The sequence below is a fragment of the Nonomuraea ferruginea genome, assembly GCF_039540635.1.
Classification (GTDB): Bacteria; Actinomycetota; Actinomycetes; order Streptosporangiales; family Streptosporangiaceae; genus Nonomuraea; species Nonomuraea ferruginea.
Map to the genome: position 1 here is coordinate 225,460 of NZ_BAABFD010000007.1, position 114,703 is coordinate 340,162.

Consider the following 114,703-nt stretch of genomic DNA (forward strand, 5'->3'; position numbering starts at 1 on the left):
GGTGAGGTCGATGGCCGGTCCGACACCCGTCTCGACGGCGTCGAGTGTGCCGAGCGCCTGCTGCATCGCCTTGCCGTCGATCGGGCCCTGGATGGACTCGGCGGCCGCCTTCACCACGGCCAGGGCAGACCACACGACCACGCCCGCCGACGTCGGCTTCGCGTCCGGCTGGTACTTCTTCATGGCGTCGCGGAAGGCGACCATGCCAGCCTCGTCACTGTTCACCGGCAGGAACGAGTCGGACAGCAGCACGCCCTCGGCGGGCTTGCCCACCTGGTCGATGAGCGCCTGGGTGAGCGACGCGGCGGCGAGCCCGGCCTTCACGCCCGGCGCGCCGGCGCCCAGGGCCGTGATCGCCTTGCCGGCCTCGCCCGGCGGGAGCGCGATCACCACGCAGTCCGCGCCGTTCGACACGACCTGGGCGACCGGGGCTCCGTAGTCGGCGTTGGTGGTCGGCACCGCGATCTTCGCGTTCAGCTTCATGCCGAGCGACTTCAGCCCGGCGTCGGCGAAGTCGGCGGAGGCGATCGAGGACGGCAGCGACTGTGTGATCGCGTCCACCTTCTTGCAGCCGTAGGTCTTGACCAGCCCGATCGCGGCCCCGCTGAACGACACCGGCGTGCCGCCGGGGATCGGCCAGGAAGCCGGGCTGGTGAACTCGAGCGGGTTGATCGGGTGGCTGAGCAGCGGGATACCGGCCTGTTCGAGCACCGGCACCATGCCGCTGCCGCCGACCGACAGGCCGCCGATCACGGCGATGGCGCCCTGGGCGACCGCGTCCTGGGCGCACTTCGCGCTCACGTTGGGGTCGGCCTGGTCGTTGCAGACCGTCAGCTCGACCTTGCGGCCGGCGATGCCGCCGCTGTCGTTCACCGCGGACACGGCGGCCTCGATCGCCGCCGCCTGGTCCGGGAACCCGACAGACGGCGCGGACACGGTCAGGATGCCGACGAGCTTGAGCGGGGCCGCCCCGGAGGAAGCGGCAGCGGCGGGCGCCGCGTCGGGGGCGACGTCGTCCGAGGACGAGCACGCCGTGGTCAATGTCAGTAAAGCCGCCGCGGCGACGGCTGCGAGCCGCCGACGACGGCCGGCGAGGGAAGTTCTGTTGGTCATTACGGCGATCCCATCAGCTGGTCATGAACTCGTCCCCCGACGCGATAGGGGGCAGCGTGATCGCACTCTGTTACTGCTGGCATTACCGACCGCGGCAGCGGGATCGGTAACAGAACCCCGTGCCGGGCACCGCGTCACCAACCGTCTCGGGAACACCGGATGGCATGCTTCCCTGATGAACACACCGAAGGCTTCTTGGCGTAACACAACTCACGACTGGAGGACAGGCGTCGACGCCGAGCATCTCGCGCACATCCGGCAGACGCCGGCCACGTTCGCGCCCGGTGGCGCTCTGCATCTGATCCTCGAAGTCGTCGCCTACGTCGCCGACGAGGCCGAGTGCGGCAACGGTGGGCATTGCGCCATCACGCTTCACGCCGACGGCTCAGTGTCAGTGGCAGACGACGGGCGAGGCACGGACACCCGCCTCGACACTGACGATCGGATGGTGAAGAAGCCGATCATGGCGTCGAAGGACCTCCGGTTCTTCGATCACCCTGAGGCGCAGACGCTGCCCGACGGCCACCCGCGCCGCGGCATGTCCGTCGTCGCGGCGCTCAGCGAGTGGCTCGTCCACACCAACCGCCGCCAGAACGGGGCGTGGAACCAGCGCTACGAACATGGCGTTCCCGTGACGGATCTGGAACCGATCGCCTGCGACGGCACCACGGGAACGGTCGTCCGCTTCCGGCCGGATCGGTCCCTCCCCACGGCCGGGCTGACGGCCGACGAACTGGTACGGCTCACCCTGTCCTGGCCGGCCCTGTCCGTCGAGATCGACGATGACCGTGCCGGTTGGCAGTAGGCTCCCTTGTCACCTTCGCGACCTGCGTTCCCGACGCCTGGCGTCGGTGGTTGACCATCACATTGCGGTGCTGCCGAGTCTGCGGTATCGATCTTCACGTCAGCTACCGGCAGGCCTACCTCATCGACTACGGCACGCTGGCCCAGATGTTTTCCCCGATGACCACCCAGAGCACCCCGTGGGGATCCTCCGGGGCCTGTCGGTCAGGAGGAGTGACAGCGATCATCCAGATTGGAGTGGTTGCGGGACGGGGTGTCGGGCGAGGTAGTCCTGCAGTTCGCGGTGCCGGAACTGGTAGGCGATCCCGGCCGTGCGGATGAGCCCGGCGTGATAGCACCACTGCAAGAAACTTCCCAGCCTGAGTGGGAGCCGCCCCCGCGTGCACAGCAGCAGCGCGAGGTATCTCGTCCCCGCGACCCCGGCCGCGAGTCCGAACGTGACGCTGCCGCCCACGAGTCCCGCCGCGAGCCCGAAGGTGACTCCGGCCGTGAGGTTGATCGCGAGGCCTACCGCCATCCCGTAGGCGATGGCCACGAGCGCGGCCCCGCCTTGGAGTGAGGACCACAACCCGACGGCTGCCGCCGCCATGGACCCGTACATGAGTCCGGCCGCGAGTCCGACCTCGATGTCGGATCTCACGACGTCGCGGGGGTTCGTGGCGCCCTCGGCCGCCGGCGCCGTGAGCCCGACGGTGAGCCCGACGGTGAGCGCGGTGATGACTCCCGCCGCGACTCCCAACCAGTGCCCGAGGGTGAGCTCGATGGTGAGCCAGGCCAGGAACCCGGTCGCGAGCCCGCCCCGGAGCCCGGCCCCGAGCCTCTTCCGACCCTTGCCGGTGGGCCGTCGTAAGGTGCCCAGACGGGAGGGTTGAGGCCAGGTCGGTCCCCAAGCCGAGAAGCACATGTACACCCCGACGGCGATGAAGATCGCCACCAGGTACGGGTTGGACGAGTTGACCATTCCCCCGGGCAGCAGCGCTCCGCCGAAGGCGAGCCAGACAATGGTGAGCCAGACGATGGCGGTGAGCGCGATGGCGAGAAATCGGGGGCGGTTGCCGGCCAAGGGCCAGAGCTCGTGAAGAACGATGTCGGTGCTCGACAGCGGACGTCCGCCGACGGTACGGCCGGTGCCGGCGTTGGTGTCCAGGTAGGAGGCCAGCACCGCCAGCCAGGCGTGCGCCTTCTCGGGACGGTAGGGTCCGGCAGAGTGCCCGCGGGGTGCCGTGACAGCGGGGATGTAGAGCGCGAGGAGATGGTCGCGGATCTTGTCGGGATGGTCCAAGGCCGGGCCGGCCAGCTCGGCAGGATCACGGAGGTAGCGGCCGGTGGCGGGGTCGCGTTGCTCATAAACGGTGATGGCCATGGTGAGCCGCCAGGGACTGTCCAGAGCGCGGGAGAGCGGCGCCTCGGGGCGGAAGTCGATGGCGTCCAGGACGTCCCGCCAGCGGTCCATGTTCTGGTTGCTGCCGACCCGAGATTCTGTGAAAGTCAGCGCCTTGCTCGCGCTGAGCGGGGTGATCTCGACGCGGGCGGCGTTCTCGGCCCACACCTCAGTGCGAGTGAGCGCGTCGTACTGGCCGGTGCGGCAGGTGAGTACGAGCTCGGCCTTCTCCTGGCCGCGCTGATAGTCGTTCAGCGCCCGCAGCGCCTGCGCGGCACGGGAGGCGTAGCCGGGTTCCGGGTCGGTGTCCATCTCGTCGAGGCCGTCGACGACCGGCAGCACCCGCCCGGCAGCGACGAGGGCGGCGGCCGTACGCGGCGCCATCCGATAGGCACGGGCCAGGTGCCTGGTCAACCAGTCCCGCACCCGAGTGCCTGGATCCCAGGACGCCGCGGACAGGCGAACGGGGATCGGGTCATCAGGTTGACGTCCGGTGAGCAGCCCCAGCATCAGCTCGACCGCCAAGACCGTCTTGCCCGCTCCGGGCGCTCCGGTGATGACCAGCCGCCGGGGCCGCAACTCGCGATAGTAGGCCGCCACCTCTTGCAGGCTTCCCGCCGCAGGGGCGCCGGCGGCGTTGTGCGCGGGTGCGGGCCTGAACACGAAGTCGACGTCGATGGTTTTGTCAGCACGGCCCAGCATCTGGTGCCGCGCTTGAGTCTCGGCCTCCAGGACCGCGTCGGCCAGCCACCTGGACCAGGCGTTCACATCGATGTCGGTGTATCGCTGCGCGAGCACGGCCTGCCGACCGGCCCACACCGCCACGGCCAAGGCCGCCAGTGCGATGATCGCACTCGCCGGATCGACATCTCCCCACGTCGCGCCGGGCAGGCCGAGTAACCCCACCGCAGCCGCCACCACGACCAGGGTCACGCATACGACCGCCCACGCCCAGCGCGCCCCCCGAGCCTCACCCATAACCACCCAGCATGCCACCCCCTCACTGCCACGCACCCGAATCCGAACCACTGATCAACGGCCAGGCCTATTCGTCGGGCGTATGCGGCTGGAAGTGACGGACTCCGCCGGGTACAGCCACCCGTAGCTGTCCAGCAAAGTGATCGTCACCTGCGTGACGGAGGCGGGCATGGTGAGCGCAGCGTAGCGGGGCCCGTCCGGGTTCCGCGCGGACCCGAAACCGCTGGTGGGATTCAGCGACATCACCTACCTGCACCTGACCATCTGGCGTCAGTGCCGGGTCCCCGGCATCCACGGCTGCCTCGCCGGCCCCCACGCCACCGCGACCGTCCGCCATCTGCTGACCAGCACCGAATCCGTGACGCACCATCGCCATCCTCGGCTGCTCTCCGTCGCCGCCGAGGTGCCAGGCCACGCCCGCGGCCACCTGCTGGGCGGATGGCTGAGCGCGCTGGCCGGCCTGGCCGGCGCCGGACTGCCCGACCTGACGGGGGCGATCCTGCTGATCGAAGCCGAACGGACGATCGGGCTCGGACAGGTCGACCGGCAACTCACCCAGCTGATCCGCTCGGGCGCCCTGGACGGCTTGTGGGGAATCGTCCTGGGACGGTTCCCCGGTTTCGAGGACTACACCGACCGCGGCTGGAACCTCGTCGACGTTCTCCGCGACCGGCTCACCCCGCTCGGCGTCCCCGTGCTCGGTGGGCTCGAATTCGGGCACGGCCCGGATCCGCACGCCGTCGCCCTCGGCACCATGGCCGAACTCGACACCGCCAGCGGCACCCTCACGCTCCGCCCGCCGGCCCACGACCGGTACGGCTGACCCCCATCAACCGATCGGTGGATGTCGGCGGCGGCGCCCGGCGGCGAGGCTCGAAGCATGACAGCGATCATCGAGATCAACGAGCTGAGCAAGAGCTACAAGGCGGGCAAGGCGGTCGACGGCGTCACCTTGACCGTGCGGCGCGGCGAGATCTTCGGCATCGCCGGCCCCAACGGCGCGGGCAAGACCACGCTCGTGGAGTGCGCCTCCGGGCTGCGCCGGCCGGACGGCGGCACCCTGCGCGTGCTCGGCCTGGACCCGTACGACGACCGCCGCGCGCTCCTCCAGCGCATCGGCGCCCAGCTGCAGGAGGCGGCCCTCCCCGACGCCATCAAGGTAGGCGAGGCGTTGAGGATGTACGCCTCCTTCTACGACAAGCCGGCCGACTGGCGGGCGGTCATGGACGAATGGGGGCTCGCGGACCGGAGGCGGGCCCGCTTCGGGAACCTGTCCGGCGGCTGGAAGCAGCGCCTGTTCATCGCGCTGGCCCTGGTCGGCAACCCCGAGGTCGTCTTCCTCGACGAGCTCACCACCGGCCTGGACCCCGCCGCCCGCCGCACCACGTGGGGCCTCATCCGCGAGATGCGCGGGCGCGGCGTCACCGTCGTGCTGGTCACCCACTTCATGGACGAGGCCGAGGCGCTGTGCGACCGCCTCGCCATCGTCGACCGCGGCCGCGTCGTCGCCGAGGGCAGCCCGCGTGAGCTGATCGCCGAGGCGGGAGCCGACTCCCTGGAGAACGCGTACTTCGCCCTGACCGAAAGGGAAATGGCATGAAAGGCCTCGCGAACGTCGTCGCCGTCGAGCTCAAGCTGATCGTCCGTGACCCGATGTCGGCCTTCTTCGCGCTCGTCTTCCCAGCGATCATGCTCTGGGTCAAGCTGCGCGGCGGCAACAAGCCCTTGCGGGGCGGGACGCCGCTGATCGACGCCACCGTGCCGATGCTGACCGTGTTCGTCATCGGCCTGGCCGCGCTGGTCGTGCTCCCCGCCACGCTGGCCCACTACCGGGAGCGCCGGGTCCTGAAGCGGCTGCGCGCGACCCCCGCCTCCCGCGCCATGCTGTTCGGGGCACAGTGGGCGGCGCACATGCTGCTGGCGGTGCTCGGCTCGGCGCTGCTGATCGTCATCGGCCTGGTCGCGTTCGGGCTGACCGCGCCGGCGAACGTCGTGGGCGTCCTGGTGGCGTGGCTGCTGGGCGCGCTCAGCCTGGGCTCCATCGGGCTCCTCCTCGGCGCGCTCGTCCCCACCGGCCGCGCCGCGACCGTGATCGGGCTGGCCGTGTTCTTCCCGATGGTGTTCCTGTCCGGCGCCATGATCCCCCGGGAGACCATGTCCGGCTCGATGCGCGCGATCGGCGATCTCCTCCCCATGGCTCCGGCGGTCCAGGCGGTCCGCGACGGCTGGGCGGGCGGCGCCACCTCACCGCTTACGCTGGGCGTCATGGTCGCGATCTCGATCGTCGCGGGCGGCCTCGCCCTCAGGACGTTCCGATGGTGACGACCGACCCGGGCCTGACGCGCTGGGACCGGGTCCAGGCCGCGCTGCCGTACCTGCTGGTCCTGCTTCCCGCGCTCTTCGCCCTGCTGCGGGAGTGGCGGCTGGAGGTGCTGGTCCTGGCGCTGTTCGCGGTGGCCTGGCACTGGCTGATGGTGACCTCCCACCCTGGCTGGATCGCCCGCCCGGTGGTGCTGATCGCCTACTTCGCCGTCCTGCTCGCCGTCATCGGGGTCCTGGTCAGGATCGACAACGTGTTCACGGTGACGGGACTGGGAGCGTTCGTCCAGTGTTTCGCCCTGCTGCCGGGGTTGTGGGCGTACGGCGGGGTGGCCGTGACGGTCGGCGTGCTGATCGCCGCCCGCCCGCAGCTCGGGCGCACCCCGGTCGAGCTGCTCGGCTCCTTCGTCGTCGGGGTGCTGGCCGCCTCCACCGTCGGCCTGGTCATCAAGGCCATCTCCGACCAGAACGACCAGCGCAAGATGATGATCGCGGAGTTACGGGAGACGAGCGCCAAGCTGGTCGCGCTCGCCGACGACAACGCGAACCTCCAGGCCCAGCTGCTGACCCGGGCCCGCGAGGCCGGCGTGCTGGAGGAGCGGCAGCGGATGGCCAGGGAGATCCACGACACCGTCGCGCAGGGCCTGACCGCCATCCTCACCCAGCTGGAGGCCGTCGGCGACGTGCCGCCTCCGGCCCGTGCCCGCCTGGACACGGTTCAGGCCATGGCCAGGGAGAGCCTGACCGAGGCCCGCCGCTCGGTGCAGGCGCTGCGCCCGGCGTCGCTCCAGCACGAGGGCGCGCTGGCGACCGTTCTGGAGAAACTCGCGGCGACCTGGTCGCGGAACACCGGCGTGCCCGCCGCCGTGTCGATCACCGGCGACCCCCGGCCGCTGCACGCGGAGGTGGAGACGGCCCTGCTGCGGGTGGCGCAGGAGGCACTGGCCAACGTTTCCAAGCACGCCTCGGCCGGGCGGGTCGGCCTCACGCTCTCGTACATGGACGACGTGGTGGCGCTGGACGTCCGCGACGACGGCGCCGGCTTCGCCCCGGCGGCCGCGTCCCACGGCGAGGGCTTCGGCCTCGTCGCGATGCGCCAGCGCGTCACCCGCCTGGCCGGGAGCTTCGCGATCGAGTCCGCCCCAGGCCAGGGCACCGGCGTCTCCGCCACCGTCCCGGCCATCCCCGCCGACCCCGACCCGGGACCGTGAGGCCATGCCGCCGATCCGTTTGATCATCGTGGACGACCATCCGATCGTCCGCGACGGCCTGCGCGGCATCTTCGCCGCCGACGCCGGCTTCGAGGTCGTCGGCGAGGCGGCCGACGGTCCCGAGGCCCTCGCGGTGGCCCTGCGTACGGATCCCGACGTCGTGCTCCTGGACCTGCGCATGCCGAGGATGAGCGGCGTGGAGGTCATCCGCCGGCTCCGCGAGCAGACGCCCGGCATCCACGTGCTGGTCCTGACCACGTTCGACGATGACGCCGACGTCCTGCCGGCGATCGAGCAGGGCGCCACCGGCTATCTCCTCAAGGACACGCCCCGGGCCGACCTGCGCCGTGCCGTGCTGGCGGCCTCCCGCGGCGAAACCGTGCTGTCTCCGACGGTGGCCGGTGTGCTGACGGCGAAGGACCGCGCGCCGGAGGCGCCGCGCACGCTGAGCCGCCGCGAACTCGAGGTGCTCAAGCTGATCGCCCGGGGCGCGACCAATCGTGACATCGCCGGGAAGCTCTTCATCACCGAGGCGACGGTCAAGACGCATCTGCTCCACGTCTTCGCCAAGCTCCAGGTGAAGGACCGGGCGGCGGCGGTGGCGGCGGCGTACGAGATCGGCCTGCTCAGACCGGCCGCCGACGGCTGAGGGTAAGTACTTCGCCAAAGGCGGGCGCCCGTCCGGGGGCGGGCGTGAGCATGGGTGACCGTGCGTCATGTCCTCGCCGTCCTGGTCCTGCTCACCGCCGGCTGCGCCGCCACCACGCCGGTCGCCCCCGGGCCCGCCCCGGTGTCCGCCGGAGCCTCCGAACGCGCCGCGCCCGCGCAGGCGCCGCCCGCGCCGTGGCGCATCACCGAACGTGGCGGCGAGCACGAGATCGAGGGCTACGCCGACCGGGTCAGCGTGCTGCCGGGGGAGCGGTTCCGGCTGCTCGTCTCCACGACCGCGCCGCGCTTCACCGCGTCGGCGTTCCGGATGGGCGCCCGGCCGGTGAGGGCCTGGCGTTCCACGCCGGTCGCCGGGACCCGGCAGCCGCCGCCGCGGACCGTCGAGGGCATGGTGACCGCCGCTCACTGGAAGCCCTCGCTCACCGTCGACACCACCGGCTGGGCCGAGGGCGCCTATCTGGTGCGGCTGGACGCCTCGACGGGCGGCCAGCGCTACGTGCCGATCACCGTGCGGTCGGCCTCGGCCGAGGGCCGGGTGGTGATCGTCAACGCCGTGACCACCTGGCAGGCGTACAACCTGTGGGGAGGACGCAGCCTCTACAGCGGCCCCGGCGGATTCGACGACCGGTCACGCAAGGTCACCTTCGATCGTCCGTACGACGGCTCGGGTGCCCGGCTCTTCCTGGACTTCGAGTGGAACGCCATCCGGCTGGCCGAGCAGAGCGGAGTGCCGCTGGCCTATCTGACCAGCCTCGACCTGCGGCCCGGCGCGTTGGGCGGCGCGCGGGCCGTGGTGTCGCTGGGGCACGACGAGTACTGGTCGCCGACGATGCGGAAGGTCGTCACGCAGGCCCGTGACGCGGGCGCGAACCTGGCCTTCCTCGGGGCCAACGCCGTCTACTGGCGGATCGGGCTGCACGGCAGGACGGTCATGTGCGACAAGGAGACCCGGTGCCCGCTCTGGCGGCGGTCGGAGCCTGAGAGCGGGCTGGTCGGGCAGATGTACGACTGCTTCCCGGCCGAGGCGACCTACCGGGTGAGCAAGCCGGGCCACTGGATCTTCGAGGGGACCCGGGGCAGGAGCTTCCCCGGGCTGGCCGGCGTGGAGACCGACAAGGTGTCGCCAGGCTCACCGGACGACATCGAGGTGCTGGCCGAGTCGCCCGTCGACTGCGGCGGCCGGGCCACGGTGAGCCACACCACCTACTACGTCGCCCCCAGCGGCGCCGGGGTGTTCGCCTCCGGCACGATGCGCTGGGTGTGCGGCATGAAGGGCGCGGCCTGCGGCCACGGCGTGACCCGGGCGGCCTCCGCCTTCACCCGCCGCGCCACGCTCAACCTGCTGACCAGGTTCGCCAAGGGGCCGGCAGGGGACTGCTCGAACCCGTCGTCCGGGTGCTCCGGCCGGGCCTGAGACGCCGGCGCGTCACGCCGCGTTCCCCACCACCCGCTCCGGCGTGATGAGGATCGTCACGCGCACCTTGTCCGGGGGCAGCCGGAGGTACTCCTCGCCGGCTCCCTCGCCCTCGTACTCCTCCGCCAGCCGCACCGCCAGCCGCCTTCCCTCGTCCTCGGTGACCGTCGCGACCCCTCGGACCTCGACGTACCTGTCGGGGTCCGCAAGGTCGAACACGCTGAGGCTGACCCGTGGGTCCCGCTCCAGGTTCACCACCTTGCGCCTGCCGGCCTGGGAGGAGATGACCACGTCGTCGCCGTCGGTGCCGACCCAGACGACCGAGGTCTGCGGACTGCCATCGGGGTTGAGGGTGGCGAGAACGCCGAGGTTGGGGGCCTTGAGGATGCTCCGGGCAGTGTCGCTTAGAGAGATGCTCATGATCGGCAGCATAGAGGGCCATATCGGTGAGATCGCGGGACAATGGCCGCCATGCCCGACGAACTGACGCTCTGGTACGAGGAGCCCGCCGTCGACTGGGAGACCCAGGCGCTGCCCATCGGCAACGGGCCGCTGGGCGCCATGGTCTTCGGTGGCGTGGTCACCGAGCGGATCCAGTTCAACGAGAAGACGCTGTGGACCGGCGGTCCCGGCCACGACGGCTACGACTTCGGCGACTGGAGGACACCGCGTCCGGACGCCGTGGCGGAGGTCCGGCGGCGGATCGACCGGGAGGGCAGGGTGCCGGCCGAGGACGTGGCGGCCGTGCTGGGGCAGCCCAAGACCGGGTTCGGGGCGTACCAGACCTTCGGCGACCTCCACCTGGACTTCGGCGCGCCCGGCGGCGCCGGAGGTTACCGCCGTGAGCTCAGCCTGAGTGAGGCCGTGGCGCGGGTGCGCTACACCGCCGGGGGCGTCACGCACACCCGCGAGTACTTCGCCGCCAACCCCGGCAACGTGATCGCCGGGCGCATCTCCGCCGACCGGCGTGGCTCGGTCTCGTTCACGCTGCGCCACACCTCGCCCCGGGACGACAAGACCGTCACCGCCGAGGGCGGCCGGCTCACCGTCCGGGGACGGCTCGCGGACAACGGGCTGGTCTTCGAGGCCCAGGTCCAGGTCATCGTCGCGGGCGGCACCCGTACGGACACGGGGGAGACGATCATGGTCACCGGGGCCGACAGCGCGGTCTTCGTCCTGTCGGCGGGGACCGACTACGCCGACACCTACCCGCGCTACCGGGGCGAGGACCCGCACGCCCGGGTCACCGCCGCCGTGGACGCGGCCGCCGCGCTGGGCTACGACGCGCTCAGGGCCGCCCACGTGGCCGACCACCGCGCGCTGTTCGACCGGGTGCGGCTCGACCTCGGGCAGTCCGCGCCGGAGAGCGGTTCCGGAAAGGGTGAGACCGGCGGATCCGCTGGTCTGGAACGGGGTGGTCCCGGAAGGGGGCCCGCTGGTCCGGTGCCCACTGACCGGTTGTTGCGGGGTTACACGGGCGGCGACGGTCCGGACGATCGCGCGGTGGAGGCGCTGATGTTCGCCTACGGCCGCTATCTGCTGATCGCGTGCTCGCGGGAGAACGACATCCTCCCCGCGAACCTGCAGGGCGTGTGGAACGCGTCGACCAGCCCGCCCTGGTCGGGCGACTACCACGTCAACATCAACCTGCAGATGAACTACTGGCCCGCGGAACCGGCCAACCTACACGAGACGGCCGTCCCGTACGACAGGTTCGTCCGGGCCCTGGTGGAGCCGGGGCGCAGGACGGCGAGGGATATGTACGGCGCCCGCGGCTGGGTGGTGGGCAACGAGACGAACCCGTTCGGCTTCACCGGCGTGCACGACTGGCCGACCGCCTTCTGGTTCCCCGAGGCGGCGGCGTGGACGGCGCGGCACCTCTACGACGGCTACCGGTTCACCGGGGACCTGGAGTATCTGCGGGAGACCGCCTATCCGGTGATCAAGGGGGCGGCCGAGTTCTGGCTGGACTTCCTGCACACCGACCCGCACGACGGCCTGCTCGTCGTCTCGCCCAGCTACTCACCCGAGCACGGCGACTTCTCCGCCGGGGCCGCGATGTCGCAGCAGATCGTACGGGAGGTGCTCGAAAGCGCGCTGGCCGCGGCGGCGGCGCTCGGCGTGGACGAGGAGTTCCGGGCGGCGGCGGAGGCGGCGCTCGGCAGGCTCGACCCGGGGATCCGGATCGGGTCCTGGGGGCAGTTGCAGGAGTGGAAGGAGGACCTGGACTCCAGGACCGACACCCACCGGCACGTCTCCCACCTGTACGCGCTGCACCCCGGCGACCGGATCGCGGCCGGCACGCCGGAGGCGGAGGCGGCGGCAGTGTCGCTGGAGGCGCGCGGCGACGGCGGCACCGGCTGGAGCAAGGCCTGGAAGATCAGCTTCTGGGCGCGGCTGCTGGACGGCGACCGTGCCCACCGGATGCTCGCCGAGCAGCTGAGGACCTCGACGCTGGACAACCTGTGGGACACCCATCCGCCGTTCCAGATCGACGGCAACTTCGGCGCGACCGCCGGCATCGCCGAGATGCTGGTGCAGAGCCACCGCGGCGAGGTGCACGTGCTGCCCGCGCTGCCCGCCGTGTGGAAGGACGGCTCGGTGTCGGGGCTGCGCGCCCGGGGCGACGTGACCGTGGACGTCTCGTGGCGTGACGGCGTCGCCGAGACCATCACCGTACGCCCGGGCCGCACCGGCCCCCTCACGGTCAGGACATCCATCGCGAACCACTGCCACGTCCACGAAGGTGAGGCCGCGCATCGGCTCCGCGACGACGGAGACCGGGAGACCGCGTCGCATCGGCTCCGCGACGATCGGGGCGGAGGGATCGCGCCGCGCCGCGCCGGAGACACCCTGACCTGGGAGGCTGTCGGGGGCCGGAGCTACGTGATCAGCCGGTGGTGACGGTGAGGCCGCGGATCTCGTAGCCGCCGATCTCGTCCTTGAAGCCGACCCTGGGCGCCGTCGCCATCCGGATGCCCGGCAGCGCGAAGAGCCGGGTGAGGAACATGTCGGTCTCCAGGATGGCGATGCCCGCGCCGGGACACCGGTGCGGGCCGTCGCCGAAGGAGAGCACCGCCGGCCCGGCGCCCGCGTCGAGGGCCCGGCCTGGGCACGCGGACAGAGGCTGGGAGCCCACCGCCCGGGGGTCCGCGTTCACCTCGTCGACGAGCAGCTCGACCACCTCGCCCGCGGGAACGGTGACCTGCCCGGGGAGTTCGAGGTCCGCCGTGGTGCGCCGCCGCAGCCGCGCCACCGCGGGGTCGAGCCGCAGCAGCTCGTGCAGCACGGCCAGCCGCTCCGGCTCCTCGGCCTTGAGGTACCGGTCGAGCAGCGCCTCGTCGGTGAACAACTGCCACGCGGCGACGCAGATGAACTCCCGCGTCGTCACCATCCCCGCCGCGGCGAACGTCAGGCACTCGCCGAGGATCTCGGCGTCGGTGCACCCTTCGGCGATCAGGTGGGAGATGAGGTCGTCGCGCGGCTCCCGGCGGCGCGGCCGGACCGCGGGGCGGACGTCGGCCAGGTAGATGCTGCCCCAGCTGTAGATCTGCCGTCCCATCCAGTAGATCCCGCTCAGGCTGGTGAAGCCGGGCCTGCCGAACTTCTCCGGGAAGAAGCGCTCCAGCCTGCGGCGGATGCCCGGCCTGCTCTCGGTGAGGCCGATGACCGCGCTGGCCACGCCGATCGCCATGCCGAAGCTCAGGTCGGACAACTGCGCCGAGCCGTCCGTACGCAACCGGGCGAGCGCGCGGTCGGCCATGTCCGCGATCAGCTCGCGGTAGTGCTCGTCCACGCGACGCGGCGTGAAGTAGCGCGCGGTCTGCCGCCGGTGCTCGCGGTGTTCGGGGCCGTCGCGGTAGAGGACGGGCCGGCGGATCCCGGCCGGGGCCTTGTCCACCGTCTCGACGCCCAGCCCGGCCTGCACGGTGGCGTCGGCGCGCAGCACGGCCCGCGCCTCGGCGTATCCGCGCACCTGCCAGGTGCCGTCGGCGGCCCGGGTGACCGGGCAGGTCCCGGAGGCGTCGGTGCGCCTGATCTTGCGGGCGTCGTCCATCACCTGACTCGGCTCCTGTCTCGGCGTCTGAGCACACGGATATCACCGCACCGGGATCGTGAGCAAGGGTCATCTCACCCACGGCGGCGGCCGGCCGTGACGCTCAGGCGGGGGTGATGACGGCGCGGCCGGAGATCTCGCCGTTCTCCAGCCGGTGATACGCCTCCACGGCCCGCTCCAGCGGGAACGTGGTCACCTCCGCGGTGATCAGCCCGCGGGCCGCGAGGTCCAGCACCTCGATCAGCTCCGGCCTGGTGCCCCAGTACGTCGACTGCACCGACACCTCGTACGGCGGCGAGCCGAACGTCACCGGCAGCGCGCCCCCGGCGATGCCGACGATGGTCACATCACCGAGCATCCGCGCGACCGTGCCCGCCAGGGCCAGCGTCTCCTGCGCGCCCACGCAGTCGACGACCACGTCCGCGCCCCGGCCGCCGGTGGCCTCGCGGATCTCCGCCGCCGCCCGCTCGCCCGGCGCGACCGCCTGGTCGGCGCCGTGCCGCAGCGCGCTGGCGCGGGCCTGCTCGCGGGTGTCGACGGCGATCACCCGGGCGGCCGTCGTCGCCTTGAGTATCTGCACCGCCAGGTGGCCGAGGCCGCCGACCCCGATCACCACGGCCGTGCTGCCCGGCGGCAGCTTCGCCCACGACCGGCGCACCGCGTGGTACGGCGTCAGCGCGGCGTCGGTCAGCGGGGCCGCCGCCACCGGGTCGAGCCCGTCGGGCAGTGGCACCAGGAGCCGGGCGTCGGGCACGAGCAACAGGTCGGCCATGCCGCCGTCGAGCCCGAGCCCGCCGCCGCCCCCGGGCACCGGCGCGCCCGCCGGGTTCTCGCAGTAGTTCTCGACGCCGAGCCGGCAGCGGTCGCAGACCCCGCAGCCCCACGGCCCGTAGACGGCCACCGGCAGTCCCGGCTCCACGCCGGTGACGCCCGCGCCGACCGCGTGCACCCAGCCCGCGTTCTCGTGGCCGAGAGTGAAGGGCGGCTCCCAGGGCAGGCCGCCCGTGAAGTCGCGCATCAGGTGCAGGTCGGAGTGGCAGGCGCCGGCTCCGCCCACCTTGACCACCACCTGCCCCGGCCCCGGCACGGGATCGGGCACCTCCACCAGTTCGGGCTCGGACTTCCAGGCCGGCAACCGCAACGCACGCATCCACGCCACCTCCCGGCCCTGTCGTACCCATGACAGAGCCGGGCATCTCACCCGTATTCCATCGAAAGCGTCAGCGGCGTTCGCTGTACGGAGCGATGGTGATCTTGTCGATGATCGAGGCGTGGCGGGAGCGCAGCAGGACCCCGGGGAAGGTGTCCGACGCGTACGTCTCGCCGTCGAAGTTCAGCAGCTCCTGCGCCGCGAACCGCACCGTGTTCGTCCCCTTCCTCAGCTCCACCGGCACCGTCAGCTCCCAGAAGTTGTTCGCGTGGAAGCTCCGGGAGTAACCCGGCCCTCATGAGGGTCGGCACAGGGGTCCTTATTTGTGTGAGCGCTGACATCTCAAGTCGGTAATCGTTAGCCGGGCGACGGAAGTTTCGCGTAGATTACGTAGCCGCGCGCTGCGCGTCAATGGGTCGGCAGAGAATCGAACCGGTTCGATTATGGAGACGAGAATGGCGACGATCGGTGACGTGGCGGCCGCGGCCGGAGTCAGCCGCAGCACGGCCTCCTACGCCCTGTCCGGCAAGCGGTCCATCTCCGAAGGGGCGCGCAGGCGGGTGCTGGAGGCCGCCGAGGCGCTCGGCTACACGCCCAACGCCGGCGCCCGTGCGCTGGCCACCTCCCAGACGATGGTGCTCGGCCTGCTCGCCCGGTTCCACGCCGACGAGTTCGCGCCCGCGATGACGCAGTACATCCTCGGCGTCACCGACACCGCCCGCGACCTCGGCTACGACACCCTGCTGGTCACCGAGCCCGACGGGGCCGGGGCGCTGCGGCGGATCACCGACTCGCGGATGGTCGACGGCGTGGTGCTGCTGAACGTCGCGCACGACGACCCCCGGCTCCCGGTCCTGCGGGCCGCGCCGCAGCCCGGCGCGCTGGTCGGGCTGCCCGGCGACTGTTCCGGCGTGGACGTGTTCGACCTGGACTTCGAGCAGGCCGGGCGGGTCATGGTCGACCGTCTGCACGGCCTCGGGCACCGCGAGCTGATCCTGGTCTCGCAGCCGGAGCACGTGGTCGAGCGCGGCGGCGCCTACGTGTGGCGGCTGCGCGACGCCGCGCTGGAGCGGGCACGCCGGCTCGGCGTCCGGCTGCACGCGGTGTACGGGGAGTCGCGCAGGCCCGCCGCGGAGCGGATGCTCGGCGCCCTGCTCGACGCCCGTCCCGGGGCGACCGGGCTGCTGCTCGACAACGAGGCGGCCGCCGCCGCGCTGCCCTCCGTCACGCGGGCGCGCGGGCTGGAGGGCCTGTCGGTCGTCGGGCGCTACTCCGCGGAGTTCGCCGAGACCTTCGCGCTGCCGTACGCATACGTCGAGCTCGCGCCGGACCGGCTCGGCGAGATGGCGGTCCGGCAGCTGGTGCGCCGGATCGAATCCGCGCAGGCCCGGGCGGAGCCGTTCGTGGTGCGGCTCGTCCCCGCCGAGCTGACGTCCCCGCCGAGCTGACGTCCCCGCCGAGCTGACGTCGCCGGGCGCCTGATCAGCCGGCGGACCAGCCGCCGTCCACCGGCACGATCGCGCCGTTGACGAACGAGGCCGCGTCCGAGGCGAGGAAGAGCGCGGCGTCGGCCATCTGCTCCGGCCGGGCGAGCTGGTCGCCGAGCGCGAGCACGGGGCTCAGGCGGGCGGCGCCGGTCGGGTCGAAGGTGGCGCCGTCGGCGATGCCGGTCAGGGTGGCGCCGGGCAGGATGGCGTTGCAGCGGATGCCGTCCTTGGCGTACGCCCAGGCCACGCTGCGGGTCATGCCGACGACGCCGTGCTTGGACGCGGTGTAGGCGGCACCCGCCGCGCCGCCGCGCACGCCGGCCTCCGACGCGGTGTTGACGATCGCGCCGCGGCCCGCGCGCAGCATGTGCGGCAGCACCGCGCGGGTCACCAGGAAAGTGCCGGTCAGGTTGACCCGCAGCACCCGGTCCCACAGCTCCGGTGAGATGTCGGCGGGCAGCGCCATGTCGTCGATGATCCCGGCATTGTTGAAGAGCGCGTCGATCCGCCCGTACGCGCTGATCGCGCTCTCCACGAGCGCGGCGACCGCCCTCTCGTCACCAACATCGGCCGCCACCGCCACCGCGACCCCACCGCCGCCCCCGCCGTTCGCCCCGCCGACCGCTCCACCGTCCGGCCCGCCGACCGGCCCGCCGACCGCTCCACCGTCCGGCCCGCCGACCGCTCCACCGTTCGGCCCGCCGACCGCTCCACCGTTCGGCCCGCCGACCGGCCCACTGACCGCCCCGCCGTTCGGCTCGCCGACCCCGCCGTTCGGCCCGGCGACCGCCCCACCGACCGCCTCGCCGTTCGCCCCGTTGTCGGGTGTCGCGTCCGGTGCGCCGGTCTTTCCGGATGTGCGGTCGCCGGTTTTCGAGGAGGCGCCGCTCGCGGCGTGGATCTCCGCGGCCGTCCGGGCGGCGCGGTCCTCGTCGATGTCGCAGACGACGACGCGGCCTCCGGCGGCGGCGAAGGCCAGGGCCATCGCCCTGCCGATTCCTGAGCCCGCGCCGGTGACGAGGGCGACGCGGTCGTCGAAGGTGGTCACAGAGGTCGTCCTCTCGCCGGGCGGGCCAAACCGGACAATGTTGTCCGGTTGCTACGATAGCCGCCATGCCTGCCGAGCGTCGACCGAATCGTGGACCGAGCGCCGCGGCGGAGAACCGCGCGGCGCTCATCGCGGCGGCCCGCGAGGTCTTCGCCGGGGCCGGCTACGACGCGCCGCTGAGCATGGTCGCCCGCGCGGCCGGTGTCGGGCAGGGCAGCCTCTACCGCCACTTCCCCGACCGGGTCAGCCTCGCTCTGGCCGTGTTCGAAGACAGCGTGGCCGAGCTCGAAGCGCTCGCCGCCCGCCCCGGCGCCACGCTCGACGACCTGCTCGCCCTGATCACCGAGCAGGCCATCGCCTCCACCGCGTTCGTCGCCATGGTGACCGTGCCGCCGCAGCCCGACGAGCGCATCCTGGAGCTGCGCGAGCGCGTCGCCGAGTTGCTGGCGGCCCGGCTCCCGGCGGCGCGGGATGCCGGCCGGGTCCGCGACGGCGTGACGGCCGGCGACCTGATCCTGGCCGTCGGCATGCTCGCCCTGCTGCTCTCCAAGGTCCCGGCGCCGGAGCGGCCCGCGACGGCCGAGCGGATGTGGGCCCTGCTGCGCCGGGGCGTCGAGCCCTGAGCGTCACCGCGTGGCGGCGTGCCGCGACGCGAGATAGCCGAAGACGACGGCCGGTCCGATGGTCGAGCCGGGCCCCGGATACGTGCGCCCCATGACCGACGCCGTCGTGTTGCCCGCCGCGTACAGGCCCGTGACGACCGAGCCGTCCTCGCGCAGCACGCGCGCGTGCTCGTCGGTGAGAAGCCCGCCCTTGGTGCCCAGGTCGCCGGGATGCACCCGGACGGCCCGGAACGGCCCCTTCTCCAGCGGCCCCAGGTTCGGGTTCGGCTTGACCCGGGGGTCGCCGTAGTAGTTGTCGTAGACGGTCCGGCCGCGCCCGAAGTCCTCGTCCACGCCGGTGCGGGCGAAGCCGTTGAACCGCTCGACGGTCGCGAGCAGCCGCTCCGGCGCCACGTCGATCTTCCTGGCCAGCGTCTCCAGCGACGCGGCTTCGAAGAGGATGCCGGCCCGCGTCCACTCCTTCTTGTGGCCGAGCAGGGAGGTGTTCAGGTAGCGCCGCGCGTGGCGGGCCTCGGTGATCAGCCACATCGGTCCCGGCACGTCGTGCCGGAGCATGTGGTGCCCGAGGTCGACGTACGACTCGGACTCGTTGGCGAAGCGGTCACCGCGCGCGTCCACCATGAGCCCGAAGGGCATGGACCGCTCGGCGACCATGAAGTGGGCGTCGCCCCCGGTGCCGAGCACGCTCGCGCCCCACCAGGCGTCGTCCATGAGCGCCAGCGCGCCGCCCGCCCGCGCGCCCGCGTCGATGGCGGTGCCCAGGTCGCCCTCCGGCGCCGAGGAGTAGCCGGGCAGGCCGTGGTGCTTCTCCCGCCACTCCCGGTTGCGCGCGAAGCCGCCGCCGCCCAGCACCACGCCGCGCCGGGCGCGCACCCTGCGCCGCCGGCCGTCCTTCTCGACGACGGCGCCGGTCACCTCGCCGTCCTCCACGACCAGCTCGACGACCGGGGCCGAGAGCCAGACCGGGGTCTGCTGCGTACGGACGATGTGCATGAGCGAGCACACCAGCGCGCCGCCGAGGCCGACCGGCCGCTTACCGCTCGCGTACGCGCCGAGCGACCGGAACACGAACCGCGCGCCGCGCACGAACCCGCTGACGGTGGACCAGGCGCGCGTCAGCAGCCACACGTCGTCCGTCATGAGGGGGAGCGGGACGCCGTCCCTGGCGCGTGAGGAGGCGTACCAGTCGCCGAGCAGCCTGGTGTCGAAGGCGGCGACCTCCAGCGAGCGGCCCACCTTGCCGCCCGGCCGGTCCGGGTAGTAGTCGGGGTAGTCGGGCGACCTGCGCCAGCGGACCCCCTTGCGGCCGAGGAACCGCACGACCTCGGGGCCGGTGCGGAGGAACGCCATCCTGCGCTCCGGCGACGAGGCCGGTCCCGCGTCGCCGATGACGTCGTCCATGTACTCCAGGGCCTCCTTGGTGGAGTCCCGGACGCCGTCCCGGATCATCAGCGGGTTCGCCGGCATCCACAGCCCGCCCCCGGAAATGGACGTGGTGCCGCCCCACTTCGCGGTGCTCTCCACCATCAGCACGTCCAGGCCCTGGTCGGCGGCGGTGACGGCGGCGGTCAGCCCGGCCGCGCCCGTGCCCGCGACGAGGACGTCCACGAGGTAGTCCCACTGGTCGCTCATCCAGCTCTCCTCCGGATCCGCAGTACCGGACAATGCTGTCCGGTACGGGCCAGTCTGCGTGATCGCCGAGCGTGGAGTCAAACGCCTGCCGTAGGCTGAAAAATCATCATTCGGCGGGCGAAACTTTCGGGGGAGCGCGTGGGGCGCTGGGTGCACACGTGGACGTCGGCGCCGCAGCTCACCGAACCGGAGAACCTCCCGCCCGCCCCGTACGCCGGGCGCGGGCCGGTCATGGCCCGCAGCACCCTGCGGCAGACCGTGCGGGTGTCGATCGGCGGCGAGCGGCTGCGGCTGCGGTTCTCCAACGCGTTCGGCGGGGCGCCGCTGCCCCTCACCCGGGTCACGGTCGCGCTGCCCGCGGGCGGGCGGGCAGGGGAGAGCGCGGTCGTGCCGGAGACGATCCGGGCGGTGACATTCCACGGCCGGCCCTCGGCGGTGGTGCCCGCCGGCGCGCAGATGGTGTCCGACCCGGTGGACCTCCCCCTGGCCCCGGGCGCGGTGCTGACGGTGAGCCTCCACCTCGCCGACGGGCGGGCGCCGGAGGACGTCACCTCGCATCCCGGCTCCCGTACCACCTCCCACCTGGCCGGAGGCGACCAGACCGGGAGCGCGGACCTGGCCGGCGCGACGCCGGTGGAGCACTGGTACTTCCTGAGCGGCGTCGAGGCGGAGGCGCCGGCGCCGCTGCTCGCCCTCCTCGGCGACTCGCTCACCGACGGCAGAGGATCGACGACCGACCACAACGACCGGTGGCCCGACCAGCTCTTCGACCGGCTGGGCGGCTTCGCGATCGCCAACCAGGCGGCCGGGGGCAACCGGGTGCTCAACGACGGCCTCGGCCCGAGCGCGCTGGCCCGGCTGGACCGCGACGTGCTCGCGCTGGGCGGGGTCAGGTGGCTGATCGTGTTCGAAGGGATCAACGACCTCGGGACCGCCGACGTCGACGCCCAGGAGAGCGTCGCCGCCGACCTGGTCGCCGCCTACGAGCAGATCGCCGTGCGCGCGCACGCGCACGACATCCTCGTGTACGGCGCCACGCTCACGCCTCTGGGCGGCCATCCCTACGACGATTCGCGGGGCCGCCGCGAGGCCGCCAGGCAGGCGGTCAACGCGTGGATCCGCACCGGTGACGTGTTCGACGCGGTGATCGACTTCGACCGGGCGGTGCGCGACCCGGCCCACCCGCGCAGGCTGCTCCGGGCCTGCGACGCCGGCGACCACCTGCACCTCTCCCCGGCGGGCTACCGGACCCTGGCCCACGCCGTGCCCGCGAGCCTGCTGGCCTGAGACCCGGATCCGCGCGCGCTTTTCCCGCCACAGTCGTGACTGTTGAGATCATTGTTAGGCGTGGTTCCGATTTCCGGCGGCCGCCTCATGAATGGCGCTCTTTCCCATGGCATAGTTGTCCACGGACAGTTTCCGGGGCGATCCTTTTTCCACGCGCACGATCGAACGGGGCAGATATTCGTGAATCGTCTCGTGATTCCGCACCACATGTTCGAGTCCCTCGCCGCCGGTCACGGGGGTGCCGCGGCCGGCCGGTTTCTGGCCGACGCGGCCCGCGACCGCAATCTCGTGCTCGTCAAGGCAGCGGCCGGCGCCGAGGCGATCGGCGACGCTTTCGAATCGCTGGCCCGCATGCACGAGACGGCTCCCCGGCAGGTCGATCGCCTTCTGCGTTACCCCGCCGTCGGCGCGTGGGCGCTGGCCGCATCACGCGCTTTACGCGACGGCGACCACATTCCGCAGCCCAGCCGGCCGGCCGTTCTGGCGGCCGTCGCGGCGCTCCGGGCGCGAGTGCTCTTCGAGACCCGTGTGACCGCGCGTCCGGGGGAGCTCATGTTCCCCTCGCTGGGCCGCGCGTCGATCGGCGGCGCGGAGTGCTCGATCGAGATCACCCCTGAGGGCGGCGTGATCACCTCCTCCCGGTCCCGGGTCGAGATCCCCGCCGACCCCGCCCGCGACGGCGGAGGATGGCTCGGGCTGCGACGCCTCACCGCGCGCCACCCGCTGGGCGACCTCCATCTCGTGCTGGACGACCTCGACCCCTACCGGTTTCCGCGGGAGGGCCGGCTGGCCGGACGGCTCACCGCGGCCGAGGTCGCCGCCTGGCGCGAGGTGCTCCAGGAGGCGTGGGAGATCCTGCGGGCGGGCCACGCGCGATCCGCCGACGAGATCGGCACGATGATCTCGGTCATGGCGCCGATCGCGGGAGGGGGATGGCCCGCCAGCGGCACGTCGCGCACGACCTTCGGCTGCGTCGCGCTGGCCCGTCCGTCGAGCGCGCCCAACCTGGCCGCGACACTGGTGCACGAGGTGCAGCACGCCAAGCTCACCATGCTTCTCCATCTGGTCGACCTGATCGCGGTGGATCCCGGCGCGCGCTACTACGCGCCGTGGCGTCACGATCCGCGGCCGATCAGCGGTCTGCTGCACGGCACGTACGCCCATCTCGGCGTCGCGGGCTTCTGGCGGCGGCAGCGGCAGGTGGACGACAGCCTCACCGCGCACGCCGAGTTCGCCCGCTGGCGCGCGGCCGCCGCCTCGACCGCGCGGGTGATCTACGACAGCTCGGCGCTGACCCCGGTCGGGCGCCGGTTCATGGAAGGCATGATGGCGACCCTCCGCGCCTTCGACGACGAGGAGGTGCCCGCCCGCGCCGCCGAGCTCGCGCGCCAGGCCGCCGACCGGCATCGGCGGGACTTCGGCCGGGCCGGCGGCGAGGCGCGGGTCTGACCCCATCCGCTAGATCGGCGGCGGGTCGAAGTCGAAGTCGAGCCGTCCGCCGTTCACGACCGCCTGGTGCGCGGGGTGCCCGTCGCCCAGCCGTCGCCGGATCCCCTCCAGCGCTTCGGCGCGCATGGCTCGCGCGTCGTCGGCCCTGCCGAGGTCCGACAGGTCGAGCGCGAGGTTGGCCATGCAGCCCAGCGTCATCGGGTGGTCCGGGCCGAGCAACCGCCGCAGTTCGTCGAGCGCCCGCTCTCCGGTGTCCACGGCCCGGTCCAGCTTGCCCAGCGCCGCGCGGTCGCCGGCCAGGCCGAGCACGGCGGTCAGCGTGTAGTGGTGGGTGGGGCCGAGCAGCTCGCTCAGCCGGGTGACGATGAACTCGTGCAGGTCGTGGGCCTTGGCATGCTCGCCCGCCAGCCGCATCAGCAGCGCCAGGTTGCCCCGGCAGCCGTGGGCGTAGGGATGGTCGGTGCCGTAGACGTGCGCGTAGGCCAGCGTGGTCAGCTCGGCGATCGGCATGGCCTCGTCGATCCGCCTGGCCTCACGGTAGGCGTTGACGAGGGCCATCTCGGCGGCGAGCTTGTCGGGATGGCGGTCGCCCATGAGACGCCGGTAGCGATGGACCAGGTCCTCGGCGTAGTGCAGGACCTCGGGGCTGCCCGACTCCGCCTTGCGCATGGCCACGGCGAGGTCGCTGGCGGCCCGCAGCGTCGTCGGGTGGTCGGCGCCCAGGGTGCTCACGCCCACCGCGTAGACGTCCTCGCCGAGCTCGCGCGCCTCGGCGTAGTCGCCGCGGAGCCTGATGACGCGTACGAGGTTGTTCATGACGATCTGGGCGGTCGGGTGGTTGGGCGTGCCGTAGAGGTCGCGCAGCGCGCCGTAGACATGCTTGAGCAGGCGCTCGGCCTCTTCGTATTGGCTGGTGAGCGTCAGGTCGAGGGCCAGGCTGGTGTGCATCCTGAGGGTGCGTTCGTTGTCGTCGCCGAACACGTCGCGGTGGCGCTGCGCGGCGGAGGTGGCGAGCGCGAACGACTCCGAGAAGCGCCCCATGGCGCGCAGGTCCGTGCAGTGGTTGTTGGTCAGCCGCAGCGTCTCCTCGTCGTCGGCGCCGAGGGCGGTCTCGGCGTCCTGGAGCGCCTGCGAGCCCACCCTGAAGGCCTCTTCGTACTCGCCCACGAAGCGGAGCGAGACACTCAGGTGCCGCTTCATCGTGCACAGGTCGCGCGCGTCGGACGAGGGGTCGGCCTCCCACGCCTCCAGGCACGCCTTGGCCAGGGAGAGCGCTCCGGGGGCGTTTCCCGATTGGTAGAGGTAGCGGACCATGTCGTGCATCGGCCGCCGGACGGCCGGATCGGCGGACCCGGCGATCTCCGACGGCTCCAGGTGGGGCATCAGCCGCGCGAAGGTCGGCCAGGTGGCGGTGTCGTCAGGCGGGCCGGGCACCGCCGCCGCCAGGAGCCGCTGGACGTTCAGCCGGAACCGGTCGCGCTCGCTCTCGCTGACGTCCTCCCTGAGCAGCGCCTGCACCAGGCGGTGCACCAGCAGGGTCTGGTTCTCCCTGTCGATCTGCACGAGCGCGTAGCGGCCCAGCGCTCCCACGCCCCTGCTGAACCTGAGCGGGTCGTCGAGAATGCCGGACAGCGGGGGCTCGACGGTGCCGCGGCTGGTGCTGAAGACGTCTCGCGGGATCGGGTCGGAGCCGAAGAAGGCCAGCAGGTGGAGCAGCTCCACCGCGTCCGGCTGCTCCTCGCGCAGGGTGGTCACCGACAGGGCCCACGTCGCCGTCAGCGGGACGTCGTACTCCATCGGCCTGCCCTCGGCGAGCAGCTTGCCGGTCTGGTCGCGCAGCAGCGTCAGGTATTCGCGCACCGGCATGCCCGTCTCGGACTGCATGGCGCCCGCCTGGTCGAGCGCGAGCGGCAGGTCGCCGAGCGCCTCGGCCAGCGCGTCCGCCTCGGTGCCGCCGATGCCGGGCACGCGCCGGTCGAGGAACCGCCGGCTCTCCTCGCGGGAGAACACGTCGACGGTGAGGGTGCTGACGACGCCGTCCCAGGCGAAGTTGCGCGAGGTGATCAGGATGCCCCCGGGCCCGTCGGGGACGTACTGCATGATCGACTCCGGCGCGTGGGCGTTGTCGAAGATGAGCAGCCACCGGTCGTAGGGCTCGCCCCTGCGCAGCGCCTCGACGACCGCCTCGGCCGACTCGGCGACGCCGATCTCGTTGGCCTTGGGCAGGTCGAGGTGGGGCGCGAGCCGGGCGATCGAGGAGGCGATCAGCATCGGCTGGTCGGACGGCACCCACCAGACGAGGTCATAGTCCGATTTATACCTATGCGCATACTCTGCGGCGATTTGCGTCTTTCCTACCCCACCGAGCCCGTGGAGCGCGGTCGGCAGCACCGCCGTGACGCTGCCGCTGACGCCCTGGCGTAGCCGCTCAAGAAGATCCTCGCGGCCGGTGAAGTCCTTGTTGCGGGGAGGAATCCGGCCCCACACCTGAGGTCTGCGCCGCATCTCGGTCATGACCGCTCCATAAAACTCAGCACACGGCCATCGTAGACATGAAAGCCAAGGTTTTTGAGCAGGGAAGAGAGTAGCCACGGCTGCGGTCGTCGGTGATGATGTTCGACGGGTCGAACGGAAGGGGAAAGGGCCGCGATGGCGCAATTTTCGCGCGACGTCGAGACCGAAATCATCGATCTGACCGATGCCAGTTTGTCCAATACCGATGCACTTGACCCTTCTTGTCTCAATCAGATGGTGGCGCGCATCCTCGCGGCGGACGCCGATCCCGCGGAGCCCCTCTTCGGAGGCGACCCTCCCCGGCCTGGGGATGAGTCACCGTGAGACGCGGAAGACGGCGGGCGCGCCTCGCGGGCGAGGCGATCACCTGGATGTGCGCGCCATGCCGATGGGGTCCTCTATCGTTGCTGCAGTGTCCCTCCTCGCAAGGCGCTGACCATGGCCGCGAATAGCGTCACGGCATTTAGCGAACTATGTCCGTTTCCTGGCATGCGTCCTTACCGGCCGGCCGAAGAGTTGCTGTTCACGGGGCGCGACCAGGAGTCGGCGCGCGTCTCCGAACTGTGGCGCAGCAGAAACTTGACAATTCTGTACGGACCAGCAGGTATAGGAAAAACTTCACTTCTCCATGGTGGAGTTATGCCCTATTTGTGGAGACTCGGGGTGAATGTCCTGCCGGTGGGTCGAGTTTCGGGTGGGCCGATTTTCCCGGAGGCCGCGGTCCCGTCGCCCAACTCGCTGGTGCGCACCCTGCTTCGCACCTGGGTGCCCGAAACCTCCCTGCCGCCGACCGGAATCCGGCGCATCCTGCGCCTCGCCGAACGCGGCCCGAAGCCCCTGCTCGTCGCCGTCGACCAGATCGAGGACATGTACCTCGGCGACCACGACGACGAGCGGCGCGAGCTCCTCGCCGCGCTGGCCGCCGCCCGCAACGTCCACCTGCTGCTGTGCGTCCGCGACGACCGGCTCGACGCGCTGCTCGACGAGGCCGGCGACGGCTTCCCCGACGTCGCCCTGTTCGGGCTCGGCGGGCTGACGCCCCGGGCGGCGGCCGAGGCGATCGGGCAGCCCGTGCGGGAGGCCACCGGCCGCGCCGTGCCCCCCGCCGTGGCCGAGGCTCTGGTGGAAGAGCTTCTCACCGTACGGATCGTCGACGACTCCGGGACCCAGCGCGCACGGGAGCGCGCCCCGGCCGTCAATCCGCTGCATCTGCAGGCCGTGTGCCGGTGGATGTGGCGGACCTGGCCGGAAGGTGAGAGTTCGCTGTCCGGCGACTGGCCGGTCAGCGTGGACGAGGCACTCCGGGACGCGCTGTGGACGGCCATCGGCGAGGTGGCGGCGGCCTTCGAGCGCGACCCGGTCCGCCTGTGCTCCTGGGCCGCCACGCGGTTCGTGGCGCCCAACGGCGAGGCGCAGGTCCAGCCGCAGGGCCCGGCCGAGACGGCCGGGCTGCCGAACGCGGTGCTCAGGGCGCTGAGCGGCCGCGGCGTCCTGCGGGTGCTGCGGGCCGGCGACGGGCCGGCCTACCAGGTGGCCGACCGGCGCCTGCTCGAACCCCTCGGGCAACTGGCCCATCGGGCCGGCTCGCTCGCCCCTCCGGTCACCCGGCCCGCCGACCGGCTGCGGGCCGCCGCCGACGCCCTGGCGGACGGCGACCCGGCCAGGGCCGAGCGGCAGGCACGCCTGGCCGCCTCCGCGGCGGCCCATGACATCCGCGTGCAGATCGACGCGCACACCGTCCTGGGCAACATCGCCTTCGCCCGCCGCGACCTGGAGCAGGCCCAGGAGGCCTACCGGCGGGTGCTCGTCCTGCTGGAGACCCAGCAGGACGAGGCGGCCGTGGGGGTGATGCTCGCGGCCATCGGCCGGCTCTCGCTCGCGCGCGGCGACGTCGCGGCGGCTCAGGGGCTGCTGCGCGCCGCCGCCGGGCGGCTGCCGGCGGACCCGTTCATCAGGATCGAGCTGGCGCGGGCGCTGGCGGAGGCCGGCCAGCGGGCCGCGGCCGTCGCCATCCTGCGCTCGGTGATGACCGCGGCCGAGGACGACGAGGCGCGCATCCTGCACGGCCGCCTCATGGCCGAGATGAGCGGCCGCCCGGCCTGAAGCGGCGTCAGGCGAGGCGGCGTCAGGCGACGCGGGGTCAGGAGAGGCGACGGTCAGGAGAGGCGGCGTCAGGCGAGGCGGCGGATCAGTCTGCCGTCCGCCTCGCGCCGCCAGCCGGACGGCAGCCGTGCTCCGTCGGCCGCCAGGGCGCCGGTGAGGTCCAGCCCGACGAGCTTCACCACGGTCAGGTCCACCCCGTCCAGCCGGGCGCCGGCGAGCCGGGCTCCCGAGAGGTTGGCGTCGGTGAGCCGGCACCCGGTCAGGTCCGCCCGGCACAGGGAGGCGTCGCTGGCGACGGCGTCACTGAGCACGGCCCTCGACATGACGGCCCCGTCGGCGCGGGCCCCGGGCAGCGCCGCCCGCGCCAGCACGGCGCCCGTCAGATCGGCGTCCTCCATGACCGCGCCGCTGAGGTCGGCCCCAGAGAGATCTGCGCCGGTCAGGTCGGCTCCCGACAGATCCGCGGCCGCCAGGCACGCCCCGCGGGCGACGGCCTGCGCGCAGCGGGCCCGGCGCAGGCGAGCGCCGCCCAGGTCGGCGTCCACGAGCTCGGCGTGCGGCAGCCCGGCATCGGTGAGGTCGGCCGTACGCAGCGACGCGCGCGCCAGCTTCGCCCCGTCGAGGCGCGCTCCGCCGAGCCGGGCCCCGCCCAGGTCGGCTCCGGCCAGGTCCGCGCCCGCCAGGTCGGCTCGCCGGAGGTCGGCTCCGGTGAGGGTGACGCCGGTAAGATCGGCCCCCGCCAGGTTCGCGTCCGCGAGGTCCAGACGGTCGAGCCGCGCGCCGGACAGCTTCACAGGCCCCCTGTCGGCGTCGGCCTTCCTGCGCACCAGGACCGTCACCGCCGCCTGCAGGTCCTGGGGCGGCTCGCCGGAACACGCCTGTGAGGCGCGCCGGACGAAGGCCGCCAGCGCCTCCATGACGGCCGGGTGGTCACGGGCGGAGTCCTGGGCGATGCGCTCCAGTGAGTGGATGCCACCGAGGCGGATGTCGACGGCGTCGCTGCCGAGCTGGTCGATCGCGCGCATGAACCGATCGGTCATCTGCGCGCTCTCGCTCTGTTCGAGCGTCCGCCTGGTGGTCTCCGTCTGCTCCCGGGCCTGCAGGGTGGCCAGTTCCAGGGTGCGCCGGTTGAGCTCGCTCTGCTGCCGGGCCAGGGTGAAGTTGCGCGCGGTGTAGACGAAGCCGCCGACGGCCAGGAGGCCGAGCACGACCTGGATGATCCGGCCCCTGGCCGCGTCTCTGGCCAGGCGTAACTCCTTGGCCCGGTCCGCCTCCGCGACGCCCTGCACGTCATGCTCGGCGATCATGTCGGTGAGCGGCCAGAACAGGAACACCGACACGGCGATGACGGCCGAGCACCCGAGCACGATCGCGATGCCACCCCATACGGCGCGCTTGCGATTGTCCACGATCTGTACGGTAGATGCTCGCCCCCGCGCATCGCGGGAACCGGCCGCCGCGGGTTCAGCCGAGGCGGGCGAGTTCCTCCTCGGTGAGCTCCAGCGTCGCGGCGGCGGCGGAGTCGCGGATGGACTCCGGACGGCTCGCGCCGGGGATCGGGATGACGACCGGGCTGCGGGCCAGCTCCCAGGCGAGGCAGACCCGCTGCGGGGAGACGCCGCGTGCCTCTCCGATCTCCGCGAAGGCGTCGCGCAGCTCGCCGGTGCGGCCGATGCCGCCGAGCGGCGACCAGGGCAGGAAGGCGAGGCCGAGCTCGGCGCACACGTCGATCTCCGGCTCGCTGGAGCGGAAGCGCGGCGAGTACTGGTTCTGCACGCTCGCCAGGCGGTCGCCCAGGATGGCGCGGGCGAGCCTGATCTGCTCCGGGTTCGCGTTCGAGATCCCGGCCAGCTCGATCTTGCCGGCGTCGTGCAGGTCCTTCAGCGCGCCGATCGTGTCCTCGTACGGGACCTTCGGGTCGGGCCGGTGGTGCTGGTAGAGCCCGATGCTCTCCACGCCCAGGGCCTTGAGCGACCGGTCGCAGGCCCGCTTGAGGTACTCGGGGCGGCCGTCGACGTCCCAGCCGCCGCCGGGCGTGCGCACGTGGCCGCCCTTGGTCGCCACCAGCACGTCGCCGGCGTCGCCGGACCACAGCGACAGGGCGCGGGCGACCAGCCGCTCGTTGTGGCCGGGATCGTCGTGCGAGGGCGTGTAGGCGTCGGCCGTGTCGATCAGCGTCAGCCCGGCGTCCAGCGCGGCGAGCAGCGTGCGGACCGACTGGTCCTCGTCGGGCATGTGCCCGGCCACCGACATGGGCATCGCGCCGAGCCCGATGGCGCTCACCCGGCGGTTTCCGATGGTACGTGTCTGCATGAGACCAGCTTGTCGCCTGGAGCGCGCTCCAGGTCAACCGGGGGGTGGCCCCGGGTGGTGGCCTTCCGTGCGCGGGTGCGTACGGTACAGACATGTGCAAGCCGAGCCAGGGCGTGACAGACCGGTCATGACCTTTCCCTCCTTCACCTCCACCGAGACCGAGCCGCGCGCCCGTGGCGCGGAGCTCGGCGCCCGCCTGCGCGGCGCCGTCGCCGCCAACCTCGCCGGCTACAACGCCCTGTTCGCCGCCGCCGGGGCCACCGATGGCCAGGTGCGCGCCTGGGGCGAGCGGGCGCTGGAGCGCGCCGCCGGCTGGGCGCCCCACCTGGCTGACGAGATCGGCGGCATCGCGGCCGGCGCGGGGCTGGAGCCGTGGCAGGTCGCCGTGGTCAACGCCCGCACCGAGATCCTGGCCGCGCTCGACGTGGCCGGCCGGGGGGAGTGCTCGACCTCGGTCGTGCTGCCCGGCGACGGCCTGCCCCCGCGCACGGTGCAGACCTGGGACTGGCTCGGCCACCTGCGCGACGCGCCCGTGCTGTGGGCGTACGAGGCCCGCCCCGGGCACGGCGTGCGCACGTTCACCGAGGCGGGGGCGCTGGCCAAGATCGGGGTGAACACGGCGGGCCTGGGCGTCCACTTCAACATCCTGCGCCACGGCGCCGACGGGGCCGATCCCGGCGTGCCCGTCCACCTGATCGCCCGCCGCATCCTGGACGAGGCCGCCACCGTCGAGGAGGCCGCCGACCTCGCCCGCTCCGCCACGGTCTCGGCCTCGACCGTCATCACGGCCGTGACCGCCGGCGGGGCCGGGGCGATCGAGATCTCCCCGGCGGGCGTGGCCGTGGTGCCGCCCGGCCCCGGCGGGGTGCTGCTGCACTGCAACCACTTCCTCGATCCCGCGCTGGCGGAGGGGGAACGGCTCGGCGCCGAGGAGCCCGGCACGTACGCCCGTCTGCGTCATCTGCGCGACCACGCCGCGGAGCTGGGCGGTGAGGACGTCACCGGGCGGGCGCTGGCCATGCTGAGCCACGCGCCCGGCGGGGCGCCCGTGTGCGCCCACCCGGACCCGGCGCTGCCGCTCGGCGAGCGGTGGGAGACGCTCGCGACCATCGGGCTGGACGTGACCGCCGGGCGGCTGCTGGTGCACCAGGGCGGGCCCTGCCAGGTCACCGGGACGACCTGGCAGGTCTTCTGACGGTTGTCAGGCGAACGCGGCGATCCCGGTGAGCGCCTTGCCCAGCACCAGCGTGTGGATCTCCGAGGTGCCCTCGTAGGTCAGCACCGACTCCAGGTTCACCGAGTGCCTGATCACCGGGTACTCCAGGGTGACGCCGCTCGCGCCGAGCAGCGTGCGGCACTTCCTGGCGATGTCGATGGCCTCGCGGACGTTGTTCAGCTTGCCGGCGCTCACCTGCTCGGGGGTGAGCGTGCCGGCCTCCTTCAGCCGCCCGAGATGCACCGCGAGGAGCAGGCCCTTGCCCAGCTCCAGCGCCATGTCGGCGAGCTTCTCCTGGGTGAGCTGGAACGACGAGAGCGGCCTGGCGAACACCTCGCGTTCGGCCGCGTACGCGATCGCCGTCTCCAGGCAGTCGAGCGCCGCGCCCATCGAGCCGAAGATGATCCCGAAGCGCGCCTCGTTCAGGCAGCCGAGCGGCCCGCGCAGCCCTCTGGCCTCGGGGAGCATCGCGTCGGCGGGCAGCCGGACGCCGTCGAGCACCAGCTCGCTGGTCACGCTGGCGCGCAGCGAGATCTTGTGCTTGACGTCGTTGACCGTGAAGCCGGGCGTGCCCGCCGGGACCAGGAAGCCGCGGATGCCGTCGTCCGTCTGGGCCCAGACGACCGCCACGTCGGCGACCGAGCCGTTGGTGATCCACAGCTTGGTGCCGTTCAGCACCCAGTCGCCGCCGTCGCGCTTGGCGTTGGTGCGCATCCGCGCCGGGTCGGAGCCGAAGTCCGGCTCGGTGAGGCCGAAGCAGCCGATGAGCTCGCCGGCCGCCATGCCGGGCAGCCACCGCTGCTTCTGCTCCTCGCTGCCGTACTTCCAGATCGCGTACATGGCCAGCGAGCCCTGCACCGACACCAGGCTGCGCAGCCCGGAGTCGGCGCCCTCCAGCTCCAGACAGGCCAGCCCGTACGAGACCGCGCCCATGCCCGCGCAGCCGTAGCCGTCGAGGTGCATGCCGAGGAGGCCGGTCCCGCCGAGCGTGCGGGCCAGCTCCCTGACGGGCAGCTCCCCGGCCTCGAACCAGTCCGCGACGTGCGGCCGGATCTCCCGGTCGCACACGCGCCTGACCGTGTTCCTGATCTCGCGCTCCTCCTCGGTCAGCAGCGTGTCGAGGGCGAACAGGGCGGTGGGGGAGATCATCCTCCGAGCCTCCGTATTTTGGATCCAATATTGAAAATCCAATATGCCACAGTTAGGGTGCTTTGCCTATGGACGTTCTGAATCTCATCGGCGGCCGCTGGGTCGAGGGGGACGGCGCGGAGTTCGCCTCCGCCAACCCCGCCAGGCCCGCCGAAGTGGTGGCGCGCGGGCGGTTCGCCTCGCCCGCCGAGGTGGAGCGGGCGGTGGCCGCCGCCCGCGAGGCCGCGCCCGGCTGGGCCGCCACCCCGCACCACGCCCGCGCCGCCGTGCTCACCGCCGCCGCCGGCCTCATCGACGACAGCGCCGACGCGTGGGGCGCCGAGCTGGCCCGCGAGGAGGGCAAGACGCTGCCCGAGGCCGTCGCCGAGGTACGGGGCGCGGCCCGCATCCTGCGCTACTACGCGGGCGAGGCCGACCGGGAGAGCGGCGAGGTCTACGCCTCCCCACGGCCGGGCGAGAACGTGCTCGTCGTCCGCAAGCCGATCGGCGTCGCCGGGATGATCACCCCGTTCAACTTCCCGATCGCCATCCCGGCCTGGAAGATCGCCCCCGCGCTCAGCTACGGCAACACCGTCGTGTGGAAGCCGTCCTCGCTGGTGCCGCTGCTGGCCTACCGGCTGGCGCGGGCGCTGACCGAGGCCGGGCTGCCCGGCGGCGTGCTCAACCTCGTCCACGGCGAGGGCGACGCCGGCTCGGCCATCGTGGACCACCCCGGCGTGGACGCGGTGTCGTTCACCGGCTCCACCGCGGTCGGCCGCGCCGTCATCGCCCGCTGCGGCGAGCTGGGCAAGCCCGTGCAGACCGAGATGGGCGGCAAGAACGCCTCGATCGTGCTCGCGGACGCCGACCTCGACCACGCCGCCGAGCAGGTGTGCCTGGGCGCGTTCCGGTCCACCGGCCAGAAGTGCACGGCCACCTCGCGGCTCATCGTGGCCGACCAGGTCGCCGACGAGCTGCTCGAACGGGTCGCCGACCGCGCCGGGCGCCTCGTCGTCGGCGACCCGCTCGAACCGGGCGTCGAGATGGGCCCCCTGGTCAGCTCGGCCGCCCGCGACCGGGTGACGGCCGGCGTGGCGCGCGCCGTGGCCGAGGGCGCCGAGCCGCTGGCCGGCGGCGAGCCGCTGGACCGTGACGGCTGGTTCACGCCGCCGACCGTGCTCGGCCTGCCGGGCACCGGGGTCGACTTCTGGCGCACCGAGCTGTTCGGGCCGGTCGTCGGCGCGGTGCGGGCGTCCGGCGCCGAGGAGGCGCTCGCGCTGGCGAACCTCAGCGACCACGGCCTGTCCGCCGCCGTCTTCACCAGGGACCTCGGCGTCGCGCTGTCGGCCGTCGACCGGCTGGAGGTCGGCGTCCTGCACGTCAACTCCGAGTCGGCGGGCACCTTCCCGCACGTGCCGTTCGGCGGGGCCAAGCAGAGCGGCTTCGGGCCCAAGGAACAGGGCCGGGCGGCCAGGGAGTTCTACACCCGGACGGTGACGGTCTACCTGGGAGCGCCGGCGTGACCGCGCTGGACGGGCTGCTCGTCGCCGACTTCAGCCGGGTCCTGGCCGGGCCGTACGCCACCATGCTGCTCGCCGACCTCGGGGCCGAGGTGGTCAAGGTGGAACGGCCCGGCGCGGGCGACGACACCCGCCACTGGGGCCCGCCCTACGCCCCCGGCGGCGAGGCCACGTACTATCTCGCGGTCAACCGCAACAAGCGGTCGATCGCGCTCGACCTGCGCGACGAGGCGGACCTGGAGGTCGCGCGGGCGCTGGCGGCCCGCGCCGACGTGGTCGTGGACAACTTCAAGCCGGGCACCATGGAGCGGCTCGGCCTCGGCCACGAGACGCTGCGGGCGCTCAACCCCGGGCTGGTCTCCTGCTCGGTCACCGGGTTCGGGTCGGGCGAAGGGGCCGCGCTGCCCGGCTACGACCTGATCGCGCAGGCCGTCGGCGGGCTGATGAGCGTCACCGGCGAGCCCGGCGGCGAGGGCACGAAGGCGGGCGTGGCCGTGGTCGACGTGATCACCGGCCTGCACGCCGCGCTCGGCATCCTCGCGGCCCTGCGCCACCGCGACCGTACCGGCGAGGGCCAGCACGTCGAGGTCTCGCTGCTGTCCTCCGTGCTGTCGGCACTGGCCAACCACTCCTCCGCGTACGCCGCCGCCGGGGTCGTGCCGCGGGCCATGGGCAACCGGCATCCGAGCGTCGTCCCGTACGAGGTGTTCCAGGCCGCCGACCGGCCGATCGTCATCGCGGCCGGGAACGACCGGCAGTTCGTGGCGCTCTGCGAGGTGCTGGAGCGGCCCGACCTCGCCGGGGACGCCGGATACGCCACCAACGCCGGCCGGGTCGCCGCCCGCGACCGGCTCGTGGACGAGCTGAACAAGGCGCTCGCGGCGCGCACCGCCGACGAGTGGTTCGAGCTGCTGACCGCCGCCGGGGTGCCGTGCGGGCCGATCAACGACCTGGCCGCCGCGTTCGCCCTCGCCGGCGAACTCGGCCTGGAGCCCAAGGTGGAGATCGACGGCGTGGGACAGGTCGCCAACCCCATCCGCCTCGGCGTCACCCCGCCCGCCTACCGCCTGCCGCCCCCGGCGCTCGGACAGGACGGGGATTGGGTTCGTGGGATATTGGGGGGATGAGTGCGGATGAGGCGCGGCGCAGGCCGCCGACGGCCCAGCAGTTCGTGCTGGGCGAGCTGCGCCGTGCCATCACCACCGGCCGCCTGCGCCCCGGCGCGCCGATCAGGCAGGACGCGCTGGCCGAGGAGCTCCAGGTCAGCCGCGTCCCGCTGCGCGAGGCGCTGAAGACGCTCCAGGGCGAGGGCCTGGTCCGCTACGAGGCCCACCGGGGCTATTCGGTCGAGACGCTCTCGCTCGACGACCTGCGCGAGGTCTACCGCATCCGCGAGCTGCTGGAGGAGGAGGCCGTGCGCCGCGCGGTGGCCCGGCTCGCCGACGCCGACCTCGACCGGCTGCGGGCCGCGCAGGACGACGTCGAGCGGGCCGCCGACGCGGGCGACGTGCTCGCCATGGCCACCGCCAACCGGCTCTTCCACATGACGCTGTTCGACTGCGCGGGCATGCCCCGGCTGTCCCGCCTGATCAGGACGTTGTGGGACACCACCGACGCCTACCGGTCGATGTACTACGGCGGCCCGGCCAACCGCGAGCGGGTCGTCAAGGAGCACCGCGCCACCCTCGACGCGCTCCGCCGGCGCGACGCCGACGAGGCCGTGGCCACCCTGACGGTCCACCGCGCGCACGCGGTCGCCGAGCTGGAGTCCCTGCTGTCCTGACCTGCGAAGGGACGCGCGCGCACCGTTCTTCGCTTACTGTGCATCTCGGACAGCTCGACACGGAGGATGACGTCGGTCAATGAGCACGCAGGCGCAGGAGCAACTCGGCCCGTACCGGGTGATCGAGAAGATCGGCGAGGGCGGCATGGGCGTCGTGCACCTCGGCCTCGACGGGGCGGGCCACAAGGTCGCGATCAAGGTGCTGCACCCGCACGTGGCCGCCGATCTCAAGGCCCGCGACCGGCTCTTCCGCGAGGTCGACGCGATGCGGCGGGTGCGCAGCCGGTACGTCGCCGAGGTGGTCGGCGCGGAGCTCACGAGCGGGCAGCCGTTCGTGGTGACCCGGTTCGTCCCCGGCCGCACGCTGGAGGAGACCGTGCTGACCCAGGGGCCGCTGGAGGCCCGCGAGGTCATCAGGCTCGCCCTCGGGCTGTGCCGAGCGCTGGTCGACATCCACGCGGCCGGCGTGATCCACCGCGACCTCAAGCCTTCCAACGTCATGCTGTCCGGCGGCGAGCCGCTGGTCATCGACTTCGGCATCGCGCACCTGGTGGACGCGGTCCGGCTGACGCGGACGGGCATGTTCGTCGGCACGCCCGGCTATCTGGCCCCGGAGATCATCCGCGGCATGCAGATCACCCAGGCGGCCGACGTGCACGCGCTGGCCTCGACGGTGTTCTTCGCCGCCACGGGGCTGCCGCCGTTCGGGACGGGGACGTTCGAGGCGGTCTGCTACAACACGATGGAAGGGCGGGCGCAGCTCGACCGGGCCCCGGCCTGGCTGCGCGGCTGGCTGAGCCGGGCGCTGGAGATCGACCCGGTGGCCCGGCCCCGCGCGGGGGAGCTGCTGCGGATGGCCGAGGCGCTCGATCCGGCGGGCGGCGCGGACCGCACCCGAGTCATGGACCCCGCCTCCGCGTCGGGTCACTCCTCCTCTGCGGCTTCCGCGGCCCCCGCCTCCACTGCCAGGCTCGCCTCTTCGTCGGGCTCCGTCTCCTCGTCCGGTCCTGCCTCCTCGTCTGGGCCCCTCTCCTCGTCTGGGCCCCTCTCCTCGGCTGGACCCCTCTCCTCGTCCGGCCCCGTCTCCTCGTCCGGCCCCGTCGCCCGGGCGGGCATCGGTCCGTACGGGAAGACCGTGTCCGATCTGCTGCCGCCTGTCGAGTACGCGGCGAGCGCGCCGGAGGAGGGCGGCCCGCGGAAATGGCCGCGTCTCCGGTCTGCGGAGCGCCGCCCGTCCCCGCCGCCGTCCCCGTCTCAGCCTTTCGAGCTCCGGAGGTTCCTGGCCGGCAGCGACTTCGTCGGCGTGCTCATCCTCGTGACGCTGGTGTCGATGACCGTCATCATGCCGGTCGCCGTGGGCCTGGCGATGGCGGCGCTCGCGCTGGCGCTGCGCGCCGGCGACCACTTCCTCGACGAGCACCGGCAGCCGCTGGTCAGGGCCGCGCTCGTGGCGCTCGGCCACACGCTCCTGGCGCTGGCGTTCGGCATGGCCGCCGCGGTGTTCCTGCACTGGGCCGGCCCGCTGAGCGCCGGCCACGTGGACTCCCTGGCCGCGGGCGCGTTCACACTGGGCCTGTTCGTGCTGCCGGGCGCGGGCGCGGTGCGGCGGGCCGCCTCGCGGATCCTCGCCCGACTGCTGCCAGGTCACCGCGCGACCGTGATGTCGGCGGCCGTGATGGGACCGATCGCGCTGATCTCGTTGATCGCCCTCGTGATCCCGGGGTAGCGACTGCTGACCGGCCAGGTCAATGTGAGTCAAGCGCACATTTCTGTACACCCTCCGCTTTCCATATGCGTCTATATCCCGTTCAGTCCTGCTGTTCACGGGAGACGCATCGATGCACATCCGTTCCCTGGCCGGGGCCGTCACCGCCGTGGCCGCGATCCTGTCCGTGGGCGTCGCCGCACCGGCGACCGCCGCCGACCGGCCGTCAGGCCTGCCCAAGGGCGCCATCGCCACGAAGGTGGTGAAGATCGTCGACGGGGACACGATCGACGTCATGCGCAAGGGGAAGAAGATCCGGGTCCGGCTCCTGGAGGTCGACACCCCCGAACGGGGCCAGTGCTGGTTCCAGACGGCGACCGACCGGACCGCCGCGCTGCTGCCGCTCGGCAAGACCGCCTACCTCGTACGGGACAAGGACCCGAAGGACCGGTACGGCCGCTGGCTCTACTACGTGTGGAACGCCAAGGGCGTGCACGTCAACCGCAACCTGGTCCGCTACGGCTACGGCAAGGCGGTGCTGTACAAGCCGAACGACCGCTACATCAAAATCATGCGCGCCGAGCAGCGCAAGGCCCAGAAGCAGCGGCTGCGCATCTGGTCGGGCAAGTGCGACAAGGGCGCCGCGCCCACGTCCACGCCGGCCCCCAAGGCCACCAAGACCCCGAAGCCGACGAAGACCCCGAAGCCCGGCACCGACCCGCGCTTCCGCACCTGCGGCGACGCGAACGCCGCCGGCTACGGCCCGTACCAGCGTGGCCGCGACCCCGAGTACGCCTGGTACCAGGACCGCGACGGCGACGGCCTCGTCTGCGAGCGCTGACCCCGCGGGCGAGCCGACCCGGGGCCACCGGGTTCTGTCGGAGACGATCTCTACGGTGTGCGGCATGACGACACACCTCCCCGGCGACGGGGCGTGGCCCCGCGTGCGCAGGGCCATCACCACCGGCGACCCCGCCCTGGTCGCGGACGCCGTGCTGTCCCTCGACGAGGCCGGGCGCCGCGAGGTGGCCGACGGGCTGCCCGGCCACATCGGCGTCGCCAGGAAGGCGGTGACCGAACGCGACCGGCGCCGGGGCGTGTGGACCGACGGCGAGGAATGGATCGAGCCCATGCGGGTCGCCGGCGCGGGCGTGCTCGGCGGTGCGGCGGCCGTCGCGACCTGGCTCTACCGCCGCGACTTCACCCGCTGGCGGCGCCCGCTCGACTCCGGGCCGCTGCTGCGGGTGATCGCCGCACGGCCGCCGCGCTGGCAGGCCGATCTCGCCGCGCGGCTGGCTCTGCGGCTGCGCGGCAGCCGCGCCCAGGCTCGCGACGACAGCGTGCCGCTGGCCCTGGAGCTGCTGCGCCGCTCCGGCGCCGTGCCGCCCGACCACGACCCCCTCACGGTCGCCTGGGTGTCCCAGCCCCCGGACCTGGAGCACGACCCGCTGGCCGGCCACCTCGTGCCCCGGTTGTTCGAGGCCGAGGGCGTGGGCCGGGCGCTGCGCGAGGACAACGTCGACCCGCCCTCCTGGGATGCCAGCCGCCGCACCTGGCTCGGCGCGCTGCGCGACGCGGTCGCGGCCGGCCGGCTCGACCCGGAGCCGCTGGTCGACGGCTGCTTGAGCCGGTTCCTGCGCGGCGGTGACGCCACCGACCTGCGGTTCTTCGCCCGTCTGCACGAGATGTTGGCCCCTGAGCCGAGCGAGCGGCGCGTCCCCGACTACCTGCGGCTGCTGCCCGCCTCGCCGGGCGCGGTGGCGGAGCTGGCGCTGCGGCAGCTCCGCGGCGCCGGCGGGCTGAGCGGCGCGGATCTCGGCGAGGCGGTGGCGGCGCTAATGTTCCGCCCCGAGGGCAAGTTCGTGCGCGCCGGCCTGACCCTGCTCGACCGGGCCGCCCGAGACGCGGCCGGCGACCTCGACGACCTCGCCCCCGCGCTCGCCTCGGCGTTCCTGTGCGAGTCGTACGAGGTACGCGAGCGGGCGGTGCGCCTGGCCGTCAAGCACGCGGCGCGGTTCACGCCCGCCGGGGCCGAGGCCGTGCGCGAGGCCGCGGGCGTGCTGCCCGCGGAGCTGGCGGCGCGGCTGCCGGAGGCGTACGGCGCGGTGGCGGCCGAGCCGGAGCCGGCCGACGACTTCGAGCTCGTGCCGCTGCCGCCGTTCGAGCCGGCGGCCCGTGAGCCGTTCCCGCCGCCGCTCGGCGACCTGACCGCCGCCTACGACAAGGTCGGCGACGGCATCGTCTTCGAACGGTGGCTCGACGGCTTCGTCCGCGACCCGTCCAAGCGGCCCCGCCCCGGCCAGGGCCGGATCTACGAGCGGCCCCACTGGTGCCACTTGGCCGAGTGGACCGAGGCGCTGCTGCGCGAGGCCGCCGACCCCGGGGCGGAACCCCCGGTGCGCCCTCGTGCCGGCCACGCCGCCGAGTGCGACACGGACACCGGCTTCGACCGGCTGCCGGCCCCCGGTCACGTCTCGGCACCCCACTACGCCATGCTGCTGCGCTGCGCCGAGATCCACGCGGCGCTGAAGGCCGGCACGCTGCCGCCGTACCTGCTGGCCACCCCCACCCTGACCTCCGGCCACCTCGACCCCGCCGAGCTGGTGGCGCGTGTCGAGGGGTACGAACGGGCCGGTGCCGAGGCCCTTCCCGCCGACCTGGGGCAGGCGCTCCTGCGGCTGCCGCGCGAGGTGGACCCGGAGGTGATCGACCGCGCCGGGAAGCTCACCTCGGAAGCGGGCGCGACGCTGGCGCGCCGGCTGGCCGCCCGCCCGGAGCCGGAGCTGCGCGTGGACTGGTCCCACGCCAACGGTGACTACACGCACGACCGGCAGCGGGGTGAGCACAGCCCGCGGCTGCGCCCGCGCATCCGGGTCGAGCCGACCGGGCTGGCGCTGGTCGACACGCTGCTGTCCGATCCGCGCCCCTGGACGTTCGAGGACCACGGCCGCTACATGGAGTCCTGGCGGCTGACGCTGCCCTCGGACCGGGAGGCGGTGGCCATGCACCTTCTGCCGCACCTGCTCAACATCTGGGAGCGGCCCGGCTACTTCCACCGCTACGTGGCCGCGCTGTTCTCCCAGGACGGGCCGGTGGGCGAGGCGACCGCGCTGCTGATCGCCGCCCAGGTGGCCGAGCGCGGCCGGGACCTGCTGCTGAGCGCCGCCGCCGCCGGGCTCCTGCCCGCCGTGGAGTGCGGCCGGCAGCTCGGGCTGTGCCTGCGCAGGGACGTGGCCAGAATGAGCGACGTGCGCGCGATCCTGGAGGAGTGCGCCGAACGGGGCGCCCACCGGGAGGTGTGGCAGATCATGACCGGACTGCTGGCGGTCTATCTGCCGGGGCCGGACGAGCGGCCGCACGCCTCACACACCCAGGCGCTCTCGTTCGCGATCGACGCCGCCCGCCGGGCGGGGGCGCGCGGCCCGCTCCCCGCCGCCGAGGAGGCGGCGGCGCGCAAGGGGGCGAGCCGCTTCGTACGGACCGCCCGCGCCCTGCACGCCCAACTCGGCGGATGATCGGCTCAGCCCCGGGCCTGTGCCAGCGGGAGGCGAGGTGACCTGATCGGCTCACTCCTGGGTCTAGGCCAGGAGGAGGTTGAGCACCAGGGCAGTGATCTGATCGGCTCAGCCCCGGGCCTGGGCCGGGGGGAGGCGAGGTGATCTGATCGGCTCAGCTCTGGGCTTGGGCCAGGGGGAGGCGTAGCACCAGGCGGGCGCCGCCGGGGTGGTCGGCGACGTAGAGGTCGCCGCCGTAGGCCTGGGCGATCTCGCGGCCGATCGCCAGGCCGAAGCCGGACCCGCGCGGGTCCTTCGCGCGCGCGTCGGCGCGGCGGTACATGCGGTGGAACACCTTCTCGCGATCCGCCGGCGGGATGCCGGGACCGTCGTCGATGACCTCCAGGAAGGCGGACGGCGGGTCGGCGGTCACGACGATCTCGATCTTGCTCGTGGTGTGCCGCTCGGCATTGGCGACCAGGTTGGACAGGACCCTGGCCAGCCGGACCCGCGAGGCCCGGACCACCACGCCCGGGTCGAGCCGGGTGATCACCTCGCCGCTCGGCGGGTGCTCCTCCAGCTCCTGCACGACCAGCCGGCCCAGGTCGACGCGGTCGGTCGCGGGCGGCGTCGCCGTGTAGAGGCGGGCCAGGGCCAGCAGGTCGCCGACGATGGCGTCGAGCCGCTCGACGTCCCGGTGCAGTTTGCGCAGGGTCGGGTGCATGCCGGCGTCCGACTCGGTGAGCGCGACCTCCAGCTCGGTCATCAGCCCGGTGATCGGGTTGCGCAGGTCGTGGGTGGCGTCGAACAGGAACCGCTGCTGGTGCTCGATGGCCTCGTGCAGCGCCGACACGGTCTGCTGCTCCTGCCGGTACGCCTGTTTCAGCCGGGAGCTGAGCTCCACCAGGTCGCGGGCGCGGCGGTGGATGTGCGGCTCCAGCTCGTCGCCGTCGTCGCGGGCGTCCGGCGCGGCCCCCAGCAGGGGCGTGATGTCCTCGGCCCAGCACATGATCCAGCTCAGCCGCCTGTCCCGGTCGAAGACCGGCACGTGCACCAGGTTCCAGTGGTGCTCCTCCAGCTCGCCCCGCCGCTCGGCCTCGACGTCGTGCCGGACCAGGGGGATGACGTCCACTTCTCCCGTGCTCGTCACCTGCTCCAGCGAGGTGCGCAGGGCTTCCACGAACCCCGGAGGGCTGGCGAACGCGGTCAGGATGGACCGCCCGACGACCTCCTCCCGGGTGCGGCGGGTCGCCCTCAGGCAGGCGTCGTTGACGGCCACGATGACCAGATCCGGCGTCACCACCGTGCACGGCGTCGGAATCGCGTCGAACACCGCCGCGTAGTCGAGCTTGGCCCCCATCGCACATCCCCCTCGACCCCTCCTACCCCGAAAAGGCCGTTGAGGTGCGAAAACAGGGCAACCATCACCAGCGGACCGGCACCCGCTCCAGCCCGCCGACGATCAGGCCCTCGCGGCGCTCCAGCTCTCCGTGCGGCACGGCCAGCGCCAGCGACGGCAGCCGCTCCAGCAGCACCTTGAGCACGGTCTGCAGCTCGACGCGGGCCAGCGCCTGGCCCAGGCAGGAGTGCGGGCCGACGCCGAAGGTGACGTGCGCGTTCGGCGCGCGGTCCAGCCGCAGCTCGCCGGCCTGTTCGAAGCGCCGCTCGTCGCGGTTGGCCGCGGCCAGGCTGCACACCACGGTGGTGCCCTTCGGCAGGGTCTCGCCCGCGACCTCGACCTCCTCGCTGAGGTAGCGCGGCATCCCGAAGCCCGGGTTGGCGTCGAAGCGCAGGACCTCCTCCACGGCCGGCGGGATCAGCGACGGGTCGGCCAGCAGCGCCTCCCAGCGGGAGCGGTCGGCCAGCAGCATCGACGCCATCTTGCCGATCATGTTGGCGGTGGTCTCGTGCCCGGCGACCAGCAGGCCCTTGGCCGTGCTCAGCATGAGCCGCTCGGTCAGGCGGCCGTCCAGCCCTTCGACCATCGCGAGCAGCTCGCTGATCAGGTCGTCGCCCGGCCCCGCCCGCTTGGCCTCGACGAGCGCGACGAGATAGGCGTCGAACTCGGCCTGGGCGGCGTCGATCTCGGCGGCGCCGTACCGGGTCATGCTGAGCAAGGTGTCGGACCAGTACGAGAACCGGTCGCGGTCGGTGTCGGGCACGCCGAGCAGGTCGCAGATCGCCCAGACCGGCAGCGGGAACCCGACGCCCGAGACGAGGTCGGCCGGCTGCCCCCGCGCGGCCATCTCCTCGACCAGGTGCCCGGCCATGGCCTCGATCCTGGGCCGCATCGCGGTCACCCGCCTGGCGGTGAACGCCCGGCCGACGAGCTGCCGCCAGGCCCGGTGCTCGTCACCGGTCATGGAGCGGCCGAGCGAGCCGAACACGCCGCCGGACTCCTGGGCGGTGGCCCGGGCGGCGTCGGGGGCGTCGAGCTGCCGGGTGAAGCGCGGGTCGGACAGGACCTGCCTGACGTCGTCGTACCGGGTCAGCAGCAGCGCCCGGTCACCGCTCGCCAGCCTGATGGGCGCCACCGGGCAGCTCCGCCGCAGCTCGGCCCACTCCGGCGGCGGCTCCAGCGCGCTGGGATTGCGGAACGGGTAGGCGGGTGGCTCATTCACGTCGATCTCCCTCGGACGACGACTCACCACCCAGGGTTTACCCCGAACACGGGTCAGCCGACGCCCAGCAGGGCGTGGTGCGGCCGTCCGAGTCGGTGGGGGGAGCCGTGCCGGTGACCGCACTCTACAGATCACTGTGCCAACGTCAATAGTTTGTAGTCCTTCCTAGCCCTCCTCGACCTCGATCGCGGCCCCCGGGCACACGGCCGCGGCCTCGCGCACCGCGGCGTGCCGCTCCTCGCCCGGCTCGGCGTCCAGCAGGACGACGATGCCGTCCTCGTCACGCTGGTCGAACACCTCCGGCGCGAGCAGCACGCACTGACCGGCGCCGCAGCAGCTGTCCTCGTCGACGACGACCTTCATGGGATTCCCCTCTCGATTCTCGGATCACCAGCGGACCGGGACCGTGCGCAGGCCCCCGACGGCCAGCCCTTCCACCCGCTCCAGCTCCGCCGCGGGCACGGCCAGCTCCAGCGACGGCAGCTTGCGCAGCAGCACCTCCAGCACGACCTGCAGCTCGGTGCGGGCCAGCGCCTGGCCCAGGCAGGAGTGCGCGCCGGCGCCGAACGCCAGGTGCGGGTTGGGCGTGCGGCCCAGGTCCATCTCACCGGCGGCGTCGAAGGCGCTCTCGTCGCGGTTGGCCGCCGCCATGCTGCACACCACGGTGGTGCCCTTGGGCAGGTGGACGCCGCTGACCTCGGTCTCGTCGCGCAGGTAGCGCGGCAGGCCGAAGCCGGAGTTGGCGTCCATCCGCAGCGTCTCCTCCACCGCGGTACGGATCAGCGACGGGTCGGCCAGCAGCCGCTCCCACCGCGTCCGGTCGTCCAGCAGCATGGCGACCATCTTGCCGATCATGTTGGCGGTGGTCTCGTGCCCGGCGACCAGCAGCCCCATCCCGGTGACCAGCACCTGGAGATCGGTCAGCCCGCCCTCCTCAGGGCCGCCCGCCGCGAGCAGCTCGCTCAGCACGTCGTCGCCCGGCTCGGCCCGCTTCGCCGCGAGATGGTCGGACATGTACTGGAAGAACTCGCCCTGGGCGGCGTCGATCTCGGCCTTGTCGTAACGGGTCAGGTTGAGCAGCGTGTCGGACCAGTACGCGAACCGCTCCCGGTCCTCCGCTGGCACGCCCAGGATGTCGCAGATCACGTACACCGGCAGCGGGAACCCCAGCGCGGCCCGCAGGTCGCCGGGCGCGCCGCGCTTCACCATGTCGTCGATGAGCTCCTCGGCCATCGCCGCCATCGACGGCCGCAGGGCGGCCATCCGCTTGGCGGTGAACCACCGGCCGACCAGGCGCCGCCAGTGCAGGTGCTCCTCGCCGCCGTCGGGGATGATCTGCGCCATCTCGCTGTTGAACAGCCCGCCGTCGTCGGTGGCCGACAGCCGGGCCGCGTCGGGCGCGGTGAGCAGGCGGGTGAAACGCGGGTCGGCGAGCACCTGCTTGACGTCCGCGTACCTGGTCAGCAACGTCGCCTGGTCGCCGCTGGGCAGCTTCACGTGGGCCACCGGGCACTCACCGCGCAGCTCGGCCCACTCCGTGGGCGGCTCCAGCGCCGCCTCGCTGGGGATCGGGTAGCTCAGGTCCTGCTTCATTCGTCATCTCCTCCGTACGGATGATTCATCAGGACGAGCCGGTCGTCAGGCGAGCGCGCGCTGCCTCAGCAGACGCGCCTGCTTGGCCATGTTCCAGCCGAGCACCCCCGTGACCCGCCCGCCCTCGCGGTAGAGGGCGGCGAAGCGGCGCTCCGACGGGTCGCCTTCGGCGACGCTCAGCTCGGCCTCCGGCGACGGCAGCCCGTGCGTCTGGATCTTGACGTCGTACTGGTCGGTCCAGAAGTACGGGATCGGCACGTACGGGCGATCGGCGCCGAGCAGGTTGGCCGCGACGACCTGGGCCTGCTCGGTGGCGTTCGTCCGGTTCTCCAGCCGCAGCCTCCTGTGGAGCCCTTCGTGCCAGAAGGAGGCCACGTCGCCCACGGCGTAGACCCCGTCGGCGGCGCGGCAGCGCGCGTCGCACGCCACCCCGTCACCCAGCACCAGCCCACTGCCCTCCAGCCAGCCGGTGGCGGGCCGGCACCCGACGGCCACCACGACCGCCTCTGCGGGCAGCAACTCCCCGGTCATCAGCCGCACCCCGCTGACCCGCCCGCCGTCCACCGGCCCGCCGGTCGTCGGCCCGCCGTCCATCGGCCCGCTGGTTGTCGGCCCGCCGTCCGCCGGCCTGCCACGTACCGGCCCGCCAGTCGCCGGCTTGTCGTTCACCGGCCCGCTGGTCGCTGGTTTGTCGCTCACGAAGCCGGAGACCTCGGCGCCGAGTCGCAGGCGGACGCCGCGTTCGGCGTGCAGCCGGGTGAGCATGCCGCCGACCTCGGCGCCGACCTGCTCGCCCAGCAGGGTGTGCCCCATCCCGGCGAGGGTGACGTCCAGGCCCAGGCCGCGGGCGGTGGCGGCGACCTCGGCCCCCAGCACCCCTTCGCCCACGACGACCAGCCGAGGGCCTTCCGCCAGGTGCGCGCGCAGGGCGACGGCGTCGTCCATGCCGCGTAGCACGTGCACGCCCGCGAGCCCGTCCTGGCCGGGCAGCCGGGCGGGGGCCAGGCCGGTGGCGATCACCACGGCGTCCGCGCGATGCACGCGCCCGGACCCGTCGGTGACGGCCCGCGCCTCCGCGTCGAACGCGGCGGCGGGCTCGCCCAGGATCAGCTCGGCGTCCAGCGCCTCCAGCTTGGCCACGTCACGCAGCTGGGCCCGGGACGGCTCCCACTCGCCGGCCAGGACCTGCTTCGACAGCGGCGGCCGGTCGTAGGGGAGCCGGGCCTCGGCGTCCAGCAGCGTCAGCCGCCCCCCGTAGCCGAGCCGCCGCAGCGCCTCCGCCGTGCTCAGCCCGGCGGCCGACGCGCCGACGATCAGGATGCTCCGGGGGGTGGTCAAGGGACACACGTCCGCATATGGCGATCCTTCCGCTCGTCCTGCCTCGACGTTACCCTACACGTGTAGGAAATCGTGCACCTTGTAAAGTGATGGGCGTGGCAATACCCCTGAGCAGCGCCTCCGGCGACCGGCGCGTGCGCCGGACCCAGGCCGCCCTCGCCCGTGCGCTGATCCAGCTCGTCGCGGAGCGCGACCTGCCCCGCGTCACCGTCGCCGACGTGGCCGTGCGCGCCGGAGTGAGCCGCTCGACCTTCTACGACCATTACCGGGATGTGCACGAGCTGGCCGAGGCCGCCTGCACCGCGATGATCGACACCCTGATCGAGTCCCTGCCCAGCCCGCACCCCGGCACGGCCGACCCCGGGCCGGAGGCGATCCGGTCACTGGAGGAGTTCTTCACCAGCCTCGCCGAGCACGCCGGCCTCTACCGCGCCCTGCTCGGCCCACAGGGCAGCGCCCGCGTCTGCGACCACATCCGCCGCCGCATCATCACGGCCATCCAGAAGCACCTCCACCCGGGAGAAGACCGCGCCGAGTCGCGCGCCGACGGCTGGGCCGACGACCGTGTCGACGTCGCCGCGGCCTTCACCGCCGGGGCGCTCATCGGCGTGGCCACCGACTGGCTCCAGCGCGGCTGCCACCGCACCCCCGCCGACATGGCCGCCCTGACCTGGCCGCTGGTCGGCGCCCTCCAGCCGCTCTACGTCCCGGAGCGCGCCGGTCAGGTGGAGTCGGGCCGGGCCCGCCACAGCAGGTAGACGAAGTACGGCGTGCCGATCAACGCCGTCACCAGTCCGGCCGGCACCTGCGCCGGCGCGATCACCGTACGGCCGAGCGTGTCGGCCAGGCTGACCAGCAGCGCGCCGAGCAGCGCCGCGACCGGCAGCACCCGGTTGTGGTGCGCCCCGACCAGGGCGCGCGCCGCGTGCGGGGCGACCAGCCCGACGAAGCCGACGACCCCCACCGCCGACACGGCCGTGGACGTGAGCAGCACCGCGCAGGCGAGCGCGGTCAGCCGCACCGGCTCCAGCGGCACGCCCAGGACCCGCGGCGTGTCCTCGTCCAGCGACAGCAGGTCGAGGTCCCGGCGCAGCCAGGCCAGCAGCGGCACCGTGACCACGAGGGCCAGCGCCACCGGGATGAGCTGCGCCGGTACGCGCCCGTACGTGGAGCCGGAAAGCCAGGTCAGCGCCTTGGCCGTGTTCCACGGGTCGGACAGCACGATGATCAGGACGATGATCGACGTGCACGCGTACTGCACGCCCACCCCGATCAGCACCAGCCGGTCCGAGCTCAGCCCGCCACGCCACGACAGCCCGTAGACCACGGTGAAGGCGATCAGCGCGCCCGCGCCCGCCGCCGCCGACATCGTCCAGATCCCGGCCATCGGCACCACGGTGAGCAGCGTGATCGCGCCGACCCCCGCCCCGGCCGTCACGCCCAGCACCCCGGGCTCGGCCAGCGGGTTGCGGCACACAGCCTGCACCGCGGCCCCCGCCACGGCCAGCGCGACCCCGGCCAGCGCGGCGGCCGCGACCCGGGGCCACCGCTGGTCGAGCACGAACGTCAGCGCCCGCCCGCTGCGCCCCTGCAGCCAGTTGACCACGTCGCCGGTCAGCAGCCACCGGTCACCACCGAGCAGCCCCAGCACCAGCGCCCCCACCAGGAGCACCACACCGGTCGCGACCACGGCCAGGAAGGCCCCCCGCGACCGCGACGCGCCCGTGCGCGCCTCCGGCGGCCGCCGGGTCGGCCCCGCGTCACGGTAGCGACGCGCCAGCCAGATCATCACCGCCGCGCCGAACACGGTGGTCACCACGCCAGGCGGCACCTCCACCCCCGCCTGCGCGCCCAGCACGGCCCGCAGCGCGATGTCCGACCCCAGCACGACCAGCACGCCGACCAGCCCGGCCAGCGGCAGCATCGTCCGGCTCCTGTGCAGGCCGGGGATCGACCGGGGGAGCAGGCGCACGATCACCGGCGCGCACAGCCCGACGAACCCGATCGGCCCCGCGATCGTCACCGCCGCCGCCGCCAGCAGCACCGCCAGCATGGTCAGCCACAGGCGCAGCCGCGGCACGTTCACCCCGAGCACGGTGGCGGTGTCGTCGCCCAGGCCGAGGATGTCCAGCCGCGGCCCGGCCAGCACCGCCGCGACCAGCGCCACCGCGATCACCGGCCCGAGCTGCGTGACCGCGACCAGGTCGGTCTGGACGAGCGAGCCGCTGCCCCACGCGAACAGCCCGGTCGTCTCCTGCTCGAACAGGATCATGAGCAGGTTCGTCAGCGAGCTGAGCGCCAGCGCGGTGGCCGACCCGGCCAGGATCAGCCGCGTCGTCCCCGTACGCCCGCCCGACGACAGCGCCAGCACCAGCGCGGCGGCGGCCAGACCGCCGATCAGCGCCAGCACGCCGGAGACCGGCACCGGCAGCGCCAGCCCGGCCACGCTCCCCGCGACGACCGCCAGATAGGCGCCCGCGCTGACGGCCAGCGTGTCCGGCGAGGCCATCGCGTTGCGCGCGATCGCCTGCAGCAGCGCGCCCGCCACGCCCAGCGCGACGCCCACGCAGACCCCGGCCAGCAGCCGCGGCAGCCGCGAGGCCAGCAGCACCCGGGCCGCCTCGTCGCTGCCGCCGAACGGCAGCGCCAGCAGGTCGAGCGCGCCGACCGCGGAGGTGCCCTGCGTCACGTGCACGGCGGCCACCAGGACGACGGCCGCCAAGGTCAGGAGAAAGACCCCGGCGGTGCCCAGCCGCCGCAGCGGCGTGTCGGGCACCGACGGGGTCAGGACTTCGGTGCTCAACCGGTGAACGCCTTGACCAGCGCGTCGGCGTACTGCTGGGCGGAGAGCGGCCCGCCGAACGTCCAGATGCCGTCGGGCATCCGGGTGACCTGCTGCTTCTCCACGAACGGCAGCGACTTCCAGATGGCGTTCTTGGCCAGGCCGTCGGCGAAGACGTCCTCGCCGTCGGAGGCGTTGTAGAAGAAGCGGGTCTCGGGGTCCTTGAGCACGGTCAGGCCCTCGACGTCGGTGGTGCCCAGGCCCCACTGCTTGTCGGCCTCGCCCTTCCAGGCGTTCTCCAGCCCGAGCTGACCACCGATCTCGGACACCAGCGAGCCCTTGCCGAACAGGCGGATCGAGATCGAGCTGCCCTGCTTCCACCCGTCGGCCATCACGAACGGCTTGCCGGCGCCGCCCGCGGCCTCGATCTTCGCCTTGCCGCCGGCCAGCGCCGCGTCGAAGTCGCTCAGCAGCTTGGCGCCCTCGTCGGTCTTGCCGACCGCCGTCGCGATCATGGTGACGTCCTCGCGCATCCGCGCCAGGTTGCGCGTGGCGTCGCTGCCCTTGGCCACCAGCACCGGCACGAACTTCTCCAGCTGCGCGGCCAGCTCCACGTCGTCGGACTCCATGACGACCAGGTCGGGGTCGAGCGCGCTGATCGAGTCGACGCTGGGCTCCTGCCGCATGCCGACGTCCTGCACCGAGGGGTCGAGCTTGACGGCGGTGTCCCAGACGGCGAACCCCTTCACGTCGGCCGCGCCCACCGGCATGACGCCCAGACTGGCCAGGATCTCGGTCTCGGCCCACTCCAGGCTCACGACCCGGGTCGCCGGCTGGTCGAGCTTGACCTCCTTGCCCCGGCTGTCGGTCACGGTCACGGGGGCCGCCGACGGCTCCGCGCTCGCCGACGCCGCCTGCTCGGGTACGGGTGCTTCGGTCGTGCCGCAGGCGGCGAGAAGGGCGATGGCCGCGATGGCCGTCAGGGCACTGCGCATGGTGGTTCCTGTCATATCGTTGCGATGACGCTCTTGCTGTGCCGGCCGATCGGCCGGGTGGTCACGGTCCCGCTCACCGGGTCGTGGCTGACCTCGATGCGGATCCCGTACGTGTCACTGAGCAGGTCCTCGGTGAGGACCTGCGCGGGCGGCCCGTCGGCGCGGACCCGCCCCTGGTGGAGCAGGACGACGTGGTCGGCGATCTCGGCGGCCTGGTTGAGGTCGTGCAGCACGACCCCGATCGCCACGCCGTGCTCGTCGGCCAGGTCGCGCATCAGCTCCAGCAGCTCCACCTGATAGCGGAGGTCGAGGAACGTGGTGGGCTCGTCCAGCAGCAGGACGCCGGTGTCCTGCGCCAGGCAGGTGGCGAGCCAGACGCGCTGCAGCTCGCCGCCGGACAGCTCGTCGACCGGCCGCTCGGCCATCGCCGTCACGCCGGTCAGCTCCATCGCCCGCGCCACAGCGGCGGCCCCGTCAGGATCCGCCGCCTTCCAGCGCTTCCGGTACGGGTGCCGCCCGTACCCGACGACGTCCGACACCCGCACCCCGCCGGGCGTGGGCCGGCTCTGCGCCAGCAGCGTCACCCGGCAGGCGAAGTCGCGCGCCGACAGCCCCAGCGCGTCGGCGCCGTCGCCGAGCGTCACCGCGCCGCTGTCGGGCCGGTGCAGCCGGGCGAGCGCGCGCAGCAGCGTGGACTTGCCACTGCCGTTGGGGCCCACCAGCGCGGTCACCAGGCCCGGCCGCAGGGCGATCCGGCCGTCGTGCACCACGGTGGCGCCGTGATAGCTGAGGCACAGCTCCGCCCCGCGGAGAGAGATCTCCTCGGTCATGGGAATAAGGTTAGGCTAACCTTGCTGATCGCGCTACGGCGGGATGCTCTTTGCGGAGTGTGAAGTGGCCCGCATTGACCAGACCCGCTCGGCATACCGGCCCCATGACGACCTCCGCGGGATGAACCTGGGCACTCATCGAACCCGTACTCCTCGCTGACCGATCGCGGCGGCGAGGACGGTACGAGGAGGTTCTCCCATGCCACGACCCACCATGGCGTTACGCGTCACCATCGCGCTGGCCATCACGGCCTGCGGTGGAGGGCCGGACGAGATCACGCTTGTCGGCCGCGATCCACAGGTCATCGTCGACACGCCGAGGGACATCAGCCTTGAGATGAGCATCCCCGGAATCCTCGGCTACGACGCCAGGAGCAAGTGCCTCACCATGACCTTGGAGAGCGGCTATGAAGGGGAAGTCGCGGCCCCGGTGTGGCCCGCCGGCAGCAAGCCGGTGATGCGGCAGGGGAAGCGTGGCGTCGAGGTGCCCCACGCCGGCACAATCCTGGAAGGCGAGCGTCTGTACGGGGACTCGTACGCTCCCCACACCACCGACGGCTTCGACCACCTCAACCTGCCCGATGAATGCGTTCCGCCGAACCGCGGCTACGTCTTCATCACCCCGGACCAGCGGCCCCTGGAAGACCCCTAGGTCGCCACGCCAAGACTCCGCTCCCTCTGAATCCGCTGCTCCCGTGGGATCGTCAGGCGCAGTATGTTCACCCGTACGTGTCCGCACTTGGGGGAGCGTCATGAAGAAGGCTCCGTTGATGGTCGCGCTCCTCGCCGTGTCGGCCTGCGGTGCGCAAGGTGTGCTCAGCCAGGCCGCCATCGACCAGGCCCTCGGCCAGGGCACCGATCCGGAGCTGATCTACGTCGTGGATCTGCCTGGGTACGAGCTGCAGGAGCAGTCCGTCGGCGCGGTTGGTGAGGAAGGGTTCGGGGCCTTCTACGTCTCACCGGACGGCAAGCAGGTGCAACTGCGCGTCGACCGTGGCGCCTTCGACGACGCGGTCTGCCGCGAGCGGCCCGTCACCGACGCCGAGCCGGTCGATGCTCCTGTGCGGTGCACGCCTGATGATGGCGGCTGGTATCGGGAGGCGGCCGGGCGTCATGAGTACGTCGCGGTCAGAGGTGACGCCTTTCTCCTCCTGGCTGGGAAGGTCACCGACGTGAACCGGGAGACGCTGAAGACGGCGGTAGCCGGTGCCCGTCAGGCGGCCGTGACCGCATCGCCGTCATCATGGCGTAGTCCGGTCGAGCGCGGCGACCTGCCGACCACCGGGGACGGGGCTCCGAACAACGAGGTTGGGCCGGGCGGGTGACCGGGTGGGCACGCGAGAGGGCCGCTCCTCCTGAAAAATGGAGGCCATGGCGAGGACAGATCTGTCGATCAGGGTGGAGCTGGTGAGCGGCGCGCACGCGCTGGGACTCTGGCCGCAGCCCGGCCGGATCTTTGCGGCGGCACGCGCGATAAACTTTCCCGCCCTGCATCTATTAGTAGGGGTGTACAGCTGATAGCACCCGTCACTCACCCGCTTCGCAGCTCCATCTCTCGGTCGCCGATCTCGCCGGTTGCTGGAGCACAACCCCCTGTAACGTTTCCCGTACGCAGCGCTCAGATCCCAGTATAGGACCGCTTCACCTACCATGGATATCCGAGGCTTCTGCTCACCGATCTCAGAGGTGAAGTAGCAATGAAACCAAGAGCATTACCTGAACCTGGTTCCCCTGAGCTCAAGGTGTTGCCTACCCGGGCACATCAAATCCTGTACGCCTACTTATTCCACCGTCGTGACGACCCTCCAACGATGCGGGAGATCCGTGCGCACCTCCAGGAGGTCCTAGGCGAAGCTCCCTCTCAGACCGACCGACGCGTACGCGATCTTCGGGATCACTTCAGAGCTCCGGCCAAAAAAATCAATGGTGAGTACCGTTACGTATTGGAGGGTTGGGCAGAGAATCGCACCAACGGTTCCAGGAAGGCCATCAGCGATGCTATCCGGGCGCAAGTCCTCTCACCACAGCGCTGCGCCATGTGCGGCCGCACACCTCTGGATCACCAGGTCGTAATGGTCGTCGGCCACAAGGTTCCACGGCATTGGGGCGGCAGTGACGAAATCAGCAATCTGCAACCGCTCTGCGAAGAATGCAATGCCGGAAAGAAGGCATACTTCGCCAATTACGATCAATACGCCGATGCAATTCGTCAATCAGCCGAGCATCCTGAACCGCACGGGCGCATTGGGGAGTTGATTAAGGCATTTCGAGGCGACTGGGTGCCCGCTGAATTGATCGAACTTGTCGCATCGATGAAGCAATATCAAGAGGACTGGCGGAAGCGGACACGAGAGCTACGCCTCCTTGGCTGGACCTATGAGACGAAGAAAAGGAAAGATCCTAAAACAAGCCGGATCCGCGTCTGGTATCGCGTAACAGGCTGGAAACCTTGGCCGGAGGGTTCCATCGCAGCAGAGGTCCGTCGACGAGATCCATCGAACAAACGAGCATCCCAATCGGATCGGTGACTTCTGTACGCCCTCAGGTCGGCGACTTTTCATGTTGGACTGCGACGTACTACTTCTATGGACTGGTGCTGATCACGACATATGTGCCTTGCGCCAGCGATCTTCTAAAATCGTAGTCTTCCTGGAAATGTCGTGGCAGAACTTCTCAAACTCCCGCATGAGTCCCGGTGAGGATGTCAATCAAGATATCATGTGGCCGAAGTGTATGGCTTAGAGCTTGATGGACATGAGCGACGAGACCATATTTCTGCTGAGCGCTATCCCGATGCCGACCGGCCGACATCGAATGGCCAAATTGCCATGCTGGTTGTGGCACCGCGTTCCGCGTAATTCGGGGTTCCTAGAGGCCGACACAGCCTGAACGTGCTGGTCAACGACTGGGAACGAGGCCGACAAGCGAAAATCGCCTAGAGACGCGATTTTGACAGTTCAGCTGCACTGACCTGGAACATACGTCTACGGTCTAGAGCTGTGTACGTGAAGACGACGAAGCGGGAGAACAAGTCCGGCACCGTCCGGTACCTGCACCTGGCCCATAACGAGTGGGATCCGATCAAGGGCCGGGCAGTGCCGAAGGTCTTGTTCACCTTCGGCCGCGAGGACGAACTGGATCGCGAGGCGGTCCGGCGGCTGGTCGCGTCTCTATCACGGCTGCTCGAACCGGGCGAGACCTTGGCCGCGACGACAGCTGCCGACCTGGAGTTCACCTCCTCGGTGCCGTTCGGCGGCACCTACGTCCTCGATCATCTGTGGCAGCGGCTGAAGATCGACCAGATCGTCGGCCGGGTCGGCCAGCCCAAGCGGGGCCGCCGCCGGAACATGACCACCACCGAGCGGGTGCTGTTCGGCCTGGTCGCCAACCGGGCGCTGGCACCGTCCTCAAAGCTGGCCGCCGCGGACTGGATCACCCACGACGTCCACATCGACGGCTTGCCCGGCACCGATGACGACACCTGCTACCGGGCGATGGACTGGCTGCACGAGGTCAAAGACGACCTGGAAAAGCAGGTGTTCGACGAGGTCGCCAACCTTCTCAATCTTGAGGTTGACCTGCTGTTCTTCGACACCACCAGCACCTACTTCGAACTCGGGCACGCCGACGAGCCCGTCGCCCGCGACGATCACGGCGAGCCGATGCCCGAGCACGAGGCCGGCGACGGGCCTGACCGCCAAGCGGCGGGGTTTCGGACCTACGGCAACTCCAAGGACTCCCGTGACGATCTGCCGCAGATCGTCATCGGCATGGCCGTCACCAGGGACGGGATCCCGGTGCGCTGCTGGTGCTGGCCCGGCAACGCCTCCGACCAGAAACTGATCCGCCAGGTCAAGGACGACATGCGGGACTGGACCCTATCCAAGATCGTGTGGGTGACCGACCGCGGCTTCTCATCTGCGCAGAACCGCCGCTACCTGCGGCAAGGCGACCACTCCTACATCATCGGCGAGAAACTTCGCTCCGGCTCGGACGAGGTGAAGGCCGCCTTGTCACGGCAGGGCCGCTACACCGAGATCTCCGGCAACATGCGGATCAAGGAAGTACGGATCAGCGACAGCGAACGGTTCGTCATCTGCCACAACCCTGAGGCGGCCCAGCGTGACGCGCACCTGCGTGAACAGATGGTCACCCAGCTCACCGACCTGATCGACGGATCCGATGCGCTGAGTGAGTTCAAGCGCGGCGAACTGCGCGGGAAGATCGCCGCCAAGCCCGGCCTGAACCGCTACCTGCGCACCACCCCGGCCGGCAAGCTCCGAGTCGATACCGCGAAGATCAAGACCGAGGAGAACCTGGACGGCAAGTATCTGCTGCGCTGCAGCGACCCCCATCTGAGCGCTGAGGAGATCGCCTTGGGCTACAAGCAGCTGCTGGAGGTCGAGCGCGGCTGGCGGGACATGAAGCAGATCATCGACCTGCGGCCGGTCTATCACCGGCTCGAAGAACGCATCCGCGCCCATGTCATCCTCTGCTGGCTGGCGCTCCTGCTGATGCGGATCATCGAGACCACTACCGGCGGCACCTGGCCTGCCTGCCGCCGCGAGCTGGAGCGGCTCCACCTGGGCACCTTCACCGGCCCCGCCGGATTGTTCCGGCAGGTCACCGCCTTGACCAAGCCCCAGCAGGACCTGCTGGCCAAGCTCGCCGTCCCCGCCCCCAAGCAGGTCATCGACCTGCAACCAGCAACACGCTGACCAGCATGAACACCATCGCCTAGAGAAACGCTCTCCAGGCGGCCACACCCATGTCAGCCCAGCTCAGGCCCATATCCGGACCTCCATGCCACTGAATTACGCGGAACGCGGGTGTGGCGAGCGACTGGCATTGCTTGGGATAGCGCACTTGGCCTCGATCTCTTGGAAAGCGGGCACAGAGATGCTCAAGCGCTACGGATCCGACTTGCTCAAATCATCATAATTTGCCTAGCGCCAACTAGCTGATTCGGGATCGGTTCTGGTCGAACCGGTCGTGCCGAATGTGGTCCTCTTGACCAAGGAACGCCTTGAACGCGCCAAGCTTGTAGGCGGGCGGCTGTTTCCCGTTGCGGATTTCGATGTGGAAGTCCCGCCCAAGCAGGGCGATCCTGCGCTCCAGTTCGTGAGGCTCCAAGGTGAGGTCGGTTGCGCGGCAGATCTGGGCCGCCGTCATGAAGTCGTCCTTGTCGCGCAGTGCTCGGTAGATGAGGTCGTGCTCGATGTCCAGATCGCGCTCACGGCGCTCCGCAGTGTGGTTGAGAGCTGCTGCGATTGCTTCACCAAGGACCTTGGCAACAGGCGGCGGGAAGGCATTACCGATCTGGCGGTAGTTTGAGGTCTTCCTGCCGGTGAAGTGCCACTTGAACTCTTGGCCGTCCCAGCCTTGGATCCTGGCAACCATCTCGCAGGTCAGCTTCGGCCCAACAGCGAATGTGTCGTCTGGTCCTGGGGCTGCGTTAGCGATGCCCATAGCGTCGACACCCAACTCTGCCCATGCGCGCTTCGCCCGCGTTGGGCCTAGATCCGCGCCACCATGCTTCTTGGAGCCGCCCACGATCGTCGGCGCAATGTCGCTCGCCCGGTGGGCCCAATCCTCTGCGCCCTTCCAGCCGTTCGCTGACATCAGCGGAAGCAGCGTCTCGCCTACAGTGGGCGGGTCTCCGATGGGCTCGGGCCAGTGGAAGTAGGCAAAATCTTCTGGGGCCATGGCAATGAGTACGAACCGTGGCCGCAGCTGAGGCACGCCGTAGTCGGCTGCATGGAGCAGCCGCCACTCAGCGGCATAGCCGAACTCCTGCAACCGATCGAGCACGTGCTGACGGTATCCAGTGAAGCGGGGCATGCTCAGGCCGCGGACGTTCTCCAGCATGAGAGCGCGGGGCCTGATGATGTTGACTTGCTCGACCGCCCAGGCGAAGAGGTCGCGCTCGTCTGTCGCTCCGAGTTGTTTGCCAGCGATGGTGAACGGAGGGCACGGGACTCCGCCTGCCAGCAGGTCGATGGCGGGGGTGCCGGGCTGAGGAGCGTAGTCAGTGGGATCCCATACGTTGAGATCAGCGACATCGCCCTGGGCCACCTTCCACTCTGGACGGTTGTGGCGCAGCGTGTTTACCGCGTTCTCGTCCAGCTCGACCGAGAGCTCGTGCTTGAAGCCCGCTCGCTCCAAGCCGAGGGCCTGGCCGCCGGCCCCGGCGCAGATCTCAATGACGCGAAGTTCGGTCACGGGGACCCCTTTCGTTGCCTGGGCGCAGCGCAGCCAGACGGCCAGCTGTATCTTTGCTGCAAAGACAGCGATGCGTGCGCTTACCGGTGTGGATGTGTCTGACCGTAAAAAACTTCAAGCCCGCGAGCAGGCCCATGAGCGGGGGATCTACCCTGCCCCGTTGAACGAGGGCCGATCGAGGAACATGCAAGCGAACCGGCGATCTAACACCAAGCCGGAGGTGGTGCTCCGTAGCGCCCTGCATCGGCTTGGCTATCGGTACCGTAAGGATCTTCGCCTTGATCTCGGCGACGTGAAAGTCCGGCCTGACATCGTCTTCACGGCCCGGAAGGTCGCTGTGTTCGTGGACGGTTGCTTCTGGCATGTCTGTCCCGTCCACGGTCGCCATCCCACGACGAACGAGTGGTACTGGACGCCGAAGCTTCGCCGGAACATGGAGCGCGATCGGATCGTCAATGCGGCCCTGGAAGCCGCCGGCTGGCGAGTTGTCCGCCTGTGGGAACACGAAGACCTCACCTCTGCCGTAGAGACAGTGGTCGCTGCGGTAGATCCCGGTCCCGAACACGTGAGCGATAATAGCGGGAGTCGCTGACAAATTCCTGAGGATCGCGCATGCGTCCTGGCCTCGGGTTATGGCGAAGCATCCGGCAGTCCAGTATGCGCACCATTCGGATCATTTGGGCCCGGAAACCGGTGATCGAGCCAAGCCTGTACGGCCTGCACATCGCCGTACCCGTGACTGCGCAGAGTGTCGATGATGTCGCGAGCGCAGACCAGGATGATCGGATGCGCGTCATCACGAACCTCCCTGTACACCTGAGGGTTGAAGTACGAGGTGGTCACGAAGACGCCGAACTGGCGATGCCGGATCCGTGAGATCAGCCGTGCGACCTCCTTAACGCCCACCGAGTGGGTCATTGTGTAGCACTTGGCCTCCAGTGCGAACTGCACAGCGACACGATCACTAGCGGGGCCGAGCAGGTACTCGCCAACGGCATCACGGCCACCGTCCCTGCTGCGGGGGGTGAGTTCGCAGATGCCTGTGGAGGGAGCCATCATTCGCCAGATCTCGACGCCGCAAGCCTCGAAGTCATGAGGGCGGCTGGCGAAGTGTTGGTGGATCGTGGCGACTATCTGCTTGCCAGCAGCATCGGGCTGTTGCTCCGCTGTACTCCGAACGATGGTGGTGGAGGGCGCCAGCAGAGGCTGGTAGGTGTTCGCTTCCACCCATGCGCGCCAAGGCCCTGGACAGTTGACACTTAGCGGGATCCCATTGGCGAGATCAGCGATCCACTCGCGTGTGACCCTTGGCACATCCAGGATCGTGAAGCGAGCCCGGTAGTTCTGAAACCGCAAGCCGCGAGTGGAGCGCCAGATGGCCTGCAGTTCGTCGTCCGAGGTCAGCGTAGCTCCGCCGGGTGCGAGCAAGCCGCGAAAACGGACGTTGCGTCCCGCAGGTGAGGCCTTCTCGAACAAGAAAAATGGTGGCACCTTCGCACGACTGGCGCTTCGGTTCCAGCCGAAGGCATCGCGGAGGAGGAGGTTGCCGCGGCGCGGGGTGTCGTGAAGATCTGTGCCCGGATGCCGGTTGTCGCCGTAGTAGGTGAAGATGCCCGTACGCGGGTCGAGTTCGTCCGGCCAGTCGGGCTGGTTGCCGGTAGTGAAGAGGACCGCGAAGCGCACGTTCTGTCGCGTCGGCGAACCACTGAACCGGAAGCCGCCTTGGTTGCCGACCCCCGGCAGGAGGTGTGCCAGGGGATCATCTCGCACGTTGCCAGAGCTGCCGCCTGCATAGACAGCGTCCAGCACGAGGTCGGCCGTTGCCAGTCCGGCAAAGGGCACTACGTGATCTACAACCCCCACAGAGGGAGGTTATCCAATGTGTCCAAGATTGCGGCATTGGCACTCTTGGTGGGGATCTACTGGCCCAGGGCTCCAATGTTGGGGAGTAAGGGGCCCTGGACTGCTGGATCCACGTCTAGAGCGATCACCCACTGTTCGCCATCCAGCTCGATGTAGCGGGTATCCCCATGATGGGGCCGGCGCTTCGCCAGGCGCACGCTCATCGACTCTCCCGGACCGGGAGGCTGAAGCCCGAGTGCAGTCGCCGTCTGTACATGGTTCTTGTACTGGCCAAATATGACGATCCCCTCGGGACGAAGGGCGCTCCGAGCGCCACCATTGCCCCTGACGCGCTTCATGTAGTCCTCTTGCATGGCCACAGTAGCCACGACGTTCCTGCTGATGGGACGGCGCTGGGCACGGCGGAACAGCTCGTTGACGCGCTGTTGCCCGCTCCCGGCACCGAAGATCGCATCGATGTCCTTGGAGGGGAGCCGCAGGAGAGCATTCTCTGGAAGAGGGGCGTCCTTGAACAGCCAGCGGATCGATGCTCTTCCTCGCCGGTTGAGGGTGCGCTTGGCGTCCCGGTTTCCTCCAGGATTTAGGTGCTCTTCGCTAGCGCGGACAAGACCAGCGCTCCACTTGCCCTCTTGGTCGCTAGCCCAGAGCCCGAGGAGCAGCCGACCGGCGGCCTCCGGCGGAATCATCCAGTCGGCGAGCCCCTGCGAGTACTTGCAGTCAACCTCGACGCCTTCGATGGCGTAGTCCAGGACTTCCCCGCCTTCGAACCCGAACTCACGCTGCAGATTGATCTCAACCAAAGTGCCGCAGTGAGTCTTCTCGGTCTTGTGGAGCTCCTCCCAACGGAACCGGCCGGTGTGCTGGCCGTCGAGAAGCATGTCGAAGCTTCGCCGGATAGCCCGGCTGATCCTGCTGCCGTCTGGATCAGCGGTCATCAGGTGGTCGAGTACAGCTTCCATCGGCGAGTCTGGGGCGCTGAGATCGAAGAGCACGAGACGAATCTAGCCGGATGTTCCGGGCCCGAACGGCTGGCGCAGGGCTCTGCCGGTGGGAGGTCGCAGGTGGCGGCTATGAGTGCCTCGTTGCTATTGGCCTGACCTCGGTAAACTCGCGTCCCCAGTCAGGACCGAGTTCCACATTTTTTCCGCGACACGTCGCGACCACGGCCCGGCGTACGCGACTCGTGGGGGAGTGGTCTGGTACGTACGGCGGATCACGTACATGCCACCGGACGCGAGCAGTTCGTACACGATCGTGCGGCAGGAGCAGGTGTAGCCCAGCACCCGCGACCGATACGGCCGCTCAGCCGTCCAGTCGAGCGGCGTAGTCGGCACGCCGATGCGTCCCGGCGGATGCGGGGCCAACTGCGGGCAGTCCCAGTCGTCCGGGTCGATCACGACGACTCACCCAGCAGAACCCAGACGACCTTCCCGCCCGTCCTCGGCCACCGGTACCCCCAACTAGAGGCCACGGCGTCAACCACGTACAGGCCCCGACCACCGAGCGCCTCCGCCTCAGGGCAGCGCAGTTTCGGGGGACGGCGGCTGCAGTCCCACACCTCCAGAACGACGCCGGCGTCCGCCTGATGAAGTCCGACCCGCACGCGCCGGTATGACCCGGCAAGTGTCCCGTATATTGCGACCTCGTCCTCGCTGGGATCAGATGCCTTGATGCCGTTCGTCACCAACTCGCTGATCGCGAGCTGAGCGTCGTCGATGAGGGTCTCGCGCCCCCAATCCGTCAGCACGCGCGCCACGTGCTTCCGCGCGAGGGACACCGAGAGCGGGTGGACCGGCAGTTCGGTGTAATTGCGCCAGGTCGCCGGTGAAGCGACGCTCATGCCAACCTCCCGTGACAGACAGTGCGTCTTGTAAGCCTGCGTGGAGTCCAAGCATGCGGATTCGTCAGAGCCTATAGGGGCTTTACCTCGTGAAATATGAGCGACAAAAAAAGACACGAGAAAGATATTGCGGGTCGTTAGAGTGTAGTTGTACCGTCACGGTCGGTGATATTCGCTGGCGGGAGGGAACAGAGTGGACATCGATACCAGTGGCCCTATGTCTCCTCGGGCTCGCTTTGCCCAGGAACTTGAACGGCATCGCAAGGAAGCCGGTCTGTCGCAGATCGCGCTGAGTGCCCGAATGTGCTGTCACACGTCCCTTATCAGTCACATCGAAAGAGGGCGGCGGGCACCCACACGTGACTTCGCGGAAGGGCTCGATCGGGCCTTCCAGGTGGACGGGCATTTCGTGGGTCTATTCAAGCAGATATCCCATTCGCCGAACCTCGGCTGGTTCGCCCGCTGGGTGGAGGAGATCGAGCCCGAAGCTGTCATCCTTCAATCCTGGGATCCGCTGCTGATCCCGGGGTGCCTGCAGACTCCCGAATACGCGCGAGCTCTCCTCTCCTCCACCTCTCCCCCCGAACAATTGGAGGAGCGAGTGCTGGCTCGTACGCAACGAGTCCAGTTGTTCGACGCTCCCGGCGGTCCGATCTACCTGGCCCTGATCGACGAGAACGTGCTTCACCGGCCGATCGGCGGCGCGGCGATCCTGGCGGCCCAGCTTCGTTATCTCCTGGAGCTCTCCCATCACCCGCGCATCACCATCCAGATCGTGCCGGTGGACGCCGGTTGCATAGTCGGCATGGTGACCGCGTTCGTGCTGGCCCGCCTGCGCGATGGTGCGGAGATCGCTTCCACGGACTCTTTGCTGTCCGGGCATGTCACTGGCGACTATGGTGTGGTCGCGCAGCTCAAGGTGCGATATGAAACAATCAGAGCGGACGCACACTCCCAATCCGTGTCACAAAGGGCGATTGAAGAGGCGGCGGCTAAATGGGCAAGCTGAATCTAGAAGCGGCTGAATGGCGCAAGGCCACGGCCAGCGGCGACGTAGGACAGTGCGTGGAGGTGGCGACCAACCTTCCTGGTGTCGTCGCCGTACGCGACAGCAAGAACCCCCAGGGTCCGGCGCTGATCTTCACGCCCGGTGAGTGGAAGGCATTCGTTGGCGGCGTCCGGGACGGCGAGTTCGACCTGGCCTGACCTTCGTCGGCTTCCTGACGCTCGACTGGGACCAATCCAGCAGGGTACGCCTGGCAGCCTGCTACCGGAGTGTCCGGTCGGGCTGCCCACGGCGCACTCAGCAGATGTGTCGTGCGCCGCTGCGAACTCCCTGAACTGTGGCCCTCGTACACCGGCTACACGGGTGGGCCACTCTATGACGGGATGATCGGGGGCTGCGCCGATGCCGCGTTCGTCAACGCCTGGGCGGTGGCGTGGACGGCCCTGAACTGAGAGGCGTCCCAGATCATGTGCAGTCCGTGATGGTTATAGAGGGTAAGGCGCCCGTATCTCATCACGGGAAGCTGCCGGTTGTCCTTGAAGCGACGGTCGGGCCCTCCCTTGACGTTCACGTACTGCCAGGTCCGGTCCACGATCTCACCGTCGCGGGGGAGAGCGCCCTCCTCGATGACCCGCACCTCCTCGGCCGAGAGCTCCAACTGCTGGTAGGGGATGTCGGCGAAGTGCTTCCCCTCCCTGAGAAGCACCCGGTCGGGGAGGAAGTGGACGGATCTTTCGCCCGAGGTCAGCGTCGGAATGGCGACGTTGGTGACCAGGATTCTTGGTCCGTTCATGCTGGCCGCAGCCGCCCGGCGGCGGTGAAGGGTCGACGCGCCGGCATTCACCTTGTACTGGTACGGCGTCTGGACGGCACCGGATGCGGTGATCAGCCAGAAGCCTCCGACCTGTCGCAGGGCTCCGACGGCCTGTACGAGGTCTTCGAATCGTCGCGCCATGTCGTCGTTGACGTCGTACATGACGACGACCGACCGTCTGGCCTGGTCGCGCATCGCCAGCCAGACGATCGCCGGGACGCCGACAAGGATCAGGAGCAGGCCCCAACGTCCGAGGATGAGGCCGAGAACAAGGAGGGCGCCGAGGGCGAATGGCCAGAGCGGTCGTCGGCGGGCTGCGACCTGGATTTGGTTGACCAGATCGCTGCGGTTGCCGGCCACTAGCTCTTGGACTGATGCTCCGGTTACGTCCTCCATCACCACGGAACTGGACGGGGGGATGTAGGGCCGTGGGCGCGGCGACGAATGAGGCGCGGGCTTGTCGATCGTGCTCTGGTAGTAGATTCCACCGCGGCCCATGTGCACGTAGTTGCCTCGCGGGCCGGTCCCCACTCTGAAACCGGGAACGCCTACCGAGACACCCATGCCTGACGGGGACATGGTGAATCGGAACGGTCCAGCGCGCAGGCTCGTACGAGTGTAGAAGCCCATGGGCTGTCCTTATCGCTCGGGGGTGCTTGGACTTATGCTGATTTATGCGGCTCAGCGTGTCACATTGCCGAACGCAGAATAGCCCAGTTCAAGGTGTCTATGTCTGGCTAGGTAAGGGAAATGGATCCCATGAATCTTGAGAAGGCGGAATGGCGCAAAGCGACTGCCAGCGGCGACAACGGCCAGTGCGTTGAAGTGGCGACCAACCTTCCCGGCATCGTCGCCGTACGCGACAGCAAGAACCCTCAGGGCCCGGCGCTGATCTTCACGCCCGGTGAGTGGAAAGCGTTCGTAGGCGGCGTCAGGGACGGTGAGTTCGACCTGGCCTGACCGCCGCCGACTCCCGGCAGTACGCAGGCAGCCCACGGCCAGACGCCCGGCCGGGGTTGCCCCCGCACCGAGTCACAGCCCGATGTTGGCCTTGTCGCCCATGTACGAGCCCGCCCCTGGCCATCCGGCCTGGGCCAGTTCGACGAACCGGGAGCCGAACCCGAGCCCCGGCAGCTCGGCCAGCGGCACGAAATGCACGCCCCGGATCCGGTTGGTGTCGACGCCCTCGGTGACGACCCCCAGGGTGCCGCCCACGCGGGTGACCTCGAACGTCATGTGGATGACGTGGAGGCCACCGCCCGGAAAGTTGTCGCACACGTACAGCAGCCGGCCGGCCTCCACGTCGAGCCCGGTCTCCTCGCGCATCTCCCGTACCAGCGCGTCGGCGAGCGGTTCGCCCGCCTCGACCCGCCCGCCGGGCAGTGTCCAGGAGCGGGTGTCGGTGTCCTGATCCAGCAGGAGGATCCGGTCGTCCTCGATGAGGATGCCGGTGACGCGCACGATGATCATCTCGATGCCCGCCTGCCGACCAGCAGCAGCAATCCGACGGCGGCCAGGATGCCGACGGCGATGGCCGGGACGAGCGCCCCGAAGCCCAGCCCGGCCGCCACCAGGCCGAACAGCGGCGGGCCGAGCAGTGATCCGAGGCTGCCCGCCTGGGCGACCACGCCGTTGCCGACGTCCGCGTGGTCGAGGCGCTCCAGCACCAGCGGCAGAGCGGCGAAGCCGAGGGCGCCCAGGAACCCGTTCTCGATGGAGACGATCGCCGCGCCCGCCAGCGCGGCTGACGCCGAGCCGTGGTCGCCGAACAGGAGCCAGGCGGCCGGGAGGGTGAGCAACCCGGTCAGCGCCAGGGTGCCGACCGGGATGCCCCGGCGGAGCAGCACTCCCACGGCCAGCCCGCCGATCGCGCTGAGCACGGAGATCACCGAGGTCAGGGCGCCCGCGGCGGCGGCCGAGTAGCCCTGCTGCTCGATGAGGAGCGTGGGCAGCAGGACGATCACCGGGAGGGTCACCAGGATGGCCAGGCAGAAGGCCGCGGCGAGCACCAGCGGCCACCACAGCGCCCCGGCCCGGGGGCGCGGGCCGGCCGCCTGCCGTCCGGGCCCCCGCGGCAGGCGCGCCCAGAGGACCAGCGCCATCGCCAGCGTCAGACCGGCGACCAGCGCGATCCAGCCGCGCCAGCCCAGAGCGGAAGCCAGCGCGCCACCCGCGAGCGTGCTCGCCCCGAGTCCCATCGGGACGAACGTGGCCCAGATCGACAGGGCGGTGCCCCGGTCGCGTCCGGTGGCCAGGCGGACGACCAGGGCAGGGCAGGTGATGATGATCAGGAGATATCCGATGCCCTCGGCGACCCGGGCGATCAGCAACCAGCCGAAATCGGGCGCGGCCACGCTCGCCGCGCTCGCCGCCGCGGTCAGGGCAAGGCCCGCGACCAGCGACCGCTCCGCGCCGATGCGGCGTACGAGGTAGCCGGCGGGCAGACCGGCGGCGGCGCCGACGCCGACGACGGCCGAGATCACCCAGCCCAGCTGCGACAGCGACAGCCCGAGCTCGGCCGCCACCTCCGGCCCGACCGGGGAGAACTTGCCGAAGCTCATCGCCGCGACGACCCCGCCGAGGTAGATGACGGCGATCGTCAGCCACGGGGTGCGTCGTGCGGACTCCCCGGCCGGCTCGGACGTGTCCGGCATCGAGGGAGAGTCCATCGGGCTCCTTGTGTCGTCGCGGGCACGTCTCCAGGCTCGATCATGGCTCTGTCGGTTGCCCGGTTCAACCCTTTTGTCGCCACCCGGATCTTCACCGCGCGGACGGCTGAGCACCGCCGGTGGTGCCTTCCAGGAGCGCCGTGCCCAGGGGAGTGAGCGTGTGCAGGACCGCGGTGCCGTCGCGGCGGGTGTCGATCAGTCCCGCCTCTCGCAGCACCGTCGCGTGCCGGCTGGCCGCCGTGGGTGAGATCCGCAGCATGCGGGCGAGCTGCGTGGTCGTGGCGCTGTGGTCGAGCGCGTGCAGCACGGCCGAGCGGTTCGCGCCCATCAGCGCGTCGAGGTCGGCGCGGCGCTCGGCCGCCGGACGCCACCGGTGCCGTTGCTCGATCGGGTAGACCAGCACGGGCGGCAGCTCGGGGTCGGCCAGCGTCATGGGCGTCCGCTGGCAGAAGTACGACGGCACCAGCCGAAGGCCGCGCCCGCCGAGCACCAGGTCCCGGTCGACGACGTACTCGGTCTCCAAAACGGGCGGCGTCCAGCTCATGAGCGGCGCGAACCCGGCGAACAGCCCCTCGACCCCTCCCCGGAGCAGGCCGCGGGCCCGGCAGGCGCGGTCGGCGGCGATGGCGGAGCCGGCGAGTTCCCTGAACGGGGCGACGGCCGCCTCGTAGTAGTCGCGCAGCGCGGCTCCCATCTCCTGGAGCGTCGGCCCGTTGCCCTGGGCGATGGGGCGCACCCACCCGGGCAGGGGCCGGTGGCGGGCGAGCAGGCGCAGCTCGGCGGCCAGTCGCCGGGTGGGGGTGCGGAGCAGCGCGGCCAGGCCGCTGTCCAGTCCGAGAAGTCCTTCGTACGGGGTGAGGAAGTCGGGGAAGTAGGGCCCGGCCGGAACCAGCACGTCGAGCAGGCGGGCTCCGCGCCGCATCCGGGAGGATCTGGCCGGGTCGGCGTGCAGCTCCTCGAACCAGGGCCGGAAGGCCGGCGATCGCACCCGGTCACGGAAGCGGAACCGCGTGAGGATCATTTCCCACAGGGGGTCGGGTTCGTCGGCGAGAGTGACGCGCGTCAGGTCTTCAGCAGTGAAATGGATCCGCAGAGTCCCCATTCCGTCCCCGTTGTTTGACAGCGCCTGTCATCCGGCACGACACCACGGTGAGAATCTCCAGTCAAGCAGGTTTGAGGCTTTTGTCGTTTTTGCGGTAGAGCGCAAAGGCTCTTTCGACCCTCATCCTCCGGGGTCACGATGGAGGGCGTCCTGATCCGTTGATCATCGATGGAGGAAGCGCCTGTGAAGATCGCCCGTCGTCTGTTAACGGCAGTGTCCGCGCTCGCCCTCGTCATGACCTCGCCCGGCTTCGCCGGCCCCGCTCACGCCGAGCCCGTCCAGGTCAAGCCCCTGTCCGTACGGAGCGTCGCGCCGATGGGCGCCGAGGCCGCGGCGCTGACGGCGAAGGCCCGCGGGGGCCAGGCCAGGTCGGCGCTCGCGGCCCGCCCGGACCGGCCCGCCAGGACGCAGGCCGCGCGGTCGTTCTACGAGCTCCAGCTCAACCTGTGCAACAGCGGCAAGGCCGGATGCTACGCCGGCGGCCAGTCGATCTACGAAGGCGGCGACCTGATCTACTACCTCGCCCCCGACCTGGTGACGCTGAACGAGATCTGCTCCGTCGACCTGCCCAACTACCTCCAGCCGTCGCTCGCCGAGGCCTGGCCGAACGACTGGACCTACTCCGTCTTCTACCCGGCGCTCGACAAGCCGACGGGCAACCCGATCACCTGCACGAACGGCGGCACCTACGGCAACGCCGTCCTCGGCCGGGTCCCCGCCGCCCTGTGGCAGGGGGCCAACGGCTGGGTCGGCGAGTACACGACCCAGGACAGCGGCAACGAGGTGCGCACCTTCGCCTGCGCCTACGCGGTGGGCGACCACCTGTCCTGCGCCACCCACCTGAGCGCGAACAGCGAGCCGATCGCGCTGACCCAGTGTCAGGCCCTGATGTTCAGCGCCGTGCCCTACATCAGGTCGCAGGAGGGCATCTCCGGCAAGACGGTCGTCGGCGGTGACTTCAACCTGGAGTACGACACCTCCGACCCGGAGAACGCGCAGAACTGCGTACCCAGCGGCAACACCCGCAAGGGCGACGGAGACGTGCAGCACGTCATCTTCAGCAACGACTTCACCTTCGTCAGCCGAAGCCTGTACGGGCTGACCTACACCGACCACGACGGCATGCTGATCCGCCTGACCAAGCCGTGACCCCGGACGCCTTTGTCTTCACGGCACTGATTCGGGAGGGACTTGCCCGACCCGGAAGCGGCGCGCACGAACTTGACGTCGACTGATCGGCGGGGATATACCCCCCGCCCCCTTGGGAAAAGCCCCGCGTAGGATGGTTGCCGCGCACGCCATCGCATCTCTACGGGGGGTTCCCGATGGGGACTTTGCGTATTCATTTTACGGCGGACGATTTAGTGCGGACCACGCTCGCCGCCGCTCCCGATCCCTTGTGGGAGGTGGTGCTGAGCCACTTCCGGCTGAGGGAGCGAAGCCTTCGCCCGGTTTATCGTTCCTGGATGGGGGACCTCCGGGCCGACCCGGAGCGGATGGCGCGCGTCAAGACGGGCGCCCGCCTGCTGGACGTGCTCGCGCCGCTGGGCCCGTACTGGCCCGACTTCCTCACACCGCACGAGTCGAAGAGCGGTCTCGCCGGCGGCCTGGACGCGATCATGTCCACGCCGCGTGCCCGATTACGTGAGGAGTTCGAGCGGCTGGCGCAGCATCGGCGCCTGCCCGGCTGGGTCGCCAGCCTGGCCGACGGTGACGTGGAGACGCTGACCCGGGTGAGCGCCGCCATCCGTTCCTACCACGACGCGGCCATCGCCCCGAGCCACCAGCTCATCCACCTGGCGGTCGCCGCCGACCGCGCCCAACGGGCCCGCGACATGCTGGAACACGGCACCGAAGGACTGCTGGCCGGGATGGGCACGCTCATGCGGTGGCGCCCCCCGGTGCTCGAGGTGGCGTACGACATCGACGCCGTGCTCCACCTGGGCGGGCGCGGGCTGAGGCTGGTGCCGTCGTACTTCTGCCAGCGCACCTCCGTCACGCTGGCCGATCCGGAGCTCCCACCCGTCCTCATCTACCCGATCGACCACCAGCACCACTGGTCCACGGTGGTGCGGAGGGGCGTCGAGCCGTTGCTGGGCAGGACCCGCGCGGCCGCCCTGCTCGCCGTCGCCACGAGCGCCCCCACCACCGGCGAGCTCGCCCGGACCCTGCGGATCTCCCCCGCCTCGGCCAGCCGTCAGGCGACGGTCCTGCGCGAGGCCGGGCTGATTCTGACGGTACGTGACGGATCTTCCGTCCTGCACGCGATCACCCCTCTCGGGGAGGCCCTGCTCGAAGGCAGGCCGCTGTGATCAGCCTCCTTGCGTACGCTGAAGCGCACGGGCCCTGACGCGCCGGGCGGGTGTCGCCGGATCGACCGCCGCGCCCGCCAGGGGGACGGCGGGCGCGCTCCGATCGGTGCGGAGCTCCGCGGCGACCCGTGCCAGCTTCCTGCTGCCCGGCGCCACGTCGATCTGGAAGTGCGACGCCTTCACCGGGGTCAGGTCACCTCCCCAGCGCACCGTGCCCGCGCAGTCGGCGAGGATGTCTCGTACGATCAGCTCCTGGTGAGGCCAGAGCCGCTCCGAGCCGCGCAGCGGATAGGCGGCCGGGTGGATGGCGATGGCGGTCCCCGACAGGTAGGCGGACTCGAACGGGGCCTCCACGACCTGGCCGGCCCTGTAGCCGAAGACGCCTCCGCCTTCTCCGCTGTCCACGGCGGCGATCTCGTAGTGCCATCGGCGGGCGACGTGGAGCAGCACGGTCGCGACGTCCCCGGCACGCAGGGCCACGGTCGCGAGCGAGCCTTCGATCGCGTACGTCCTGATCGCGCCGTGGTCGTGGGGCCGGCCGGTGAACGACTCGCCCGCTTTCCCGGGAACGGGGACGGGTACGGCCATCACCAGGGCGCCGGCGGCGATGAAACGGCGGCGTGTGATCACGTGAACGCTCCTCATGGCGAGACGACGGAGGAAACTCCCGGGTCGCCGCCCTGGCGCCACACGTTACGGTCCAGGCCCCACCCGGGCTGGAACGCGTACTCGCGGATCTGGTTGAGCGACCAGTTGGCGGGCAACGGGTAGCCGAGGTTCCCGGAGAACCCCCACGACATCCCGGAGACGAAGGACCAGCGCGCGCCGGCCTCGGCGGACACGCGGCTGCAGACGTTGCGGGAGCCGTAGACCCCGAACTGGTAACGGCCGCCGAGTTGCTCCAGCGCCGTCCTGACCCCGCGGAAATAGGGCACGACATTGCTGGTGATCTCGGTGTCCAGCGCGTCGTAGTCGACCGCGAAATAAATGCAGGCGCCCGGTGGCAGGCCGAACGCGCGGGCCTTCTCGTCGGCTTTCCTGCCCTGGTCGTAGCCCTTGTCGTAGGTGAAGTTGGCCAGCTGGGTCCCGTTGTACTGGAAAATGGGGAACATTCTCAGCCCCGCCGCGAAGATGTTCTGCAGTTCGCCGGGCTTGAGCGCCTTCCCGAGATAATCCGGGTCGCTCGGGGGGAGGTGCTCGTCGAGATAACGGCCGACGATCCGGTAGCCGTTCTGCATGAGCAGCCGGCCGCGCTCAAGCGTGATCTCGGTGATGCAGTCGCAGCCGGTGGCTTCGCGCTCGGTGTCGCCCGCGGAGATGAGGAGCTGCGCCCATGTCGTGTAGTCGTTGGTCCCGGTCACGGGAATCTGGGAAAAGCTCTGGAACGTCCGCAGCCAGCTCGTGTGCGTGGCGGTCTGCGTGTCCGTGTAGATGTCCTGGGAGGAGTACGGGACCTGCCGCCCGTTGTCGTAGGTGGGTGAGTTGAAGAAGCAGGCGGCGCGGAACAGCAGGCGGAAATCGCCGGTGAGCGTCCCCGCCCCCCTCGTCCTGAGCCCCGACTGCGTGCCCGGCCCGAAGTAGCCGTTGATGTCGTTCAGCCCGATCCCCAGCTCGTACTGAATGGCCATCATCAGGCCCTTCTGCACCTCACGGGAGTAATAGCCGTCGCACGGCACGAGATTCATCGCCGGGATCGCCCGCTGGGCCACGTAACGCTTGTTGAGGTGTTGCTGGATCGCCTGGGTGGCGGCGTCTCCGCCCGGGACGAGGCGGAACTGGTCCATGGTGAGCAGCGCCCGGGCGATGCGTGCCCACAGCGCGTTGGTGATGACGACGCCGGTCAGGCCCATGTGCCCGATGAGCGCCTGGAAGGAGTCGCGCGATCGGGTGTCCCAGATATAGGGCGGATCGGTCGCGTAGTAACCCTTGCACCACAGGGCGTAGTTGTAGATGGTGATGATGCTCGGATCCGTCTCGGTGTCCGGGCGCAGCGGGTGGTCCTGCACGGCCCGCATCGTGGCCGGGCCGAAACTCTGCACCGTCGGGGAGATGCCCAGCTCGTGCTGGAGCGCCTGCGTGAGCGAGAGCACCGTGGCCCATCCAGTGCGTCCCGTCTCCAGGACCCTGACGTAGCCCGGGGCCACGCCGTCGTACCTGGTGTTCACCCACTTCTGCGCGGCGAACACGTTCATGTCCATGAGCGTGCCCTCGTCCCATGACACCGCCGGGTCGATGGGGGAGCCGTTCGTCGCGTACGGGGTCAGATTGCCCGGGCATTCGGTGTCGTAGCCGGCCGAGTGAGGAAGGATGCGCCGACCGGCCCGCCGACTGGCCGGGGCCTCGCCGCGCAGATGGGCGATGAGGTCCCTGATGCTCCGCAGCATGGCGTCGGTCGGCTGGTCCCACGACCTCAGCAGCCCGCAGATGGAGTAGAAGGCCGTGTTGCGGCCCAGGCTGACGCCGTCGACGGTGATGTAGGCGCCGAAGTTGGCCTCGCCCCGCTCGTAGCCCCGGCCCTCGTAGACGATGCCGTGCGGGCAGACGAAGAAGTTGTACTGGATATCGGCGTAGTCGCCGGTCACGTCATGGGCGAAGACCTCGGCCACGTCTTTCTTGCAGTCTTCCTCGGAACCGGGGGAGAAGGAGCGGTTGCCCCGGTGATGAAGGAAGACGCCTCCGGTCGAGGGCTCCCAGGCTCCGGAAGAAGGCACCGGAGCGGCGAATGCCTGGGCTTTCTGCGCGTCCGTGACGCCCGTCACGTAACCGGCCCAGGTGCTGCGTGCATTGATGGTCACCGACACGAGGGCAGCGTGACCGATGCGCGCCGGGCGGGTCCAGCTCTTTCCGCGTCAACGCAAAAGCCGCGTTCAGCCGCCGATTACGACCGCGCTGCCGGCGGCGGCCAGCGGTTTTCCGGCACGACGCAAAAGCTTTGTCCGCCGGTTCGGGACCGTGCGCTAATTCCGTTGATCCCGAATCGAAGAAGGAGTGCACATGTTCAAACGCCTGGCCTTGTTCGCGGCCACCGCGGTCGTCGCGGCGACCGTCGCCGGAGTGTCGCCGGCGGCGGCGGAGAGCCCTTCCACGGCGCTCGCCTGCTCCGGCACGTCCTGCAACGGGAAGAACCCCAACACGGAGGGCTGCTCGGCCACGGGCACCCCGCGCGAGCTCTTCCTCCACAGCGGGAGATACACCCTGCAACTGCGGGACGGCGCCGGTTGCCGCGCGTTCTGGGGGCGTATCGTGCGCGACGACTGCGACCTCATCCAGGGGTTCGCGCATCTGCGCGTGCAGCGCCGGCAGTGGACCACCTACGGCTGGTACACCACGCACACCTACTACCGGATACAGTCGTCGGTCCCCTGCAACGGCGGTGTCGGATACACGTCCATGGTGGGCAACGCGAACGATGACAACTTCCGTGCCTGCCACTCCGGCTACATCACGGCTTCCGCTCCGTCCACGATCCCCGAGAGCGCGTGGACCTGCACGAGCTGGTACTGAGACGTCGCCGCGGGTGCGGTCCGGCCGCCGGACCGCACCGTGCAGTAGTTCACCTGTTCATGACCGGTACACGGCGATGCTCCGGGTACGTGCGTGGCATGAAAGCCATCAACGTGTGTTTCGGCATAGACGTGGACGCGGTCGCCGGCTGGATCGGCTCGTACGGGGGGCAGGAGTCACCGAACGACATCCAGCGGGGTGTCTTCGCGGCCGAGGTGGGGACGCCGCGGCTGCTGCGGTTGTTCGCCCGGGAAGGCATCAGGACGAGCTGGTTCGTACCGGGGCATTCGGCGGAGTCGTTCCCGAGGCAGACGCACATGATCGTCGAAGCCGGGCATGACGTCGGCGCGCACGGCTACATGCACGAGAACCCGGTCGCGATGTCCGCCCAGCAGGAGGAGGACGTGCTGGCGCGCAGCGTCGAGCTGCTCGACAAGGAGTTCGGCGTCCGGCCGAGCGGGTACGTCGCGCCGTGGTGGGAGATGTCGGCGCGCACCATCGACCTGCTGCTCAAGTACGGGTTCAGCTACGACCATTCGCAGTCGTACCGGGACTTCCAGCCCTTCTACGCCCGCCGCGGCGAGGAGTGGACGCGGATCGACTACGACAAGGACGCCTCGACCTGGATGAAGCCGCTGGTCCACGGCGAGGAGGTGGATCTGGTCGAGTTCTCCGCGAACTGGTATCTGGACGACCTGCCGCCCATGATGTTCATCAAGAACTCGCCGAACAGCCACGGCTTCGTGAACCCGCGCGATCTCGAACAGCAGTGGCGCGACCAGTTCGACTGGGTCTACCGGGAGCTCGACTACGCGGTCTTCCCCATCACACTCCACCCGGACGTGAGCGGCCGGCCGCAGGTGCTGCTGATGCTGGAACGGCTGATCCACCACATGCGCGGTCACAAGGGCGTGAAGTTCATGTCGTTCGCCGAGGCGGAGAAGGACTTCCGGGCCCGCTACCCGTTCAAGGAGCGGGCGCGGCCGGCCGACGTCCACTGAGCCGGGGCCATACTGGCAGGCATGAGCTGGACCCCTGAGCCGCCGGTGAACGCCCTCCGCGACGGCTTCACCCACGGCTGAGCCGGGATGAGCCCATCGCCCGCGCGTCTGCGCGCCCGCATCGACGACGCCCCGATGTCCCGATCGCAGTGGTCGGCGGTCGCCGTGTGCGTCCTGCTGAACGTCGTCGACGGGTTCGACGTGCTCGTCATGTCGTTCACCGCCGCCGCGGTCTCCGCCGAGTGGCGGCTGTCGGGGACCGAGCTGGGCCTGCTGCTGAGCGCCGGGCTGGTCGGGATGGCGCTGGGATCGCTGTTCCTCGCGCCGGTCGCCGACCGGACGGGGCGGCGGCCGCTGATCCTCGCCTGCCTGGCGGTGTCGTCGTCCGGCATGCTGCTGTCGGCCCTGGCCGGGAGCGCCGTCCAGCTCGGGCTGCTGCGGCTGGTCACCGGGGTCGGCATCGGCGGCGTCATCGCCGGCAGCAACGTCATCGCCGCCGAGTACGCCAACCGGCGCTGGCGCGGCCTGGCCGTCAGCCTGAACACCGCCGGTTACGCCGTCGGCGGCACGGTGGGCGGCGTCATCGCCGTGGTGCTGCAGAACGCGTCGGGGTGGCGCTCGGTGTTCGCCTTCGGCGGGGTCGCCACCGCGCTGCTCGTCGCCGCCGTGCTCCGGAGGCTGCCCGAGTCGCTCGACTTCCTGCTCACGCGGCGCTCGCCCGGCGCCCTCGACAGGCTCAACGCGCTGCTGGCCGCGATGCGGCAGCCGCCGCTGCGGTCGATGCCCGAGCCGGACGCGCCCGCCGGGCCCGCGCCCGGGCTGCGGCAGCTCCTGTCGCCCGCGCGGCGTCGTAACACGCTGCTCACCTGGGCCGGCTTCTTCACGAGCATGTCCGGCTTCTACTTCGTGGCGAGCTGGACGCCCCTCGATCTACCCGCCGGAGATGCGGGCCACCGGCGTCGGCTGGGGCATCGGCGTCGGCCGCGTCGGCGCGATCCTGTCACCTCTGGTCGCCGGCCGGCTGCTGGACGCCGGGTGGGGGCCGGGCGGGCTCTACCTGCTGGCCGCGGCGGTGCTCGCCGCCGGCGGGCTGGCCGTGGGCGCCTTCCGCCTGGACGCGGGCTCGCCCGTACCCGTGAAGACGGAGGCGTGACCGCGGCTCAGGGCAGGCGGTCGGTGCGGTGGGCGGAGAGGCGGGCGGGGTCGGGCCAGCGCACGCCGTGCGCCCAGCCCGCCCGCTCGAACCAGCGGATCAGCCGCGCGCTCGGGTCGAGCTGGCCCTTGAGCACGCCGTGGCGGGCGCAGGCGGGCTCCGCGTGGTGCCAGTTGTGCCAGCCTTCGCCGAACGTCAGCAGCGCCACCCACCACACGTTGGACGACCGGTCGCGGGTGCGGAACGGGCGGTCGCCGAAGGTGTGGGCGACCGAGTTGACCGACCAGGTGACGTGGTGGACGACCGCGTAACGGACGAGCCCGCCCCAGAAGAAGGCGGTCCAGGCGCCCGCCCACGACATCGACCACAGCCCTCCGGCGGCGGCGGGCAGCGCGAACGAGAGGGCCACGACGGCCGGGTAGGCGGCGTCGAAGCGCCGCACGTCCGGGTCGGACAGCAGGTCGGGCACCCAGTGGCGGGTGCTGGAGCGGCGCCGGGCGGTGTAGAACCAGCCGACGTGCGCGTGCAGCATGCCGCGCAGCAGGCCCAGGCCGCTCTCGCCGTAGCGCCACGGGGAGTGCGGGTCGCCCTCGCGGTCGGCGTACTTGTGGTGCCTGCGGTGCTCGGCCGCCCACAGCGTGACCGGCCCTTCGACGGCCATGCCGCCCGCCAGCATGAGCGCGACCCTGAGCGCCCGGTTGCAGCGGAAGGCGCGGTGGGTGAACAGCCGGTGGTAGCCGACGGCGATGCCGAAGATGCTCACCGCGTACATCACGGCGGCGATGACCAGGTCGCGCGGGCCGATGCCCCAGCCCCAGGCGGCCGGCACCGCGAGCCCGAGGAGCAGCACGGGCAGCACGACCAGGACGACCAGATAGGCGGTGCGGCGGCCCGTGGTGACCGCCACCGTCTCCGCCGCGCTCCGGCGTGGAATGGCTGACGTCAAGCTTCCTCCCTGTGGTGACCCCGGCTCCCCATTCAACGGCGGGGGTCCTGGAGTGCGGCTATGACCTGACAGTGACGACTCGATTGCTATAAGGAGGCAGAACAATGCGCTCCGTAGCCATGAAGAAACGCAGAGGGTCTCCCTAGATTGTGGTTGCACAACGTGATCATTGATGATCGCTCCGGAACCATGCGGAAAGGTCCACGGAATGGGTGCTGTCGGCCAGACGACCACGGGCGGCTATCTGGAGAGGTACGACGAGGCGCTAGCCAGCGCTCCGATGTCCGCGTTCGGGCTGGTCAGAGAGTGGATCCGGAGCGACTGGCGCGGCCTGTTCGCCGAGCTGCGCGAGCGGCGTCCCATCCTCGTCACGCCCGCCTTCACGGTCGTGACCCGCCACGCCGACGTCACCGAGGTGCTCTCCCGCGAGGAGATCTTCTCGGTCCGGGCCTTCGGCCCGCGGCTCGACGCCGCCCTGGGCGGGCCGTTCATGCTCGGCAGGGACGCCACCGCGATGAACTGGCGGGAGAAGGGCCTGATGCAGGTCATGCTCGACCCGGGCGACGTGGCCGGGGTGCGCGAGCTCGCCGGGAACCTCGCCGACGAGCTGCTCGACGCCGCCTCGCCCGGCGGGCGCGTCGAGACGGTCGGCGGGCTGTTCAGGCCCGTCGCCCTGGGGGTGTGCGCCCACTACTTCGGCTTCCCCGGCCCCGACCCGCAGACCCTGTCGCGGTGGACGCGCGCCGTCGTCACCGACGGCTTCGCCAACTTCCACGGCGATCCGGAGATCCAGGCCGCGTCCGTACGAGCCGGCACGGAGATGATCGCCTACCTGCGCGAGCGGCTCGCCGAATACCGGGCGGCGCCCGATCCGCCCGACGACATCTTCGCCCGGCTCGTCCGCTCCTCGCAGGTGCCCGACGACCGCATCCTGATCAACATGGCCGGGCTGCCGCTGGGCTTCGTGGAGAGCGCGCCCGGAGCCATGACGGAGGCGGTCGAGCAGCTGCTGATGCGTCCGGAGGTGCTGGCGGAGGCCGTCGAGGCGGCGGGGGACCCCGAGCGGTTCGACCGTTACGTCTGGGAGGCGCTGCGGTTCAACCCGTTCTTCAAGCTGCTGCCGAGGCTGTGCGAGCGCGATCACGTGCTGGCGGCGGGCACGCCGCGCGCCACGCCGATCCCGGCGGGCACGTTCGTGCTCGCGGCGCCCGCCTCGGCCATGTTCGACGCCGACGTGGTGCCGGAGCCGGGCGAGTTCCGCCTCGACCGCCCGGCGCACCACCACCTGTTCTTCGGCCACGGCCACCACGCCTGCCTGGGCGTCCATCCGGCCAGGGTCGTCGTGAGCGAGACCGTACGGCGTCTGCTGCTGCGTCCCGGCGTCCGCCTGCTGCCCCCGCCGGAAGGCGCTGTCGAGCGCGCCCTCGGCATCTTCCCCGACCGCTTCGTCGTCGGGCTCGGCACCGAGCGGGGGGAGGGCTGACGATGGCGGGCAGCACGACAGCGCGCGGCGTCGCCTCCGACGGGCTCGTCAACCGGCTCAGGTTCCTGGCCCTGACCAGCGGCCGGCCGTTCTGGGACCTCCTGCAGCGGGTCGATCCGGTGCGGCGCAGGGTCAACGCGACCCTGATCGACCAGGCGATCCGCGAGATGCCACCGCGGCCGGAGCCGCTGAGCACCATGGCCGGCTACACCTCCTGGGCCTCGCTGACCGACCGCACCTACAGCGGGCGCCACCTGCCCCCGATCACCGTGGCCGACGACAGGAGGCCCACGCCCGAGCGGGCCGCCGAGCTGTTCACCCGCGGCGAGTCCATGATCCACTGCCCGCGCTCCACGGTGCTGTTCGCGTACTTCGCCCAATGGTTCACCGACGGCTTCCTGCGCGGCGACGTGAACATCCCGCGTGACCCGCGCAAGAACAGCTCCAACCACCACATCGACCTCAACCAGGTCTACGGCCTCGACGAGCGGGCGACCGCCGCGCTGCGCACCTTCGACGGCGGGCTGCTGAAGAGCCAGTTGCTCGACGGCGGGGAGTTCCCGCCCTTCCTGTGCGAGAACGGCAAGATCAAGCCCGAGTTCGCCCCGCTGCGCGTCATCCGCTTCGACGAGCTCAGCGACGAGCAGCGCGACACGCTCTTCGCCACCGGCAGCGACCGGGGCAACATCCAGCTCGGCTTCACCATGCTCACGGTGTTGTTCCTGCGCGAGCACAACCGGGTGGCCCGGCTGCTCGCCAAGAACCATCCGCGCTGGGACGACGAGCGGTTGTTCCAGACGGCCCGCAACATCCTCATCGTGCTGCTGATCAAACTCGTGGTCGAGGAGTACATCAACCACATCACCCCCTACCACTTCCGGTTCACCCTGGACCCGAAGCTGTCGGCGCTGCTGGCGCACGCCCCCTGGCACCGGGAGAACTGGGCCTCGGTGGAGTTCAACCTCGTCTACCGCTGGCACAGCCTCATCCCGTCCCACCTGTCCGTGGGCGGGCACGACCTGCCCCTGGCGCAGACCATGATCGGCGGCACGCTGATCCCCGGCCCCGGGCTCGGCCGGCTCTTCGAGGACGCCTCACGCCAGCGGGCCGGCCGCATCGGGCTGTTCAACACCGACCCGCTGCTGCGGGAGGTCGACGCGGCGAGCATCGCCGACTCGCGCGTGCTCGGGCTGGCCTCGTACAACGACTACCGGCGACACTGCCGCTTCCCCCGGGTGCGCCGGTTCGAGCACGTCTCCGGCGACGCGCGGGTCTCCGGCGCGCTGCGCGACCTCTACCGCGGCGTCGACGACCTCGACCTGTACGTGGGACTCTTCGCGGAGGAACCCGGGTCCCCGGACGCGATCCTGCCGCCGCTGCTCACCAAGATCATCGCCATCGACGCCTTCTCCCAGGCGCTCACCAACCCGCTGCTGGCGCCGCGCGTGTTCAACGCCGCCACCTTCTCCCCGACCGGCGTGCGGATCATCACGGCCACCCGCACCCTCGCCGACGTGGTACGCCGCAACACCCCCGAAGACCCGACCCCCCGCTTCGTCAGCATGACCCGGCAGGCCTTCAGATGACCTGCCCACCCATCCCACCCGACCCGTCCCCGTCTGTCCCGTCCAGTCCCTCCGAGGCGTCCCCGGTCGGTTCGTCTGATTCGGCCGCCGCGTTGCTGCGTGCCGCTGCCCGGGAGGTGGTTGACGTCGCGGTCACCCTTCGGGAGGTGGCGGGTCACGCGACGGCCGCGCTCACCGACGGCGAGCTGCTGCGTGGCCTGCCGCGCGCCCCCGCCGAGGGCCGGTCCGCCTGCCGTGCGCTGCTGCGGGCCACCACCGGCCGCCGCGGTCTCGGGTACGCGCTCACCGGCGGGCCGCTGGTCACCCTGGCCGCCAAGGCGGGCGCCATGGCCGGGGCCGAGAGCCTGGTCGTACGCGTGCTGGCCACGTCGCTGCGGCTGCGCATCGCCGCCGTCGCGGTCGACCACCCCGAGCTGGCCGAAGACCCGATGATCGCCCGGCTCGTCGACGCGGCCGCGGCCGACCGTGACCTGGAAGCCGTCCGCGCCCTGCGCGCCCTGCTGAAGGACCGCGGCGCGGTGCGCGGGCTCAGCAGGCTCGCCCCCGTCTTCGGTGAGGTCCTCGCGCTGCGGGCGCTCCTGGACGAGAACCCGCTGAACGACGCCACCGCCTGGCTCATCGCGACCGGCCGGGGCCGCGCCACCGCCGACCCGATCACCGGCATCAGCAACCGTGCCATCGCCGTCCTCGACACCGGGGAGGGCGCCGCCCGCCGGACCGACCTGAGCGACGCCGAGTCCGCCCGGCTCGGCGACCGGGGATCACTGCTCGGGTTCCTGGGCAACATCAGCGTCATCGGCCCCACCGGGCGGATCCTCGTCCAGAGCGTCCAGGGCCCTGACGGGGTGGTCCGGCACGTCGTCCAGGTGCCGGGCATGGCGGGGCTGCTCGACGGCGACTCGCCCCAGGACCTGCTCGGCGCGTTCAGCAGCGCCGTGCTCGACAGCAGCCCCTACAGCCGCGCGCTGGCCAGGGCCGTCGCCGACTACGGGCTGCCCGAGGGCGCCGAGGTGGCGCTCGTCGGGCACAGCGCGGGCGGTGCGGCGATCATGAACCTCGCGCAGGACTCCGGCTTCTGCGCCAGGTTCACCGTCACCCACGTCATCGCCGTCGGATCGCCCGTCGACTTCAAGCGGCCCGCCGACCCGCGCACCTGGGTGGCCAGCGTCACCAACCAGCACGACATCATCCCCACCCTCGACGGGCAGGGCGCGGGCAACTGCTTCGACCTGAACCCCGGCTGGTACGTGGTCGACTACTACGACTCCACCCACCTGTTCCCGCTCTGCCACCGGCTGGAGCACTACATCGACAACCTCGCCCGCGACCTGCCCGAGGCCCGCGACCACATCGACGACCGGCTCGCGCCCTACCGGGGGCGGGTCGTGCGGTCCCAGGCGTACCAGCTGTTCGACCGCGCGCCCGATCCGGCGGGTTTCCCGTTCCTGACCGTGCCGACCTACTCGCTGGACGGGGCGGTCGAGCTGCCGATCAGGTGCCGTCGCGGCAGCGCGCTCACCGCGCTGTTCGCCGCCGACCGGGAGGCGGTGGCCGGGGTGCTGGAGGGGACCGGGTTCGGGCCCCTTCTCGTCGCGGGCCGCGCACTGGTCGCCGTGCACGCGGCCTGGAACCGGGACACCAGCTTCGGCGGCTACCGGGAGGCGCACCTCGGCGTCGTCGTGCCCGGCCCGTGGCGGTCGCCCTCGCTCTGGCCCGACCTGCTGCGGAGCGCGGGGCGGCGGCGTTCGGGCAGCCTGCTCGTCGGGTCGGCCGTCGACACCGAGGCCGTCCGTGCCGTCGCGCCGCGGCTGTGGGGTGGTGAGACGCATCTGGAGCCCGTCGATGTGCGGCTCGCCGCGGGGCGGGCGCGGGTCATCGTCGGCGACGCCTTCACCCTCTCCGGGAGGCTCGGCCCCTTCCTGCCCGTCGGCGACCGCGACCTGGTCGGCTACACGGCCGGGACCGGTGCCGGCACGCTGCGCTCATGCGTACGGGTCCGCGGCCCTGGACGCCTCCACCCCCTGCCCTTGCTGCGGCTGACGGCCGAGCCTGGCTCGGCGCATCCCCTGGCCGAGCGGGTGCGCGCCCTCGGGCTCGACGGCGCCAGCCCTCTGCTGTCCCTGTCCTCGCCCGCCCGCCAAACCCTCAGAGACGCCGCCGTCCCCCTGCACCCCCGTGACCGCCCGCCTGCCGCCGGAGAAGTGTCGCCGTCCTGCTGGTGATCCGCCGATGGAGGAGAAATGCCGGTCGAACACGCGGGGCTCGCCGCCCACGCCGAGGTGTTGCGCTCGGACGCCCGCGCGCTCGCCGCCTGCGCCGAGCGCCTGCGCGAGATCGGGGCGCGGCTGGAGGCGGCCAGCGTCGCGCCGCCGTGGCTGCGAGCCTCGGTGAACGCCCATGTCGCCGCCTGCGTCGCAGCCGTCGCCGACCTCGACGAGGCCGCGACCCGCCTGCAGCGCTACGCCGCCCGGTCCCGCCCTTGACGCGGCATGGCTGCCTCGTACCGGACGGACTCGCTCGGGGTGGGTCAGTTCGCTTCGTGGACGGCGCGGGCGGCGCTGAGTCCTGATTCGAGTGCGCCTTCGATCCAGGCGTGCCAGAGCGAGCAGTGTTCGCCGGCGAAGTGGACGCGGCCCTCGGGGGCGATGATCGCGTCGTGCAGGGCCGTCTGCTGGTGGGGCTCGAAGAGGGCGAACGCTCCGGCCGCGTACGGGTCGTTGTACCAGGCGTGCGAGACGCCGAACTCGAAGTGGTCGTAGATCTCCGGGTGGATCTTGGCGACGTCTTCGAGCGCCTGCTCGATGCGTTTCTGGGCGGGCATGGCGCCCCAGCGCAGCGCGTCCTGCCCCCAGGTGTAGGCCGCCAGCAGGATCGCCCGCTCGTCGCCGTCGGCGGGATGCGAGGGGTAGCAGATGCGCCGGATCGGCAGGTCGGTGACCGTGGTGCCGCCGACGATGCCGTCGGTCCGCTCCCAGAACGCCCGCCGCACCTGCAGCAGGATCTTGGTGGAGGCGTTGTAGTTGAGCTCGCGGATGGCGCGCTGCTTGCGGCGGGAGAAGGCGGGCCTGGTCTCGACGTCGCGCAGCACGGAGAACGGGATGGCGCAGATGGCGTGGTCGCCGGTGATCGACGTGCGGCCCGAGCCCGTACGGACGTGCAGGGTCACCGAGTGGTCGTCCTGCTCGATGGCCGTCACCTCGTGGCCGAACCGGATGTGGCGCCTCAGCTCGCGGTAGAACGCGACGGGCAGCCGGTCGGCGCCGCCCACGATCTCCTGCATGTCCTCGAACGCCCGCCCGACGATCTCGCGGAACTGCTCGATGACGGCCGCGTTGAGGTTGGACTCGCGGAAGCTCATCACGCCGTAGAGCTCGATCGCCCCCTCGGAGAACCCACGCTCGCGCAGGAAGCCGCGGATGGAGTAGCGGTCGTACTCGGCGCAGATGCGGTCGAGCGCCTTCTCGCCCTCCAGCGCGTAAAGGTCGTGGATCTCCTGGGTGGCGGTGCGCCACAGATCCTCGTAGGTGCGGCCGCGCTCGTGCTCGGCCAGGCCGAAGTCGACGAGCTGCGGGTTGCGCCCCAGCTCGCCGATGGTCGTCCGGACACCCTGGATGTACGCGAGCGTCCGGGGGTTGTTCATGACGAAGGGGCGCAGGGGCAGCCCGAACCGTTCGCAGTAGGCGAGCGTGAGATCGTGCACGCGTGGTATGCGCATCGCCCCCGCTTCCGCGTACAGGCCGGGGGCGAAGTCGCGCAGGGTCAGCACCCGCCCGCCGACCCGCTGCTGGGCCTCCAGGACCACGGGCTCGTGGCCCTGGCGCATCAGCTCGTAGGCGGCGACCAGCCCGGCCATCCCGGCGCCGATGACCAGCACGCGCTTGCGCGGCCGGCCACCGGCGCCCAGCCCGCGCCCGGCCGTCGCGACCAGCTCGGCCGGGACACGGAGATCGTGACGCGGGCGGGGCACGCCCGGCGGGTTCGCTTCCAGGGTGCCACGCCCTTCCCTGACGACTACACAAGGTAAGGAAGTGACTACCTGAGGTCAATGCCTCTGTCAAGCCGGGCGCCCGGCTCGACAGTCGGCAGTGGTCAGGAAGACTCCGGCTTGCCGTGACGGTGCTCGTGCGGCCCGTCCATGTGGCGCCGGTCCTTCCCCTTCCCTTCGCCCTCGGACTTGGCGCGGATCGCGACGGCGGTGGCCGTGTCGCCGTCCACCTTCGCCAGGACGGAGACCTTCTGCCCGGTCTTCACCGTGTCGATGGTGGCGTCGCGGTTGATCCGGGTGTCGGCGTCGACCGCGTACTCCCTGGAGTAGCCGTCCTCGCTCTTGACGGTGAGCGAGTCCTGGTCGACGGCCGTGACCTCGCCGCGCTGGGTGGCGACGGTGACGTACTCGCCCTCGCCTTCCCGCACCACGAACTCGCCGTGGAGGTTGATCTTGGGGCCGCCCCAGTGCCGGCGGTCCTCCTTCTTGGAAGGCCTGTCGGACGGGCCGGTCGACGGGGACTCGGTGGCCGTGGGGGCGGGGGCGGGGGTGCCCGACGGGGGTGTGGCCGCCGCGGTGGCGACGCCGGCGCCGGTGGCGACGACGAGCGCGGCGGTGGCGGCGAGCAGCAGGGTACGCGGGAAGCGGCGCTTGGACGGCTGGTTCCCCGCGGTTTCCGGCTCGGTGGTCATAAGAGGTTTCCTCCCCGATGTGCAGGTGTTACCCCAAGAGTGCATGTGGCCGCTTAAGGCTGAGTTAAGCGCTGCACCTGCCTTGACCTGCGCTTTAGGTTCGGCGGGCATGGCGGAGGATGGCCGCCCCGGCGAAGTAGGCGACGAGGCCCGGGGTCGACAGGCCGGTGGGGCCGTGGTCGCCGGGGCCCGCCACCGCGGCGACGAGCAGACCGGCCAGCACGCCCGCCATCCCGGCGACGGCCGGCACGATCGGCGAGCTGTGCGGATCGGGCCGTGGACCGGCGCGCCGCTCGATCGGCCCGAACACCGCCACCAGGCCGGCCAGGATCAGGGACAGCGCGAGGAGCCAGGGCACCCGCAGGACGAACCAGGACGAGGAGCCGGCCGGCGGGTCCGGCAGCACCTCTGTCGGATACAGCGCCACCACGCCGATCACCGCGGCCGTCATGTGCCACAGGAACACCGTCATGATCACGGAGTTGACCGCCACGACCGCCGTCCAGGGACGCGGGCGGCGCAGCCACAGGTTGGCCGGATCGCGCAGCCACAGGGCCAGGCCCGCCTGCGTGGCGGCTAGCGCCAGCAGCGCCAGGGTGGGCGGGGAGGTGTTCTGGATCTCCTCTCCCGGAATCCCCACCATGCTGATCGGATACGGCCCGGCCAACGTCATCACCACCAGGGCGGTGAACCCGGCCAGGGCGAGCGGCAGCCCGACGCGCCACCCGGACGGCAGGCGCCCGTCCTGCCAGGAGAATCCGAGCTGGTAGACGGCCAGCCAGGCGAGCAGGAAGTTGGCGTACGCCACGAAGCCGAGGACCGAGGTCATCCGCGCCACGTCACCCACACCGACGAGCACGGTCAGCAGGATCGGCACGGCGAGCCCGTACCTGCGGTGCAGGGCGTGCATCAGCGGGGTGAGGACCACGACGGCCAGGTAGGCCACGAGAAACCAGAGCGGGATCGCCGCCAGCCAGACCCCGGTGCCGACCAGCTCCGCATCGACCCCCAGCGCCCGCGCGGCCAGGGCGCAGACCGCGAGCACGCCGAGGAACGCGGTGGTGGGCCGGACGAGCCGGTCCGTACGGCCAAGGATCCAGCTCACGGCGGTGCCGCCGCGCTTCCGGTGGGAGGTGAGGGAGGCCGCGCCGGCGACCCCGCCGACCAGGAAGAAGACCGGCATCACCTGGAACAGCCAGGTCAGCCAGCGCGTCCACGGAACGACGTCCAGCACGCTGCCGCCCCGCAGGCCGCCGTCGTACGTCACGTACACGGCCAGCCAGTGACCTGTCACCACGGCGATGATCGCGACGGCGCGCAGCAGGTCGACCACTCGATCCCGATGCGCCGGGGTGTTCCCGGCCAGCTGCCGCAGCCGTCCCATAGGCATCTGCTTACCCGGGCAGGCAGGGCCGTCACACCGGCGCCGGGGTGCGGGAGATCGCGCGGGCGCCTGTGCGCAGGAGCGGGGCGAGTGGCCGGACGGACGGCGATCGGGGCTATCGATAGAAGCCGCGAGCGGCGTTCGCGAGATCCGTCAAGCGGTCTCGCTCACGCTCGCGTTCGTGCTTGATCCACTCCTTGCCTTCGGCGGCGACGCCTTCGAGGACGTGCAGGGTGTTGCCGAGTCCTGCGGTGTCGAGCGTCACCTGAGAGACGGTGCGCGGGTCCTCCTCCGGTTCCGACTCGGGATTCGGCGGAGGACCGGTCACCTCGACCTCGATCGGGTGGCCGTTCACCAGCGTCAGCTCGAACGTGCGGCGACCGTCGTCGGCATCGATGACCTGAACGGCCGCAACGGCGTCGTACCGGTAGTTGATCCGTCTCCGGTTGTGGAAGGTGACCTTCTGGAAGTCGAGGTCGACGCTCATCTGGCGGACACCGTCGGCGGTGAGCAGGAAGACCAGGAGCTTGTAGCGGGAGTAACGCCAGGGCCCGTTGCGGACCCGCGCTCGTTTGTACGAAGTCGCGGGGGCCTCGATGAAGGCGTGGGCGATGACATCGTCCGGTTGGAGTTTGTAGTGCCGCATCGCCTCCTCCGTCAAGGCCTTGCGGTCGCAGTCCAGCCAGGACGCCATCTCCCGGTCGTCGGGCTTGTCCTTGAGCTTGCGCGTCCACCGGTCGAAGGCAGCCTGGCGTTCGTTCAGCTGCCGCTTTTCCCTGATCCGGTCGGCGGCGTACCACTTGTACTCCAGGACGATGCGCAGCCAGCCGCGGACTGCGACGACGCCCACCACCGCGGCGAGGAGCGCGGCGCCGACGACGCTGAAGGGCGAGATGGTGAACCCGGACCAGAGCAGCGAGACCAGGCCCGCGCCGGAGACCAGGGCGCCGAGGGCGAAGCGCGCCTTGGTCGCTGCAGGAACCCGCAGCAGATCGCGGTCCTGGTGCAGGAGTCCCCGCTGCCAGCGGTCCTTCACGTCGCTCACGAGATATCGGATGAGCCATGAGACGCGTTTTGCGTCGATCTTGCTCTCCCGGTAAAGCTCGATCACCTCGTCCCGAAGGACCTGGCGAATGCCGTCCGTCAAAGCCAGCCATGCCTCCCTCTCGATGGTGCGGGGGACATACCTGGCGAAGTAGTCGATGAACTGCCTGTCGATCCTGCTGCTGAAGCCGCGGGGCAGGCCTTCGGCGGAGCGCTGCCGGGCGGTCCGCAGTTCACGATCCATGGCCCGCAGGCGTTCGCTGCGATAACGCCACTCCACGCCGGCGGGTACGCACCCGTACGCGCCGGCGGCCAGGAGCAGGGTCGCGAGGACCGTCGATGACCAGGAGTACAGCCAGGCCTGGAGGCTGACGTGACCGATGGCCGTCAGCGACAGTGCTGTGGTGGTCGCTGACAGGATCCAGCCGCTGATCGGTGTGTCGGGACTCCTGGCGGGCCGGGCCCGCGGCTCGAACGGCTTGGGCTGGAAGAACTTCCAGACTCGGTCGAGGCGTGCCGAATCGCACCGGTCCCGGTTCGCCTGCGCGAAGGCGCGCGCCCACGAAGCGTTCTGAACGGGGCCGTGCAGGAACAGTTCGAGATGGCGGAGGATCTCGTCCCGCCGGTCGTCGCTCAGCTCTCTGAGCCGCTCCTCGACGCCGGAGGCGTCGACGTCGCCTGCTCGGAGGGACTCAAGAAGGCGGTTGATCACCCTGACAGCCCGGGTCCACTCGTCCTCGGCGTGCCCGGCGATCTTCCCCTGCGCCATGGCCAGGCAGGAGAGCTCGTGGTCCGGCACCTGTTGCAGAGTCCGGCCGCTCAGCAGGGCGAGCAGCAGGTAGAAGCAGGAACGGCTCGTCACGTGACCGTCCACGACAGCTTGGGTGATGTGCTCTCTCGCCTTCCCCACCATGCCGCCCCGCAGGCAGTTGAGCCCTACCGTGAACGCCTGCTCGGGAGACGCGCCCGGGGGGATCATGTACACCGTGATGTCGCCGTGAAATGCCTCCCCCTGGACGGCCACCATGGCAGAACGATCCGCGAGGTTGGTCGTGCCGGGCCCTGGATCGGTCATGAGAGGCCTCGGATTCCGGTGATGACGGCCGTCACCTTGGACGCCAGTTCGGCTACGTCCATCAGCAGCCCGCGCAGTCTCTTCAGCGCTATCAGGGCGCGATTCTTGGTCTGCTCGGTGTCCGCAGGCAGGGATTCCGAGACGACGTCCAGTTCTTCCTCAGCCGCCGCGAACGTTTCTTCGTCGATCTTTCCCGCTGTGCGCGCCCGTGCCAGCGCGTCGCGGAGCTCTGCGAGGAGCGCAGGCAGGTCGGCGGCGGGGCCGGGCGTCTGCCGGATGGAGACGTTGCCGTGGATGATCCCGGCCTGCACGCCGACTTGCGCGTTGCCGGATGCGATGTTCCGCACGTCCCTGGTCATCGATTCGCCTTCCGCCTTCCTCGCCGTACGGGCCCGCCGGTCCGGGCAGGAGTCCTGAGCCAGCTCGGCGGCGAGGGCCGCGGCGAAGGCGGCGGCGTTCGCCACCGCCCGCGGCTGCCAGTTCGCGCCGTCGGAGGTCACCTTCGTGCCGTCGGCCCGGTCGCTCACCCCCCGTATCACGACCATCGGCAGGGACTTGTTCAGATGAGCGGCTTGGGCCACGCCCGCCGCCTCCATCTCGATCGCCAGCGCGTCGTTGTAGGTCTGGCGAACCCACCGGGCATGCGCGGATATCGCGGAGTCCGCGACAACCTCGCCCGCCGCGATCGGCCCGAAGCGGACCTTCGGCACAGTTGCGGCATCGGGAAGGTTCCGTGCCCAGGCGCCACGGCGATCCACGTGGTGCGCCACCTGCGCCGCTTCGTGCGAGATCTCCCATGTGCGCGGACGTGCCTTGAAACCGTCGTCTTCGCTCGTACCGCCGTGGTAGGCGTATACATGGGTCGCCACCACCACGTCGCCCAGACCGACGGCCGGCCAGAGAGCGCCGGCCACGCCGACGAACAGCAGGGCGCAGGGGTCGAACTCGGTGATCGCCCGTTCGGTGAGCACGGCGGAGGGATGGTTCCCCTTGCCCGCCAGCCCCAGCACCGCAGGACGTCCGCCGTCTCTCAGTCGGCCGACCTCGAACAGAGTGCCGGCACGGTGGCGGTGGATGCGCAGGTCGTCCAGGTGCTTCCGGACGGCCTGGTATTCGAGACCCAGCGCTGTGAGGATCACGATGGGACGCTCGTCCATGAACGCACGCCTCCTTAGGGGGCGATCGCAGCCGCCTGACTGCTCAAAGCCTGATTCGTACGGACCATCGGGGGATACAGAAACTGGACCGGTCCTGCCTTGAACAGCCGGGCGGGCCTGCCGTTCTCCGTCCGGCGTTTGGGGCCCGCCGGGACGATGAAGCCCTGCGCGCTCTGCACCTTGCGGTAGAAGTTCCGAGGATCAAGCCGGACACCCCACACCGCCTCGTACACCTGCTGAAGCTCGGTGATGGTGAAGTGCTCCCCACAGAATGCCGTCGCGAGCGTCGTGTGCTCGAGCTTGGCCCGCGCCCGCTCGACGCCGTCTGTGAGGATCCGCTGATGGTCGAATGCCAGTGGTACGCGTGCGGAGCCGGAGATGACATCCTCGACGGGTGTCCAGCGAGCGTCGGCCGCGTCCGTGCCGGCGATGGGCTCCGGCAGTGAGGGCGCGATCGCCAGGTACGCGACGGAGATCACCCGGCCGCGAGGGTCGCGACCCGGCTCGCCGTACACGCCGATCGTCTCCAGATGCACGTCGGTCAGACCGGCCTCCTCCGCGAGCTCCCGGCGCGCCGCCGCCTCGATGCCCTCGCCTTGATGGCTGAGAAAACCTCCGGGCAGGGCGAACGCTCCGTGAAAGGGCTCGACGCCGCGTTCGACGAGCAGGACGTACAGGCGCGCGTCGCGCAAGGTCAGAATCACCAGGTCAACGGCCAGCAGGACGCTCGGCGGCTCCCAGGAGGCGTCTGTCATGGCGCCAAGTTAGCTTTTTGTCGAGCTGACAAAAAGTCCGGGAAGGTGACACTTTCAGCACCGTCCGGTCAGGCCCAGGCCAGGGTGCGCCTCCACGACCGCACTCGGTGAAGCGCAACGTCCCCTGATCGCGGGCAGTGAAGGGCGCCGGTCAGGCAGGGCCGTCACACCGGCGGCGGGGGTTCCACTGCGCCATTTACGGGATATGTCCAGCTGGCCTCGCCGGAGAGATGTCAGGTGTCGTCGATCTCGCTACTTGGGGCGGAACTCCTGTCGGAGCCGCCAGAATTTTTTGCCGGACGCGGTGGTGCAGGCGGTCGCCCCGGAGTAGCCGTACGTGGAGTCGAACCCCGACCGGTTCATCGTCGTGCCCGCCGCGGCCGTGTCGTAGACGCTGTCGACCATGACCTCGACGTGCTTGTCGAACAGCCGGACGACGTCGTCGCAGAAGTACTCCAGGCGTTTCTTGCACGCGTCGCAGGGGCCGATGTTGCTCACCACGAGGACGTGGATGGTGCGGACATTCTGGAGTTGCGTGCCCTGTCCCTCGATCCAGTCGTAGGCGTCCTGCAGCGCGGCGACTTCGCTGTCACGGCTGGACAGGCGTGCCTCGTCCGCGCTGATCCCGGACGGCCGGGGGTGCGCGCCCTTGCTCGCGGAGGTCAGGGAGTAACGCTCCTCCCCTCCGGAGCCGGCCGCCTTGACCGCCGTCCGGTAGCTGTTCGCGTCGTCGAACGAGACGTCGCTGTCGACCATGACCAGGACCTGGGTGAACAGGCCCTGGTGCTGGGCGTGCACGTCCGTCAGCGCCTGGACGACGACCTGGTCGAGCGGGTCGTGCGAATGCGGGGTCGAGGTGGACATCAGGCCTCCTTGCCGATGCGAGAACCCCAATGTTTCACCGGCGGGAAGGGAGTCAACGCCGCGGTGCCGTCCAGGATTGACAGGCCACATCCGGCCGGCACGTGTATCACGGTGAGCCGAAGGCCCGGCCAGGGCGGGTGAACGCCTGGGCCGGGCCGGCCGATGTCAGGAGGGTCTGTCGTCAGGTGGGGGTGCGAACTGGCCGAAACGGACGTCGCGGGTGCGGTCCTCGTAGGGCGGCTGGGGCCGGCCCTGCGGGGGCGCGGGATGCCCGTACGGGCCGGCGCCGTGCGGGCCGCTGTGCTGACCGCCCGGCTGGTGGGCGCCGTAGGGACCGCCGCCGTACTGGCCGTACTGGCCGCCCTGGTGGCCGCTGTACTGGTCCGCGCCGTACGGGACGTTGTTGTGCTGCGGGCCTGAGCCGTACGGGCTCTGCGCCTGGTGATGCGGGGCGGCGGGGAGCTGCTGCATCGGGTACGGCGACGGCTGGGCGTAGCCGCCGCCCGGCGGGTGTGGAGGGAAGGACGGCGGGGGACGCCGGCGGCCGCGCAGGACCTTGACCAGGATCAGCGCGACCACCAGGGCGACCAGCACACCTGCACCGATCAGCACCCACATCAGCATCGGCCGGGGCGACTGGTCCTTGCCCGCGGAGATCGCCTGCTGGGTGTCGCTGATGTACTTGGCCACGTACGGGTGGTTCGGGAACAGCGCCTGGACCTCGCGGAACTTCGGCAGCGCGTCCTCGTAGTAGTGACGGAAGTAGTCGTTCAGCGCCTCGTTGTACCGGGTGGTCGTGGTGGCCTGGGCCGCCTTGATGTTCTTCTCGCCGAGCTTCTCCTTGACGATGCTCACCGGCAGCACGAAGCTCTCGCTCTCCGAGGCCTCGCCGCCCTCGCTCACGGTGCCGGCGATCAGCATGCCGATGACCTTGCCGTCCTTGCTGAAGACGGGGCCGCCGGAGTTGCCGTGGTAGGAGGGCGCCTGGGTCTGGATGTACGGCACGCCGGTCTGCGTGGCGCGCGTGGCGTTGTACGGGCCCTCGGTCAGCGCCGGCTCCAGCCTCGACTCCAGGCTGAAGAACGCCGTGTTGGTGACCAGTCCGGGGAAGCCGCTGATGTAGAGCGTGTCGCCGGTGCGCACGTCGCCGTCGTCGCCGAGCGGCACGGTCGGCATGTTCTGCTGGCCGTTGACCTTGAGCAGCGCGAAGTCCTTGCCGGGGTAGTTCTCGCCCACGGAGACCAGCTCGGCCGGTACGGCCTTGGCGGTCTTGTCCACGCCGCCGCCGGGCAGGCTCTGCAGAACCGTCAGGCTCTGCTGCAGGCCGCGGATCTTCATGTGGGTGCTGTTGAACGTGACGAAGATCTGCTGCGCGAGCTTGAGGATCTCCTCGTCCGTCTCGATGCCCTGCAGGCCGCTGACGATCCCCTGGGCGTCTTCCTTGTTGAACGTCGCCAGCGCCTGCTGCGCGAACATCTGCGCGAGCTCGGTGTCGCCGACCTGGACGCAGTGCGCGCCGGTGACCATGTAGCCGTCGGGGGTCACCCACCAGCCGGTGCACAGGCCGCCGACCTCGGCTTCGACGGTGCGCTCCGGCGAGCTCACGGTGAGGTAGGCGTCCACGTTGCCGGCGATCCGCTGGAACATCCACTTGGCGATGCTGCGCTCGTCCGCGGAGATCTTGCCCGACGTCACGGCGTCGGTGGCCTGCACGGTGAGCTGGTTGAACGCGGCCTGGTTGAGCGCGCTCGACGGCACGGCGACCGTGCCGGTGTAGGTGAGGCTGATCAGCTGCACCGCCGGCTGGGTGCGGGCGGCCAGCCAGGTGCCGACGGGCACGTCGGGACGCTCGTCGGCGCCGTCGTCGGCGACCGCCGGTAGGGCGGGCAGCGCGACCGCCATCGCGACCACCGCGGCTGCGGCGATCTTTCGCAACTTACTGCTGTGATTTCCACGCACAACCGCACATGGTGACGAATCGATCTTGTGGATGACTTGTGGATGACTTGGCGACAGTGCCGCCGAGGGTCACGTGGTGACGGTCACGTCGCGCAGCAGGAGTCGGCTGGCCGCGTAGGCGTGCAGATAAAGGTGGAAATTCTCTGCTTTGGCCTTGGCCGACGTGTCCGCGGTGACGACCGTGGCGACCACGTAATTCTGCGACGGGTTCGTACGGATCATCCCGTAGGCGAAATCGGCATGCGTCATGTCCCTGCGGGTGTTCACCGAATTGCCCGCCTGTTTCTGCAGCTTCTTGGCCGTGGCCCTGGCGACGGAGGCCGTCGGGAACTCCATCATGACCTGCACCGCTTTCACATGTCCGCGGTAGGCCGTGTAGGCGATCTGAATGGCGCGCTGACACTTGTTCCCGGCCAGCACACCCCGGGCGTCCACCGGGTCGCACGTGTCGTACGTCCAGCCGCCGACTTTCTTGGCCGAGTAACGCACGCCCTGGAACTCGAACCGCCAGTCCTGGAACTCGGTGTGCGCGAATCGCGTCCCCGACTCGTCCGGCGCGGCTGTCGGTTCGGGCTCGGCGGTCGGCTCCTGCGAGGGCTCCTCGGACGGCTCGCCCGACTGCCAGGGCGCCGTCGTGGGGAACGAGGGCGCGGTGCTCGGCTGGGCGGCGGGCGCGGAGCCGGAGGCGTTGACGTAGTAGGCCGCACCGGCCACGCCCCCGCCCACCAGGACCACGGCCAGGCCGACGGAAAGCGCGACGATCAGGCCGGTGTTGCGCCTGGGCGGCGGGTCATACGGAGGCAGGTTCATGCCGAACCCGTCCTGCCAGGCCCGAGGGTCGAACTGCTCCTGCGGGCCGTGGTTCCGGTGGCCGGTTCCCCGGGTCTGACCGGTGTTGTCCCACTGTCCGAAGTCGGACCGGGGGAACGCGTGATCGGGGGACGGCTGCCGCCCGTGTCGCATCGGTGGCCGCTGTGGCCGGGAGGCCCAGGGGTCGTCCGGATGAGGCTGTCGAGGGTCGGTCATTGCCCCATTGTGAGATGACTTTTCGCAGTTAATCGGACTACGCCGGTTAATGGCATGGAAGTGAACCGGGCCGCCGCTTTCGTGCGTACTACCTCAATCGAGCCGTCTCGCGAACAACGGGATCCTCACTCACGGGGAAAGGCTGAAACCATTCTCCCTATGCGCCTTTCCCTCCGTCATCGGCAGCGCCGGCCATAAGGAGCAGGGCGGCATGTTCCGCCGGTACATCATCTGGCGGAGCAAGCATGCCGCCGACGAACGGCTCCGCGAGGTCGTGAACAGGGCGGAGGTTGCCGGACGCGGCACGACTAGCGCCACGGATCGAGGGCGTGTTTGCCGCGGGTCCGGCCGGCTTCGAGTTCCCGCAGCACCGTCGCCCCCGCAGCCAGGGGGTGAACCTGGGGGGTGCCGGGCGTGTACACACCGTGGGCGATGAGAGCGTCGATCTCGACGAGCAACGACTGATAGATCGACGGGACCGCGGTCGCCAGCGCACCGATGTGCAGGCCCTTGACTTGAACCTGGTGGGTGAAGACCAGGTCGTGCGTGGTCAGGGTGGCGTCGCCGGAAGCGGCGCCGAACACGATGACGCGTCCGGTGAAGGGTTTGGTGACCGACAGGCTGGTTTTGAACGTGGCCTGTCCCACCGATTCCAGGACCAGGTCGACCCCGCCGGTCAGGCGGGTGATCGCCTCAGCCAGATCGGGACGCCGGCTGTCGAGGATCTCGTCGGCGCCGAGCGCTTCGACGGTGTTGTGCTTCGCTGGTGAGGCCGTGGCGATCACGCGTGCACCGTAGTGGCGGGCGAGACGAACGGCGGCCTGCCCCACGCCTCCGGCCGCGGCATGAACGAGCACCACCTCACCCGTCTTGATCTCGCCCAACGGCTTCAGTGCCGCCAAGGCGGTAGCCCAGTTCAGCACCAGGCCGAGGGCTTCGGCATCGCTCCAGCCGGAAGGCACGGGCAGCACACCCGCAGTCGGCATCGTCATGTACTGCGAGAATGCGCCGGGGCCGGCTCCGACGACGCGGGTGCCGAGCCGCAGTGGCCTCTCAACGTTCGGGCCAACACCCACGATCTCCCCGGCGGCCTCGAAACCCGCCACATAGGGCGCCTGCGGGCCTCCTCCGTAAGTTCCACGGGTCTGCATGACGTCAGCGAAGTTGACCCCGGCGGCGCCCACGCGGATCAGGTACTCGCCGGGCCCTGGGGTGGGGCGGCGATGATCGGCCGTGAGGGTCAGATCCTCCGGTCCCCGGTGCGACCGCTGGACCAGCGCTCGTACCCACTGCTCAGCGGTGTGCTGCTCGTTGATCTCCATGCGCCGAAGGTAGGAGCCTCACACTTACGTCAGGGTCAAGTAGCTGTCAGAGATCAGTGCGGCAGGCTTCTCGAAGGTAGGCGTCGAGTGCCGCCTGCTGATCGCTGAGAATCGCGATGCGCGCGGCGAGCCGATCGCGATAGCTCTGCACCTCGTGCAGGAACTCCGCGCACACCACGCCGGTGCCGGCATCGGGTCCGTCGGTGAGGCGGGGCAGGGCTTCCCTGATCAACCGTACGGGCAGCCCGGACTCCAGCAGCGAGCGGATGATGAGCACCCGGTCGATCGTGGACTGGCAGTAGTCGCGGAACCCATTGCTGAATCGGCCAGGGACGATCAAGCCCTCATCCTCGTAGTGCCGCAGCGATCTCACACTCACACCGCTGACCCTGGAGGCTTCGCTGATCTTCACACTCGGAGACAACACCCAGGAGCACCGCGGTCTTCCAGCGATCACCACGACGAAGTGCACCGCGCCGGGATCAGCGCACGTCACAACAGGGCGAACGTCGCCTGATGCGGCATTAGGGCTGTCGACGCGCGCGCAGGTGGTGACCGGACCGTCCACACCAAGACCGTCAACACCCCCTGGCAGCACGAGACCGCCTCCCGCACCCGCTCCTGGGGCACCTCCGCCGCGGTCCTGACCGGCGTCGCCACCACCCGCACCTGGACCGCCATGGACGGCGGCGGGTGGCGGCAGACCCGCACCGACACCGCCCACGACACCGTGACCGGCCTGCCGACCGAGGTCGACGCTACACGGACGGCCACCCCTACACCGAGCGGATCGACGCCTACGACCACCAGGGCCGTGCCGTCAGATACACCGTCGTCATCCCGGAGACGGAAGGAGCCCTGGCCGGAAGTTACACCTTCACCACCGCCTATAACCCGGACGGCACGGTCCGCACCCAAGGCTTCCCGGCGGCAGGCGGTCTGCCCGCCGAGAGCGTGACCACCACCTATGACGAGCTGGCCCGAGCCACCCGCCTCACCGGCAGTCTCGGCACCTATGTCGGTGCGACCGTGTACTCCGCGACCGGCGACCCTCTGCAGTACGAGCTGACCACCGGCGGCAAGAAGGTGTGGCAGACCTTCACCTACGAGTACGGTTCGGGCCGGCTGGCCACCGCCCGAGCCGAGCGCGAAGGCATGACCGGCGCGGACCGCAACGCTACCTACACCTACGACCAGGCCGGGTCTTTCACCTTGATCTCGGACGTGTCCCGGTCGGGCACTGATACGCAGTGTTTCGACTACGACCACCTCCAGCGCCTCATTCAGGCGTGGAGCCAGGCCACGCCCGGCTGCTCGGCGGTCCCGACGGTCTCCGCCGTCGGCGGGCCGGCGCCCTACTGGCACAGCTACTCCTACGACGCGACCGGAAACCGCACCCGGGAAGTCCGGCACGGCATCGGCGGCGAGACCGACACCGTCAGGTCCTACGCCAACGCGCCCGCTGGGCAGGGGCACCAGCTCCGCTCGGTCTCCCAGACCGGTGGCGCGAGCCCCCGCACCGAGACATTCGACTACGACGCTGCCGGCGGCGTGACGCTGGGGGTGGACGGTCAGGTGGGGACCGCGATGCGCGGTGACGGCTCGACGGGCCATGCCGAGACGTCCGCATCGGTCGTCGACACCTCCAGGACGTACGCGGTGGGCGCCTGGGTCAGGCTCGCCCACACCGACGGCTTCGCCACCGTCGTCAACCAGGACGGCGACGTGGTCAGCGGCTTCTACCTGCAGTACGTCAAGGACGAGAACCGCTGGTCGTTCAGCCTGACCGACGCCGACGCCGTCCAGGGCCGTCGCCTGGAACGCCACCGGCCCGATGGCCATCGGCCGCGCGAAGCACAACGGCGCCGCAGTGGACTTCTTCCCCGGGGAGATCGACGATGTACAGGTCTACGACCGCCTGGTCAGTGCGGAGGAGGCCGCAGACCTGTTCACCCGTCACCCCGTGCTCTCCGGCCGCTGGACGCTCAACACCGACGGGCAGGACGGCACCGGCCACGGCCGCCACCTCACCATGGGGGGTGACGCTCACGTGGATCAGGCGGCCGGCTGGCTGGGCTCCCCGATGGGCGCCCTGGTGCTGGACGGCGCCGGCGACCACGCCGCCACGACCGGGCCCGTGGTGTCGACCAGCCGCAGCTTCGCCGTCGCCGGCTGGGTGACCGCCGCGGGCAGGCCCACCGCCCGATCGGCCGTCTTCTCTCAGGCCGGCAGCACCAACAGCGGCTTCACCGTGCGGTATGACCCTTCCGCCGCGGATGGCGCCGGCGGCTGGCAGGTCGAGATGCCGGGCTCCGACGCGTCAGGCGCGGTGGCTCAGCGGGCGGAGCACTCCGCCTATCAGAGCCAGCTCGACTGGGACCATGTGGCCATCGTGTACGACTCCTTCGCGGACGTCCTGCGTCTGTATGTCAACGGCTGGCTTGAGGAGACCGAGGAACGGGTTTCGGCTCGCTGGCACACGATCGGCTTCGACGCCACCGGCCCGCTCCAACTGGGCCGTACGAAGACCGCGGGTGCCTGGGGCGAGCACTGGTCCGGCGTGATCGACGACGTGTGGGCCTTCTCCGGGGTGCTCACCCAGGAGCAGATCCAGACGCTCGCGGGCTACACGGAACTCCCGTCGGACTCTCCTTTCTGACTTTGGGTGAGATGGCGAATCATCGGTAAACAGAATGGATCTGTAATCGGCGTAAGAAAGAACCGGGCGTGCCTTTTGGCGCCGGTCCGGTCAAGCCGGGGCGTGCGGCGGTTCGCCGTCATTCGGGGCCGAAGCCGCCACCTTCTCCCGGAAAGCGCGCAGTGCCGCGGCGCCCACCGCCTTGTCCTGCTCGCCGTTGCCGCCGCTCACGCCCACGGCGCCGACCACCTGGCCCTCGTGCACGATGGGGAAGCCGCCGACGAAGACGGCGAACCTGCCGGGGTGCATGTGGCTGATGCCGAAGGCCTCGTTGCCGGGCAGGGCGGGGCCGTTCGGGGGTTCGTTGAAGAGGTGGGTGTCGCGCTGGTGGCCGGCCGCGGTGAAGGCCTTGGCGATCGCGATCTCCACTCCGGTGAGGCGGGCGCCGGTCATCCGGTGGAGGGCGATCGGATGGGCCCCGTCGTCGGCGACGCAGATGGTCTGTTTGACGCCGATGCGGCGGGCCTCCTGTTCGGCGGCCTCCAGCATGACGAGGGCGTCCTCAAGGGTGAGGCGGAAAACCGTGTGCATTGCCTTTTCAGCTCCTGCCCGCATGAATATTCCGGCCGTCTGACAAGAGAAAGCGGCGCGACGCCATTTACCGGCGACCCGCGGTCCCTGACATCGGGCTATTGCCTTCCGTTCCCCCGAAATGGAAAATGAGGGAAATCCGTCCTCCCTCCTCACCCGTGACTCGCGGCGACTCCGTTGACACCGTCAGTCTCCGAGGGCCGGTGGCCCACGGCTACGTACACACTGCCGAACCGGCGAGACAGGATTTGGGCACATGGCACAGACGTCCCCCAGCAGTGTCGACCTGATCGATGCCCAGGACCGTGACCCCAGTGGGCAGATCTCCCTGCGAGCGCTTCTGGCCGAACCTCTGCTGCGCGGCCGGGTCATCGCGGGCACGGCCGGGCTGAGCCGGAGCGCGTCCTGGTGCCTGCCGCTGTCCGAGCTGGGGGAGGCCGGGCCGGTGTCCTCGCCGGACCTCTCCGGCATGGTCGTCCACCTGCCCGCGGACGCGCTGGCCGAGCCGGACGAGGCGTGCGCGCTGGTCGCCGACCTCGCCCGCAGGGACGCCGTCGCGCTGCTGGTCTGGCCGTCTCCCGAGGGCCGCGTCCCGGACCTGACCAGGGCCGCGCGGGCGGCCGAGGAGGCCCGCATCCCGCTGCTCGTGCTGCCGGCGGAGGCCGACTACCGTGCGGTGAGCCGTCTGGTGGGGCAGAAGGCCCTGGCCCAGACCTCTCACGTGCTGGAGTACGGCTCGCGGGTGCACCGCACGCTGGCCGAGGTGCTGGCCAGGGGGTCGGGAATCCCGGCCATGGCGCGGGCGGTCGCCGGGCTCGCCCGCTGCCCGGTCCTGGTCATGGACGCCGACGGCGAGACCCTCGTCTGCGCGGGCTTCGAGCCGGGCGCCGCCGGTCTGGCCGCCGAACCGGCCAGGATCGCCGACCTCATCGCCGAACGCCTGCCCGACCTGCGGGAGAGCGACGACTGCGCCCGGACGCTGACGGAGCTCAACCTGCGCGAAGGCGAGCTGGACGACCCGGTCCGTGTCCTGATCGCGCCCATCGTGGTGGGCGGCGACCTGTACGGCAGGCTGGTGCTCGTGGAGAACGTCTGGCCGCCGGACGCCCACGACCTGGCCCAGCACCGGGTCATCGCCGAGCACGGGGCCACCCTGACCGGCTCGGAGATGTTACGCCAGCGTTCGGTGCGGGCCGCCGAGGAGCAGGCCAGGGGCGACTTCGTCGAGTCGCTCGTGCACGGCCGCTTCGCCGACCCGCACGAGCTGGAGGCCCGCGCCCGCCACCACGGCTTCGACCCGGAGGGCCGCTACGCGGTGCACGTGCTGACGGCGGGCGCCCTGCTGCCGGCCGGCCGGCGCGACCAGCGCCGGGCGGGGGCCGTGACCCGCATGGTCCAGGTGGTCGAGCCCTCCGACACCCAGCGGACGCTGGCCGCCGCGATCGGCCCCTTCATCGTGGTCATCCGGCAGGTCACCGGGGACGCGCTGGCCGGGCAGGCGTCCGTGGCGCAGTTCGCCGGGCAGCTGCACCGGGCTCTCCGCCCCCACCTGGGGGACGACCTGCGGCTCACCCACGGGCGCGCGGGCCGGGGCGCGGCGGGGGTGGCGGCCAGCTACTACGAGGCGCGGGTGGCGATGGGGCTGGCCCGGCACACCGGTGCCGCCCCCGTGTGCGGGTACGACGACCTGCGCGTCCACGCCGCGCTGAAGGACGTGGCGGCCAGCGTCGAGGGGCGGGCGTTCGCCAGGGAGATCCTGGACGCGCTGCGCCGCGTGCACAGCCAGACCGGTGACCTGGAGCAGGTGGTGCTCGCCTACATCAGGTCCGCGGGCAACCTGAACGCGGCCGCCCGGACGCTGAAGCTGCACCGCAACACCATGCTGTACAAGCTGGACCGGGCCTCCAGGGCGCTGCGGATGGACATCCGGTCGGCCGACGCCCAGTTCATGGTCTGGCTCGCGCACCACATCGACACTCTCGCGGCGGTCACCGGCGCGCTCTCCGACGAGTTGTCGCCGCCCGTCGACTCCGTCGAGGCCCTCTGACGGCTCAGCCCTGGGCGGCCTGCCGCCGGCGCCTGGGCCCGTCCTGCTCCTTGGCGTCGTCGGGAAGCAGGACGAAGATCTCGCCGTTCTCCTCGCGCACCGGATACACCCTGATGGGACGCGTCGCGGGCGGCAGGATCGGCTCGCCTGACTCGTAGTCGAAGACGCTGCCGTGGCAGGAGCAGAGCAGCCCCTCCTCGGTGGCCCGGCCGGAGGAGAGCAGGCAGTCCAGGTGGGTGCAGTAGTTGGACATGGCGTGGACCCGGCCGTCCCAGCGCGCCACGGCGACCTCCACCTCGTCCACGAAGAATCTGCGTACGAGCCCGTCGGGCACCTGCCCGGACCGTGCGACGCGCCGGTATTCCATGGTCTCTCCTCAGAGCAGGTCGATCAGGTCGGTGTCCTCGTCGCGGAGCGCGGCGGGGTCGGGTGCGGCCCCGGCCGCCATGAGCTGCCGGGCCGCGGACACCTCGGCGCCCCGGTCCATCCCGAAGGCGGCCTTGAGCACGCCCTTGCGCAGGTAGAAGGCGACGAAGTCGAACTCCTCGGCCGAGCCGCGCACGACCAGCTCGTCCCAGCCCTCGGCGTGTCCCGCGTACTGCAGATCGCGGCCGAACTGCTCCGACCAGAACCAGTGGGGGGCTGTGTACGGGACGTCGCGGCCGAGGATGTTCCTGGCCGCCGCGGCGCCCTGGCCGCTGGCGTTGTCGAAGTGCTCCACCCGCACCGGCCTGCCGGCCAGGGGATGGAAGGCGCGGGCGACGTCGCCGGCGGCGTAGACGCCCGGCACGTTCGTCCGGCAGTACTCGTCGGTCAGGACCCCGTCGTCCAGGTCGATGCCCGAGCCGGCGAGCGGCTCGACGTTGGGCACCATGCCGACGCCCACCACCACCACGTCGCCCTCGACGATCCGGCCGGCGCTGGTCCGCACGGCGGCGACGTCCGGCGTCTCGGCGTACTCCACGACGCTCTCCCCGGTGCGCAGCGTCACCCCGCCGGCCCGGAGCAGCGCGGCGCACACGTCGCCCATCTCCTCGCCGAGCACCTGCCCGAGCGGGTGGTCCAGGCGCTCGATCACGGTCACCGCCGCGCCCCTGGCCCGCGCCGTGGAGGCCACCTCGGAGCCGATGAACCCGGCTCCGACCACCACGACGCGGGCCCCGGGCCGCAGGTCGGCGCGGAGCCGGTCGGCGTCGGCCACGGTGCGCAGGTACCGTACCCGGTCGCCGGCCACCCCCGGCAGAGCGCGCGGCCGCCCCCCGGTGGCGATCAGCAGCGCGTCGGCCGCGGCCGTGGAGCCGTCGGCGAGCTCCACGGCGCGGTCCGCGCCGCGCACGGCGGTCACCGCGGTGCCCAGCAGCAGCTCCACCTCGTTGGCCGCGCACCATCGCGCGGTCAGCAGGTCCAGCCCCGCCCGGTCCTCCTCGCCCGCCAGGTACTCCTTCGACAGCGGCGGGCGCTGGTAGGGCGGTTCCGGCTCGGCGCCGACGAGCGTGACACGGCCATCGAAGCCCAGCCGCCGCAGCGTCCGGGCCGCCACGGCGGCCGTCTGCCCGGCCCCGGCCACCAGCACCGACCGGATCATCGGCTCTCCTCCGCCGTCAGCGCCCGCGGCCGCGGGTCCACGTAGACCACGCCGTCATCGACCCGTACGGCGTGCACCGGCTGGCACCGGTCCTGCCCGTCGGCCTCACCGGTGCGCGGGTCGAACGACCACTGGTGGCCCGGGCAGATCACCCTGCCGTGCAGCAGCGTGCCCTTGCTGAGCGAGCGCCGCTTGTGCACGCAGGTGTCGGCCAGCGCGTACACCTCGCCGTCCACCAGGAAGAGCGCGATCTGCTCGGCGCCCACCGTGACCAGCTTGCGGTTGCGCCGCTCCAGCTCGCGGAGCGAGGCGACCTCCACCCACTCGGCCGGCGTGCTCACTCCGCGGCCACGAGGTCCGGCCGGACGTAGTGGTCGTACAGGCCCTGCGTGTACGAGTAGCGCATCTCGGCGCCCCACCGGCACATCCGCAGGCACCGCTGCTGCAGCTCCGGCGTGTCGGCGTGGTCGAGCACGATCTGGTAGCCCCGCTCGCCGTGCACCTCGTCGGAGGTGATGTGCAGGTCGAAGAACTCGATCTCGTCCTCGGTGAAGCCGTAGACCTCGCGCAGGGGGACGATCTGCTTGCGGTAGATGTTCGGCACCTGCGACTCCAGGCCGACGACCAGCGCGGCGGTGGCCACCACGAAGTGCTCGCGCATGGCGACCGCGTAGCACCACGACTGCAGGCCGCGGGTGATCGGGTTCGCGTTGTCCGGGTCCTCCACCCGCTCCCGGGTGGTGCCGCACGCCTCCGCGAACTTGATGAGCAGGTCGGTGTGCCGGATGTCCGCCAGCTCCTCCTCGTACATGTTCTGCAGGGTGAAGTCCTTGGCGCCGGTGTACTGGTCGGGGGTGTTGGCGTAGACGTAGGCGAGGTAGTCGGCGAACGGGCCGACATAGTGGTAGTGGTTCTCGGCCCAGCGGGCGAAATGCTCCCGCTTGAGCTTGCCCTCCGCCCAGGCGACGCTGAAGTTCGCTTTCGAGGCCTGCCGGCCCTTGATCGCGTTCTCCAGGGCCGAGCGGAAATCATCCCGCGACAGCAGTTCCGGCATTTCCGGTCTCCCTTTCCCCGAGACGGCTTTTCTCGTCTCACAGTAGGAATTCCGCGGTTCGTTTCGTACGGTCAACCGGCACAGGGAACCGCCGATTTCGTGTGCACGTTGCACGGCTCATTCGAGCGCGGACAGATAAACGCTTTTCTCCTGCGTGTAGAAGAGCATCATCGTGGGCCCGGCCTGCTCCTTGAAGGTCTGCGTCCCGGACTCCTTGAGCCCGCCGAAGGGCACGTTCATCGCCATGCCGGTGGTCGGCTGGTTGACCTTTACCAGCCCGGTACGGCTGCGCCGGGCGAAGTCCAGAGCCCGGCCGAGGTCCCGGGTGACGATGCCCGAGGCCAGGCCGTACTCGGTGGCGTCGGCCAGCGCCAGGGCCTCCTCGAAGTCGGCGGCCCGCTGGAACGCCAGGACCGGCCCGAAGATCTCCTCGCGGGCCAGCCGCATGTCCGGCCGCACGCCCGCGAACACCGCCGGGGACACGAAGAACCCGCGCTCCAGGCCGTCACCGGTGAGCCTGCGGCCACCGGTGACGAGCTCCGCGCCCTCCTCCTGGCCAATGCGCACGTGGTCGAGCACCTTGGCGAGCTGGAAGTCCGCGGCGAGCGGGCCCATGTCCACGCCCGGCGCCCGGCCGTCGCCGACGGTGCGCTTCCCGGCCAGCTTCGCCACCCGCTCCAGCAGCGGCTCGTACACCTCGCCGAGCGCGATCACCCGGCTGGTGCCGGTGCACGCCTGGCCGCTGAGCCCGAACGCCCCGGTCGCGATGATCTGAGCGGCCCGGTCCAGATCGGCGTCGGGCAGCACGACCACCGGGTTCTTGCCGCCCATCTCCAGCTGGACCCGGCGGGACGGGCCGGCGGCGGCGTGCACGGCGCGGCCGGTCGCGGTCGAGCCGGTGAACGTCACCGCTCCCACCCTGGGGTCGCCGGCCAGCGCCGCGCCCGGCTCGGGGCCGCCGTGCACCAGCGCCAGCGCGCGCGCCGGCAGCCCGGCCGCGAGCAGCGCCTCCACCAGCCGCTGCGCCGTCAGCGGGGTGAGCGGCGAGGGCTTGAACACCACGCCGTTCCCGGCGGCGAGCGCGGGACCGAGCTTCCTGGACGGGATGTTGAGCGGGAAGTTCCACGGCGTGATCGCGCCGACCACGCCGACCGGCTCCCGCCAGGTGTAGACCAGGGCGCTGCCGGGGGCGGCGTAGGTCTGCCCGCTCATCCGCACCGCCTCGGCGGCGTGGAAGCGCAGGTTCATCGGCGTCCGGCGGGTCTCCACCGACGCCTCGGCCAGGGTCTTGCCTTCCTCCCGTACGATCTCCGCGGCCAGTTCGGCGGCCCGGGCCTCCAGCAGGTCGGCGGCCTTCTCCAGGACCCTCGCCCGGGTCTCGGCCGGCGTGGCGGCCCACTCCGCCGCGCCCCCGGCCACGGCCGCCACGGCGGCGTCCACATCGGCGGCGGAAGAGTCGGGGAACGCGCCCACCACGTCGTCGACGTCCGCCGGGTTCCTTCGGGTGAACGTCTCACCCGAAAGCGCGGGCACCCACCGGCCCCCGATCAGGTTGCGACCCTCGTGCGCGCTCACCGGCGCACCCTCTCGGGCACACGCCGGGAAAGCGCGTCGGGTGTGGCGTTTTGCGGGATGAGGGCGGTGGGTGCGGTGTCTTGCGCGGTGGGGGTGTCGGGTGCGGTGTGCTGCGTGATTGGGGCAGCGGGTGCGGTGTCTTGCGCGATGGAGGTGTCGGGTGCGGCGTCTCGCGGGATCGGGGCGGCGGGCGCGGTGTCCTCCGTAATGGGGGTGTCGGGTGCGGCGTTCTGCGTGGTCGGGGGGTGTTGGGCTGCTGCGGTCAGTTCGATCTCCACGGGGGCGCCGCCTGGCAGGGCCCGTACGCCTACCGCTGTGCGGGCGGGGATGCCGAGCGCCGGCGCCGTACGGGCCAGCGCGGCGGACGCGCCGTCCGCCACCGCGGACAGCTCCGTGAACCCGTCCACGCAGGCGATGAAGACGCTCAGCCGGAGCAGCCCGTGCAGCCGGTCGAGCCCGCCCGCCGCGTCCGCCACCGCGGCCAGGGCGTTGCGCGCGGCCAGCCCGGCCGCCTCGGCGGCCGCGGCCGTATCGACCTCGCCGCCGACCAGGCCGGTCACGGTGAGCGTGCCGTCGCGCCTGGGCGTCATCCCGGCGCTCACCACCAGCGCCGAGCAGGGCACGTACCCGCGTCCCGGACACAGCGGGTGCGGCTGGCTCACGGCGGCCGCGTAGGCCCCGCGGGGGCACGGCACCTCGGGGAGCTCCTCCGGGATCGCTCCGTCCGTTCTCCTGTCGGTCTCAGACACCGAGAGCCACTCCGTCCTGTCGCGGATCCGCCGCGCCGAGCAGCGCGCCGGACTCCTCGTCGATCGAGATCACCAGGGCGCTGCCGCCCGCCCCCCACGCGCCCTGCGTCCGGACCTCGTGCCCCAGCCCGGCGAGCCGGGCCAGCGTCCGCCGCCCCAGCCGGGTCTCGCACCGCAGCTCGTACGGGCTGCCCAGGGCGTCGGCGTCGCTGCCGGGGTGCACGGTGAACCGGGGGGCGCCCACCGCCCGCGCGGGGTCCGCCCCGTGGTCGAGGAGGTGCGACAGCAGTTGCGTGTTCCACTGCACCTGGCCGTCGCCGCCGGGCGTGTTCCCCGCGTGCCGCAGCCGGCCCGCGTCGTCGGTGACCAGCCAGGCGTTCAGCGTGTGCAGCGGGCGGCGGCGGGGAGCCACCTCGTTGGGGTGCCCGTCCAGGAGGTACGCCCCCCGGCCCAGCCGGTTGTTCAGCACCACGCCGGTGCCGGGCACCGTGACCCGGGCGCCGAACGTGAAGGCGAGCGAGTGGATCAGGCTCACCGCGCGCCCGTCGCCGTCCACGGCCACCACCGAGGTGGTGTCGCCCGCCGCCGGCACCGCCGGGGCAACCGGGTGGGGCAGCCGCCCGGCGGCGAGCAGCGCCCGGCGGGCGGCGATCTCCCCAGATGTCAGCAGCTCCCGCCATCCGTCGTCGCCGTCGCCGCAGCGGGCCAGCCGGTCGGCGAACGCGAGCCGCGCCGCGCCCGCCGCCCAGTGCACCGCCTCGGCCGACAGCCAGGGCAGCTCCGCCAGCGTGCCGTCGCAGATCCCCGCCTGCTGGAGCACCATCCACCCGGGGGAGGGCGGCGGGGTCTGGTGGACGTCCATGCCCCGGTAGCGCCCGGTCAGGGCCGGGCCCGGCACGACCTTCCCCGTCTCGGCCCACTCCATCCCGGAGAACGGCGCGCCGGCGGCGGCCAGCGCGGACACGGCCCGCTCCGCCAGCTCTCCGGTGTAGAGGTCACCGGGGTCGCCGGCGAGGCGGCGCAGCGTGGCGGCCAGCTCCGCCTGGACGATCGGGGCGCCCACGGCCGGCACGGCGCCGCCGGGCAGGAACACCGCCGCGGTCCCGGGATCGGCGGCCAGGGCGTCACGGTGTTCCAGGATGTCGGCCCTGGTCTTGGCGGTGCAGCGCAGCCCGCCCAGCGCGGCGTCGATCGCGGGGGCCCAGAGCTCGGTCAGGCTCCGGGTGGCGCCGGCGCCGTGCAGCGCGGCCAGAGCCGCCACCGCGCCGGGCGCGGCCACCGCCAGCGGCCCCTCCATCGGTACGGCGGTCAGCCCGCGCGCCCGGTAGAAGTCCGCGGCGCCCCCGTCGGGGCCGTATCCGCTGCCGGAGAAGGAGACCACCGCGCCGTCCGGGCGCCGCAGCAGGGCGAAGGCGTCCCCGCCCACGCCGCACTGACCCGGCAGCGCCAGCCAGCTCATGGCGGCCATCGCGAGGACCGCGTCCACGGCGTTGCCGCCGTCCTGGAGCACGCGCACCCCGCTGAGGCTGACGGCGGGATGGCTGGAGGCCACCATCCCTCCTGCCGACACCGCCGGTCCCCGTGGAGGGTCCTGCCAGTCCTGTCGTTCTGAACGCACGAACCACAGTGTCTGCCTGTCCGCAATGTCCAGATATGGAGGAAGTGTTGGATTCGGCGTGCGGAACTTGGGCGTCCTGCACATCCGGGGAAGCTACCCCCGGCGCGGCGACGCGGGCGTGAGCCGGTTCCGGGTCGCCGTCGCATCGGCACGCTGCACAAACAGCCGGGCGCTTAATGTGCAGTTTCCTCATTGTTCGCCTCGGGCCGACCCAGGACATTCTGTGCAACAGTTCGCAGCTTTGGTACGCGATGCCGTACCGAAAGGGAGGTGCCATGGAACTGGGTGCCGCTCACTGGATTTACCTGGCGGGAATGGCAGTGATCATCGGCGTGATGGTCGCCCGCAAGAACATCGTCATCCCCGCCGTCGCCGCCACTTTCCTCACCGCCTGGGCATACACCGGAGACCTCGTCTCCGGGTTCCGGTCCGTCTTCGGCGCCAGCCTCACGGCCGCCGCCGAACTGTTCAACATCTTCCTCATCATCGCCCTGGTGACCGCGTTGCTCGGCGCGCTGAAGTCGCTGGGCGCCGACCGGCGCATGGTCGAGCCCTTCCGGGTGGTCATGCGCAACGGGCACACCGCCTTCTGGGTGATGGCGGCGGTGACCTACGTCATCAGCCTGTTCTTCTGGCCCACCCCCGCCGTGCCGCTCATCGGCGCGATCCTGCTGCCCGCGGCCATCAGGGCAGGGCTGCCGCCCCTGCAGTCCGCCCTGGCCATGGCCATCGCGGGTCAGGGGATGGCGCTGTCGAGCGACTACGTCATGCAGGTCGCCCCCGGCCTGTCGGCCACCGCCGCCGGAGTCGAGGCGAGCGTGGTGGCCGACCGCGCCATGGTGCTGTCCCTCATCACCGGCGGCGTCGCGCTGGTCCTCGTCTACGTCATGAACCGCAGGCACATCCTGCGGCCGAGCATGACCCATTTACAGGCGTGGGAGGCGCTCTCCACGAGCGCCGCCGAGACCGTCCAGGAGACCGGCGCCCAGAGCCTGCCCGCCGGGAGCAGCGTGCCGGTGGCGCACACGGCCGCCGGGCCGGTGGAGATGACCGCGGCCGGCGCCACGGTGGCCGTCGCGCCCGCCCCCCAGGACGGCGGGCCGGGCCACGGCGGCCCTCCCGGGGAGGGCGCCGGGGCGGGGCGCTCCAGGGCCTTCGCGGTCATCGTGCCGGTCGTCCTGCTCGCCGTGGTCGGCTACATGCTGCTCGGCAAGTTCACCGGCCTCGTCCCCGAGACGGTGGGCTCGGACGCCGCCGCCCTCGTCGGCGGCGTGGTCGCGCTCCTGCTGCTGGCCGCCTCGATCACCAAGGACGCCCGGGGCAGCCTGGAGGCGTGCGCCGAGCACGTCGTGGACGGCCTGGTGTTCTCGATGAAGGCGATGGGCATCGTGCTGCCGATCGCCGGCTTCTTCTTCATCGGCAACGGCGACTTCGCCGGTCGCATCCTGGGCCTGGAGGAGGGCGCCGAGGCGCCGAGCTTCCTGTTCGAACTGGTGAACGCCGCGCAGGGCGCGATCCCGTCCAACGCCTTCTTCATGGCCTTCGCCCTGCTCGTCATCGGCATGATCACCGGTCTCGACGGTTCCGGGTTCTCCGGCCTGCCGCTGACCGGCTCGCTGTCGGGGGCGCTGGGCCCCGCCGCGGGCGTCGACCCGGCCACCCTGGCGGCCGTCGGTCAGATGGGCGCCATCTGGGCCGGTGGCGGCGTGCTCATCGCCTGGTCCTCCCTCATCGCGGTCGCGGGCTTCGCCCGCGTCTCGGTGCTGGACCTGGCCCGGAAGGCGTTCCTGCCGGTGATGCTGGGACTGCTGGCCTCCACGCTGGTGGCCGTGCTGATCTTCTGACGGCCGCCTCCCTCTCCGGTTCTTGCAAGGTTAGGCTAACCTTATCTAGCATGTCCGGCAGAGGGAGGCGATGCCTCGGTGGAGACACTGCTGAGCGGACCGGACGGCACCTACGACATCCTGGGAATCGGCTTCGGCCCATCCAACCTCGCGCTGGCGATCGCGCTGGCCGAGCACAACGCGCGGGTCCCGGAGAGCGAGCGGCTCCGCGTCGGATTCCTGGAGAAGCAGCACGACTTCGGCTGGCACAGGGGGATGCTCCTCGACGACGCGACCATGCAGGTGTCCTTCTTGAAAGACCTGGTCACCATGCGCGACCCGGCCAGCGACTTCAGCTTCCTCTGCTTCCTCAAGCAGAGCGGCAGGCTGGTGGACTTTCTCAACCACAAGACGCTCTTCCCGTTACGCATCGAGTTCCACGCGTACTTCGAGTGGGCCGCCGCGCGGATGCGCGACCTGGTCGAGTACTCGGCGGAGGTGGTGTCCGTCGAGCCGGTGACCGGGGAGGGCGGTGAGGTCCACGCGTTCGACGTGATCGTCCGCGATCCGGAGCGCCCGGAGCGCACCTTCATCCGCCGGGCGCGCAACCTCTGCGTCGCCACCGGCCTGGAGCCGCACCTGCCGCCGGGGACCGTCGTCTCCGACCGCGTGTGGCACAACAGCGAGCTGCTGCCCCGCGTGAGCGCACTCCAGGAAGCCGGGACCCCGGTGCGCAGGGCCCTGGTGCTCGGGGCGGGCCAGAGCGCCGCCGAGACGGCCGACTACCTGCACCGCACCTTCGACCAGGCGGAGATCTGCGCCGTCTTCGCCAAGTACGGCTACACCCCGGCCGACGACAGCCCCTTCGCCAACCAGATCTTCGACCCGGCCGCCGTCGACACCTACTTCGGCGCCCCGCCCCAGGTCAAGCAGTCCCTGCTCGACTACCACCGGAGCACGAACTACTCGGTGGTGGACATGGACCTCATCGAGTCCCTCTACCGGACCGTCTACCGGGAGAAGGTCCGGGGCAGCGAGCGGCTGCGCCTGCTGCGCGCCTCGCGCATCCGCGAGGTGCGCGCGCTGGACGACCGGCTCCACGTCGAGGTGGAGTTCCTGCCCACCGGAGCCCGCGAGGTGATCGAGGCCGACCTGCTCGTCCACGCCACCGGCTACCGGCCCCAGGACATCGGCGCCGTGCTCGGCCGGGCCGCCAAGCTCTGCCTCCGCGACGAGGAGGACGAGGTCAGGATCGGCCGCGACTACCGCGTACTGACGCCCCCGAACGTGTCGGCCGGCATCTACCTCCAGGGGGCGGGCGAGCACACCCACGGCCTCACCTCGACGCTCCTGTCCACCACCGCGATCCGGGCCGGGGAGATCCGCGACTCGCTGCTCGCCCACCGCACGCCGCGGGCCAGGGCGGCGACCTAGTGGTCGTCGCCGAGGGCCGGCCGGGCGTCTCCGCGCAGCGGCCGGCCGGCCTCGCCGCGGGCGACGCCGGCCGGAGCGGCGTCCTGCTCGTGCTCGTGGCGGCGCTGGCCGCCACGTGCGTCCTCAGCGTCGCCGCCGGCACCAGGACCATCGCCCTCGGCACGGTCTGGGACGCGTTCGCCCACTTCGCCGGCACGGAAGAACACGTGATCGTCCGCGAGCTGCGCGTGCCGAGGACGCTGCTCGGCCTGCTGGCGGGGGCCGCGCTCGGCGTCTCCGGGGCGGTGCTCCAGGCCGTGACCCGCAACCCGCTGGCCGACACGCAGATCCTCGGGATGAACGCCGGCGCGGCGCTCTTCGTGGTGTTCGCGATCGGCGTGCTGGGGCTCACCGGCATCTGGTCGTACGTGTGGTTCGCGTTCGCCGGGGTGGCCTTCGCCACGGTCCTCGTCTACGCGCTCGGCTCGATCGGGCGCGGCGGCGCGACGCCGCTCCGGCTGACGCTGGCGGGCGTCGCGCTCGGCGCGGTCATGTCGGGCGCCTCGGCCGGGATCCGGCTGGTCAAGCCGAGGGCCTTCGACTACCTGCGCTTCTGGGACGTCGGCACGCTCGCCGGACGGCCGGCGCAGATCGCCGTGGCCGTCGCCCCGTTCGTCGTGCTCGGCCTGGGCCTGGCGCTGGCGGCGGCCCGCTCGCTGAACGCCGTCGCGCTGGGCGACGACCTCGCCCGCACGCTCGGCGCAGGGGTCGTCAGGACGCGCGTGCTGTCGGTGCTCTCGGTGACGCTGCTGACCGGGGCGGCGACCGCGGCCGTCGGGCCGATCGGCTTCGTGGGCCTGATGGTGCCGCACGCCGTCCGCCGGATCGTCGGGCCCGACCAGCGCTGGATCCTCGCGTACACGGTGATCTGCGCGCCGATCCTGCTGCTCGGCGCCGACATCGCCGGGCGGATGCTGATCCGTCCGGCGGAGTTGCAGGCGGGCATCGTCACCGCGTTCCTGGGTGCGCCGGTTCTGATCTGGCTGATCAGGCGGAGAGCGGTGAGCGGCCTGTGAACGGGGTGGACTTCGGCCACCGGGTCGTGGTCGCGCGGGGACCCGGCCCGCTGTCGGTCCGGTTCGGCGCGCGTACCGCGCTCGTCTGCGCCGGGCTCGGCCTGGCCGCCCTGGCGGTCGCCGTGCTCGGGCTGGGCACCGGCGAGTTCGAGGTGCCGCCTGGCGAGGTGATCGGGGCGCTGGCCGGGCAGGGCTCCGGCGCGACGCGGCTGGTGGTCGTCGAGTGGCGGCTGCCGCGCGTGCTGCTGGCCCTGCTCGTCGGCGCGGCGCTCGGGCTGAGCGGCGCCGTCTTCCAGTCGCTGCTGCGCAACCCGCTCGGCAGCCCGGACGTGATCGGCTTCAACACCGGCGCCTACACCGGGGTGCTGGTCACGATGCTGCTGGTGGGCCGCGACTACCACCAGACCGCGGCCGGCGCGCTGGCCGGGGGACTCCTGGCGGCCGCGGTGGTCTACCTGCTGGCGTACCGGCACGGCGTCCACGGGTTCCGGCTCATCGTCGTGGGCATCGCGATCAGCGCGATCCTCGCCTCGGTGAACCAGTGGTTCGTCATCAAGGTCCAGCTGCAGCTCGCCGTCGCCGCCGCCATCTGGGGGCAGGGCAGCCTCAACACGGTCACGTGGGAGCAGGTCCCGGCCGTGGCCGTCGCGGTCGCGCTGCTCACCGCGGGCCTGCTGGCTCTCTGGCCGCGCCTGTCGCTGCTGGCCATGGGCGAGGAGTCCGCCGCCGCTCTCGGCGTGCGCACCGAACGGACCCGGCTGCTCTACCTCGTCATCGGCGTCGCGCTGACCGCCGTGGCCACCGCCGCCGCGGGGCCGATCTCGTTCGTCGCGCTCGCCGCCCCGCAACTGGCCCGGCTGCTCACCCGTACGGCGGGCGTCGCCCTGGCGCCGTCGGCCGTGATGGGCGCGCTGCTGCTGACAACGAGCGACTGGCTCGGCCAGCGGCTGTTCGCGCCCACCCAGCTTCCCGTGGGCGTGGTGACGGTGTCGCTCGGCGGGCTCTACTTCGCCTGGCTCCTGGCCAGGCCGATGCGGAAGGCGGCACCGTGAGACTGAGCGCCAGGGACCTCACGCTCGGCTACGACCAGCGGCCGATCAGCGAGCACCTCGACCTGGAGATACCGGACGGCCGGCTCACCGTGATCGTCGGGCCGAACGCCTGCGGCAAGTCCACCCTGCTGCGGGCGCTGGCCCGGCTGCTCAGGCCGTCCGCCGGGCAGGTCGTGCTCGACGGCGAGGACATCCATGCGTACCCGGCCAAGGAGGTCGCCAGGCGGCTCGGCCTGCTGCCGCAGACGTCGATCGCCCCGGACGGCATCACCGTGGCCGACCTGGTGGCGCGCGGCCGCCACCCGCACCAGAGGCTGCTGCGGCAGTGGTCGGAGCGGGACGAGGCCGCCGTGGTGAAGGCGATGGCGGCCACCGGCGTCACCGACCTGTCGGGACGGCTCGTCGACACGCTCTCCGGCGGCCAGCGCCAGCGGGTCTGGGTGGCGATGGTGCTCGCCCAGGAGACCCCCATCATGCTGCTGGACGAGCCGACCACCTTCCTCGACATCGCCCACCAGATCGAGCTGCTCGACCTCTGCCTCCGGCTGAACCGGGAGCAGCGCAACACCATGGTGGCCGTCCTGCACGACCTCAACCAGGCCTGCCGGTACGCCGACCACCTCGTCGCGATGAAGGCCGGCGCCGTCGTGGCCCAGGGCGACCCCAAGGCGATCGTCACCGCCGAGCTGATCGAGGATGTGTTCGGGCTGCCCTGCCGGATCATCGACGACCCGGAGACCCACACCCCGCTCGTCATCCCCCGCTCCCACCACGCGAACAGGAGAAACGATGTCCGACAACCCCTTCGACGATGAGGACGGCACCTTCTACGTGCTGATCAACGACGAGGAGCAGCACTCCCTCTGGCCCACGTTCAAGGAGGTGCCACAGGGCTGGCGCGTCGTCTTCGGCGAGGAAGGCCGGAGCAGACGCCAGGAATGCGTCGACTACGTCGAGGAGCACTGGACGGACCTGCGGCCGAGGAGCCTGCGCGAGAGCATGGCCGCCGAGCAGTGACCCGACCCATGACCCGCCCCATCACCGGGCGCCGCGTCCTCTGGCGCGCGGTGACCCGCAACCGGCGCCGGCTGGGCGCCGGCACCGGCCTGATCAGCCTGCACCAGGTGTGCGAGTCGCTGGTGCCGATCCTCATCGGGGTCATCGTCGACCAGGCCATCGGGCCGGGCGACGGCGGCGCGCTCCTGCTGTGGGTGGCGGCCATGGCCGCGCTGTTCACCGCGCTGACCATGTGCTACCGCTTCGGCGCCCGCCAGCTGATGATCGCCATCGCCGACGAGGCGCACACCCTGCGCGTCGAGGTGGCCTCGAAGATCCTGCACCCGCGCGGGATCAGGACAGACCGGCGGGCCGGCGACCTGCTCACCGTGGCCGTCAACGACACCGACAACACCTCCTACCTGCTCGACTACGTGCCGCGCGTCGCCGGAGCGGTGACCGCGACCGCGGTGAGCGCCGTCGCGCTGCTCGTGATCGACGTGCAGCTCGGGCTGGCCGTGCTGATCGGCACGCCCGTCGTGCTCGTCGCCCTCCAGGCCGCCACCCCGCTGATCACCAGGCGGGTGGCCGAGCAGCAGGAGCTCGCCGGCGAGGCCACGTCCCTGGCGGCCAACGTGGTCAGCGGGGTGCGCCCGCTGCGCGGCATCGGCGCCGAGGGCGCGGCGGCCCGCCGCTACGACGAGGTCAGCAGGCGCTCCCTGCGGGCGGCGCTGCGCGCGGCCCGCACCCAGGGCGGCTACCTGTCCGCCTCCATGTCCAGCGGCGCGCTGCTGGCGTGCGGCGTCGCGATCCTGGCCGGGTGGTTCGCGCTCAACGGGCGGATCACGGTCGGCGAGCTCATCACCGTCATCGGTCTCGCGCAGTTCCTGATGGAGCCCATCGGCCTGCTCGCGGTCGTCCCCGGCTGGGTGGCCGAGGCCAGGGCCTCCGCCGACCGCGTCGCCGGCGTCCTGGACGCCGAGCCGCTGCTCCCCGAGGGTACGGAGGAGGTCGCGGGCCCGTCCGGCCTGGAGCTGCGGACGCTCAGGTACGGCCCGCTGGACGGGGTCGACCTGCGGGTGCGGCCGGGCGAGTTCGTCGGCGTGGTGCCCCACCGAGCCGCCGATGGTGAGGCGCTCGTCAAGATCCTCTCCGGACAGGTGGCGCCGGAGGAGTACGAAGGCGGCGTGCTCGTCGGCGGCGCGCACCTGTCACGGCTCACGCCCGCTGACGCCCGCCGGGTGATGCTGGTGGAACCCCACCTCACCGACCTGTTCACCGGGACCGTCGAGGAGAACGTCACCGCGGGCGGGCCGCTGGACGAGGCCGCGCTGGAGGCCTCAGCGGCCGGCCAGGTCGTCTCCGCCCATCCCGACGGCCTCGCCCACCTGGTCGCCGAGCGCGGCGCCAGCCTCTCCGGCGGGCAGCGGCAGCGGCTCGCGCTCGCCCGCGCGCTGATGGCCCGCCCGCCGATCCTCGTGATGCACGACCCCACCACCGCCGTCGACGCGGTGACCGAGCACGAGATCGCCCGGGGCCTGCGCGCGCTGCGCGGCACCGGGGAGCTCACCACCGTGGTGGTGACGAGCAGCCCCGCGCTGCTCGCCATGACGGACCGGGTCGTGGTCCTCGACGGCGGCCGGGTCGCCGCCGAGGGAACCCACGCCGACCTGGCCGTGACGGACGACGACTACAACCGGGCGGTGCTGAGATGACGGCCTCCGACCAGGCGACGGGCCCCGAGCGGCTGCCCGTCGCGGACGCGCGCAGGACATGGGCGTGGCTGCGGGCGGAGCTGCGCGGGCGGTGGCGGGCCGGGGCGCTCGCCGTGCTGGTGGGCGCCGTGGGCGCCGCCGCGTCGGTGGTGCCCGTGTACGCGCTGGGCAGGCTCGTCGACCTCGTCACGGAGCGGGCTCCCGGCTCGGCGATCGTCCCCGTCGCCGCGGTGATCCTCGTGGGGGCGCTCGTCGGCGGCCTCGCCGCCGGGCCCGGCACGTACCTGATCAGCCGACTGTGCGAGCAGCTGCTCGCCGACCTGCGGGAAAGCACGGTGGCCCGCGCGCTCTCCCTCCCCGTCACCACCCTGGAACGGGTCGGCAAGGGCGACCTGCTGTCACGGGTCAGCACCGACACGGCCGCGATCGGCAAGGCCGCCTCCAACGTGGTGCCCACGATGATCTCCGCGTTCCTGCTGGTCGTGGTGAGCGTCGCCGCGATGGCCGGGCTCGACTGGCGGCTCGGGCTCGCCGGCGCGGTCGCCATCCCGCTGTACGTGATGGCGCTGCGCTGGTACCTGCCACGCGCCGCGCCGAAGTACGCCGAGGAGCGGCGCGCGGTCGCGGACAACTCGCAGTTGCTGGTGGAGAGCATGCAGGGCGTCCGCACCGTGCACGCCTACCGGCTGGAGCAGCGGCGCCTGCACGGCATCGGGAACGCCTCGCACGAGGTGCGCGACATCTCGGTGTCCGTCTTCACGCTGTTCACCCGGTTCGTCGGACGCGTCAACCGCTCGGAGTTCTTCGGCCTGGCCGCGATCCTCGTCACCGGCTTCCTCCTCGTCCGCCAGGGGCACGTGACCGTCGGAGAGAGCGCGGCGGCGGCGGTCCTGTTCCACCGCCTGTTCAACCCCATCGGCATGCTGCTGTTCACCTTCGACGAGGTGCAGGCGGCGGCGGCGAGCCTGGCCAGGCTCGTCGGCGTCATCGACCTCGCCCCCGCGGAGGAGCCCCGCGACGGGACGGGCGAGCCGGTCGACGCGTCCCTTGAGCTGGCAGACGTGCACTTCCGTTACGACGGCGCCCCCGAGGTGCTGCACGGCGTCTCCATCAGCCTGCCGGCCGGCTCGCGGGTCGCGCTGGTCGGATCGACGGGCGCGGGCAAGTCCACCATCGCGGCGATCGCCGCGGGCATCCTCACCCCCGGCAGCGGCTCCGTACGCGTCGGAGGAGCGGCGCTCCCGCCCGGGAGCCTGCGCGAGCATGTCGCGATCATCACCCAGGAGGTGCACGTCTTCGCCGGACCGCTCATCGAGGACCTGCGCCTGGCGCGGCCGGACGCCTCGCCGGAGGAGGCCGCCGCCGCGCTCGCCGCCGTCGGCGCCCTGGACTGGGCGACGGACCTGCCCGACGGCCTCGGCACGGTGGTCGGCGAGGGCGGGCACGAGCT

99 protein-coding genes and 3 pseudogenes (2 of these 102 running past the window's edge) are annotated in these 114,703 nt (G+C 71.2%); 52 read left to right on the plus strand and 50 right to left on the minus strand.

From position 1 onward, the window contains the following. Positions 1-1,113, minus strand: partial view of an ABC transporter substrate-binding protein gene (locus ABD999_RS15840; protein WP_271276986.1) — the 5' portion only. It extends 132 nt beyond the left edge of the window; 1,113 of the gene's 1,245 nt are visible here — the first part of the coding sequence; it begins with the start codon at positions 1,111-1,113; its stop codon lies off the left edge, out of view. 175 nt (positions 1,114-1,288) lie between these two features. Between ABD999_RS15840 and ABD999_RS15845 the strand changes: the two genes are divergently transcribed. Further along, positions 1,289-1,918, plus strand: coding sequence for an ATP-binding protein (locus tag ABD999_RS15845; protein ID WP_271276987.1), 630 nt, complete (start codon positions 1,289-1,291; stop codon positions 1,916-1,918). Positions 1,919-2,140: 222 nt separating this feature from the next. Here the strand turns inward: ABD999_RS15845 and ABD999_RS15850 are convergent, their stop codons facing one another. Beyond that, the gene (locus tag ABD999_RS15850) at positions 2,141-4,276 is read right to left on the minus strand and encodes an NACHT domain-containing protein (RefSeq protein ID WP_271276988.1); all 2,136 of its coding nucleotides are present in this window, start codon (positions 4,274-4,276) and stop codon (positions 2,141-2,143) included. A 214-nt stretch (positions 4,277-4,490) separates the two neighbouring features. Between ABD999_RS15850 and ABD999_RS15855 the strand changes: the two are divergent. The 7 genes and pseudogenes from ABD999_RS15855 to ABD999_RS15885 form a co-directional block, all read left to right on the plus strand. Continuing rightward, positions 4,491-4,562: pseudogene (locus ABD999_RS15855) on the plus strand (LD-carboxypeptidase); the annotation flags it as partial. A gap of 72 nt (positions 4,563-4,634) precedes the next feature. Further along, positions 4,635-5,099, plus strand: a complete 465-nt coding sequence (locus ABD999_RS15860; protein ID WP_345482780.1) for a hypothetical protein — start codon at positions 4,635-4,637, stop codon at positions 5,097-5,099. Between the two features lie 57 nt (positions 5,100-5,156). Then, entirely contained in the window at positions 5,157-5,876 is a 720-nt protein-coding gene (locus ABD999_RS15865; protein WP_271276989.1) for an ABC transporter ATP-binding protein, read from the plus strand. Then, complete coding sequence (locus tag ABD999_RS15870) at positions 5,873-6,598, plus strand: ABC transporter permease (RefSeq protein WP_271276990.1); 726 nt, start codon at positions 5,873-5,875, stop codon at positions 6,596-6,598. The genes ABD999_RS15865 and ABD999_RS15870 overlap by 4 nt, the downstream gene beginning before the upstream one ends. After that, positions 6,592-7,806, plus strand: a complete 1,215-nt coding sequence (locus ABD999_RS15875) for a sensor histidine kinase (protein WP_271276991.1) — start codon at positions 6,592-6,594, stop codon at positions 7,804-7,806. Before ABD999_RS15870 ends, ABD999_RS15875 begins: the two co-directional genes overlap by 7 nt. A 4-nt stretch (positions 7,807-7,810) precedes the next feature. Further along, positions 7,811-8,455 (plus strand): response regulator, encoded by a 645-nt coding sequence (locus ABD999_RS15880; RefSeq protein ID WP_148033211.1) that lies wholly within the window; start codon positions 7,811-7,813, stop codon positions 8,453-8,455. A gap of 54 nt (positions 8,456-8,509) precedes the next feature. Further along, the gene (locus ABD999_RS15885) at positions 8,510-9,889 is read left to right on the plus strand and encodes a N,N-dimethylformamidase beta subunit family domain-containing protein (RefSeq protein WP_271276992.1); all 1,380 of its coding nucleotides are present in this window, start codon (positions 8,510-8,512) and stop codon (positions 9,887-9,889) included. A gap of 12 nt (positions 9,890-9,901) precedes the next feature. Here the strand turns inward: ABD999_RS15885 and ABD999_RS15890 are convergent, their stop codons facing one another. Further along, positions 9,902-10,309: a PPOX class F420-dependent oxidoreductase gene (locus tag ABD999_RS15890; protein ID WP_271276993.1), complete on the minus strand. Its 408-nt coding sequence runs from the start codon at positions 10,307-10,309 to the stop codon at positions 9,902-9,904. 51 nt (positions 10,310-10,360) lie between these two features. Between ABD999_RS15890 and ABD999_RS15895 the strand changes: the two genes are divergently transcribed. After that, positions 10,361-12,793, plus strand: coding sequence for a glycoside hydrolase family 95 protein (locus ABD999_RS15895; protein ID WP_271276994.1), 2,433 nt, complete (start codon positions 10,361-10,363; stop codon positions 12,791-12,793). Here the strand turns inward: ABD999_RS15895 and ABD999_RS15900 are convergent. The 3 genes from ABD999_RS15900 to ABD999_RS15910 all read right to left on the minus strand — a co-directional run bounded on the left by ABD999_RS15900 (position 12,780) and on the right by ABD999_RS15910 (position 15,340). After that, complete coding sequence (locus ABD999_RS15900; protein ID WP_271277006.1) at positions 12,780-13,946, minus strand: cytochrome P450; 1,167 nt, start codon at positions 13,944-13,946, stop codon at positions 12,780-12,782. The two genes, ABD999_RS15895 and ABD999_RS15900, sit on opposite strands and share 14 nt — an antisense overlap. A 103-nt stretch (positions 13,947-14,049) precedes the next feature. Next, on the minus strand, positions 14,050-15,096 hold the full coding sequence (locus ABD999_RS15905) for an NAD(P)-dependent alcohol dehydrogenase (protein ID WP_271276995.1): 1,047 nt from the start codon (positions 15,094-15,096) through the stop codon (positions 14,050-14,052). A 70-nt stretch (positions 15,097-15,166) separates the two neighbouring features. Continuing rightward, entirely contained in the window at positions 15,167-15,340 is a 174-nt protein-coding gene (locus ABD999_RS15910; protein ID WP_271276996.1) for a hypothetical protein, read from the minus strand. 211 nt (positions 15,341-15,551) lie between these two features. Here ABD999_RS15910 and ABD999_RS15915 point away from each other — a divergent pair, with 211 nt between their 5' ends. Continuing rightward, positions 15,552-16,544 carry a LacI family DNA-binding transcriptional regulator gene (locus tag ABD999_RS15915; protein WP_271276997.1) on the plus strand — a complete coding sequence of 331 codons (993 nt, stop codon included), beginning with the start codon at positions 15,552-15,554 and terminating at the stop codon, positions 16,542-16,544. Positions 16,545-16,578: 34 nt separating this feature from the next. Here the strand turns inward: ABD999_RS15915 and ABD999_RS15920 are convergent, their stop codons facing one another. Next, complete coding sequence (locus ABD999_RS15920; RefSeq protein WP_333485711.1) at positions 16,579-17,631, minus strand: SDR family NAD(P)-dependent oxidoreductase; 1,053 nt, start codon at positions 17,629-17,631, stop codon at positions 16,579-16,581. A gap of 65 nt (positions 17,632-17,696) precedes the next feature. On the opposite strand from ABD999_RS15920, the gene ABD999_RS15925 reads away from it, so the two are divergent. After that, positions 17,697-18,254, plus strand: a complete 558-nt coding sequence (locus ABD999_RS15925) for a TetR/AcrR family transcriptional regulator (RefSeq protein ID WP_271276998.1) — start codon at positions 17,697-17,699, stop codon at positions 18,252-18,254. A gap of 3 nt (positions 18,255-18,257) precedes the next feature. Here the strand turns inward: ABD999_RS15925 and ABD999_RS15930 are convergent, their stop codons facing one another. Beyond that, a complete protein-coding gene (locus ABD999_RS15930; protein ID WP_271276999.1) occupies positions 18,258-19,886 on the minus strand; it encodes an FAD-binding protein in 1,629 nt (542 codons plus the stop codon). 150 nt (positions 19,887-20,036) lie between these two features. Between ABD999_RS15930 and ABD999_RS15935 the strand changes: the two genes are divergently transcribed. Together ABD999_RS15935 and ABD999_RS15940 are read left to right on the plus strand one after the other, a co-directional pair. Next, a complete protein-coding gene (locus tag ABD999_RS15935; RefSeq protein WP_271277000.1) occupies positions 20,037-21,173 on the plus strand; it encodes an SGNH/GDSL hydrolase family protein in 1,137 nt (378 codons plus the stop codon). Positions 21,174-21,353: 180 nt separating this feature from the next. Beyond that, on the plus strand, positions 21,354-22,622 hold the full coding sequence (locus ABD999_RS15940; RefSeq protein WP_271277001.1) for an aKG-HExxH-type peptide beta-hydroxylase: 1,269 nt from the start codon (positions 21,354-21,356) through the stop codon (positions 22,620-22,622). A 9-nt stretch (positions 22,623-22,631) separates the two neighbouring features. On the opposite strand, the gene fxsT is transcribed toward ABD999_RS15940, so the two are convergent. Beyond that, a complete protein-coding gene (gene fxsT / locus ABD999_RS15945; protein ID WP_271277002.1) occupies positions 22,632-25,136 on the minus strand; it encodes an FxSxx-COOH system tetratricopeptide repeat protein in 2,505 nt (834 codons plus the stop codon). 135 nt (positions 25,137-25,271) lie between these two features. Here fxsT and ABD999_RS15950 point away from each other — a divergent pair, with 135 nt between their 5' ends. Both ABD999_RS15950 and ABD999_RS15955 read left to right on the plus strand, forming a co-directional pair. After that, positions 25,272-25,460 carry a hypothetical protein gene (locus ABD999_RS15950; RefSeq protein WP_148033202.1) on the plus strand — a complete coding sequence of 63 codons (189 nt, stop codon included), beginning with the start codon at positions 25,272-25,274 and terminating at the stop codon, positions 25,458-25,460. 165 nt (positions 25,461-25,625) lie between these two features. Next, on the plus strand, positions 25,626-27,239 hold the full coding sequence (locus ABD999_RS15955; RefSeq protein WP_345482766.1) for an nSTAND1 domain-containing NTPase: 1,614 nt from the start codon (positions 25,626-25,628) through the stop codon (positions 27,237-27,239). 68 nt (positions 27,240-27,307) lie between these two features. On the opposite strand, the gene ABD999_RS15960 is transcribed toward ABD999_RS15955, so the two are convergent. Both ABD999_RS15960 and ABD999_RS15965 read right to left on the minus strand, forming a co-directional pair. Further along, positions 27,308-28,648, minus strand: a complete 1,341-nt coding sequence (locus ABD999_RS15960) for a pentapeptide repeat-containing protein (RefSeq protein ID WP_271280454.1) — start codon at positions 28,646-28,648, stop codon at positions 27,308-27,310. A gap of 55 nt (positions 28,649-28,703) precedes the next feature. After that, entirely contained in the window at positions 28,704-29,552 is an 849-nt protein-coding gene (locus ABD999_RS15965; RefSeq protein WP_271280453.1) for an aldo/keto reductase, read from the minus strand. Between the two features lie 127 nt (positions 29,553-29,679). Here ABD999_RS15965 and ABD999_RS15970 point away from each other — a divergent pair, with 127 nt between their 5' ends. Next, positions 29,680-30,747 (plus strand): C45 family autoproteolytic acyltransferase/hydrolase, encoded by a 1,068-nt coding sequence (locus ABD999_RS15970; protein ID WP_271280452.1) that lies wholly within the window; start codon positions 29,680-29,682, stop codon positions 30,745-30,747. A 6-nt stretch (positions 30,748-30,753) separates the two neighbouring features. On the opposite strand, the gene ABD999_RS15975 is transcribed toward ABD999_RS15970, so the two are convergent. Then, entirely contained in the window at positions 30,754-31,917 is a 1,164-nt protein-coding gene (locus tag ABD999_RS15975; protein ID WP_271280451.1) for an acyl-CoA dehydrogenase family protein, read from the minus strand. 68 nt (positions 31,918-31,985) lie between these two features. On the opposite strand from ABD999_RS15975, the gene ABD999_RS15980 reads away from it, so the two are divergent. From ABD999_RS15980 to ABD999_RS16005, 6 genes are all read left to right on the plus strand, one after another. Continuing rightward, complete coding sequence (locus ABD999_RS15980) at positions 31,986-33,419, plus strand: aldehyde dehydrogenase family protein (protein WP_345482767.1); 1,434 nt, start codon at positions 31,986-31,988, stop codon at positions 33,417-33,419. Then, a complete protein-coding gene (locus ABD999_RS15985) occupies positions 33,416-34,543 on the plus strand; it encodes a CaiB/BaiF CoA transferase family protein (RefSeq protein ID WP_271275038.1) in 1,128 nt (375 codons plus the stop codon). The genes ABD999_RS15980 and ABD999_RS15985 overlap by 4 nt, the downstream gene beginning before the upstream one ends. Next, positions 34,540-35,199, plus strand: coding sequence for a GntR family transcriptional regulator (locus tag ABD999_RS15990; protein ID WP_219545256.1), 660 nt, complete (start codon positions 34,540-34,542; stop codon positions 35,197-35,199). Before ABD999_RS15985 ends, ABD999_RS15990 begins: the two co-directional genes overlap by 4 nt. A 79-nt stretch (positions 35,200-35,278) precedes the next feature. Beyond that, on the plus strand, positions 35,279-36,925 hold the full coding sequence (locus ABD999_RS15995; RefSeq protein ID WP_271275037.1) for a serine/threonine-protein kinase: 1,647 nt from the start codon (positions 35,279-35,281) through the stop codon (positions 36,923-36,925). A 112-nt stretch (positions 36,926-37,037) separates the two neighbouring features. Then, positions 37,038-37,745 (plus strand): thermonuclease family protein, encoded by a 708-nt coding sequence (locus ABD999_RS16000; protein WP_271275036.1) that lies wholly within the window; start codon positions 37,038-37,040, stop codon positions 37,743-37,745. Positions 37,746-37,809: 64 nt separating this feature from the next. Continuing rightward, positions 37,810-40,419 carry a DUF7824 domain-containing protein gene (locus ABD999_RS16005; RefSeq protein ID WP_271275035.1) on the plus strand — a complete coding sequence of 870 codons (2,610 nt, stop codon included), beginning with the start codon at positions 37,810-37,812 and terminating at the stop codon, positions 40,417-40,419. 154 nt (positions 40,420-40,573) lie between these two features. On the opposite strand, the gene ABD999_RS16010 is transcribed toward ABD999_RS16005, so the two are convergent. From ABD999_RS16010 to ABD999_RS16030, 5 genes are all read right to left on the minus strand, one after another. Continuing rightward, positions 40,574-41,758 (minus strand): PAS domain-containing sensor histidine kinase, encoded by a 1,185-nt coding sequence (locus ABD999_RS16010; RefSeq protein WP_271275034.1) that lies wholly within the window; start codon positions 41,756-41,758, stop codon positions 40,574-40,576. A gap of 64 nt (positions 41,759-41,822) precedes the next feature. Next, complete coding sequence (locus ABD999_RS16015) at positions 41,823-43,025, minus strand: cytochrome P450 (RefSeq protein WP_378525171.1); 1,203 nt, start codon at positions 43,023-43,025, stop codon at positions 41,823-41,825. Between the two features lie 159 nt (positions 43,026-43,184). Then, positions 43,185-43,382, minus strand: coding sequence for a ferredoxin (locus ABD999_RS16020; protein WP_271275032.1), 198 nt, complete (start codon positions 43,380-43,382; stop codon positions 43,185-43,187). A 24-nt stretch (positions 43,383-43,406) separates the two neighbouring features. After that, positions 43,407-44,612, minus strand: coding sequence for a cytochrome P450 (locus ABD999_RS16025; RefSeq protein WP_271275031.1), 1,206 nt, complete (start codon positions 44,610-44,612; stop codon positions 43,407-43,409). 45 nt (positions 44,613-44,657) lie between these two features. Further along, on the minus strand, positions 44,658-45,950 hold the full coding sequence (locus ABD999_RS16030; protein ID WP_271275030.1) for an NAD(P)/FAD-dependent oxidoreductase: 1,293 nt from the start codon (positions 45,948-45,950) through the stop codon (positions 44,658-44,660). 95 nt (positions 45,951-46,045) lie between these two features. Here ABD999_RS16030 and ABD999_RS16035 point away from each other — a divergent pair, with 95 nt between their 5' ends. Continuing rightward, positions 46,046-46,708, plus strand: coding sequence for a TetR/AcrR family transcriptional regulator (locus ABD999_RS16035; RefSeq protein ID WP_271275029.1), 663 nt, complete (start codon positions 46,046-46,048; stop codon positions 46,706-46,708). Here the strand turns inward: ABD999_RS16035 and ABD999_RS16040 are convergent. From ABD999_RS16040 to ABD999_RS16050, 3 genes are read right to left on the minus strand one after another with little or no spacing between them, the layout of a single operon-like run. Next, a complete protein-coding gene (locus ABD999_RS16040) occupies positions 46,672-48,753 on the minus strand; it encodes an iron ABC transporter permease (protein ID WP_271275028.1) in 2,082 nt (693 codons plus the stop codon). The two genes, ABD999_RS16035 and ABD999_RS16040, sit on opposite strands and share 37 nt — an antisense overlap. Next, positions 48,750-49,727 carry an ABC transporter substrate-binding protein gene (locus ABD999_RS16045; RefSeq protein WP_271275027.1) on the minus strand — a complete coding sequence of 326 codons (978 nt, stop codon included), beginning with the start codon at positions 49,725-49,727 and terminating at the stop codon, positions 48,750-48,752. The genes ABD999_RS16040 and ABD999_RS16045 overlap by 4 nt, the downstream gene beginning before the upstream one ends. Before the next feature lie 11 nt (positions 49,728-49,738). Beyond that, complete coding sequence (locus ABD999_RS16050; protein WP_271275026.1) at positions 49,739-50,557, minus strand: ABC transporter ATP-binding protein; 819 nt, start codon at positions 50,555-50,557, stop codon at positions 49,739-49,741. Positions 50,558-50,756: 199 nt separating this feature from the next. Here ABD999_RS16050 and ABD999_RS16055 point away from each other — a divergent pair, with 199 nt between their 5' ends. The 4 genes from ABD999_RS16055 (at position 50,757) to ABD999_RS16070 (ending at position 55,275) form a co-directional block, all read left to right on the plus strand. Continuing rightward, a complete protein-coding gene (locus ABD999_RS16055) occupies positions 50,757-51,209 on the plus strand; it encodes a hypothetical protein (protein WP_271275025.1) in 453 nt (150 codons plus the stop codon). A gap of 100 nt (positions 51,210-51,309) precedes the next feature. Beyond that, a complete protein-coding gene (locus ABD999_RS16060) occupies positions 51,310-51,882 on the plus strand; it encodes a hypothetical protein (RefSeq protein ID WP_271275024.1) in 573 nt (190 codons plus the stop codon). Positions 51,883-52,368: 486 nt separating this feature from the next. Then, positions 52,369-53,085: an HNH endonuclease gene (locus tag ABD999_RS16065; protein WP_345482771.1), complete on the plus strand. Its 717-nt coding sequence runs from the start codon at positions 52,369-52,371 to the stop codon at positions 53,083-53,085. A gap of 471 nt (positions 53,086-53,556) precedes the next feature. After that, positions 53,557-55,275 carry an IS1634 family transposase gene (locus ABD999_RS16070; RefSeq protein WP_425571053.1) on the plus strand — a complete coding sequence of 573 codons (1,719 nt, stop codon included), beginning with the start codon at positions 53,557-53,559 and terminating at the stop codon, positions 55,273-55,275. A 238-nt stretch (positions 55,276-55,513) separates the two neighbouring features. On the opposite strand, the gene ABD999_RS16075 is transcribed toward ABD999_RS16070, so the two are convergent. After that, entirely contained in the window at positions 55,514-56,779 is a 1,266-nt protein-coding gene (locus ABD999_RS16075; RefSeq protein WP_271275021.1) for a DNA cytosine methyltransferase, read from the minus strand. Between the two features lie 70 nt (positions 56,780-56,849). Here ABD999_RS16075 and ABD999_RS16080 point away from each other — a divergent pair, with 70 nt between their 5' ends. Next, positions 56,850-57,371 carry a very short patch repair endonuclease gene (locus ABD999_RS16080; RefSeq protein ID WP_271275020.1) on the plus strand — a complete coding sequence of 174 codons (522 nt, stop codon included), beginning with the start codon at positions 56,850-56,852 and terminating at the stop codon, positions 57,369-57,371. 38 nt (positions 57,372-57,409) lie between these two features. Here ABD999_RS16080 and ABD999_RS16085 read toward each other — a convergent pair whose 3' ends face one another. From ABD999_RS16085 to ABD999_RS16095, 3 genes are all read right to left on the minus strand, one after another. Further along, positions 57,410-58,642, minus strand: coding sequence for a restriction endonuclease (locus tag ABD999_RS16085; protein WP_271275019.1), 1,233 nt, complete (start codon positions 58,640-58,642; stop codon positions 57,410-57,412). Between the two features lie 56 nt (positions 58,643-58,698). Further along, positions 58,699-59,634 (minus strand): NaeI family type II restriction endonuclease, encoded by a 936-nt coding sequence (locus ABD999_RS16090; RefSeq protein ID WP_271275018.1) that lies wholly within the window; start codon positions 59,632-59,634, stop codon positions 58,699-58,701. Positions 59,635-60,035: 401 nt separating this feature from the next. After that, positions 60,036-60,482: an ATP-binding protein gene (locus ABD999_RS16095; protein ID WP_271275017.1), complete on the minus strand. Its 447-nt coding sequence runs from the start codon at positions 60,480-60,482 to the stop codon at positions 60,036-60,038. A gap of 193 nt (positions 60,483-60,675) precedes the next feature. Between ABD999_RS16095 and ABD999_RS16100 the strand changes: the two genes are divergently transcribed. Together ABD999_RS16100 and ABD999_RS16105 are read left to right on the plus strand one after the other, a co-directional pair. After that, a complete protein-coding gene (locus tag ABD999_RS16100) occupies positions 60,676-61,491 on the plus strand; it encodes a helix-turn-helix domain-containing protein (protein WP_271275016.1) in 816 nt (271 codons plus the stop codon). Beyond that, complete coding sequence (locus tag ABD999_RS16105) at positions 61,479-61,688, plus strand: DUF397 domain-containing protein (RefSeq protein WP_333485683.1); 210 nt, start codon at positions 61,479-61,481, stop codon at positions 61,686-61,688. Before ABD999_RS16100 ends, ABD999_RS16105 begins: the two co-directional genes overlap by 13 nt. 173 nt (positions 61,689-61,861) lie before the next feature. Here ABD999_RS16105 and ABD999_RS16110 read toward each other — a convergent pair whose 3' ends face one another. Beyond that, positions 61,862-62,932, minus strand: a complete 1,071-nt coding sequence (locus tag ABD999_RS16110; RefSeq protein ID WP_271275015.1) for a DUF4236 domain-containing protein — start codon at positions 62,930-62,932, stop codon at positions 61,862-61,864. A gap of 129 nt (positions 62,933-63,061) precedes the next feature. Between ABD999_RS16110 and ABD999_RS16115 the strand changes: the two genes are divergently transcribed. Next, on the plus strand, positions 63,062-63,262 hold the full coding sequence (locus ABD999_RS16115; protein ID WP_271275014.1) for a DUF397 domain-containing protein: 201 nt from the start codon (positions 63,062-63,064) through the stop codon (positions 63,260-63,262). A gap of 72 nt (positions 63,263-63,334) precedes the next feature. Here ABD999_RS16115 and ABD999_RS16120 read toward each other — a convergent pair whose 3' ends face one another. The 3 genes from ABD999_RS16120 to ABD999_RS16130 all read right to left on the minus strand — a co-directional run bounded on the left by ABD999_RS16120 (position 63,335) and on the right by ABD999_RS16130 (position 65,992). Continuing rightward, positions 63,335-63,772 (minus strand): NUDIX domain-containing protein, encoded by a 438-nt coding sequence (locus ABD999_RS16120; protein ID WP_271275013.1) that lies wholly within the window; start codon positions 63,770-63,772, stop codon positions 63,335-63,337. After that, entirely contained in the window at positions 63,769-64,971 is a 1,203-nt protein-coding gene (locus ABD999_RS16125; RefSeq protein WP_271275012.1) for an MFS transporter, read from the minus strand. Before ABD999_RS16125 ends, ABD999_RS16120 begins: the two co-directional genes overlap by 4 nt. Before the next feature lie 91 nt (positions 64,972-65,062). Next, positions 65,063-65,992 (minus strand): ArsR/SmtB family transcription factor, encoded by a 930-nt coding sequence (locus ABD999_RS16130; protein ID WP_271275011.1) that lies wholly within the window; start codon positions 65,990-65,992, stop codon positions 65,063-65,065. Positions 65,993-66,286: 294 nt separating this feature from the next. Between ABD999_RS16130 and ABD999_RS16135 the strand changes: the two genes are divergently transcribed. Continuing rightward, positions 66,287-67,222: an endonuclease/exonuclease/phosphatase family protein gene (locus ABD999_RS16135; RefSeq protein WP_271275010.1), complete on the plus strand. Its 936-nt coding sequence runs from the start codon at positions 66,287-66,289 to the stop codon at positions 67,220-67,222. A gap of 317 nt (positions 67,223-67,539) precedes the next feature. Further along, the gene (locus ABD999_RS16140; protein ID WP_271275009.1) at positions 67,540-68,385 is read left to right on the plus strand and encodes a winged helix-turn-helix domain-containing protein; all 846 of its coding nucleotides are present in this window, start codon (positions 67,540-67,542) and stop codon (positions 68,383-68,385) included. Here ABD999_RS16140 and ABD999_RS16145 read toward each other — a convergent pair whose 3' ends face one another. Both ABD999_RS16145 and ABD999_RS16150 read right to left on the minus strand, forming a co-directional pair. Then, entirely contained in the window at positions 68,386-69,015 is a 630-nt protein-coding gene (locus ABD999_RS16145) for a hypothetical protein (protein ID WP_271275008.1), read from the minus strand. A gap of 11 nt (positions 69,016-69,026) precedes the next feature. Then, positions 69,027-71,180 (minus strand): glycoside hydrolase domain-containing protein, encoded by a 2,154-nt coding sequence (locus ABD999_RS16150; protein ID WP_271275007.1) that lies wholly within the window; start codon positions 71,178-71,180, stop codon positions 69,027-69,029. Between the two features lie 199 nt (positions 71,181-71,379). On the opposite strand from ABD999_RS16150, the gene ABD999_RS16155 reads away from it, so the two are divergent. From ABD999_RS16155 to ABD999_RS16175, 4 genes and pseudogenes are all read left to right on the plus strand, one after another. After that, positions 71,380-71,889, plus strand: coding sequence for a hypothetical protein (locus ABD999_RS16155; RefSeq protein WP_271275006.1), 510 nt, complete (start codon positions 71,380-71,382; stop codon positions 71,887-71,889). 98 nt (positions 71,890-71,987) lie between these two features. Next, positions 71,988-72,890: a polysaccharide deacetylase family protein gene (locus tag ABD999_RS16160; RefSeq protein WP_271275005.1), complete on the plus strand. Its 903-nt coding sequence runs from the start codon at positions 71,988-71,990 to the stop codon at positions 72,888-72,890. Positions 72,891-73,100: 210 nt separating this feature from the next. Next, a pseudogene (locus tag ABD999_RS43925) lies at positions 73,101-73,757 on the plus strand (MFS transporter); the annotation flags it as partial. Between the two features lie 76 nt (positions 73,758-73,833). After that, on the plus strand, positions 73,834-74,043 hold the full coding sequence (locus ABD999_RS16175; protein ID WP_271275002.1) for a hypothetical protein: 210 nt from the start codon (positions 73,834-73,836) through the stop codon (positions 74,041-74,043). Between the two features lie 7 nt (positions 74,044-74,050). Here the strand turns inward: ABD999_RS16175 and ABD999_RS16180 are convergent, their stop codons facing one another. Next, on the minus strand, positions 74,051-74,989 hold the full coding sequence (locus tag ABD999_RS16180; RefSeq protein WP_271275001.1) for an acyl-CoA desaturase: 939 nt from the start codon (positions 74,987-74,989) through the stop codon (positions 74,051-74,053). 208 nt (positions 74,990-75,197) lie between these two features. Between ABD999_RS16180 and ABD999_RS16185 the strand changes: the two genes are divergently transcribed. The 4 genes from ABD999_RS16185 to ABD999_RS16200 all read left to right on the plus strand — a co-directional run bounded on the left by ABD999_RS16185 (position 75,198) and on the right by ABD999_RS16200 (position 80,541). Continuing rightward, a complete protein-coding gene (locus ABD999_RS16185; RefSeq protein ID WP_271275000.1) occupies positions 75,198-76,472 on the plus strand; it encodes a cytochrome P450 in 1,275 nt (424 codons plus the stop codon). Between the two features lie 2 nt (positions 76,473-76,474). Then, positions 76,475-78,058, plus strand: a complete 1,584-nt coding sequence (locus tag ABD999_RS16190; protein ID WP_271274999.1) for a peroxidase family protein — start codon at positions 76,475-76,477, stop codon at positions 78,056-78,058. Between the two features lie 146 nt (positions 78,059-78,204). After that, the gene (locus tag ABD999_RS16195; protein WP_345482772.1) at positions 78,205-80,280 is read left to right on the plus strand and encodes a lipase family protein; all 2,076 of its coding nucleotides are present in this window, start codon (positions 78,205-78,207) and stop codon (positions 80,278-80,280) included. Between the two features lie 18 nt (positions 80,281-80,298). Beyond that, on the plus strand, positions 80,299-80,541 hold the full coding sequence (locus ABD999_RS16200) for a hypothetical protein (protein WP_271274997.1): 243 nt from the start codon (positions 80,299-80,301) through the stop codon (positions 80,539-80,541). A 44-nt stretch (positions 80,542-80,585) separates the two neighbouring features. Here the strand turns inward: ABD999_RS16200 and ABD999_RS16205 are convergent, their stop codons facing one another. The 11 genes from ABD999_RS16205 to ABD999_RS16255 all read right to left on the minus strand — a co-directional run bounded on the left by ABD999_RS16205 (position 80,586) and on the right by ABD999_RS16255 (position 93,793). Beyond that, complete coding sequence (locus ABD999_RS16205) at positions 80,586-82,025, minus strand: flavin monoamine oxidase family protein (protein ID WP_271274996.1); 1,440 nt, start codon at positions 82,023-82,025, stop codon at positions 80,586-80,588. A gap of 122 nt (positions 82,026-82,147) precedes the next feature. Beyond that, positions 82,148-82,735: a hypothetical protein gene (locus tag ABD999_RS16210; protein ID WP_271274995.1), complete on the minus strand. Its 588-nt coding sequence runs from the start codon at positions 82,733-82,735 to the stop codon at positions 82,148-82,150. A 94-nt stretch (positions 82,736-82,829) separates the two neighbouring features. Beyond that, positions 82,830-84,119 (minus strand): acyltransferase family protein, encoded by a 1,290-nt coding sequence (locus tag ABD999_RS16215; RefSeq protein WP_271274994.1) that lies wholly within the window; start codon positions 84,117-84,119, stop codon positions 82,830-82,832. Positions 84,120-84,234: 115 nt separating this feature from the next. Next, the gene (locus tag ABD999_RS16220) at positions 84,235-86,238 is read right to left on the minus strand and encodes a hypothetical protein (protein ID WP_271274993.1); all 2,004 of its coding nucleotides are present in this window, start codon (positions 86,236-86,238) and stop codon (positions 84,235-84,237) included. Next, positions 86,235-87,395 carry a 5'-methylthioadenosine/S-adenosylhomocysteine nucleosidase family protein gene (locus ABD999_RS16225; protein ID WP_271274992.1) on the minus strand — a complete coding sequence of 387 codons (1,161 nt, stop codon included), beginning with the start codon at positions 87,393-87,395 and terminating at the stop codon, positions 86,235-86,237. Before ABD999_RS16225 ends, ABD999_RS16220 begins: the two co-directional genes overlap by 4 nt. A 14-nt stretch (positions 87,396-87,409) precedes the next feature. Further along, positions 87,410-88,150: an NUDIX hydrolase gene (locus ABD999_RS16230; protein WP_271274991.1), complete on the minus strand. Its 741-nt coding sequence runs from the start codon at positions 88,148-88,150 to the stop codon at positions 87,410-87,412. A 252-nt stretch (positions 88,151-88,402) separates the two neighbouring features. Further along, positions 88,403-89,014, minus strand: a complete 612-nt coding sequence (locus ABD999_RS16235) for a hypothetical protein (protein ID WP_271274990.1) — start codon at positions 89,012-89,014, stop codon at positions 88,403-88,405. A 165-nt stretch (positions 89,015-89,179) separates the two neighbouring features. Continuing rightward, positions 89,180-90,949, minus strand: a complete 1,770-nt coding sequence (locus ABD999_RS16240) for a S1 family peptidase (protein ID WP_271274989.1) — start codon at positions 90,947-90,949, stop codon at positions 89,180-89,182. A 93-nt stretch (positions 90,950-91,042) separates the two neighbouring features. Continuing rightward, the gene (locus ABD999_RS16245; RefSeq protein ID WP_345482773.1) at positions 91,043-91,999 is read right to left on the minus strand and encodes a hypothetical protein; all 957 of its coding nucleotides are present in this window, start codon (positions 91,997-91,999) and stop codon (positions 91,043-91,045) included. Positions 92,000-92,307: 308 nt separating this feature from the next. Continuing rightward, on the minus strand, positions 92,308-93,321 hold the full coding sequence (locus ABD999_RS16250) for an NADPH:quinone oxidoreductase family protein (protein ID WP_271274987.1): 1,014 nt from the start codon (positions 93,319-93,321) through the stop codon (positions 92,308-92,310). A gap of 46 nt (positions 93,322-93,367) precedes the next feature. Next, positions 93,368-93,793: a MerR family transcriptional regulator gene (locus ABD999_RS16255; RefSeq protein WP_345482782.1), complete on the minus strand. Its 426-nt coding sequence runs from the start codon at positions 93,791-93,793 to the stop codon at positions 93,368-93,370. Positions 93,794-95,155: 1,362 nt separating this feature from the next. Between ABD999_RS16255 and ABD999_RS43930 the strand changes: the two are divergent. Further along, positions 95,156-95,203 (plus strand): annotated as a pseudogene (locus ABD999_RS43930) (hypothetical protein); the annotation flags it as partial. Positions 95,204-95,371: 168 nt separating this feature from the next. Continuing rightward, positions 95,372-95,980: a LamG domain-containing protein gene (locus ABD999_RS16265; RefSeq protein ID WP_271274985.1), complete on the plus strand. Its 609-nt coding sequence runs from the start codon at positions 95,372-95,374 to the stop codon at positions 95,978-95,980. Between the two features lie 90 nt (positions 95,981-96,070). Here ABD999_RS16265 and ABD999_RS16270 read toward each other — a convergent pair whose 3' ends face one another. Continuing rightward, the gene (locus tag ABD999_RS16270) at positions 96,071-96,550 is read right to left on the minus strand and encodes a GlcG/HbpS family heme-binding protein (protein WP_271274984.1); all 480 of its coding nucleotides are present in this window, start codon (positions 96,548-96,550) and stop codon (positions 96,071-96,073) included. Between the two features lie 256 nt (positions 96,551-96,806). Here ABD999_RS16270 and ABD999_RS16275 point away from each other — a divergent pair, with 256 nt between their 5' ends. Further along, entirely contained in the window at positions 96,807-98,597 is a 1,791-nt protein-coding gene (locus ABD999_RS16275) for a helix-turn-helix domain-containing protein (RefSeq protein WP_148033152.1), read from the plus strand. A 4-nt stretch (positions 98,598-98,601) separates the two neighbouring features. Here ABD999_RS16275 and ABD999_RS16280 read toward each other — a convergent pair whose 3' ends face one another. The 7 genes from ABD999_RS16280 to ABD999_RS16310 all read right to left on the minus strand — a co-directional run bounded on the left by ABD999_RS16280 (position 98,602) and on the right by ABD999_RS16310 (position 105,130). Beyond that, complete coding sequence (locus ABD999_RS16280; RefSeq protein WP_219545305.1) at positions 98,602-98,964, minus strand: Rieske (2Fe-2S) protein; 363 nt, start codon at positions 98,962-98,964, stop codon at positions 98,602-98,604. Positions 98,965-98,973: 9 nt separating this feature from the next. Beyond that, positions 98,974-100,182 (minus strand): NAD(P)/FAD-dependent oxidoreductase, encoded by a 1,209-nt coding sequence (locus ABD999_RS16285; RefSeq protein WP_271274983.1) that lies wholly within the window; start codon positions 100,180-100,182, stop codon positions 98,974-98,976. Further along, the gene (locus ABD999_RS16290; RefSeq protein WP_148033149.1) at positions 100,179-100,523 is read right to left on the minus strand and encodes a Rieske (2Fe-2S) protein; all 345 of its coding nucleotides are present in this window, start codon (positions 100,521-100,523) and stop codon (positions 100,179-100,181) included. Before ABD999_RS16290 ends, ABD999_RS16285 begins: the two co-directional genes overlap by 4 nt. Continuing rightward, positions 100,520-101,236, minus strand: coding sequence for an iron-containing redox enzyme family protein (locus ABD999_RS16295; protein WP_271274982.1), 717 nt, complete (start codon positions 101,234-101,236; stop codon positions 100,520-100,522). The genes ABD999_RS16290 and ABD999_RS16295 overlap by 4 nt, the downstream gene beginning before the upstream one ends. Positions 101,237-101,353: 117 nt before the next feature. Continuing rightward, positions 101,354-102,811: an aldehyde dehydrogenase family protein gene (locus tag ABD999_RS16300; RefSeq protein WP_271274981.1), complete on the minus strand. Its 1,458-nt coding sequence runs from the start codon at positions 102,809-102,811 to the stop codon at positions 101,354-101,356. Then, positions 102,808-103,560, minus strand: a complete 753-nt coding sequence (locus ABD999_RS16305; protein ID WP_271274980.1) for a RidA family protein — start codon at positions 103,558-103,560, stop codon at positions 102,808-102,810. Before ABD999_RS16305 ends, ABD999_RS16300 begins: the two co-directional genes overlap by 4 nt. Next, complete coding sequence (locus tag ABD999_RS16310; protein ID WP_271274979.1) at positions 103,553-105,130, minus strand: gamma-glutamyltransferase; 1,578 nt, start codon at positions 105,128-105,130, stop codon at positions 103,553-103,555. Before ABD999_RS16310 ends, ABD999_RS16305 begins: the two co-directional genes overlap by 8 nt. A gap of 362 nt (positions 105,131-105,492) precedes the next feature. Between ABD999_RS16310 and ABD999_RS16315 the strand changes: the two genes are divergently transcribed. The 8 genes from ABD999_RS16315 to ABD999_RS16350 all read left to right on the plus strand — a co-directional run. Beyond that, positions 105,493-107,022: a hypothetical protein gene (locus ABD999_RS16315; RefSeq protein WP_345482774.1), complete on the plus strand. Its 1,530-nt coding sequence runs from the start codon at positions 105,493-105,495 to the stop codon at positions 107,020-107,022. Positions 107,023-107,100: 78 nt separating this feature from the next. Beyond that, positions 107,101-108,435 carry a lysine N(6)-hydroxylase/L-ornithine N(5)-oxygenase family protein gene (locus tag ABD999_RS16320; protein WP_345482775.1) on the plus strand — a complete coding sequence of 445 codons (1,335 nt, stop codon included), beginning with the start codon at positions 107,101-107,103 and terminating at the stop codon, positions 108,433-108,435. Continuing rightward, complete coding sequence (locus tag ABD999_RS16325) at positions 108,435-109,490, plus strand: FecCD family ABC transporter permease (RefSeq protein ID WP_345482776.1); 1,056 nt, start codon at positions 108,435-108,437, stop codon at positions 109,488-109,490. Before ABD999_RS16320 ends, ABD999_RS16325 begins: the two co-directional genes overlap by 1 nt. Continuing rightward, on the plus strand, positions 109,487-110,542 hold the full coding sequence (locus ABD999_RS16330) for a FecCD family ABC transporter permease (RefSeq protein ID WP_271278856.1): 1,056 nt from the start codon (positions 109,487-109,489) through the stop codon (positions 110,540-110,542). The genes ABD999_RS16325 and ABD999_RS16330 overlap by 4 nt, the downstream gene beginning before the upstream one ends. Further along, on the plus strand, positions 110,539-111,357 hold the full coding sequence (locus ABD999_RS16335) for an ABC transporter ATP-binding protein (protein ID WP_271278855.1): 819 nt from the start codon (positions 110,539-110,541) through the stop codon (positions 111,355-111,357). The genes ABD999_RS16330 and ABD999_RS16335 overlap by 4 nt, the downstream gene beginning before the upstream one ends. Next, positions 111,332-111,559, plus strand: coding sequence for an MbtH family protein (locus ABD999_RS16340; RefSeq protein WP_271278854.1), 228 nt, complete (start codon positions 111,332-111,334; stop codon positions 111,557-111,559). Before ABD999_RS16335 ends, ABD999_RS16340 begins: the two co-directional genes overlap by 26 nt. Positions 111,560-111,567: 8 nt before the next feature. Next, the gene (locus tag ABD999_RS16345) at positions 111,568-113,253 is read left to right on the plus strand and encodes an ABC transporter ATP-binding protein (protein WP_271278853.1); all 1,686 of its coding nucleotides are present in this window, start codon (positions 111,568-111,570) and stop codon (positions 113,251-113,253) included. Then, positions 113,250-114,703, plus strand: the 5' portion of a protein-coding gene (locus tag ABD999_RS16350) for an ABC transporter ATP-binding protein (RefSeq protein ID WP_271278852.1). It continues 328 nt past the right edge of the window; 1,454 of the gene's 1,782 nt are visible here — the first part of the coding sequence; the start codon lies at positions 113,250-113,252; its stop codon lies beyond the right edge, outside the window. The genes ABD999_RS16345 and ABD999_RS16350 overlap by 4 nt, the downstream gene beginning before the upstream one ends.

What these genes read in the sequence shown, in the direction of transcription:
- ABD999_RS15845 (WP_271276987.1), top strand. Translation starts at nt 1,289, where the DNA reads ATGAACACACCGAAGGCTTCTTGGCGTAACACAACTCACGACTGGAGG.
- ABD999_RS15850 (WP_271276988.1), bottom strand. Translation starts at nt 4,276, where the DNA reads ATGGGTGAGGCTCGGGGGGCGCGCTGGGCGTGGGCGGTCGTATGCGTG.
- ABD999_RS15865 (WP_271276989.1), top strand. Translation starts at nt 5,157, where the DNA reads ATGACAGCGATCATCGAGATCAACGAGCTGAGCAAGAGCTACAAGGCG.
- ABD999_RS15870 (WP_271276990.1), top strand. Translation starts at nt 5,873, where the DNA reads ATGAAAGGCCTCGCGAACGTCGTCGCCGTCGAGCTCAAGCTGATCGTC.
- ABD999_RS15875 (WP_271276991.1), top strand. Translation starts at nt 6,592, where the DNA reads ATGGTGACGACCGACCCGGGCCTGACGCGCTGGGACCGGGTCCAGGCC.
- ABD999_RS15880 (WP_148033211.1), top strand. Translation starts at nt 7,811, where the DNA reads ATGCCGCCGATCCGTTTGATCATCGTGGACGACCATCCGATCGTCCGC.
- ABD999_RS15890 (WP_271276993.1), bottom strand. Translation starts at nt 10,309, where the DNA reads ATGAGCATCTCTCTAAGCGACACTGCCCGGAGCATCCTCAAGGCCCCC.
- ABD999_RS15895 (WP_271276994.1), top strand. Translation starts at nt 10,361, where the DNA reads ATGCCCGACGAACTGACGCTCTGGTACGAGGAGCCCGCCGTCGACTGG.
- ABD999_RS15900 (WP_271277006.1), bottom strand. Translation starts at nt 13,946, where the DNA reads ATGGACGACGCCCGCAAGATCAGGCGCACCGACGCCTCCGGGACCTGC.
- ABD999_RS15905 (WP_271276995.1), bottom strand. Translation starts at nt 15,096, where the DNA reads ATGCGTGCGTTGCGGTTGCCGGCCTGGAAGTCCGAGCCCGAACTGGTG.
- ABD999_RS15915 (WP_271276997.1), top strand. Translation starts at nt 15,552, where the DNA reads ATGGCGACGATCGGTGACGTGGCGGCCGCGGCCGGAGTCAGCCGCAGC.
- ABD999_RS15925 (WP_271276998.1), top strand. Translation starts at nt 17,697, where the DNA reads ATGCCTGCCGAGCGTCGACCGAATCGTGGACCGAGCGCCGCGGCGGAG.
- ABD999_RS15930 (WP_271276999.1), bottom strand. Translation starts at nt 19,886, where the DNA reads ATGAGCGACCAGTGGGACTACCTCGTGGACGTCCTCGTCGCGGGCACG.
- fxsT (WP_271277002.1), bottom strand. Translation starts at nt 25,136, where the DNA reads ATGACCGAGATGCGGCGCAGACCTCAGGTGTGGGGCCGGATTCCTCCC.
- ABD999_RS15950 (WP_148033202.1), top strand. Translation starts at nt 25,272, where the DNA reads ATGGCGCAATTTTCGCGCGACGTCGAGACCGAAATCATCGATCTGACC.
- ABD999_RS15955 (WP_345482766.1), top strand. Translation starts at nt 25,626, where the DNA reads ATGCGTCCTTACCGGCCGGCCGAAGAGTTGCTGTTCACGGGGCGCGAC.
- ABD999_RS15965 (WP_271280453.1), bottom strand. Translation starts at nt 29,552, where the DNA reads ATGCAGACACGTACCATCGGAAACCGCCGGGTGAGCGCCATCGGGCTC.
- ABD999_RS15970 (WP_271280452.1), top strand. Translation starts at nt 29,680, where the DNA reads ATGACCTTTCCCTCCTTCACCTCCACCGAGACCGAGCCGCGCGCCCGT.
- ABD999_RS15975 (WP_271280451.1), bottom strand. Translation starts at nt 31,917, where the DNA reads ATGATCTCCCCCACCGCCCTGTTCGCCCTCGACACGCTGCTGACCGAG.
- ABD999_RS15980 (WP_345482767.1), top strand. Translation starts at nt 31,986, where the DNA reads ATGGACGTTCTGAATCTCATCGGCGGCCGCTGGGTCGAGGGGGACGGC.
- ABD999_RS15990 (WP_219545256.1), top strand. Translation starts at nt 34,540, where the DNA reads ATGAGTGCGGATGAGGCGCGGCGCAGGCCGCCGACGGCCCAGCAGTTC.
- ABD999_RS15995 (WP_271275037.1), top strand. Translation starts at nt 35,279, where the DNA reads ATGAGCACGCAGGCGCAGGAGCAACTCGGCCCGTACCGGGTGATCGAG.
- ABD999_RS16000 (WP_271275036.1), top strand. Translation starts at nt 37,038, where the DNA reads ATGCACATCCGTTCCCTGGCCGGGGCCGTCACCGCCGTGGCCGCGATC.
- ABD999_RS16005 (WP_271275035.1), top strand. Translation starts at nt 37,810, where the DNA reads ATGACGACACACCTCCCCGGCGACGGGGCGTGGCCCCGCGTGCGCAGG.
- ABD999_RS16010 (WP_271275034.1), bottom strand. Translation starts at nt 41,758, where the DNA reads ATGGGGGCCAAGCTCGACTACGCGGCGGTGTTCGACGCGATTCCGACG.
- ABD999_RS16020 (WP_271275032.1), bottom strand. Translation starts at nt 43,382, where the DNA reads ATGAAGGTCGTCGTCGACGAGGACAGCTGCTGCGGCGCCGGTCAGTGC.
- ABD999_RS16025 (WP_271275031.1), bottom strand. Translation starts at nt 44,612, where the DNA reads ATGAAGCAGGACCTGAGCTACCCGATCCCCAGCGAGGCGGCGCTGGAG.
- ABD999_RS16045 (WP_271275027.1), bottom strand. Translation starts at nt 49,727, where the DNA reads ATGCGCAGTGCCCTGACGGCCATCGCGGCCATCGCCCTTCTCGCCGCC.
- ABD999_RS16050 (WP_271275026.1), bottom strand. Translation starts at nt 50,557, where the DNA reads ATGACCGAGGAGATCTCTCTCCGCGGGGCGGAGCTGTGCCTCAGCTAT.
- ABD999_RS16055 (WP_271275025.1), top strand. Translation starts at nt 50,757, where the DNA reads ATGCCACGACCCACCATGGCGTTACGCGTCACCATCGCGCTGGCCATC.
- ABD999_RS16060 (WP_271275024.1), top strand. Translation starts at nt 51,310, where the DNA reads ATGAAGAAGGCTCCGTTGATGGTCGCGCTCCTCGCCGTGTCGGCCTGC.
- ABD999_RS16065 (WP_345482771.1), top strand. Translation starts at nt 52,369, where the DNA reads ATGCGGGAGATCCGTGCGCACCTCCAGGAGGTCCTAGGCGAAGCTCCC.
- ABD999_RS16080 (WP_271275020.1), top strand. Translation starts at nt 56,850, where the DNA reads ATGCGTGCGCTTACCGGTGTGGATGTGTCTGACCGTAAAAAACTTCAA.
- ABD999_RS16095 (WP_271275017.1), bottom strand. Translation starts at nt 60,482, where the DNA reads ATGAGCGTCGCTTCACCGGCGACCTGGCGCAATTACACCGAACTGCCG.
- ABD999_RS16105 (WP_333485683.1), top strand. Translation starts at nt 61,479, where the DNA reads ATGGGCAAGCTGAATCTAGAAGCGGCTGAATGGCGCAAGGCCACGGCC.
- ABD999_RS16110 (WP_271275015.1), bottom strand. Translation starts at nt 62,932, where the DNA reads ATGGGCTTCTACACTCGTACGAGCCTGCGCGCTGGACCGTTCCGATTC.
- ABD999_RS16115 (WP_271275014.1), top strand. Translation starts at nt 63,062, where the DNA reads ATGAATCTTGAGAAGGCGGAATGGCGCAAAGCGACTGCCAGCGGCGAC.
- ABD999_RS16120 (WP_271275013.1), bottom strand. Translation starts at nt 63,772, where the DNA reads ATGATCATCGTGCGCGTCACCGGCATCCTCATCGAGGACGACCGGATC.
- ABD999_RS16125 (WP_271275012.1), bottom strand. Translation starts at nt 64,971, where the DNA reads ATGGACTCTCCCTCGATGCCGGACACGTCCGAGCCGGCCGGGGAGTCC.
- ABD999_RS16130 (WP_271275011.1), bottom strand. Translation starts at nt 65,992, where the DNA reads ATGATCCTCACGCGGTTCCGCTTCCGTGACCGGGTGCGATCGCCGGCC.
- ABD999_RS16140 (WP_271275009.1), top strand. Translation starts at nt 67,540, where the DNA reads ATGGGGGACCTCCGGGCCGACCCGGAGCGGATGGCGCGCGTCAAGACG.
- ABD999_RS16155 (WP_271275006.1), top strand. Translation starts at nt 71,380, where the DNA reads ATGTTCAAACGCCTGGCCTTGTTCGCGGCCACCGCGGTCGTCGCGGCG.
- ABD999_RS16160 (WP_271275005.1), top strand. Translation starts at nt 71,988, where the DNA reads ATGAAAGCCATCAACGTGTGTTTCGGCATAGACGTGGACGCGGTCGCC.
- ABD999_RS16175 (WP_271275002.1), top strand. Translation starts at nt 73,834, where the DNA reads ATGCGGGCCACCGGCGTCGGCTGGGGCATCGGCGTCGGCCGCGTCGGC.
- ABD999_RS16185 (WP_271275000.1), top strand. Translation starts at nt 75,198, where the DNA reads ATGGGTGCTGTCGGCCAGACGACCACGGGCGGCTATCTGGAGAGGTAC.
- ABD999_RS16190 (WP_271274999.1), top strand. Translation starts at nt 76,475, where the DNA reads ATGGCGGGCAGCACGACAGCGCGCGGCGTCGCCTCCGACGGGCTCGTC.
- ABD999_RS16200 (WP_271274997.1), top strand. Translation starts at nt 80,299, where the DNA reads ATGCCGGTCGAACACGCGGGGCTCGCCGCCCACGCCGAGGTGTTGCGC.
- ABD999_RS16210 (WP_271274995.1), bottom strand. Translation starts at nt 82,735, where the DNA reads ATGACCACCGAGCCGGAAACCGCGGGGAACCAGCCGTCCAAGCGCCGC.
- ABD999_RS16215 (WP_271274994.1), bottom strand. Translation starts at nt 84,119, where the DNA reads ATGGGACGGCTGCGGCAGCTGGCCGGGAACACCCCGGCGCATCGGGAT.
- ABD999_RS16220 (WP_271274993.1), bottom strand. Translation starts at nt 86,238, where the DNA reads ATGACCGATCCAGGGCCCGGCACGACCAACCTCGCGGATCGTTCTGCC.
- ABD999_RS16225 (WP_271274992.1), bottom strand. Translation starts at nt 87,395, where the DNA reads ATGGACGAGCGTCCCATCGTGATCCTCACAGCGCTGGGTCTCGAATAC.
- ABD999_RS16230 (WP_271274991.1), bottom strand. Translation starts at nt 88,150, where the DNA reads ATGACAGACGCCTCCTGGGAGCCGCCGAGCGTCCTGCTGGCCGTTGAC.
- ABD999_RS16235 (WP_271274990.1), bottom strand. Translation starts at nt 89,014, where the DNA reads ATGTCCACCTCGACCCCGCATTCGCACGACCCGCTCGACCAGGTCGTC.
- ABD999_RS16245 (WP_345482773.1), bottom strand. Translation starts at nt 91,999, where the DNA reads ATGACCGACCCTCGACAGCCTCATCCGGACGACCCCTGGGCCTCCCGG.
- ABD999_RS16250 (WP_271274987.1), bottom strand. Translation starts at nt 93,321, where the DNA reads ATGGAGATCAACGAGCAGCACACCGCTGAGCAGTGGGTACGAGCGCTG.
- ABD999_RS16270 (WP_271274984.1), bottom strand. Translation starts at nt 96,550, where the DNA reads ATGCACACGGTTTTCCGCCTCACCCTTGAGGACGCCCTCGTCATGCTG.
- ABD999_RS16275 (WP_148033152.1), top strand. Translation starts at nt 96,807, where the DNA reads ATGGCACAGACGTCCCCCAGCAGTGTCGACCTGATCGATGCCCAGGAC.
- ABD999_RS16280 (WP_219545305.1), bottom strand. Translation starts at nt 98,964, where the DNA reads ATGGAATACCGGCGCGTCGCACGGTCCGGGCAGGTGCCCGACGGGCTC.
- ABD999_RS16285 (WP_271274983.1), bottom strand. Translation starts at nt 100,182, where the DNA reads ATGATCCGGTCGGTGCTGGTGGCCGGGGCCGGGCAGACGGCCGCCGTG.
- ABD999_RS16295 (WP_271274982.1), bottom strand. Translation starts at nt 101,236, where the DNA reads ATGCCGGAACTGCTGTCGCGGGATGATTTCCGCTCGGCCCTGGAGAAC.
- ABD999_RS16315 (WP_345482774.1), top strand. Translation starts at nt 105,493, where the DNA reads ATGGCAGTGATCATCGGCGTGATGGTCGCCCGCAAGAACATCGTCATC.
- ABD999_RS16340 (WP_271278854.1), top strand. Translation starts at nt 111,332, where the DNA reads ATGTCCGACAACCCCTTCGACGATGAGGACGGCACCTTCTACGTGCTG.
- ABD999_RS16345 (WP_271278853.1), top strand. Translation starts at nt 111,568, where the DNA reads ATGACCCGCCCCATCACCGGGCGCCGCGTCCTCTGGCGCGCGGTGACC.